Annotated in this window: 109 protein-coding genes (1 of these 109 running past the window's edge); 53 read left to right on the top strand and 56 right to left on the bottom strand. The window is 62.5% G+C overall.

Annotated features, from left to right (window positions below):
* The 6 genes from FPB55_RS00550 to FPB55_RS00525 form a co-directional block, all read left to right on the top strand.
* Positions 1–1,484, top strand: the 3' portion of a protein-coding gene (locus FPB55_RS00550) for an acetyl-CoA hydrolase/transferase family protein (protein ID WP_029885367.1). The gene continues 10 nt to the left of window position 1, outside the view; only the last 1,484 of its 1,494 coding nucleotides appear in the window; its start codon lies off the left edge, out of view; the stop codon is at positions 1,482–1,484.
* Positions 1,485–1,814: 330 nt separating this feature from the next.
* On the top strand, positions 1,815–2,030 hold the full coding sequence (locus tag FPB55_RS00545; RefSeq protein ID WP_003256968.1) for a DUF1127 domain-containing protein: 216 nt from the start codon (positions 1,815–1,817) through the stop codon (positions 2,028–2,030).
* Between the two features lie 301 nt (positions 2,031–2,331).
* A complete protein-coding gene (locus tag FPB55_RS00540) occupies positions 2,332–2,649 on the top strand; it encodes a DUF2388 domain-containing protein (RefSeq protein WP_029885365.1) in 318 nt (105 codons plus the stop codon).
* A gap of 86 nt (positions 2,650–2,735) precedes the next feature.
* Positions 2,736–3,029: a DUF2388 domain-containing protein gene (locus tag FPB55_RS00535; protein WP_009683560.1), complete on the top strand. Its 294-nt coding sequence runs from the start codon at positions 2,736–2,738 to the stop codon at positions 3,027–3,029.
* A gap of 37 nt (positions 3,030–3,066) precedes the next feature.
* A complete protein-coding gene (locus tag FPB55_RS00530) occupies positions 3,067–3,387 on the top strand; it encodes a DUF2388 domain-containing protein (RefSeq protein ID WP_009683561.1) in 321 nt (106 codons plus the stop codon).
* Positions 3,384–5,339, top strand: coding sequence for a DUF4105 domain-containing protein (locus tag FPB55_RS00525; protein ID WP_009683562.1), 1,956 nt, complete (start codon positions 3,384–3,386; stop codon positions 5,337–5,339). The genes FPB55_RS00530 and FPB55_RS00525 overlap by 4 nt, the downstream gene beginning before the upstream one ends.
* Positions 5,340–5,421: 82 nt before the next feature.
* Here FPB55_RS00525 and FPB55_RS00520 read toward each other — a convergent pair whose 3' ends face one another.
* A complete protein-coding gene (locus FPB55_RS00520; protein ID WP_029885362.1) occupies positions 5,422–5,823 on the bottom strand; it encodes a GFA family protein in 402 nt (133 codons plus the stop codon).
* Between the two features lie 266 nt (positions 5,824–6,089).
* Here FPB55_RS00520 and FPB55_RS00515 point away from each other — a divergent pair, with 266 nt between their 5' ends.
* The 9 genes from FPB55_RS00515 (at position 6,090) to FPB55_RS00475 (ending at position 16,323) form a co-directional block, all read left to right on the top strand.
* Positions 6,090–7,397, top strand: a complete 1,308-nt coding sequence (locus FPB55_RS00515) for a CitMHS family transporter (protein ID WP_009683564.1) — start codon at positions 6,090–6,092, stop codon at positions 7,395–7,397.
* 69 nt (positions 7,398–7,466) lie between these two features.
* A complete protein-coding gene (locus FPB55_RS00510; protein WP_029885361.1) occupies positions 7,467–8,237 on the top strand; it encodes a TerC family protein in 771 nt (256 codons plus the stop codon).
* A 245-nt stretch (positions 8,238–8,482) separates the two neighbouring features.
* Positions 8,483–10,147: a Na/Pi cotransporter family protein gene (locus FPB55_RS00505; RefSeq protein ID WP_009683566.1), complete on the top strand. Its 1,665-nt coding sequence runs from the start codon at positions 8,483–8,485 to the stop codon at positions 10,145–10,147.
* A gap of 20 nt (positions 10,148–10,167) precedes the next feature.
* Positions 10,168–11,574, top strand: a complete 1,407-nt coding sequence (locus FPB55_RS00500) for a pitrilysin family protein (protein WP_144187336.1) — start codon at positions 10,168–10,170, stop codon at positions 11,572–11,574.
* Between the two features lie 155 nt (positions 11,575–11,729).
* The gene (locus FPB55_RS00495; protein ID WP_009683568.1) at positions 11,730–12,752 is read left to right on the top strand and encodes a DUF5924 family protein; all 1,023 of its coding nucleotides are present in this window, start codon (positions 11,730–11,732) and stop codon (positions 12,750–12,752) included.
* 93 nt (positions 12,753–12,845) lie between these two features.
* Positions 12,846–13,979 (top strand): MlaE family lipid ABC transporter permease subunit, encoded by a 1,134-nt coding sequence (locus FPB55_RS00490; protein WP_125854549.1) that lies wholly within the window; start codon positions 12,846–12,848, stop codon positions 13,977–13,979.
* Positions 13,976–14,767 (top strand): ATP-binding cassette domain-containing protein, encoded by a 792-nt coding sequence (locus FPB55_RS00485; RefSeq protein ID WP_115293211.1) that lies wholly within the window; start codon positions 13,976–13,978, stop codon positions 14,765–14,767. Before FPB55_RS00490 ends, FPB55_RS00485 begins: the two co-directional genes overlap by 4 nt.
* Positions 14,768–14,770: 3 nt before the next feature.
* Positions 14,771–15,709: an MlaD family protein gene (locus FPB55_RS00480; protein ID WP_009683571.1), complete on the top strand. Its 939-nt coding sequence runs from the start codon at positions 14,771–14,773 to the stop codon at positions 15,707–15,709.
* Positions 15,706–16,323 carry an ABC-type transport auxiliary lipoprotein family protein gene (locus tag FPB55_RS00475; protein WP_125854551.1) on the top strand — a complete coding sequence of 206 codons (618 nt, stop codon included), beginning with the start codon at positions 15,706–15,708 and terminating at the stop codon, positions 16,321–16,323. Before FPB55_RS00480 ends, FPB55_RS00475 begins: the two co-directional genes overlap by 4 nt.
* A gap of 37 nt (positions 16,324–16,360) precedes the next feature.
* Here FPB55_RS00475 and FPB55_RS00470 read toward each other — a convergent pair whose 3' ends face one another.
* The 6 genes from FPB55_RS00470 to FPB55_RS00445 all read right to left on the bottom strand — a co-directional run bounded on the left by FPB55_RS00470 (position 16,361) and on the right by FPB55_RS00445 (position 21,760).
* Entirely contained in the window at positions 16,361–17,590 is a 1,230-nt protein-coding gene (locus FPB55_RS00470; RefSeq protein ID WP_054911443.1) for a spore maturation protein, read from the bottom strand.
* 132 nt (positions 17,591–17,722) lie between these two features.
* Positions 17,723–19,051: a glutamate/aspartate:proton symporter GltP gene (gene gltP / locus FPB55_RS00465; RefSeq protein WP_009683574.1), complete on the bottom strand. Its 1,329-nt coding sequence runs from the start codon at positions 19,049–19,051 to the stop codon at positions 17,723–17,725.
* 746 nt (positions 19,052–19,797) lie between these two features.
* Entirely contained in the window at positions 19,798–20,268 is a 471-nt protein-coding gene (locus FPB55_RS00460) for an inhibitor of vertebrate lysozyme family protein (RefSeq protein WP_144187335.1), read from the bottom strand.
* Positions 20,269–20,270: 2 nt separating this feature from the next.
* Positions 20,271–20,432, bottom strand: coding sequence for a DUF1328 domain-containing protein (locus FPB55_RS00455; RefSeq protein WP_003252966.1), 162 nt, complete (start codon positions 20,430–20,432; stop codon positions 20,271–20,273).
* 41 nt (positions 20,433–20,473) lie between these two features.
* Positions 20,474–20,764 carry a hypothetical protein gene (locus FPB55_RS00450; RefSeq protein ID WP_029885352.1) on the bottom strand — a complete coding sequence of 97 codons (291 nt, stop codon included), beginning with the start codon at positions 20,762–20,764 and terminating at the stop codon, positions 20,474–20,476.
* A 174-nt stretch (positions 20,765–20,938) separates the two neighbouring features.
* Positions 20,939–21,760 carry a BON domain-containing protein gene (locus FPB55_RS00445; RefSeq protein ID WP_144187334.1) on the bottom strand — a complete coding sequence of 274 codons (822 nt, stop codon included), beginning with the start codon at positions 21,758–21,760 and terminating at the stop codon, positions 20,939–20,941.
* 210 nt (positions 21,761–21,970) lie between these two features.
* Here FPB55_RS00445 and algB point away from each other — a divergent pair, with 210 nt between their 5' ends.
* Complete coding sequence (gene algB, locus FPB55_RS00440; protein WP_029885350.1) at positions 21,971–23,317, top strand: sigma-54-dependent response regulator transcription factor AlgB; 1,347 nt, start codon at positions 21,971–21,973, stop codon at positions 23,315–23,317.
* Positions 23,314–25,095, top strand: a complete 1,782-nt coding sequence (locus FPB55_RS00435) for a KinB sensor domain-containing domain (RefSeq protein WP_144187333.1) — start codon at positions 23,314–23,316, stop codon at positions 25,093–25,095. Before algB ends, FPB55_RS00435 begins: the two co-directional genes overlap by 4 nt.
* 18 nt (positions 25,096–25,113) lie before the next feature.
* Here the strand turns inward: FPB55_RS00435 and FPB55_RS00430 are convergent, their stop codons facing one another.
* The 7 genes from FPB55_RS00430 to FPB55_RS00400 form a co-directional block, all read right to left on the bottom strand.
* Positions 25,114–26,715, bottom strand: a complete 1,602-nt coding sequence (locus tag FPB55_RS00430) for an EAL domain-containing protein (protein ID WP_054911445.1) — start codon at positions 26,713–26,715, stop codon at positions 25,114–25,116.
* Between the two features lie 136 nt (positions 26,716–26,851).
* Positions 26,852–27,640, bottom strand: coding sequence for an N-acetylmuramoyl-L-alanine amidase (locus FPB55_RS00425; protein ID WP_029886308.1), 789 nt, complete (start codon positions 27,638–27,640; stop codon positions 26,852–26,854).
* 80 nt (positions 27,641–27,720) lie between these two features.
* Entirely contained in the window at positions 27,721–29,658 is a 1,938-nt protein-coding gene (locus FPB55_RS00420) for a GGDEF domain-containing protein (protein WP_144187332.1), read from the bottom strand.
* A gap of 97 nt (positions 29,659–29,755) precedes the next feature.
* On the bottom strand, positions 29,756–30,610 hold the full coding sequence (locus FPB55_RS00415) for an endonuclease/exonuclease/phosphatase family protein (protein WP_054904504.1): 855 nt from the start codon (positions 30,608–30,610) through the stop codon (positions 29,756–29,758).
* A gap of 12 nt (positions 30,611–30,622) precedes the next feature.
* Positions 30,623–31,258: a thiol:disulfide interchange protein DsbA gene (gene dsbA, locus FPB55_RS00410; protein WP_144187331.1), complete on the bottom strand. Its 636-nt coding sequence runs from the start codon at positions 31,256–31,258 to the stop codon at positions 30,623–30,625.
* A 204-nt stretch (positions 31,259–31,462) separates the two neighbouring features.
* The gene (locus FPB55_RS00405) at positions 31,463–32,080 is read right to left on the bottom strand and encodes a c-type cytochrome (protein ID WP_009683585.1); all 618 of its coding nucleotides are present in this window, start codon (positions 32,078–32,080) and stop codon (positions 31,463–31,465) included.
* A gap of 31 nt (positions 32,081–32,111) precedes the next feature.
* Positions 32,112–32,414 carry a c-type cytochrome gene (locus FPB55_RS00400; protein ID WP_029886304.1) on the bottom strand — a complete coding sequence of 101 codons (303 nt, stop codon included), beginning with the start codon at positions 32,412–32,414 and terminating at the stop codon, positions 32,112–32,114.
* 193 nt (positions 32,415–32,607) lie between these two features.
* On the opposite strand from FPB55_RS00400, the gene yihA reads away from it, so the two are divergent.
* Positions 32,608–33,240 carry a ribosome biogenesis GTP-binding protein YihA/YsxC gene (gene yihA, locus FPB55_RS00395; protein WP_009683587.1) on the top strand — a complete coding sequence of 211 codons (633 nt, stop codon included), beginning with the start codon at positions 32,608–32,610 and terminating at the stop codon, positions 33,238–33,240.
* Between the two features lie 335 nt (positions 33,241–33,575).
* Here yihA and polA read toward each other — a convergent pair whose 3' ends face one another.
* Positions 33,576–36,323 (bottom strand): DNA polymerase I, encoded by a 2,748-nt coding sequence (polA, locus tag FPB55_RS00390; protein ID WP_178097489.1) that lies wholly within the window; start codon positions 36,321–36,323, stop codon positions 33,576–33,578.
* A gap of 75 nt (positions 36,324–36,398) precedes the next feature.
* On the opposite strand from polA, the gene FPB55_RS00385 reads away from it, so the two are divergent.
* Both FPB55_RS00385 and FPB55_RS00380 read left to right on the top strand, forming a co-directional pair.
* Positions 36,399–36,686: a DUF2782 domain-containing protein gene (locus FPB55_RS00385; RefSeq protein ID WP_009683589.1), complete on the top strand. Its 288-nt coding sequence runs from the start codon at positions 36,399–36,401 to the stop codon at positions 36,684–36,686.
* A gap of 69 nt (positions 36,687–36,755) precedes the next feature.
* Entirely contained in the window at positions 36,756–37,706 is a 951-nt protein-coding gene (locus tag FPB55_RS00380; RefSeq protein ID WP_144187329.1) for a homoserine kinase, read from the top strand.
* Between the two features lie 65 nt (positions 37,707–37,771).
* Here FPB55_RS00380 and FPB55_RS00375 read toward each other — a convergent pair whose 3' ends face one another.
* A complete protein-coding gene (locus FPB55_RS00375; protein WP_110679176.1) occupies positions 37,772–38,728 on the bottom strand; it encodes a zinc ABC transporter substrate-binding protein in 957 nt (318 codons plus the stop codon).
* Positions 38,729–38,746: 18 nt separating this feature from the next.
* Between FPB55_RS00375 and zur the strand changes: the two genes are divergently transcribed.
* From zur to FPB55_RS00355, 4 genes are all read left to right on the top strand, one after another.
* A complete protein-coding gene (gene zur, locus FPB55_RS00370) occupies positions 38,747–39,232 on the top strand; it encodes a zinc uptake transcriptional repressor Zur (protein ID WP_054904499.1) in 486 nt (161 codons plus the stop codon).
* Positions 39,229–40,002, top strand: coding sequence for a zinc ABC transporter ATP-binding protein ZnuC (gene znuC / locus FPB55_RS00365; protein WP_009683593.1), 774 nt, complete (start codon positions 39,229–39,231; stop codon positions 40,000–40,002). The genes zur and znuC overlap by 4 nt, the downstream gene beginning before the upstream one ends.
* Positions 39,995–40,777, top strand: coding sequence for a zinc ABC transporter permease subunit ZnuB (gene znuB / locus FPB55_RS00360; protein WP_144187328.1), 783 nt, complete (start codon positions 39,995–39,997; stop codon positions 40,775–40,777). The genes znuC and znuB overlap by 8 nt, the downstream gene beginning before the upstream one ends.
* A 126-nt stretch (positions 40,778–40,903) precedes the next feature.
* Positions 40,904–41,611: a PA5502 family lipoprotein gene (locus FPB55_RS00355; RefSeq protein WP_144187327.1), complete on the top strand. Its 708-nt coding sequence runs from the start codon at positions 40,904–40,906 to the stop codon at positions 41,609–41,611.
* Positions 41,612–41,766: 155 nt separating this feature from the next.
* On the opposite strand, the gene katE is transcribed toward FPB55_RS00355, so the two are convergent.
* A complete protein-coding gene (gene katE, locus FPB55_RS00350; protein ID WP_255326923.1) occupies positions 41,767–44,079 on the bottom strand; it encodes a catalase HPII in 2,313 nt (770 codons plus the stop codon).
* 49 nt (positions 44,080–44,128) lie between these two features.
* Between katE and FPB55_RS00345 the strand changes: the two genes are divergently transcribed.
* From FPB55_RS00345 to FPB55_RS00335, 3 genes are all read left to right on the top strand, one after another.
* Positions 44,129–45,136: a methionine ABC transporter ATP-binding protein gene (locus FPB55_RS00345; protein ID WP_144187326.1), complete on the top strand. Its 1,008-nt coding sequence runs from the start codon at positions 44,129–44,131 to the stop codon at positions 45,134–45,136.
* On the top strand, positions 45,136–45,807 hold the full coding sequence (locus FPB55_RS00340; protein WP_009683598.1) for a methionine ABC transporter permease: 672 nt from the start codon (positions 45,136–45,138) through the stop codon (positions 45,805–45,807). Before FPB55_RS00345 ends, FPB55_RS00340 begins: the two co-directional genes overlap by 1 nt.
* Positions 45,808–45,871: 64 nt before the next feature.
* Positions 45,872–46,645 (top strand): MetQ/NlpA family ABC transporter substrate-binding protein, encoded by a 774-nt coding sequence (locus FPB55_RS00335; RefSeq protein ID WP_009683599.1) that lies wholly within the window; start codon positions 45,872–45,874, stop codon positions 46,643–46,645.
* Positions 46,646–46,764: 119 nt separating this feature from the next.
* Here the strand turns inward: FPB55_RS00335 and FPB55_RS00330 are convergent, their stop codons facing one another.
* The 5 genes from FPB55_RS00330 to FPB55_RS00310 are packed head-to-tail and all read right to left on the bottom strand — an operon-like array spanning position 46,765 to position 50,648.
* Positions 46,765–47,397, bottom strand: coding sequence for an SCO family protein (locus FPB55_RS00330; protein WP_144187325.1), 633 nt, complete (start codon positions 47,395–47,397; stop codon positions 46,765–46,767).
* The gene (gene cyoE / locus FPB55_RS00325) at positions 47,394–48,287 is read right to left on the bottom strand and encodes a heme o synthase (protein WP_144187324.1); all 894 of its coding nucleotides are present in this window, start codon (positions 48,285–48,287) and stop codon (positions 47,394–47,396) included. The genes FPB55_RS00330 and cyoE overlap by 4 nt, the downstream gene beginning before the upstream one ends.
* Positions 48,272–49,351, bottom strand: coding sequence for a COX15/CtaA family protein (locus FPB55_RS00320; RefSeq protein WP_009683602.1), 1,080 nt, complete (start codon positions 49,349–49,351; stop codon positions 48,272–48,274). The genes cyoE and FPB55_RS00320 overlap by 16 nt, the downstream gene beginning before the upstream one ends.
* Before the next feature lie 9 nt (positions 49,352–49,360).
* The gene (locus FPB55_RS00315) at positions 49,361–49,942 is read right to left on the bottom strand and encodes a hypothetical protein (protein WP_009683603.1); all 582 of its coding nucleotides are present in this window, start codon (positions 49,940–49,942) and stop codon (positions 49,361–49,363) included.
* The gene (locus FPB55_RS00310; RefSeq protein ID WP_115293202.1) at positions 49,911–50,648 is read right to left on the bottom strand and encodes an SURF1 family protein; all 738 of its coding nucleotides are present in this window, start codon (positions 50,646–50,648) and stop codon (positions 49,911–49,913) included. The genes FPB55_RS00315 and FPB55_RS00310 overlap by 32 nt, the downstream gene beginning before the upstream one ends.
* Before the next feature lie 50 nt (positions 50,649–50,698).
* Between FPB55_RS00310 and FPB55_RS00305 the strand changes: the two genes are divergently transcribed.
* Entirely contained in the window at positions 50,699–50,902 is a 204-nt protein-coding gene (locus FPB55_RS00305) for a twin transmembrane helix small protein (protein WP_003258925.1), read from the top strand.
* 99 nt (positions 50,903–51,001) lie between these two features.
* Here FPB55_RS00305 and FPB55_RS00300 read toward each other — a convergent pair whose 3' ends face one another.
* The 4 genes from FPB55_RS00300 to coxB are packed head-to-tail and all read right to left on the bottom strand — an operon-like array spanning position 51,002 to position 55,243.
* Positions 51,002–51,889, bottom strand: coding sequence for a cytochrome c oxidase subunit 3 (locus FPB55_RS00300; protein ID WP_029886292.1), 888 nt, complete (start codon positions 51,887–51,889; stop codon positions 51,002–51,004).
* Between the two features lie 16 nt (positions 51,890–51,905).
* Positions 51,906–52,472: a cytochrome c oxidase assembly protein gene (locus tag FPB55_RS00295; protein ID WP_029886291.1), complete on the bottom strand. Its 567-nt coding sequence runs from the start codon at positions 52,470–52,472 to the stop codon at positions 51,906–51,908.
* Between the two features lie 10 nt (positions 52,473–52,482).
* Positions 52,483–54,072, bottom strand: coding sequence for a cytochrome c oxidase subunit I (gene ctaD, locus FPB55_RS00290; protein ID WP_054911456.1), 1,590 nt, complete (start codon positions 54,070–54,072; stop codon positions 52,483–52,485).
* 43 nt (positions 54,073–54,115) lie between these two features.
* Positions 54,116–55,243 (bottom strand): cytochrome c oxidase subunit II, encoded by a 1,128-nt coding sequence (coxB, locus tag FPB55_RS00285; protein WP_054911457.1) that lies wholly within the window; start codon positions 55,241–55,243, stop codon positions 54,116–54,118.
* A 369-nt stretch (positions 55,244–55,612) separates the two neighbouring features.
* Between coxB and FPB55_RS00280 the strand changes: the two genes are divergently transcribed.
* Positions 55,613–56,254: a hypothetical protein gene (locus FPB55_RS00280; RefSeq protein WP_144187323.1), complete on the top strand. Its 642-nt coding sequence runs from the start codon at positions 55,613–55,615 to the stop codon at positions 56,252–56,254.
* 70 nt (positions 56,255–56,324) lie between these two features.
* Here the strand turns inward: FPB55_RS00280 and FPB55_RS00275 are convergent, their stop codons facing one another.
* The 6 genes from FPB55_RS00275 to prlC form a co-directional block, all read right to left on the bottom strand.
* The gene (locus tag FPB55_RS00275) at positions 56,325–57,857 is read right to left on the bottom strand and encodes a SulP family inorganic anion transporter (RefSeq protein WP_144187322.1); all 1,533 of its coding nucleotides are present in this window, start codon (positions 57,855–57,857) and stop codon (positions 56,325–56,327) included.
* Between the two features lie 193 nt (positions 57,858–58,050).
* On the bottom strand, positions 58,051–58,770 hold the full coding sequence (locus tag FPB55_RS00270; protein WP_009683612.1) for a carbonic anhydrase: 720 nt from the start codon (positions 58,768–58,770) through the stop codon (positions 58,051–58,053).
* 293 nt (positions 58,771–59,063) lie between these two features.
* On the bottom strand, positions 59,064–60,113 hold the full coding sequence (locus tag FPB55_RS00265) for a PA0069 family radical SAM protein (RefSeq protein WP_009683613.1): 1,050 nt from the start codon (positions 60,111–60,113) through the stop codon (positions 59,064–59,066).
* 62 nt (positions 60,114–60,175) lie between these two features.
* The gene (locus tag FPB55_RS00260; RefSeq protein ID WP_238706611.1) at positions 60,176–62,188 is read right to left on the bottom strand and encodes a M3 family metallopeptidase; all 2,013 of its coding nucleotides are present in this window, start codon (positions 62,186–62,188) and stop codon (positions 60,176–60,178) included.
* A gap of 85 nt (positions 62,189–62,273) precedes the next feature.
* Positions 62,274–62,555: a YheV family putative zinc ribbon protein gene (locus FPB55_RS00255; protein ID WP_009683615.1), complete on the bottom strand. Its 282-nt coding sequence runs from the start codon at positions 62,553–62,555 to the stop codon at positions 62,274–62,276.
* Positions 62,552–64,639, bottom strand: a complete 2,088-nt coding sequence (gene prlC, locus FPB55_RS00250; protein ID WP_144187321.1) for an oligopeptidase A — start codon at positions 64,637–64,639, stop codon at positions 62,552–62,554. The genes FPB55_RS00255 and prlC overlap by 4 nt, the downstream gene beginning before the upstream one ends.
* Positions 64,640–64,705: 66 nt before the next feature.
* Here prlC and FPB55_RS00245 point away from each other — a divergent pair, with 66 nt between their 5' ends.
* Both FPB55_RS00245 and FPB55_RS00240 read left to right on the top strand, forming a co-directional pair.
* Positions 64,706–65,254, top strand: coding sequence for a gamma carbonic anhydrase family protein (locus tag FPB55_RS00245; RefSeq protein ID WP_115293197.1), 549 nt, complete (start codon positions 64,706–64,708; stop codon positions 65,252–65,254).
* A gap of 24 nt (positions 65,255–65,278) precedes the next feature.
* Entirely contained in the window at positions 65,279–65,929 is a 651-nt protein-coding gene (locus FPB55_RS00240) for an HAD family hydrolase (protein ID WP_009683618.1), read from the top strand.
* A gap of 417 nt (positions 65,930–66,346) precedes the next feature.
* Here FPB55_RS00240 and FPB55_RS00235 read toward each other — a convergent pair whose 3' ends face one another.
* The gene (locus FPB55_RS00235) at positions 66,347–67,420 is read right to left on the bottom strand and encodes an aminopeptidase (protein ID WP_144187320.1); all 1,074 of its coding nucleotides are present in this window, start codon (positions 67,418–67,420) and stop codon (positions 66,347–66,349) included.
* A gap of 84 nt (positions 67,421–67,504) precedes the next feature.
* Between FPB55_RS00235 and FPB55_RS00230 the strand changes: the two genes are divergently transcribed.
* Both FPB55_RS00230 and FPB55_RS00225 read left to right on the top strand, forming a co-directional pair.
* Positions 67,505–67,918 carry a hypothetical protein gene (locus FPB55_RS00230; protein ID WP_029887968.1) on the top strand — a complete coding sequence of 138 codons (414 nt, stop codon included), beginning with the start codon at positions 67,505–67,507 and terminating at the stop codon, positions 67,916–67,918.
* A 55-nt stretch (positions 67,919–67,973) separates the two neighbouring features.
* Positions 67,974–68,387: a hypothetical protein gene (locus tag FPB55_RS00225; RefSeq protein WP_054906239.1), complete on the top strand. Its 414-nt coding sequence runs from the start codon at positions 67,974–67,976 to the stop codon at positions 68,385–68,387.
* Positions 68,388–68,529: 142 nt separating this feature from the next.
* Here the strand turns inward: FPB55_RS00225 and FPB55_RS00220 are convergent, their stop codons facing one another.
* Both FPB55_RS00220 and FPB55_RS00215 read right to left on the bottom strand, forming a co-directional pair.
* Complete coding sequence (locus tag FPB55_RS00220; protein WP_009682184.1) at positions 68,530–68,763, bottom strand: DUF1161 domain-containing protein; 234 nt, start codon at positions 68,761–68,763, stop codon at positions 68,530–68,532.
* A gap of 74 nt (positions 68,764–68,837) precedes the next feature.
* A complete protein-coding gene (locus FPB55_RS00215; protein ID WP_009682183.1) occupies positions 68,838–69,263 on the bottom strand; it encodes an OsmC family protein in 426 nt (141 codons plus the stop codon).
* Positions 69,264–69,415: 152 nt separating this feature from the next.
* On the opposite strand from FPB55_RS00215, the gene FPB55_RS00210 reads away from it, so the two are divergent.
* Complete coding sequence (locus FPB55_RS00210) at positions 69,416–70,420, top strand: LLM class flavin-dependent oxidoreductase (protein WP_144187319.1); 1,005 nt, start codon at positions 69,416–69,418, stop codon at positions 70,418–70,420.
* Between the two features lie 37 nt (positions 70,421–70,457).
* Here the strand turns inward: FPB55_RS00210 and FPB55_RS00205 are convergent, their stop codons facing one another.
* A complete protein-coding gene (locus FPB55_RS00205) occupies positions 70,458–70,679 on the bottom strand; it encodes a DUF1161 domain-containing protein (protein WP_029887970.1) in 222 nt (73 codons plus the stop codon).
* Between the two features lie 101 nt (positions 70,680–70,780).
* Positions 70,781–70,996: a dodecin gene (locus FPB55_RS00200; protein WP_009682180.1), complete on the bottom strand. Its 216-nt coding sequence runs from the start codon at positions 70,994–70,996 to the stop codon at positions 70,781–70,783.
* 150 nt (positions 70,997–71,146) lie between these two features.
* On the opposite strand from FPB55_RS00200, the gene FPB55_RS00195 reads away from it, so the two are divergent.
* Positions 71,147–71,470, top strand: a complete 324-nt coding sequence (locus tag FPB55_RS00195) for a DUF883 family protein (RefSeq protein ID WP_009682179.1) — start codon at positions 71,147–71,149, stop codon at positions 71,468–71,470.
* On the opposite strand, the gene FPB55_RS00190 is transcribed toward FPB55_RS00195, so the two are convergent.
* Positions 71,467–72,363, bottom strand: coding sequence for a LysR family transcriptional regulator (locus tag FPB55_RS00190; RefSeq protein ID WP_029887972.1), 897 nt, complete (start codon positions 72,361–72,363; stop codon positions 71,467–71,469). The genes FPB55_RS00195 and FPB55_RS00190 overlap by 4 nt on opposite strands.
* A 108-nt stretch (positions 72,364–72,471) precedes the next feature.
* Here FPB55_RS00190 and trpB point away from each other — a divergent pair, with 108 nt between their 5' ends.
* The gene (gene trpB, locus FPB55_RS00185) at positions 72,472–73,689 is read left to right on the top strand and encodes a tryptophan synthase subunit beta (RefSeq protein WP_029887973.1); all 1,218 of its coding nucleotides are present in this window, start codon (positions 72,472–72,474) and stop codon (positions 73,687–73,689) included.
* A complete protein-coding gene (trpA, locus tag FPB55_RS00180) occupies positions 73,686–74,495 on the top strand; it encodes a tryptophan synthase subunit alpha (RefSeq protein WP_009682176.1) in 810 nt (269 codons plus the stop codon). The genes trpB and trpA overlap by 4 nt, the downstream gene beginning before the upstream one ends.
* Positions 74,496–74,615: 120 nt before the next feature.
* Here the strand turns inward: trpA and FPB55_RS00175 are convergent, their stop codons facing one another.
* Together FPB55_RS00175 and FPB55_RS00170 are read right to left on the bottom strand one after the other, a co-directional pair.
* Positions 74,616–74,948: a DOPA 4,5-dioxygenase family protein gene (locus FPB55_RS00175; protein ID WP_009682330.1), complete on the bottom strand. Its 333-nt coding sequence runs from the start codon at positions 74,946–74,948 to the stop codon at positions 74,616–74,618.
* A 48-nt stretch (positions 74,949–74,996) separates the two neighbouring features.
* Positions 74,997–75,896, bottom strand: coding sequence for a LysR family transcriptional regulator (locus FPB55_RS00170; RefSeq protein WP_144187318.1), 900 nt, complete (start codon positions 75,894–75,896; stop codon positions 74,997–74,999).
* A gap of 108 nt (positions 75,897–76,004) precedes the next feature.
* Here FPB55_RS00170 and betC point away from each other — a divergent pair, with 108 nt between their 5' ends.
* From betC to FPB55_RS00155, 3 genes are all read left to right on the top strand, one after another.
* Positions 76,005–77,522, top strand: coding sequence for a choline-sulfatase (betC, locus tag FPB55_RS00165; protein WP_144187317.1), 1,518 nt, complete (start codon positions 76,005–76,007; stop codon positions 77,520–77,522).
* A gap of 12 nt (positions 77,523–77,534) precedes the next feature.
* Entirely contained in the window at positions 77,535–78,464 is a 930-nt protein-coding gene (gene choX / locus FPB55_RS00160) for a choline ABC transporter substrate-binding protein (RefSeq protein WP_115293194.1), read from the top strand.
* 144 nt (positions 78,465–78,608) lie between these two features.
* The gene (locus tag FPB55_RS00155; protein ID WP_144187316.1) at positions 78,609–80,174 is read left to right on the top strand and encodes a SulP family inorganic anion transporter; all 1,566 of its coding nucleotides are present in this window, start codon (positions 78,609–78,611) and stop codon (positions 80,172–80,174) included.
* A gap of 99 nt (positions 80,175–80,273) precedes the next feature.
* On the opposite strand, the gene aroE is transcribed toward FPB55_RS00155, so the two are convergent.
* Both aroE and hemF read right to left on the bottom strand, forming a co-directional pair.
* Positions 80,274–81,098, bottom strand: a complete 825-nt coding sequence (aroE, locus tag FPB55_RS00150; protein ID WP_009682335.1) for a shikimate dehydrogenase — start codon at positions 81,096–81,098, stop codon at positions 80,274–80,276.
* Positions 81,099–81,123: 25 nt separating this feature from the next.
* Entirely contained in the window at positions 81,124–82,035 is a 912-nt protein-coding gene (hemF, locus tag FPB55_RS00145; protein ID WP_009682336.1) for an oxygen-dependent coproporphyrinogen oxidase, read from the bottom strand.
* A 134-nt stretch (positions 82,036–82,169) separates the two neighbouring features.
* On the opposite strand from hemF, the gene FPB55_RS00140 reads away from it, so the two are divergent.
* A complete protein-coding gene (locus tag FPB55_RS00140; RefSeq protein ID WP_144187315.1) occupies positions 82,170–83,147 on the top strand; it encodes an NADPH:quinone reductase in 978 nt (325 codons plus the stop codon).
* A gap of 127 nt (positions 83,148–83,274) precedes the next feature.
* Here the strand turns inward: FPB55_RS00140 and FPB55_RS00130 are convergent, their stop codons facing one another.
* The 3 genes from FPB55_RS00130 to dprA form a co-directional block, all read right to left on the bottom strand.
* Positions 83,275–83,589 carry a hypothetical protein gene (locus FPB55_RS00130; RefSeq protein ID WP_144187314.1) on the bottom strand — a complete coding sequence of 105 codons (315 nt, stop codon included), beginning with the start codon at positions 83,587–83,589 and terminating at the stop codon, positions 83,275–83,277.
* A gap of 696 nt (positions 83,590–84,285) precedes the next feature.
* Positions 84,286–84,843 carry an L-threonylcarbamoyladenylate synthase gene (locus tag FPB55_RS00125; RefSeq protein ID WP_015268440.1) on the bottom strand — a complete coding sequence of 186 codons (558 nt, stop codon included), beginning with the start codon at positions 84,841–84,843 and terminating at the stop codon, positions 84,286–84,288.
* A gap of 41 nt (positions 84,844–84,884) precedes the next feature.
* Positions 84,885–85,982: a DNA-processing protein DprA gene (dprA, locus tag FPB55_RS00120; RefSeq protein ID WP_047150050.1), complete on the bottom strand. Its 1,098-nt coding sequence runs from the start codon at positions 85,980–85,982 to the stop codon at positions 84,885–84,887.
* A 208-nt stretch (positions 85,983–86,190) separates the two neighbouring features.
* On the opposite strand from dprA, the gene def reads away from it, so the two are divergent.
* From def to FPB55_RS00095, 5 genes are read left to right on the top strand one after another with little or no spacing between them, the layout of a single operon-like run.
* Positions 86,191–86,697, top strand: coding sequence for a peptide deformylase (gene def, locus FPB55_RS00115; protein ID WP_009682343.1), 507 nt, complete (start codon positions 86,191–86,193; stop codon positions 86,695–86,697).
* Between the two features lie 60 nt (positions 86,698–86,757).
* Positions 86,758–87,690 carry a methionyl-tRNA formyltransferase gene (gene fmt, locus FPB55_RS00110; protein ID WP_144187313.1) on the top strand — a complete coding sequence of 311 codons (933 nt, stop codon included), beginning with the start codon at positions 86,758–86,760 and terminating at the stop codon, positions 87,688–87,690.
* Positions 87,687–88,997 (top strand): 16S rRNA (cytosine(967)-C(5))-methyltransferase RsmB, encoded by a 1,311-nt coding sequence (gene rsmB, locus FPB55_RS00105; protein ID WP_125855490.1) that lies wholly within the window; start codon positions 87,687–87,689, stop codon positions 88,995–88,997. The genes fmt and rsmB overlap by 4 nt, the downstream gene beginning before the upstream one ends.
* 23 nt (positions 88,998–89,020) lie before the next feature.
* Positions 89,021–90,394 carry a Trk system potassium transporter TrkA gene (trkA, locus tag FPB55_RS00100; protein ID WP_009682347.1) on the top strand — a complete coding sequence of 458 codons (1,374 nt, stop codon included), beginning with the start codon at positions 89,021–89,023 and terminating at the stop codon, positions 90,392–90,394.
* A gap of 11 nt (positions 90,395–90,405) precedes the next feature.
* Entirely contained in the window at positions 90,406–90,714 is a 309-nt protein-coding gene (locus FPB55_RS00095) for a tetratricopeptide repeat protein (protein ID WP_009682348.1), read from the top strand.
* Between the two features lie 503 nt (positions 90,715–91,217).
* On the opposite strand, the gene FPB55_RS00090 is transcribed toward FPB55_RS00095, so the two are convergent.
* Positions 91,218–92,105: a lysophospholipid acyltransferase gene (locus tag FPB55_RS00090; protein WP_009684691.1), complete on the bottom strand. Its 888-nt coding sequence runs from the start codon at positions 92,103–92,105 to the stop codon at positions 91,218–91,220.
* A gap of 41 nt (positions 92,106–92,146) precedes the next feature.
* Positions 92,147–92,698 carry a DNA-3-methyladenine glycosylase I gene (locus FPB55_RS00085; RefSeq protein WP_009684690.1) on the bottom strand — a complete coding sequence of 184 codons (552 nt, stop codon included), beginning with the start codon at positions 92,696–92,698 and terminating at the stop codon, positions 92,147–92,149.
* Between the two features lie 83 nt (positions 92,699–92,781).
* Here FPB55_RS00085 and glyQ point away from each other — a divergent pair, with 83 nt between their 5' ends.
* The 4 genes from glyQ to FPB55_RS00065 are packed head-to-tail and all read left to right on the top strand — an operon-like array spanning position 92,782 to position 97,140.
* Positions 92,782–93,729, top strand: coding sequence for a glycine--tRNA ligase subunit alpha (glyQ, locus tag FPB55_RS00080; RefSeq protein WP_003253126.1), 948 nt, complete (start codon positions 92,782–92,784; stop codon positions 93,727–93,729).
* The gene (gene glyS / locus FPB55_RS00075) at positions 93,726–95,777 is read left to right on the top strand and encodes a glycine--tRNA ligase subunit beta (RefSeq protein WP_029886429.1); all 2,052 of its coding nucleotides are present in this window, start codon (positions 93,726–93,728) and stop codon (positions 95,775–95,777) included. The genes glyQ and glyS overlap by 4 nt, the downstream gene beginning before the upstream one ends.
* 3 nt (positions 95,778–95,780) lie before the next feature.
* Positions 95,781–96,308, top strand: a complete 528-nt coding sequence (gmhB, locus tag FPB55_RS00070; protein ID WP_009684688.1) for a D-glycero-beta-D-manno-heptose 1,7-bisphosphate 7-phosphatase — start codon at positions 95,781–95,783, stop codon at positions 96,306–96,308.
* Positions 96,309–96,354: 46 nt separating this feature from the next.
* Positions 96,355–97,140, top strand: coding sequence for a lysophospholipid acyltransferase family protein (locus tag FPB55_RS00065; RefSeq protein WP_029886430.1), 786 nt, complete (start codon positions 96,355–96,357; stop codon positions 97,138–97,140).
* A 320-nt stretch (positions 97,141–97,460) separates the two neighbouring features.
* On the opposite strand, the gene FPB55_RS00060 is transcribed toward FPB55_RS00065, so the two are convergent.
* Both FPB55_RS00060 and FPB55_RS00055 read right to left on the bottom strand, forming a co-directional pair.
* On the bottom strand, positions 97,461–99,080 hold the full coding sequence (locus tag FPB55_RS00060; protein WP_009684686.1) for an MFS transporter: 1,620 nt from the start codon (positions 99,078–99,080) through the stop codon (positions 97,461–97,463).
* Between the two features lie 97 nt (positions 99,081–99,177).
* The gene (locus tag FPB55_RS00055) at positions 99,178–100,824 is read right to left on the bottom strand and encodes a GMC family oxidoreductase N-terminal domain-containing protein (RefSeq protein WP_029886431.1); all 1,647 of its coding nucleotides are present in this window, start codon (positions 100,822–100,824) and stop codon (positions 99,178–99,180) included.
* Positions 100,825–101,000: 176 nt separating this feature from the next.
* Here FPB55_RS00055 and FPB55_RS00050 point away from each other — a divergent pair, with 176 nt between their 5' ends.
* A complete protein-coding gene (locus tag FPB55_RS00050; protein ID WP_029886432.1) occupies positions 101,001–101,888 on the top strand; it encodes a LysR family transcriptional regulator in 888 nt (295 codons plus the stop codon).
* On the opposite strand, the gene FPB55_RS00045 is transcribed toward FPB55_RS00050, so the two are convergent.
* From FPB55_RS00045 to FPB55_RS00035, 3 genes are read right to left on the bottom strand one after another with little or no spacing between them, the layout of a single operon-like run.
* On the bottom strand, positions 101,877–102,695 hold the full coding sequence (locus FPB55_RS00045) for a sulfite exporter TauE/SafE family protein (RefSeq protein ID WP_009684683.1): 819 nt from the start codon (positions 102,693–102,695) through the stop codon (positions 101,877–101,879). The two genes, FPB55_RS00050 and FPB55_RS00045, sit on opposite strands and share 12 nt — an antisense overlap.
* Entirely contained in the window at positions 102,692–103,963 is a 1,272-nt protein-coding gene (locus tag FPB55_RS00040) for an FAD/NAD(P)-binding oxidoreductase (protein WP_144187312.1), read from the bottom strand. Before FPB55_RS00040 ends, FPB55_RS00045 begins: the two co-directional genes overlap by 4 nt.
* Before the next feature lie 39 nt (positions 103,964–104,002).
* Positions 104,003–104,887, bottom strand: a complete 885-nt coding sequence (locus FPB55_RS00035) for an MBL fold metallo-hydrolase (protein ID WP_009684681.1) — start codon at positions 104,885–104,887, stop codon at positions 104,003–104,005.
* A 221-nt stretch (positions 104,888–105,108) separates the two neighbouring features.
* Between FPB55_RS00035 and FPB55_RS00030 the strand changes: the two genes are divergently transcribed.
* Together FPB55_RS00030 and FPB55_RS00025 are read left to right on the top strand one after the other, a co-directional pair.
* On the top strand, positions 105,109–106,401 hold the full coding sequence (locus tag FPB55_RS00030; RefSeq protein ID WP_144187311.1) for a sigma-54-dependent Fis family transcriptional regulator: 1,293 nt from the start codon (positions 105,109–105,111) through the stop codon (positions 106,399–106,401).
* Between the two features lie 141 nt (positions 106,402–106,542).
* Positions 106,543–106,944, top strand: a complete 402-nt coding sequence (locus FPB55_RS00025) for an RcnB family protein (protein ID WP_064314242.1) — start codon at positions 106,543–106,545, stop codon at positions 106,942–106,944.
* A 391-nt stretch (positions 106,945–107,335) separates the two neighbouring features.
* Here the strand turns inward: FPB55_RS00025 and gyrB are convergent, their stop codons facing one another.
* The 4 genes from gyrB to dnaA are packed head-to-tail and all read right to left on the bottom strand — an operon-like array spanning position 107,336 to position 113,568.
* Complete coding sequence (gene gyrB / locus FPB55_RS00020; protein ID WP_009684678.1) at positions 107,336–109,756, bottom strand: DNA topoisomerase (ATP-hydrolyzing) subunit B; 2,421 nt, start codon at positions 109,754–109,756, stop codon at positions 107,336–107,338.
* Between the two features lie 4 nt (positions 109,757–109,760).
* Entirely contained in the window at positions 109,761–110,864 is a 1,104-nt protein-coding gene (gene recF / locus FPB55_RS00015; RefSeq protein ID WP_029886849.1) for a DNA replication/repair protein RecF, read from the bottom strand.
* Between the two features lie 15 nt (positions 110,865–110,879).
* A complete protein-coding gene (gene dnaN, locus FPB55_RS00010) occupies positions 110,880–111,983 on the bottom strand; it encodes a DNA polymerase III subunit beta (RefSeq protein WP_029886848.1) in 1,104 nt (367 codons plus the stop codon).
* 40 nt (positions 111,984–112,023) lie between these two features.
* Positions 112,024–113,568, bottom strand: a complete 1,545-nt coding sequence (gene dnaA / locus FPB55_RS00005; protein WP_125854600.1) for a chromosomal replication initiator protein DnaA — start codon at positions 113,566–113,568, stop codon at positions 112,024–112,026.
* Positions 113,569–113,699 lie beyond the last annotated feature (131 nt).

The raw sequence follows: 113,699 nt of genomic DNA, 5'->3' as shown, positions 1-113,699 counted from the left end.
ACCGTATCCGCTTGTCCTCTCTGCACAGCAAGGTAATGAGTGCGGCTGATGCCGCTGGTCTGATCGAGGACGGCATGACTGTCGGCATGAGCGGCTTTACCCGCGCCGGTGAGGCCAAGGCCGTCCCGCATGCACTGGCCGAACGTGCCAAACAGTCGCCACTGAAGATCAGCCTGATGACCGGCGCCAGCCTGGGCAACGACCTGGACAAGCAACTGACCGAGGCCGGTGTATTGGCCCGCCGCATGCCTTTCCAGGTAGACAGCACCCTGCGCAAGGCCATCAACGACGGCAAGGTGATGTTCATCGACCAGCACCTGTCGGAAACCGTCGAACAACTGCGCAACCAGCAATTGAAGCTGCCGGACATCGCGGTCATCGAAGCCGTGGCCATCACTGAGCAGGGCCACATCGTACCTACTACATCGGTGGGTAACTCGGCCAGTTTCGCCATCTTCGCCAAGCAGGTGATTGTCGAGATCAACCTCTCGCACAACACCAACCTCGAAGGTTTGCACGACATCTATATCCCCACCTATCGCCCGACCCGCACGCCCATTCCGCTGGTCAAGGTCGACGATCGTATCGGCAGCACCGCCATCCCGATCGACCCGGCGAAGATCGTGGGTATCGTCATCAGCGACCAACCGGACTCGCCATCTACCGTGTTGCCGCCAGATGACGAAACCCAGGGTATCGCCAACCACCTGATCAACTTCCTGAAGAAGGAAGTGGAAGCTGGCCGCATGACCAACAAGCTCGGCCCACTGCAGGCCGGCATCGGTAGCATTGCCAACGCCGTGATGTGCGGCTTGATCGAGTCGCCCTTCGAAGACCTGACCATGTACTCCGAAGTGCTGCAGGACTCGACCTTCGACCTGATCGACGCCGGCAAGCTGCGTTTTGCATCGGGCAGCTCCATCACCCTGTCGACCCGCCGCAATGCCGATGTATTCGGTAACCTCGAACGCTACAAGGACAAGCTCGTACTGCGCCCGCAGGAAATCTCCAACCATCCGGAGGTCGTGCGGCGCTTGGGCATCATCGGTATCAATACCGCGCTGGAGTTCGACATCTACGGCAACGTCAATTCCACCCACGTGTGTGGCACCAGGATGATGAACGGCATCGGTGGCTCGGGTGACTTCGCCCGTAACGCCCACCTTGCTGTATTCGTTACCAAGTCGATTGCCAAAGGCGGTGCCATTTCCAGTGTGGTGCCAATGGTCAGCCATGTGGACCATACCGAACACGACGTGGACATCCTGGTCACTGAACAAGGTTTGGCCGACCTGCGTGGCCTGGCCCCGCGCGAGCGGGCACGCGTGATCATCGACAACTGTGTGCACCCAGACTACCGCGCGGCACTGAACGATTACTTCGAGCGCGCTTGCCAACGTGGCGGCCATACGCCACATATCCTGCGCGAAGCGCTGAGTTGGCACGAGAACCTGGAAGAAACCGGCCGCATGCAAGCGAGCTGATCCAGCGGCGGCCTGGAACAGCAGCCCCGCTTCTGCTGTTCCAGCCCATTCGCGTTTCACGTCCAGACACAAGAATATCCAGAACTGTACTACTGTACCTGTCCTAGGCTTCTTTCAAGCCTGCAGAACATCGCCACATACCAAAAATGCACCATAAAGATGCAGACCAGTACAGTTGCGCCTGTTTCGAGTGCAACAGTAGGGTTACACAGTTAACTGAGCCATCGTCTTTCGCATGAACTGTATCTACTGTTCTGGACAAGAGAGGAGGATCATTGGCATCAGTTAAATCACTACCTAATCCCGCCATAAGCGGAAGGATGAAGCATCATGGAACGTACCCTCAGTTCCGGTCTGGTTTTTGAAAGCAACGCCCAGCAATCCAACGCATCGCTGCCGCTGCGCGCACTGTCCACTCTGCTGCTGTGGCAGCGCCGCATGGCAAGCCGCCGTCAACTGGCTCGCCTGGACGCTCGCCTGCTGGCCGACGCTGGCATCAGCGAGTCGCAGCGTTACGAAGAGCTGAGCAAGCCTTTCTGGCGCTAAGCACCGGCTTGCCGGCTTCGGCCGGCACCGCGAATTCCTGAAACCCGTTGCAGGCAACTGCGACGGGTTTTTTGTTTGTGGCATGCAGAGGTCAGCGCCAAGCGCTGAACAGGTACAGTTTGTGTAGTACAAATCCAAACCGATACAGTTCACGGCCCGTTCTTCGTTAACATCTGGAAACACCCGCGCGTGATACGCTTGGCTTGGCAGTCTGGTAGAAACCACTGTCATAAGTACCGCGACCAGCAATGCGAGCGTCCGATAAGCAGAACCACCCGACCCGAGTTCAGGAGTGCACGAAATGTCCCGTAAATATCTGATTGGCGCCGCTCTTATGCTGAGCCTGGCTGGCACCGCAAACGCCACCAGTTTCGTCGTCACCACTGACGCTGTAGTAGGGGCAGTAGCTGCGTCCACCGACGCCACCTCGGATGTTTCTTCGTCGTTCCGTGACGATAAAATCGTCCAGGCCGCCCGTGACGACGCTGCCAGCTTCGTAGGCAGCCAAGGCGATATCCGCGGTGCCAAGCTGGAAAGCGCGTTCCGGCACATCCGCGCACAAATGCCAAGCCTGCAGGCCAGCGACGCCGAACTGGCCCAGGCCATTCTGGCAATCTAAGCGCCGGCAAGCGCCCAGGCTGTGCCGGGTGCCCCGTACAGCCAGGCCAGCCCTCGCCACCCTTACTTCCAGTTGTCGTAGAGCCCATGCGTTATCTGTTGCCGCTGCTGTTTTCCCTTGCCGGCATGGCCAGCGCCCATGCCATGGACACCACTACCCAAGGCCTGGTGATCTCGGCCTACGCCACCAGCCAGGTCACCACTGCACCCTTTGATCGCAAATTGGTGCGTGAGGCCCGTGACGATGCCGCGGTATTCGTCGCCACCCATGGCCAGATCCGCGGTGCTCGGCTGGAAGCTGCCCTGGAATCATTACGCCATAATTGCGCACGGCAGGGCGTTGGCGATCTGGAACTGGCGCAAGCAATTCTCGTCCAATGACTACATCTGACTCCCTGTAATTTTTCGGAGATGCTCCATGCGTAAACCGCTGATTGCCGCTACCCTCGGCATGCTGCTGCTGGCTGACCTGGCCCAGGCACAGACCCTGGTGGCCACCAGCAACATCATCGTGCGTGCCTTTGGCCGCTCGATCGACTTCACCTCGGACACCACCACTTCGATCCGCGACTCGAAAGTGGTACGCGAAGCCCACGACGACGCAGCCAGCTTCGTGGCCAGCAACGGGGACATCCGTGGCGCGCAGCTCGAAGCTGCCCTCACCACCCTGCGCGAGCGCGTTCCGGAAGCACGCGGCGCCAGCGACCAGGTATTGGCCGAAGCCATCCTCGCACTGTGAAGCCCGTGCGTGCCTGGCTGTTCGGCTGCGCCCTGACGCTGCTCGGCACGCCCGCCCTGGCCGGCCTGCAGCTCGAGCTGCAGTCGTCCGGCCTCGACCCACAGCAGACCCAAGCCAGCCAGGCCCTGCTTGACGAGGCCATGGCCAAGCTGCCCCCGCGCTTCAAGCAGCAACTCGACCGCCGCGTGCAGGTCAGCTGGAGCGACAACATGCCAGCCGACGCCTATGGGCAGGCCACACTGGTGTCCACGCTTCAGCTCAACCGTCGCCTGCTGCCCGGGCTCACCGATGGCAGTGCCGCCATTGAGCGCACCAACCGCCCTCATGGCACCGTGCGACAAGAGCTACTGGCCACTGTCCTGCACGAGCTCAGCCATATCTACGACCGTGCGCGCCTATGGCCCAGCCGTGAAAGATCGCTGATTGCCCGCTGTAAACGCCAACAGGGCACCGTGGGCAAAATCGGCCTGCCTGAGGAATGCCGCGGCCAGGCTGAGCGCCGCTTCACCCTGAGCGATGACCCACGCCTGCTTGACCTGGCCGGCTGGCCGCAATACGTGGGCCGCCGGGGTGAGCGTGAGCAGCACAACGGCCAGTTCGTGCGCAGTCCCGACAGCTATGAACTCAGCAGCCCCAAGGAATACCTCGCGGTGAACATGGAGTACTTCCTCCTGGACCCGAGCTACGGTTGCCGCCGCCCAGCGCTCAACCAGTACCTGCATGAGCATTTCGGCTGGGCACCGCCACAGAACACTTGCGCCAAAGGCTTGCCATTCATCAATGCCGGTAGCGACTTCGCCCGCCAGCCACTGGGCGAAATCGACCCCGAACGGGTTTATGAAGTGGACTACCTGCTGGCCGAAGCCAACCAGAACCTGGTCAGCCGCTGGGGCCACAGCATGCTGCGCCTGGTCATCTGCAAACCTGGCCGCCCCCGCGGGCCAGACTGCCGCCTCGACCTGGACCAGAGCCTGGTACTGTCATACCGCGCGTTCGTCAACGATGTGCAGCTATCGAGCTGGGACGGCCTGGTCGGCGTCTATCCATCGCGCCTGTTCGTGCTACCGCTGGGCCAGGTCATCGACGAATACACCAAGACAGAGCTGCGCAGCCTGGCGTCGGTGCCCTTGAAGCTGAACCGCGAAGAGGTTGAAAACCTGGTACGCCAGGCTGCCGAAATGCACTGGAGCTACGACGGCAACTACTGGTTCCTGTCCAACAACTGTGCTGTAGAGTCACTGAAGTTGCTGCGCAGCGGCACCGCCAACCCGCAATTGAATGACCTGGACAGTATCATGCCCAACGGTTTGCTGGCCGTGCTCAAAGGCAGGGGGCTGGCCGACACGAGCGTGCTCGACAACCCCCGCGAGGCGCTGCGCCTGGGCTACCGCTTCGACTCCTACCGCGAGCGGTACCAGGCCATGTTCGAGGTGCTGCGCAAGCAATTGCCGATCAAGCAGCAACTGGTAGAAGACTGGCTGGCCTTGAGCGCCGAGCAACGTCGCCCCTGGTTCGCCCAGGCCGACCTGCGCACCAGCGCTGCGCTGCTGCTGCTGGAGCAGGCCAGCCTGCGCCGGCAACTGTTGCTGGCCCAGGACGAGGTCAAGCAGCGCTACCTGAATGCCGCAGCGTTGAAAGATGGCAGCGTCAACAAGGCCGATGCCACCCTCAAGCAAATGCTTGCCAACAGCGGCTTCCTCAGCCGCCCGGCAGAATTGCTCGACAGCAAAGGCTATGGACTGCCGCAGCCCGAAGAACGCGAACGCCTGGAACGGGAGAGCAAGGAACGGCAGGCCCGGTTGCTGCGCCTGAGTACCAACCTGGACAAGGAGGTGAGGGCGCTGCTGGAGCCTTCGCGGGCCAGGGAAATTTCTGCGGTAGAGGCCAATGTGAAGCAGATAGGCGAGCATTTGCGGGCACTGCACAAGGCTGCAGGTGGCCTGCAGTTGTAATTGCGCCTATCCGCGGCGAGCCGGCTTCCACCTAGTGGAGTTGGCTTGCCAGCGGCAGGACCCGCAGCACGAGCACAGCATCTTAAAGGCGTTCCCCGTGCTCCCCCGGCAAATCCTCATCAAGGTGCAGCCAAGGCAACCGGCTGCCTACCCAGATATGGCGGTTGGCGCGCACGCCCTCCGGGTGGTCGAGGGTGGCTACGGTCACATCGATGGTCTCGGGACTGTGCGTGGTCACCAGCGCCACATGGGCCCCACACCGCCCACAAAAGTAACGGCTGCAACTGGGCGGGGCCACGTAGCAGTTCGGCTTACCCGTTAACCAATGGAAATCCGAGCGGGGTAGGGTCAGCCAGGTCACGACCAGCCCACCACTTACCCGCCGACAGATCGTGCAGTGGCAGTGGGCGATGTCCGTCAGGTCACCCGCCAGCCGATACCGCAACGCGCCGCAATGGCAGCCACCCTCGGTCACATGCTGCATCATCTACCTCTCGTCGCCTTTGCTTCAGCGAAAGCTGGCTGAAAGCTTGTGCTCATAGGATAGCGCCACCACCGGCACAAGACCGGTCAGCCAGGGCACCCGGTAACAACCGCGCCCGGCCCAATCAACAACAACAATGGTGATCCTGATGTATTCCTGTGCCCGCCTTCGCGCAATCCCCCTCCGCATGCTCCCCGTGCAGCGCCAAACGCGCTGACCCGCCCGAATCGACGTTCCTTTCGTAGCGCCACGCCTGGAGTATTGCCATGCTGACCTTCCTCGGCTTCGCCATGGTCATCACCTTCATGTACCTGATCATGACCAAGCGCCTGTCGGCCTTGATCGCGCTGATCCTGGTACCGATCCTGTTCGCCGTGTTCGGCGGTTTTTCCGCCAAGATCGGCCCGATGATGCTCGAGGGCATCAGCAAGCTCGCGCCTACCGGCGTGATGCTGATGTTCGCAATCCTGTATTTCGCCCTGATGATCGACTCCGGCCTGTTCGACCCGGCCGTGCGCAAGATCCTCAAGCTGGTCAAGGGCGACCCGCTGAAAGTCTCGGTGGGTACCGCCGTACTGGCCCTGGTGGTTTCGCTCGACGGTGATGGCGCCACCACTTACATGATTTGCTGCGCCGCCATGCTGCCGATGTACAGCCGCCTGGGGATGAGCCCGCGAATCATGGCCGGCCTGACCATTCTCGCCGGCGGCGTGATGAACATGACCCCTTGGGGCGGCCCGACCGCACGTGCCGCCAGCGCCCTGCACGTGGACCCGTCGGATATTTTCGTGCCGATGATCCCGGCCATGTTGTTCGGCGTACTGGCCATCCTGGCCATTGCCTACCTGTACGGCAAGCGTGAGCGTGCCCGCCTGGGTGAACTGCACCTGCCAACCGATGACACCGACCATAGCGATATCACCGTTTCGCAATTCCCTGAGGCCCGCCGCCCCAAGCTGCTGTACTTCAATGGCGCGCTGACTGCCGCCCTGATGGTCGCGCTGATCGCCGGTATCCTGCCGCTGCCGGTGCTGTTCATGATCGCCTTCAGCATTGCCATGATCGTCAACTACCCCTGCCTGCAACAGCAGAAAGACCGCATCGCCGCCCATGCCGGCAGCGTGCTAGCAGTCACCGGGCTGATCTTCGCCGCGGGCATCTTCACGGGCATTCTGTCGGGCACCGGCATGGTCGATGCCATGTCCAAAAGCCTGCTGGCAGTCATCCCTGAAGCGATGGGCCCCTACATGGCAGTGATCACCGCAATCGTGAGCATGCCGTTCACCTTCTTCATGTCCAACGACGCGTTCTACTACGGGGTTTTGCCAGTGTTGGCCGAGGCCGCCAGCCACTACGGCATCAGCCCGGTTGAAATGGCCCGCGCATCGATCGTCGGCCAGCCGGTACACCTGCTCAGCCCACTGGTGCCCTCGACCTACCTGCTGGTAGCCCTGGCCGGTATCGAGTTTGGCGATCACCAGCGCTTCACGCTCAAGTGGGCAGTGCTGGTGTGCCTGTGCATAATGTTCGCCGCGCTGCTGATGGGCATTTTCCCGCTGTTCAGTAGTCTTTAATAAACGCGTATTACCCCACCGCGACGCGCCCTGCAGGGCGCGTCGCCTTTACCGCTCGAAGGAAACAACATGGAATGGCTGACCAGCCCGGAAATCTGGGTTGCCTTTTTTACCCTCACCGCGCTTGAGATCGTCCTCGGGATCGACAACATCATCATGATCTCGATCCTGGTCAGCCGCATGCCCAAGCACATGCAGCCGCGCACCCGGATCTTCGGCCTGGCCCTGGCCATGGTCACCCGCATCATGCTGCTGTTGTCGATCACCTGGGTCATGCGCCTTACCGCCGACCTGTTCGTGGTACTCGGCCAGGGCATCTCCGGGCGTGACCTGATCCTGTTCTTCGGCGGCCTGTTCCTGCTGTGGAAAAGCTCGCAAGAGATCTACCACGGCCTGGAAGGTGAGGACGAAAACGATGAAGCGCCCAAAGGCGCAGGTGGCAAGTTCTTCTACACCATCATTCAGATTGCCATCATCGACATCGTGTTCTCGCTGGACTCGGTGATCACCGCAGTAGGCATGGTGTCCCACGTGCCAGTGATGATCGCTGCCATCGTCGTGGCCGTACTGGTGATGATGCTGTGCGCCGGCGCCATCAGCAACTTCATCGACAAGCACCCATCGCTGAAGATGCTCGCACTGTCGTTCCTGATCGTGGTCGGTACCGTACTGATCGCCGAAGCGTTCGACGTGCACGTGCCCAAAGGCTACGTCTACTTCGCCATGGCCTTCTCGCTGGCGGTAGAGGCCATCAACATTCGCATGCGCACTGCCCTGGCCCGCAAGGACGGCAAAGAGCATGACCCAGTGAAACTGCGCAAGGACATTCCGGGTCAGTAAGAGCGGAACGTGCAGGACAGCGGGGGCCCTACGGGGCCCCTTTTTCATTTTTGAATGGCTGCTACGTTGCGCCTGCAAGACCGGCAATGATTCATTCACGGTATGTTTCAAATTGATGACTACCGTGCGAAGCTGGCAAGCACTGCGCAAAACAGCTAAAGCTTTGAGTGAGCAATGAAAACCTATTCGAACGCTCACGTTTCTTCCCTTGGCCCCATGGGCCTGTGCTTCAGGGGGCCTTCGCCATGCTGACCCTGCTCAACCTGCTCTCGGCCGTAACGCTACTGGTCTGGGGCACCCATATCGTGCGCACCGGCATCCTTCGGGTATTCGGCTCGAATCTGCGGCGCATCATTGGCCAGAACATGAACAAGCGCCCGCTGGCATTCATTGCCGGCATTCTGGTCACTGCCATGGTGCAAAGCAGCAACGCCACGGCCATGCTGGTCACCTCGTTTGTCGGCCAGGGCCTGATGGCCATGACCCCCGCCTTGGCAATCATGCTCGGCGCCGATGTCGGCACTGCGCTGATGGCCCGGGTACTCACGTTCGACCTATCCTGGCTGTCGCCGCTGTTGATCTTCCTCGGCGTCATCTTCTTCCTTTCGCGCAAACAGACGCGGGCTGGCCAATTGGGCAGGGTGGGTATCGGGCTGGGCCTGATCATCCTGGCGCTGGAGCTGATCGTACAAGCCGCCGCGCCCATCACCCATGCCCAGGGCGTGAAGGTGCTGTTCGCCTCGCTGACGGGCGACATCATGCTCGATGCCCTGGTCGGGGCGATGTTCGCCATGGTCTCTTATTCCAGCCTGGCGGCCGTTCTGCTCACGGCGACCCTGGCCGGTGCCGAGGTCATCAGCCTGCCGGTGGCCATTGGCCTGGTAGTCGGCGCCAACATCGGCAGTGGCCTGCTGGCGTTCATCAGCACCAGCATGCAGAACGCCGCCGGCCGCCGGGTGGCCTTGGGCAGCCTGCTGTACAAGCTGATCGGCCTGGTGTTGATCATTCCCGTACTGCACCCGCTGGTAGGCTGGATGGACTCGCTGAGCTTCAGCCCGCAAGAGCTGGTCATCGGCTTCCACCTGCTCTACAACACCTCCCGTTGCTTGCTGATGCTACCCACGGTCAACCCCATGGGTCGGTTGTGCAATGTGCTGCTGCCCGAGCGGGAACACAGCAACGGCCAGATCCGTGCGCGCCACCTCGACGCGTCCGCACTGGAGACCCCCAGCCTGGCCCTGGCCAATGCCGCGCGGGAAACCCTGCGCCTGGGCGACATCGTCGACAGCCTGCTCGAAGCCATGCTGGGGGCCCTGCGGGGCACCCAGACGGCGCTGCCCCAGCAGGTACGCGCCCTGGGCGAAGATGCCGACGCCCTGTACAGCGCGATCAAGCTGTACCTGGCGCAGATGACACGCGAGGACCTCAGCGAGCAAGACAACCGTCGCTGGGCGGAAATCATCGAAGTGGCTATCAACCTCAAGCTGGCCTGCGACCTCATCGAACGCATGCTGCGCAAGGTCCAGCAGCAGAAGACCAGCCAGCGCCGTGAGTTTTCCCAGGTCGGCCTGGAAGAGCTGACCGGCCTGCAGGAACAATTGCTGGCCAACCTGCGCCTGGGCTTGTCGGTGTTCCTCAGCGCCGACCCGGAAAGCGCCCGCTTGCTGCTGCGTGAAAAACGCCGGTTCCGGGCCCAGGAGCGGCGCCTGGCCCACGCCCACGTCAGCCGCCTGCAGCGCAAAGTCATGCAAAGCCTCGAGACCAGTTCGCTACACTTGGAGCTGATCGCCGACATGAAGCGTTTGAACTCTTTGTTCTGCAGCAGTGCCTATGTGGTACTGGGCGGCTCGGACACCGGCGGGTTGATGCTCGACAGTGTGCCAGACGAAGCCAGCCATGATTCTGCCTAGCTGAGGACCCTAGCTCGCCCATGCGTTGCCTGATGTTCGTTTGCATCCTGATCTGCAGCCTGCCCACTTTCGCCCTCGACCGGTCGCGGGTGGAAGGCTACCTGTTGCCCAACGGCCTGCAGGTGATTCTGAAAAATGGCTACGAGCGTGACCATGTGGCGATACGCCTGGTGGTCGGGGTTGGGCTGGATGATTTCGATTGCGAGCAGAAAGAGCTGCCGCACCTGCTTGAGCACCTGCTGTTCAGCGGCATCGATGAAACCGGCGAAGGCGGCCTGGAAGAGCGCCTGCAGGCGCTGGGCGGGGAATGGAACGCCTTTACCAGCAGTGCCGATACCACTTTCGTCATCGAAGCACCGGCGCGCAACCAGCGCAAGGTACTCGACCTGTTGCTGGCGGTCATCCGCGATACCCACATCGATGCCAAGGCCCTGGCCACCGCCAAACGCATCATCGAACGCGAGGATGGCGGCCACTACGGCCACCTGCAGCGCTGGCTCGACCGTCAGGACATCGGCCACCCCGCCAGCGACCAACTGGCCACCGAGCTGGGCCTGAAGTGCCCAGAGCGCTCCAACGTCGACGACATGACCCTGGAACAGGTCCAGGCCCTGCGCGACCGCTGGTACGCCGCCAACAACATGACCCTGATCATGGTCGGTGGCCTGGACCGCCTGTTGCCAGCCTATCTGGAACGCTCGTTTGGCGAGCTGCCGGCCACCGAGCCAGAAGAGCGCCGCAACCTGGATAGCATCACCCAGCAAGCCGAGCAGCGTCGCGATCTGACCCGTGGCTGGCTCGGTGACAGCGTGAAACTGCACTGGCTTTTCATCGAGCCAGTACTGGACAACGACCACCAGGCCACCCTCGACCTGCTGGCACGCTACCTGGACTGGGCCATCTACGACCAGCTGCGCCTGCGCAATGGCTTGTCCTATGGGCCCTCGGTGCAGCGCGAAAGCTTCGGTGACACCGGCCTGCTCAGCGTCAATGCCGACCTGGAGCGCGATGACATCGACAAGGCCGTAGCGGTCATGCAGCGGTTGTTCAAGCACCTGCGCAAAGAGGGGCTGGACCCGGATACGTTCGCCCGCATCAAGGATGCCAGTGTCGCCAAGGAAAGCTGGAGCGCCCAAGGCAACAGTGCCTTGGCCGATTACTACTGGGGAGCGCTGAACGACTACACCGACGGCCGCTTCACCAACCCGGTGCGCAAACTGCGCCAGGTCACCCTGGAACAGGCCAACCAGGCGTTGCGGGAATTGCTCAAGGAAGACGGCTACGTACGCATTGAAAAGCCGCTGCTCGGTTATGACGAATTCTATGGGCTGGGTGCCCTGTTGGTAGGGCTGATCGTGGCCGCGGGGCTGTTGCGCTGGCGGCGGCATGGCCCACAGCGGCCGAGCGGTGCTACACGCCGGCGGTGAATCAGCGGTATTCTTTTGCCAGTACTGGCCTCTTCGCGGGTAAACCCGCTCCTACAGGGACCCCACTGTTGCAGAAGCTGTGGTGATCCTGTGGGAGCGGGTTTACCCGCGAAGCGGCCGGCACAGCCACCCAACTCTCTCCTGTTGTAGAGCCAATGCCCCAGATCCCCCGCATCGTCCAGCGCATCATCGAACTGCTCAAACGCTATCCCGGCATCATCGCGCTTGGGGGTTTTCTTTCCGGCATCGGCAGCTTCATCCTGGTCGACCGCCAGGCCGGCCTGGCCAGTTGGGTTGCCGTGCTGATGCTGGTGAGCTGGGTGTGGCTGATGCTGGAAAACACACTCACCGGCCTGTTCGCGCGCACGTTCAACCGCGAAATCCCGCAGCCACTGCTGCGCTACGCCACGCAGATGATCCACCAGGAAACACTGTTCTTCGTTTTGCCCTTCTTCTTCATCACCACGACCTGGAACAGCGGCCAGTTGGTGTTCACCGGCCTGCTCGGCGCTGCCGGCCTGGTGTCGATCATCGACCCGCTGTACTACAAATGGCTGGCTCCGCGGCGCTGGCTGTTCCTGGCGCTGCATACCCTGACCCTGTTCGCTGCGTTGCTCACGGCGTTGCCGATCATCGTCCACCTGACCACCGCGCAAAGCTTCAAGCTGGCGCTGATCATCGCCATGGCGCTGTCGTTTCCCAGCTTGGCCAGCAGTTTTCCGATCAACAACTGGCGCCGGGCTGTGGCCTTGTTGCTGGTCACGCTGTCGGTGGGTGCTGGCGGCTGGTTGTTGCGCTCCTGGGTACCGCCGGCAACCCTGTGGATGACCGAGGTGGCGGTGAGCACCGAAGTGCTGAACCGCCAGCCAGGCGAGTCGCTGCACGAAATTGCCGCCAGCAGCATTCGCAGCAGCGGCTTGTACGCCTATACCGCCATCAACGCACCACGCGGCCTGAATGAGCGGATCTACCATGTGTGGCAGAAGGACGGCCAGGAGGTGGACCGCATTGCCCTCGACATCCACGGTGGGCGCAAGGAAGGCTACCGGGCCTGGACGCACAAGCAGAACTTCCCACCCAACCCGGTGGGCAGGTGGCAGGTGCGGGTTCTGACCGAGGATGGCCAAGTGATTGGCGTACTGCGCTTCAAGGTGGTCGACGATGCGCCAGCCGGCTAATCAACACCTGCTGGTACACAGCACATAATCACCAAACAGCCCCGGCCTGCTGCGCTATGATCAGCCCCTGAGCCTTAGCGCCGAGTCAGTTGCATGGAGCCTATGACCACCCCCAGCCTCACTCTGGATACCAGCCGGCAACCGGCCTGCCTGCGCATTGCAGGTGACTGGACCTTGGCGCACTACGCCAGCCTGAAACGCGACGGCGAGCGGCTGCGTGCGCAATACACCCCCGACACCGTCGCCGACCTCAGCCAGCTGGGGCGCCTGGACACGGCCGGTGCGTCGCTGCTGGCCGAACTGCTCGGCACCGAGCGTCTGTCGCGCTGCACCCACGACCTGCCGGAAGCCAGCCGGGCGCTGCTGAAGAATGTCTACCAATCGGTCCAGGACTACTGCATCCCGGTCAAGAAGCCCGAGCGCAACGTGCTGCTGTTGCTGCTGGAGCGTATAGGCTGCGCCGTCGGCACCCTGTGGCAAGACAGCATGCAACTGCTCGGCTTCATCGGCGTCATCCTCGAAACGCTGCTACGCCGAGCCCTACAGCCACACCGCTGGCGCATCACCCCGGTCGTCGCCCACATCGAACAGACAGGGCTGGATGCCGCGCCAATCGTGGCCTTGCTGACCTTTCTGGTGGGTGCCGTGGTGGCCTTCCTTGGCGCCACGGTGCTGGCCGACTTCGGCGCAACGGTGTTCACCGTCGACCTGGTGGCGTTCTCGTTCCTGCGCGAGTTCGCCGTGTTGCTCACCGCCATCCTCATGGCCGGCCGCACCGCCAGCGCATTTACCGCGCAGATCGGCTCGATGAAAGCCAATGAGGAAATAGACGCGATCCGCACCCTGGGCCTCAACCCAATGGAACTGCTGGTGGTCCCCCGGGTGCTGGCCCTGCTGATTACCCTGCCGCTGCTCACGTTCGTCGCCATGCTTTGCGGCATCGTCGGCGGGGCCGTGGTGTGCGCCCTGTCGCTGGGCATTTCGCCGGCCATGTTCCTGTCATTGCTGCAAAGCGATATTGGCGTGCAGCACTTTCTGGTCGGCCTGGCCAAGGCGCCGTTCTTTGCCTTTCTGATTGCCGCCATTGGCTGCCTGGAAGGCTTCAAGGTCAGCGGCAGCGCCGAGTCGGTCGGTGCACACACGACTTCGGCCGTGGTGCAGTCGATCTTCGTGGTTATCGTGCTCGACGCGGTGGCCGCGCTGTTCTTCATGGAGATGGGCTGGTGAACCGACGTGAGAGCGTGATCGAAGCCCGCGGCATCTGTAACCGCTTTGGCCGGCAAGTGGTGCATGAAAACCTGGACCTGGACCTGTACCGCGGCGAGATCCTTGCCGTGGTGGGCGGGTCTGGTAGCGGCAAGTCCGTGCTGCTGCGCAGTATCATCGGCCTGCGCCGCCCCAACGAAGGGCAGATCAAGGTGTTCGGCCAGGACCTGGCCGGCCTGCGCGAAACGCAGCGCTCATTGGTCGAACGGCGTTTTGGCGTACTGTTCCAGAAGGGCGCGCTGTTCTCTTCCCTGACAGTGACCGAGAACGTTGCCCTGCCACTGATCGAGCATGCCGGATTATCCCGCGCCGATGCCGAGCACCTGGCCGGGGTAAAACTGGCATTGGCCGGGCTGCCGATCTCGGCGGCCGACAAGTACCCTGCTTCTTTGTCGGGGGGCATGATCAAGCGCGCAGCGCTGGCCCGGGCCCTGGCCCTGGACCCGGACATACTGTTTCTCGACGAGCCGACCGCAGGCCTGGACCCGATCGGCGCTGCGGCCTTCGACCAGTTGATCCTCACCCTGCGCGATGCGCTCGGCCTGTCGGTGTTCCTGATCACCCACGACCTTGACACCCTGTACACCATCACCGACCGCATCGCCGTACTGTCGCAGAAAAAGGTCCTGGTGGCCGGCCCATTGGCCGAGGTCGAACATACCAACGACGCCTGGATCCAAGAATACTTTCACGGCCCACGCGGGCGCGCAGCCGAGCAGGCCGCCACCCGCACTGGCCAGGAGCGCTGAGCAATGGAAACCCGAGCCCATCACGTTCTTATCGGCCTGGTCACCGTCCTGGTGGTAGCCGGTGCCATGCTGTTCGGCCTGTGGCTGACCAAGTCCAGCGTCGACGATGCGTTCAAGGACTACGAAGTCGTGTTCAACGAGGCAGTTTCCGGCCTGTCTCGTGGCAGCCCGGTGCAGTACAACGGGATCAAGGTGGGTGACGTTTCCACCCTGCGCCTGGACCCTAAAGACCCGCGTCGGGTATTGGCACGGGTGCGCCTTAGCGGCGACACCCCAGTCAAAGAAGATACCCAGGCCAAGCTGACCCTGGCCGGGGTGACCGGCAACTCGTTCATCCAGCTCAGCGGCGGTACCCCACAGAGCCCCGAGCTGAAAGGCAAAGACGGCAAGCTGCCGGTGATCATCGCCTCGCCATCGCCCATCTCGCGCCTGCTCAATGACAGCAGCGACCTGGTGACCAACATCAACTTGCTGCTGCACAACGCCAACCAGATGTTCTCCGAGGGCAACATCGACCACCTCAGCAATACCTTGGCCAACCTCGACAAGACCACCGGCGCCTTCGCCGGGGAGCATGGCAGCATCAGCCAGGCTATCGAGCAACTGGTCCAGGTAGGCAAGCAGGCCAGCGCGACCCTGGCCGAAACCCAGGTGCTGATGCGCAATGCCAATGGCTTGCTGGGCACCGAGGGCAAGCAGGCCATCGGCAGCGCCGAGCAAGCCATGCAGTCGTTGGCGCAGAGCACTGCCACCATCAATAGCCTGCTGAAGGACAACAGCGAAGCCATCGGCGACGGCGCCCAGGGCCTGAACCAGCTGACCCCGGCCATCCGCGAACTGCGCGAAACCCTCAACGCACTCAAAGGCATTTCCCGGCAACTGGAAGCAGACCCCAGCGGCTACCTGCTCGGCCGCGACAACAACAAGGAGTTCCAGCCATGAAATCGTCGCTGCGCTTAGTGGCTTTGGCGGTCACGATTGGGCTGACCAGCGCCTGCTCGATCCTGCCCACGAGCGAGCCTGTGGACCTGTATCGCTTGCCGGTCAACCAGGTCAGCCGCAGCGCGCCGCCACTGGACTGGTCATTGCGCCTGAACAAACCGCTGGCCAGCGAGGTATTGGCCGGGCCACGGATTGCGGTCATGCCGCAGGGCAATGTGGTCAGCAGCTACAAGGGCGCGCGCTGGAGCGATCCGGCCCCGATGCTGCTGCGCAACCGGCTGCTCGACGGCTTTCAGCGCGACGGCCAGGTGCAGCGCCTGAGCGCCGACGATAGCAATTTGCAGGCTGACTACGAGCTGGCTGGCGAGTTGCAGGCGTTCCAGAGCGAATACCGCGCGGACGGCACCGTGGAAGTGGTGATCCGCTATGACGCACGGCTGGTGCAAGGCCGCACTCAGCGTATCCTCGCCAGCAAGCGCTTCGAAGTCCGCCAGCCGCTGGCAGACAAGCAAGTAGCCGGGGTAGTGGCCGGGTTTGGCCAAGCGTGCGACCTACTCACCGGGCAGGTGGTCGACTGGGCGATTGCCCAGGCAGGCAGCAGCACAACCCGCTAGTGTTTACCCGTTGATGCGATGCAGGCCTGCAGATCGTTCAGGCAAAGAACCAGTAACACACGCAGATGGCTGCCACTACACCAGAGAACTCGGCCAGCAGCGCACACCCCACCGCATGCCGCACGCGCTGGATGCCCACCGCGCCGAAATACACCGCCAGCACATAGAAAGTGGTCTCGGTACTGCCCTGGATGGTTGCCGCCACCAGGGCAGGGAAGCTGTCCACCCCTTGGCTCTGCATGGTCTCGATCAGCATTGCCCGCGCCGCGCTCCCGGAGAACGGCTTGACCAACGCTGTCGGCAGGCCTTCGACGAAGCGCGTGTCCAGGCCCAGCCAGTTGACCGCATGGCGAATACCGTCCAACGCCAATTCCAGCGCGCCCGAGGCTCTCAGCACGCCCACAGCCACCAGCATGGCCACCAGGTAGGGCAGCAGGTTCTTGGCGACGTCAAAGCCCTCTTTGGCGCCCTCGACAAAGGCTTCGTATACCTTCACCTGCCGCAACGCACCGATCACCACGAACAGCAGGATCACGCCAAACAGCGTCAAGTTACCCAGGATCGACGACAAGCTGGCCAGTGCCGCTGCCGACAATGTGCCCAGGAAGGCCATGAAGCCACCCAGCAGCAGCGCACCGGGGATGAAGTAGGCAAGTACGACCGGGTCCCACAAACGCAGGCGTTGCATGACGGCCACCGACAACAGCCCGACCAGGGTCGAGACACTGGTGGCCAGTAGGATCGGCAGGAACACCATGGTCGGGTCGGGCGCGCCTTGCTGGGCGCGGTACATGAAGATGGTCACAGGCAGCAGGGTCAACGAAGAGGCGTTGAGCACCAGGAACAGGATCTGCGCGTTGCTCGCCGTGGTGCTGCTGGGGTTCAGCTCCTGCAACGCGCGCATGGCTTTGAGGCCAATCGGTGTGGCGGCGTTGTCCAGCCCCAGGCCGTTGGCCGCGAAGTTCATGGTGATCAGGCCCAGTGCCGGGTGGCCGGGTGGTACTTCCGGCATCAAGCGCGCAAACAACGGGCCCAGTACCTTGGCCAGCCATTCGACGATGCCGGCCTTTTCGGCAATTTTGAGAAAGCCCAGCCACAGGGTCAGAGTGCCAAACAGCAGCACCATCACCTCGACCGAGAGCTTGGCCATGGCAAAGATGCTCTCGACCATGGCCGCAAAAATGCCCGCGTTGCCGCCTATCAGCCATTGGGCCAGGGCGGACACTGCCGCCACCAGGAAAAAGCCGAGCCAAAGGCCATTGAGCATCCGTGTGTTCCCCCAGAAAAGTGCCCGAATGATAGCGTATCGGGGCGCAAGGCTGCAGACCGCGGCCGCGCAACATCACAGACAACAAAAAGCCCCGACGGGTCGGGGCTTTTTGTACAGCGGGGTATGAACTCAGCGCTTGGCCGCTTCGCCAACCACCGCAGTTTGCTGTTTGTCAGCCATGAGCGAGGCGTAGTACTGCTCGCCCTTGGCCGCATCGTACATGCCTTCCCAGCGCGAGATGACCAATGCCGCCAGGGCGTTGCCGATCACGTTCAGCGCGGTGCGGGCCATGTCCATGATGCGGTCGACGCCGGCGATGAAGGCCAGGCCTTCCAGCGGAATGCCCACGCTGCCGAGGGTGGCCAGCAGTACCACGAACGAAACGCCTGGCACACCAGCAATACCTTTGGACGTGACCATCAGGGTCAGCACCAGCAGCAGCTGCTGGCTCCACGACAGGTCGATACCGTACAGCTGGGCAATGAAGATCGCCGCAATGCTCTGGTACAGGGTCGAACCGTCGAGGTTGAAGGAGTAGCCGGTCGGTACCACGAACGAGCAGATCGACTTCGGTGCACCGTACTTCTCCATTTTCTCGATCACCCGTGGCAGCACGGTTTCCGAACTGGAAGTGGAGTAGGCCAGGATCAACTCATCTTTCATGATGCGCATGATCTTGATCACCGAGAAGCCAAACAGGCGAGCCACCAGGCCCAGTACCATGAAGGCGAAGAAGGCAATGGCGAAGTATACCAGCAGCACCAGCTTGGCCAGCGGCAGCAGCGAGCTGAAGCCGAAGTTGGCGACAGTCACGGCGATCAGGGCGAACACACCGATCGGCGCGTAGTTCATGATCATGTGGGTGACCTTGAACATGGTTTCCGATACGGCCTGGAAGGTCCGTACCAGCGGGTCGCGCAACTCTGCCTGCAGGCTCGACAGCCCCAGCCCGAACATGACCGAGAAGAAGATGATCGGCAGCATTTCGCCACGCATCAGCGCTGCGAAGATGTTCGACGGGATCAGGTTGAGCAGGGTCTCGATGAAGGCGTGCTCATGCTGCACTTCGGCCGCGGTCGCCTGATACTTGGAGATATCCACGGTACCCAGCGTGCTCATGTCGATACCGGCACCGGGGTGGAACAGGTTTGCCAGCACCAGGCCGACGACGATGGCGATCGTGGTCACCACCTCGAAGTAGATGATGGTCTTCAGGCCAATGCTGCCCAGTTTCTTCGCATCGCCAACCCCGGCGATACCCACGATCAACGACGAAATCACGATCGGGACGACGATCATCTTGATCAGGCGAATGAAGATGTCACCGGCGGGCTGGAGGACGTTACTGATCCACCAGGCCTTTTCTGCACTGAAGTGGTTCAGCAGCGCGCCGATTGCAACACCCAGCACCAGACCGATGACGATCTGCCAGGCGAGGCTCAGTTTTGCCTTCTTCATGTCTTTACCCTTTGTTCTAGTGGTCATGACACCGGGTGGAAACAGGCGTGACAGAGCCCTTGGCCAAGTCACACGCAATAACGGTTTCTGTCCGGCGACGTTATGTAAGGACACCGCAGGCGAGCGACAGGGCGCCCTGGCCAGCGAAAAAGGCGGCAACTATTGCGATGGCAGGGGGGGAAATCTAATGCCGGAAACGCATACCCCATGCAGGTTATGCATACCGTTTTCGACCGACGAGGTAGGTTTGCAAGTCATTGATTTATAACGTTCGGAATCCCGAACAAGACGAGACAGCCATATTCAGGCGGATCTGGCACTCTCAAAAGAAGCGACAAATATGTCGTGTTCGACAATCCGAATGGCCGAAATGCCACTTGTGAGGGAGTCGATGCGGAGGGAAAAAATTTGATGTACGGTCGAGACAAAATGTGTCTCGGGGAAGAAAACGCGCAAGGAAAGAGGCGTTTCCTACGTGGCTCCTCGGAAGTCAGGTCGGCTTGGGTATCCCAGCGATACCGCCGACCTGAAGCTTCCGATTCCGCCGTTCCTGACCCGGCCCAGCGCTGGAGGCACTCCCTGTACCCCTAGGCCACTCCGATCATGTCTCAACCAGAACAGCCCGGCCCCTTGGTCATGTGCAACCCCTCCTCGGGGCGGCGCATCATAGAAGGCTGAACGCTACAAAGGTTCAGCTTCTATTTCGTGTCAGTGGGTGACCACTCACCAGCACTGGCAACCACGGCTCAGTACCAATTCGGGTCACGCTTGAGCTGCTCCTGCAGCATCGACTTCATGCCGTCATCCGGCTTGCCCAGCCAGCGGTACTGCGCATGTCGGGTTGGCGACTTGTCCTTGGGCAAGCCTTCAGGCACCTCCACGAGCATGCCGTAGGCATCATCCTTGTCCCAGCTGAACGCAACGATCAGACGCTTGTAGGTGCACTTGTCCTGGGCCTCGCACAGGGGGCCGACCAAATACTTGTCGCCATCTTCCGTAACAGCAGACATTTGCTGCTCCGAGCTGCCGGTGAGGTTGACCACCCAATCGGGCAGGCGCTCCTCGCCTTTGATCGTGTCCTGCCAGGTTTCCCGGTATTCCGGGTCCGAACCCAGCAGCTGGTTGGCACGGACCTGGCCATCATTGGCAGCCAGTGCCATTGCACTGCTACCCATCAGCAGGGCAGCAGCCAGGGCAGTGTGTAGCTTCCTGCTCATTGTCAACCTCGACCGCGCCCAAAGAAGAAGGAGGCTACAAACAGGACCAGGAAGACAATGAACAGGATCTTCGCAATACCTGTAGCAGCGCCGGCGATACCACCGAAGCCCAGAACGGCAGCGACAATGGCGATGATGAGGAAAGTGATAGCCCAGCTCAGCATGGTGTTTCTCCTTTCTTTTTCAGAACTTCAAACGGTCCGCCTTAGAACACCCAGCGGTCTTGAGGCACGACGTGTTCCAGAGTGGCCGGCGACGCCGCCTTGCCCTGGGAGGGCAACGGGTCCGCCGCCTTGACGAAACTGTTGGCCCGGGTCGACTGGATCTGGCTCAGCAGCGCGGTCTGTGCAGCCACCTGGTCGGCCAGACGCGCTGTTTGCCAGCTGTAGTAGAAGAGGCCGGCAGCCAAGGTCAAAACCAGTGCGATCCCTACCGACACCAGGTGGCGCAGTGACAGGGTGGCGACTTGCGAGTGGTTGACGGACTGGCGATTCATGCCGGCTCCTCCTGCTGTAATTTTTGTTCAAACCTGAACAGGTAATTGCAGCCTGCATGCCAGCCTTATAAATAAATAAAAATCCTTTAAAAACAATAACTTAACCATTTAGCCGCGGGCGTGTCAGGACGTATCCTGCACGATGGCCATGCTGGGGTCGTGCGAATTGCACGATCAGCCTTCGACCTTGGTCGCGACCTTCAGCAGATCGGCATCCACCCCCCGCACGCCAATGATCTGCCGGGCTATTTCCACTGCGATGGTTTTTTGCTCCGCACTGACCACTTCACCGGACAACCGCACCATGCCCTCTTCACTGGCCACTTTAAGGTTCAGCCCATCAAGGTTGCGGCTGTAGCGGTAGCTACTCTGGATCTTGTCGATGATCCAGGGGTCGCTTGGCTGCGGGCCGCTTGGTGTTCCCACAGCGGTTTCCCGCGCTTTGGCCATGGCAGCGCTGTCGAGGCTGACAAGATTGTTCACCAGGTGCACGCCATCGGTTGTGCGCGCCACCACGCCCGCCAGCTCCTTGGCCTCGGCGCTGTCGACTTTACCCCGCAAGGTCACCACGCCCTCGCTGCTTTGCACTTCGATTGCAGCCTTCTCGGTGGTACGGCTCCACAGCAACCGCGCACGGATCACCGCTGCCAGGGTGGCGTCCTCCAGGCGCTGGGCATAGGCCCGCAGCTCGAGCGGGCGCTCGACCAGTTCAGCGTTGACCTGCAGCTGGTTATCGACCTGCTCGACACCTCGGGTAGCCAAGGCCACGTCTTCGGCCAACCGGCGCTCCACCTCGTTTTCTACCTCGCCGGAAAGCCGCGCCTGTTTGCCGTCTACCTCGACTTTGATACGGAACGGGTTGAGCATGCGGTTCAGCGACAACGCCGTTTGCAGCGCCCCTTCAAGCCGGGCGTCATGCACGGGGTCCGCGAGAGCGGGGGTGAACACGGGAAGCAAAGCGGCTGCTAACACAGCGCTGCGTAGGGCAAAGGTCATGGCGTTACCTCCTTCTGTAGGCAAAAGCTGAAAATCATCGCAACCAATGTGCCACCCTATGCCTCTAAGCAAAGCACCGGGAAATGGGGCCTGAAGGCGTCGTTTAGCCATTGGCTAGCATGCAAAGGACAGAATCCTTCAGAATTGACCATGCAACTTGCCCGATTTTTCCCACACTAAATAAAGATCTACCCTTAAGGAGCGCAGGAAATGGAATCAGCCCAGGACAACCAAGGCCGCATTCTGCTGGTGGATGACGAGTCCGCGATCCTGCGCACTTTCCGCTATTGCCTGGAGGACGAGGGCTACAGCGTGGCCACCGCCAATAGCGCCGCCCAGGCAGAGAGCCTGCTGCAGCGCCAGGTGTTCGACCTGTGCTTCCTGGATTTGCGCCTGGGTGAGGACAACGGGCTTGATGTACTGGCGCAGATGCGCATTCAGGCGCCCTGGATGCGCGTGGTGATCGTTACCGCGCACTCGGCAATCGACACGGCAGTGGACGCCATCCAGGCGGGTGCCGCCGACTATCTGGTCAAGCCCTGCAGCCCAGACCAACTGCGCCTGGCCACCGCCAAGCAACTGGAAGTGCGGCAACTCTCGGCCCGCCTCGAAGCGCTGGAGGGTGAAGTGCGCAAACCCAAGGACGGCCTCGACTCACACAGCCCGGCTATGATGGCCGTGCTGGAAACCGCCCGCCAGGTCGCTACCACTGACGCCAACATCCTCATCCTCGGCGAGTCCGGCACCGGTAAAGGCGAGCTGGCCCGCGCCATTCATGGCTGGAGCAAGCGTGCACGCAAAGCCTGTGTGACCATCAACTGCCCGTCGCTGAATGCGGAGCTGATGGAGAGCGAGCTGTTCGGCCATACCCGCGGCGCCTTCACCGGCGCCAGTGAAAGCACGCTTGGGCGGGTGAGCCAGGCTGATGGCGGCACGCTGTTCCTCGACGAGATCGGCGACTTCCCACTGACCTTGCAGCCCAAGCTGCTGCGTTTCATTCAGGACAAGGAATACGAGCGCGTGGGTGACCCGGTTACCCGCCGGGCGGACGTGCGCATCCTGGCTGCCACCAACCTCAACCTAGAAGAGATGGTGCGCGAAAGCCGATTCCGCGAAGACCTGCTCTACCGCCTGAACGTCATCACCCTGCACCTGCCGCCCCTGCGCGAGCGCAGCGAGGACATTCTGACCCTCGCCGACCGCTTCCTCGCCCGCTTCGTCAAGGAGTACTCGCGGCCAGCACGCGGCTTCAGTGAAGAAGCCCGCGCGGCGCTGCTCAACTACCGCTGGCCCGGCAACATTCGCGAATTGCGCAACGTAGTGGAAAGAGCCAGCATCATATGCCCGCAAGAGCGGGTAGAAATCAGCCACCTGGGCATGGGTGAGCAGCCGGCTGGCAACGCCCCACGCGTTGGCGCCGCGCTTAGCCTCGACGAGTTGGAGCGTGCGCACATCGGTGCCGTACTGGCCGCCAGCGACACCCTGGACCAGGCCGCGAAGACCTTGGGCATCGACGCCTCCACCCTGTACCGCAAACGCAAGCAATACAACTTATGAAATGGCCACCCATGAAGCTGCGCACGCGGCTTTTCCTCAGTATCTCGGCACTGGTCACCGTGGCGCTGCTCGGTCTGCTGCTGGGCCTGGTCAGTGTTCTGCAGATGGCCACGATGCAACAGCAACTGGTGCGCGACACCACCCACTCATTGGAGGTGGGGCTCAAGCTGCGGCAGAACCTTGGCGAGCAGTTGAACCTGATTCTGGATGACGACACCGCCCCGGAAAACCTGCGATCGCTGCAGGACAACTTCCAGTCCCTTCTGGCCAAGGGGCTGGAGCAAGGCGGCGAGCGCACCGGTTTCAGCAAAGCCAACAGCAACTATCAGGCCTTCCTCCAGGCTTACCGCGACAGCCCGGCCCCTGCCCGCAGCATGGGTGTGGACCAGCCGCTGGGCGCCGCATTCAATCAGGTCCGCACCGACCTGATCGACTCCCACAGGCAGGCCCTGGACCTGATTACCCGCAGCGAGGAGCGCAGCCGTGACCGCGCCTTGCTGGTCAGCGGTGTGCTGGGCTTGATGGGCCTGGTGGTGCTGGTACTCGGCTTTATCAGTGCGCACAACATCGCGCGGCGCTTCGGCCAGCCGATCGAGGCGCTGGCCACGGCCGCCGACCAGTTGGGCAAGGGCAATTTCGATGTCACCCTGCCAGTCACCCAGGCGGCCGAACTCAACCAGCTCACCCGCCGCTTCGGCTTGATGGCCGATGCCTTGCGCAAGCACCAGGCCACCAACGTCGACGAGCTGCTGGCCGGCCAGCAACGCTTGCAGGCGGTGCTGGACAGCATCGACGATGGCCTGTTGATCATCGACCGCCAGGGCCGGCTGGAACACCTCAACCCGGTAGCCCAGCGCCAGCTGGGCTGGAATGACAGCCGGGTAGGCAGCAGCCTTGCCGAAGCGTTGCAACGGCCAGAGCTGGAACAGCAGCTGCGCCAAGTGCTGCGGGGCGGCAGCCTGGACCGGCCACCAGACGACCTGAACATGGAGGTGGATGAAGAATCGCGCCTGCTTACCTACAGCCTGACCCCGGTCAGCCACCCGCAGGGGCCGATTCTTGGCGCAGTGATGGTGCTGCACGACGTAACCGAGCAGCGCGCCTTCGAACGTGTGCGCAGTGAATTCGTGCTGCGCGCCTCCCATGAGTTGCGTACGCCCGTTACCGGCATGCACATGGCCTTCGGCCTGTTGCGCGAGCGCGTCAAGTTCCCGCCAGAAGCGCGGGAGAATGACTTGCTGGAAACCATCGGCGAAGAAATGCAGCGCCTTACCCAACTGATCAACGACCTGCTCAACTTCTCGCGCTATCAAAGCGGGCTACAGAAACTGGAGCTGGCTCCCTGTGCCATCGACGAGCTGGTGGAGCGGGCACAACTGCGGGTTGCCGACCAGGCTGCGCACAAGCAGATCGAGTTGGTGAGCGACCTGGAGCAGCCAATGCCGCGCATCCAGGCCGACCCCGCGCAACTCGATCGGGTGCTGGACAACCTGCTGCACAACGCCATCCGCCATACCCCCAAGGGCGGGCGCATCCGCTTGCACGCCCGCCGCCATGCGGAGCGGGTGATCATCAGTGTCGAGGATAACGGCGAAGGCATCGCCTACGGCCAGCAAGGGCGCATTTTCGAGCCCTTCGTGCAGGTTGGCCGCAAAAAAGGTGGAGCGGGGCTGGGCCTGGCGCTGTGCAAGGAGATCGTGCAACTGCATGGCGGGCGCATGGGTGTGTTTTCGCGGCCGGGGCAGGGCACGCAGTTCTATATGGCATTGCCAGTCTGACGCACGCGTGGCTACACCCTACGCGGGTCGTCGCGGCTGATGCCCGCGTGTGACCATCTGGGCAAACTGCCTGGCCGTCAACGGCCGGGCAAATAGCCAGCCCTGGCCGTAGTTGACCCCTTCACCGCTCAACAGCGCCGCTTGGTCCTCACTCTCGATACCTTCGGCAATCACCCGCAGGTGGAGGTCGTGGGCCATGCGAATGATGTGTGGGGCAACGCCACTGCTGGCGGCATCATGGCCAAGAGCGTCTATGAACGCCTTGTCGATCTTCAGGCAGTCCACCGGCAACGTCTGCAGGTAAGCCAGGCTGCAATAGCCAGTACCAAAATCGTCGATCAGCACCTGATGCCCTGCGGCGCGCAGTGCCTGCAGATTTTCGCGGGCCACTACCACGTCGATCAAACCCCGCTCGGTCACCTCGAAGGCAATCTGGCTGGGCGCCACCCGGTGCAACGCCAGCAGGCGCGCCGATACTCGGCCGATGCGCGGCTCCATCACATCGCAAGCCGCCAGGTTGATCGAGATATAAAGGTTGGGGTGCGAACGCAGCAACGGCCCAAGTTGTTCAAGCACACGTTGCAGCACGAAGTCCGTGATCTGGCGGATCTGCCCGGTGTCTTCCGCCAGCGGTATGAACAGGTCGGGGCTGGTCAAGGTACCGTCCGGGCGGCGCCAGCGCACCAGCGCCTCGGCGCCCACGCAACGCCGGCTGCCAAGCTCGATGATCGGTTGGTAGAGCACCTGCAGCTCGCCACGGCGCAGCGCACCCTGCAGCTCTGAGCTCATCGAGCGCCGCTGCAAGATCAGCTGCAACACCAGCCAGCCGATGAAGCAGGCGGCCAATACGCTACCCGGGAACAACAGCCAGAGCATGCCGTTCATGCGCAGGGGCAAGCTGACACGCGGGGCGATCAGCACCAGCTGGTAGTCAGGCGACTTGGTTGGCATGCGGTAGATCAGGCGGTCACTGAGTTCGAGCAGCGACTTGTGGCTATTCGACCAGGCCGAGGGCGGCGGCCATACCGGTGGCGGGCCCAGGACCGGAATGGCGCGGGCACCGTTGTCGAGTACTACCACCAGGCTGCCACCCGGTGGCAGGTCGACCACATCGGTCAGGTGCCCACGTGAGGTCGAGACCAGGAACCTGCCCCGGCCGAGCATCAGCGCGGCGAGGTTCTCGTTCGGCTCGGTGGTGGTGTTGAGCCAGTAGCTGTAGACCGGCCCCTTGATGTCCGGCGGCCGCAAGGGCACGAACGCGCGCTCGTTACCCCGGTTCGAGCAGGCGACATTGCCGTCCACGTAGGCCGCTTCGTAAATGAAGCGCGAACTCAAGCCCACCTGCTGCAAGGCCGCCAACATGGCCGGGCTGCATCCACGCAGCGGCTGTGCCTGCAACAGGTCGACACCCTCGCGCAGCTGGCCGAATACCTGCTCCAGGCGCTCGAGAAAACGCTCGCCCTGGGCGTTCATCTGCTCGGTTTCGCTCTGTTTCAGCTGCTGCAGGGCGATGCCGATGCTGGCAGAAAGCAACAGGGCGGCGCTGGCCAGTGCTGCCAGCGTGGCGAGCATCCAGGGACGGTAGAAAATTTGACGCAGCAAGCCAATGGCAGACGACATGGACGGCATCCAGTTGATAACTAAGGTATAGCAACTGAATCAATAATCACCTGCGCCGTTTAGCGCTTCGCTTGCCCATGCCAGGCCCCGGCCAGCACGGGCAACGCCCCTGTCACCGCGCGCGGCCTGGTGACAGTCAACGGGTCCGGTTGAGCACCTGCAGCATGGCCGCCGTCTGCGCATCGGGCATGCCGTCGAAACGTTGCGGGCGGAAGCGCATCTGGAAGGCAGCGATGACATGCCGGGTGGCTACATCGAGCACGCCTGTTTGCTCGATCTGATAACCAAACCGCGCCAGCTCCTGCTGATACCAGCCAACGCTGGGCGGGTTGACGTTGAAGTAAGCTTGTTGCTGCGCCACGGCGTTGGCATCTGGCCAGACCCCCAACCCAGCATCGGCCAGGCGTTTCCACGGGAACAAAGGGCCCGGGTCAAGCTTGCGCAATGGGGCGATATCGCTGTGGCCAATGATATGCCGGGGCTCGATATTGTTACGTTTGACGATGTCCTTGAGCAACGCGATCAGCGCCTGGATCTGCGCCTCGCTATAGGGGTACCAGACCCGCCCGTTGGGTGTATCGGCAAAGCCTGGGTTGACGATTTCGATGCCGATGGACGACGAATTCAGCCATGTGCGCCCCTGCCACTGGCTGTCACCGGCATGCCAGGCGCGACGGCTCTCGTCCACCAACTGGTACACCGTCGCCGGGCCATCACCAATCAGGTAATGGCTACTGACCTCACCGTGGGTGAGCAATGCCAGCGAGCGTTCCAGCGAGGCATTGGTGTAATGCAAAACAACGAACTGGATACGGTTGTCCTGGTTCGCCGAAGGGTGGCTGCGGTCGATGCGCAGGCCCGTGGAGCAACCGGCGACGGTGAACAGCAGAAAGGTGATCAGGGTTTTTTTCAGCGTGGAAAGCACGTCGGAGGCCTCGGCGTAAGAGCGCTACAGTATAACGTGCTCGCCAGCAGCAATGTTTGCCGCGAGTCAGCGGCTGCCCATCAGTTTTGTTCCACGCGATTGCGCCCGAGTTCCTTGGCCCGATACAACGCGGTGTCGGCGCGCTTGAGCACCTGGTCTGCGCGCTCGCCAGCGCGGAACGCCGCCAACCCGATGGAGGTGGTGATCACCACCCGTTCACCCTTGAAGTGGAACGGGCAGGCTTCGATGGTCGCCCGCAGCAGTTCAGCGGCTTGCGCAGCCGCCGGCGGGGCCGTCTGCGGCAGCAACAGGACAAACTCTTCGCCACCGAACCGGGCTATGAAGTCACGGCCGCGCAAGCACTTGCGCAACTGGTCGGCAACGATCTTCAGCACTTTGTCCCCGGCCAGGTGCCCATAGCTGTCATTGATGCGCTTGAAATGGTCCAGGTCGAGGATCGCCATTGCCAGATGGCCGCCCTGGGCCTGCCATTCGAGCATTTCCCGTTCCACCCGCTCGCTCCAGGCCGCCCGGTTGGGCAGACCGGTGAGCGGGTCGAGCAGGGCCTTTTGCCGCTGCTCTTCCAGGTGTTCACGGTAACCGAGTGCCTCGTGCTCCATGCTTGCCACACGCTCCGACAACCCCTGCAGGCGGTTGGCCAGTTCCTGCTCGCGGCGATCACGCTCGTGCTTGTGCTCGTCCATGGTCACCAACAAGCCTTCCAGGCGGTTCTCCAGGATGTGCTTGAGGCTGTCGACATCGGCGGCACCTTGCACGCTGCTCTGCAACCCGTCTACGTGCTCGCGCAACTGGGTGTCCAGCGCGCGGGCGGCACTGCTGTTGTCGGCATGGCCGGCGCTGGCTTCATGCAGATGGCTCTGGAACCCTTCCAGGCGCTCGTTGAGCTGCTGCAAGTAGGTTTCAAATTCATGCTGGCCACTGTCGGTGATCGCCAGCATCAGCACTGCAAGGTCATCCAGTACCGGGATCAGCTCATACCAGTTCAGGCCGCGGGCCACCCGCGCACGCATTTCCAAAGCCTGGGCCTTGTGCCGCTCGGGCAGGCTGAGGTCGTCGAGCAGGCCAAGCAAGGTTTGCTCGATGTGTGCAGCGACCTGACTGTACGGCGGTTCCACCGCATCGGGGAGGGCATAAGGGCCGTCTTCGCCGAACGTTGGTTCAAGCTCCGCTAAGGGTGCAGGCGCCGGCAGCGGCTGGCTGACCCCGTGTTCGGCGGCCGGCCCTTCACCTGGCTGCGGCACTGGCGATGCGGGTACTTCGGCCGCTTCGATCAGCGCCGGGCCAGCTGCATCTGGCGCTGGCTCGGGCGCTGCGGGCAGCTCGGCGGCCGGTGCAGCAGGTGCTGGCAACGGTTGCAACGCATCGATATCAACATGCGCGCCGGCGTCGGGGCTGGGTGGCGCTGCGTGCGGTGGAGCCTGGGCACCCGGCACCGCTTCGGGCACAAGCGCCGGCTCCGCTTGGGCATCGTCATCGCGGCTGCCGAACAACCGCTGCAGAAAACCAGGGCGGGTTTCTTCACCCGGCTTGCCCAGGGCGGCCAGCGCACGCCCCTGCAAACCGCTCAGCTCACCCAGCAATGGCGGCAGGTCGCGTGACTGGGTAACGCCCCCATCGAGCTTCTTCGCCAGCTTTTTCAGCGGCCGGGCAATATCACCAGGCAGCGGCAGGTTCTGTAATTGGCCCACCAGTGCAGCCAGGGCATCGCCAACCTGGTTCATGCGGTTTTCGCGGCGCTGTTCAGAATCCAGCACCGCCTTCTCCAGGCGCGGAATCAGCCCGGCAAGGCCAGCATCCATGTTGTCGCTGCGAATGACCTCGCGCATCTCTTTCATGCACGCGTCGACCACCTTGTCACTGCCTTCGGCAGCCAGGGTACTGCGTACCAGGCCACGGCGCAGCAAGTCGAGACGGGCGTCCCAACGACGTTCGAGCTTTTCTTGCTGCTCGATGGCTTTGAGGTATTTTTCTTTCCAGCGCTCGGCTTCTTCGGTCATGCCTGGATCCGCGACGGGTGATACATCTGGGGCTGTCTGATTACACGCTGTCGGCGCGCACGCCCAACACTTGAGGGCGTGCGACGCCTTGGCTGATTCAGCTCAAGGCCGGCAGCGTATCCACAGTCAATGCATCAGGCAATCGGATCTCTACCGCCACCGGAAGGTGGTCGGAAATAGGCTGGGCCAACACCTCGACACGCTCCAGTGTAAGGCTGGAACTGAGCAGAATGTGGTCCAGGCAACGCTGGGGTCGCCAACTGGGGAAGGTAGCTTCGACCTGCGGGGCCACCAGGCCCAGGTCACGCAGGGGCGAGTGCTCGAGCAGGTCGGTGGCGTGGGTGTTCATGTCGCCCATCAGCACCTGGTGGCGGTAGCCGCCAATCAGCTCGCGGATATAGCCCAATTGCAGGGCGCGGGTCTTGGCGCCGAGGGCCAGGTGCATCATCACCACGATCAGCGCATCCTCGCCTTCGCCGAACCGCACCAGAATTGCCCCGCGCCCGGCGGGGCCTGGTAACGGGTGGTCTTCGAGCAATTGCGGCTTCAGGCGGCTGAGCACGCCGTTGCTGTGCTGGGCAAAACGCCCAAGGTTGCGGTTGAGCTGTTGGTACCAGTAGGGGAAGGCACCCAGCTGCGCCAGATGCTCGACCTGGTTCACGAACCCGGAACGCAGGCTGCCACCATCGGCCTCCTGCAGGGCCACCAGGTCGAAGTCGCTCAACAGCTTGCCGATCTTCTGCAAGTTGCCGGCGCGCCCGTTATGCGGCAGCAGGTGCTGCCAGCTACGGGTCAGGTAATGTCGATAACGTTCGGTGCTGATGCCGACCTGAATGTTGAAGCTGAGCAGCCGTAGGCGACCATCGTCCGGCAGGCCGGGTGCCTGCAGGTGATGCTCGTTGACCTGCGGCTGGTGCAGGCCAATGCCACGCGTAGCTCTGAAGCGGGGCATGGGATACGCCGCTTACTTAGCGGCGCGCTCCTTGGCGATCAGTTGGTCGGCGACATTCAGCACGCCTTCGGGCCCACCTGCGGTACCCAGGTCGAAGCGGTACTTGCCGTCGACGACCATGCTCGGTACGCCAGTGATTTCGTACTTCTTAGCCAGCTCCTTGGCCTGCTTGATCTGGCCCTGGATGGCGAACGAGTTGAAGGTGGAGAGGAACTTGTCCTTGTCCACGCCCTGGGTGGCGAGGAAGTCGGCCATGTCTTGCGGGTCAGTCAGGCGCTTGCGCTGGTTCTGGATAGCATCGAACACCGCAGCGTGCACCTTTTGCTCAACGCCCATGGCTTGGAGCGTCAGGAACATTTGGCCGTGGGCATCCCATGGGCCACCGAACATGGCCGGTACGCGCTTGAAGTTGACATCCTCGGGCAGTTTTTCGACCCAAGGGTTGAGCGTCGGCTCGAAATGGTAGCAGTGAGGGCAGCCGTACCAGAACAGCTCAACCACTTCGATCTTGCCAGGCACGGAAACCGGAACAGGGTTGCTCAGCTCGATATATTCCTTGCCGGCAGTGGCAGGCTCTGCGGCCTGCACCGCTGTCATACCGAATACGCTGGCGGCGACCAGCGCAGCGCTGAGAATCAGTTTACGCATGCTTTACTCCTGAGCAATCATGGGTCGCCACTACGCGACCTGCCTTGAGACAGGCCGGGAAGGGCTTGAGTTCTGTAGTGTACCGGCTACGCACTGAAAAAAGGGTAGCCCAGCCACCCTTTCATCATTGGCCTGCAACATTAACTGAAAGTTAATGCGAAGCCCCTGAAGGCATGTGCAGCACCTGCCGGACCGCGCCGCCAGTCAGTGCAGGCCCTGGATATAGCTGGCCAATGCCTCGATATCGTGGTTGCTCAGCTTGCCGGCAATGGTGCGCATGGTCATGGCATCGCCGTCGTTGGTGCGGTTGCCTTCACGGAAGTCGGTCAACTGCTTGGTCACGTACTGGGCATGCTGCCCACTCAAATGCGGGAAACCGGCCAGGGCGATACCCGCGCCATTGGGCGAGTGGCAGCCGGTGCAGGCGGGCATGCCTTTTTCCAGGTCGCCGCCGTTGAACAGCGCGCGGCCGCGCTCGACCAGTTTGGGGTCGGCAGCACCCACGCTGCCTTTCTGGCTGGCGAAGTAGGCGGCGATATCGGCCAGGTCCTGGTCATTGAAAGCAGCCAGCATGCCGGTCATTTCCAGCACGGTACGTTTGCCCGACTTGATGTCGTGCAGTTGTTTTTCCAGGTAGCGCTGGCCCTGGCCAGCCAGTTTCGGGAAGTTGGGTGCCAGGCTGTTGCCGTCGGGGTTGTGGCAGGCGCCACAGACGGCCGTCTTGGCCTGGCCGGCAGCGGCATCGCCTTTGATAGGTTGCGCAGCAGTGGCCGCACCTGCGACACCCAGGGTCAACAGCAGACTCACGACTAGTTTGTTCATCAGCTAATCCAACACGGCTAAGGGTGAAATGTTATGTATCGGGACTGCCACTCATCCAAAGGATGACCAAACGGTAGTCCTCGGCACTGCAGTCCATGCACAATCCACGCGGCGGCATAGCCTTGAAACCCTGGGTCACATGCCGGACGAGTACATCCATACCTTGCGCCAGCCTTGGCTCCCAGGCTGCCCGGTCACCCTGCCTGGGTGCCTGGGGCAATTGCCCGGTGTGGCAAGCCGCACACGTGCGGTTGTACAACACCTCGGCATCCTGTGTAGCCTGTGCGCTGAAATACGGCAGGAACATACCGACAGCTAGCAGCCATTTCGCCAGGCGAAACGACCTGACAGGGTTGGGGGACGCGCTGCGTTCTGATGCGCAAGCTATAGTTCGGCACCCCATGCCCGTTCCCCTTCGCTGGGAGAATGGGCACACAAAAACTGGGGCATTATATACTTCTGTCAGCCAAACGGAAACGACACCGCTTGCCGGCCTAGGCTTTGGCAACACCCACATCGGATATCCCATGCAAGTCAAGAACCCCATCCTCGGCCTCTGCCAGAAAGCCAAATTCGCCCTCAGCGCAGCCAAGGTCGAACAATGCCCGGACGATCAGGGCTACGAGGTGGCCTTTGCGGGCCGTTCCAACGCCGGCAAATCCAGCGCCCTCAACACCCTGACTCACGCCAGCCTGGCGCGCACCTCGAAAACCCCCGGGCGCACCCAGCTGTTGAATTTCTTCAGTCTGGACGATGAACGGCGTTTGGTCGACCTGCCAGGTTACGGTTATGCCAAGGTGCCGATTCCGCTCAAGCAGCACTGGCAGAAGCACCTGGAAGCTTATTTGGGCAGCCGTGAGTGCCTGCGCGGCATCATCCTGATGATGGACGTGCGCCACCCCATGACCGATTTCGACAAGATGATGCTCGACTGGGCCAAGGCCAGCGGCATGCCGATGCACATCCTGCTGACCAAGGCCGACAAGCTGACCCACGGCGCGGGCAAGAACACCTTGTTGAAGGTGCAATCGGAAATTCGCAAGGGCTGGGGCGACGGTGTCACCATCCAGCTGTTCTCGGCGCCCAAGCGCCTGGGCGTCGAAGAGGCCTATCGGGTGCTGGCGGGCTGGATGGAGCTGGAAGACAAGCCAGTGGCCTGAGGCCTGCAGCGCGGAGCATGGCCTGGGCTTCGCCCAGGCTCAGGCCAAATTGCGGGCAAAAAAAACCCCGGACTTCGTATGGGGAGGGGGAAGTTCGGGGTCCAAGTCCGGACCGCTAGGGCGGGGTCCAGATATCTGCCAACACTTAACACAACATAGGAGCATCGAAAGGCTTCACCAGCCATTCAGTTACTCTGAGTTCCGCTTCACTGGTTTAGTTCCGAAGCCCTGAAAACTATTTGCGATAGTTTCATGAAAGCCCAGCCCCGCGCGCGCCAGCGCTGCCAGGATCCGCGTCACCACGTCGCAGATCCTACACAGCTTTTACGGCTCAATCAGTGAGCTTCGTCCCAGTTCGCACCAATTCCTGCTTCTACCAGCAGCGGCACATCCAGCTGCGCCGCCTTGCTCATGTGCTGGCGAATTTCATCTTTGACCTGTTCAACCAGGTCCTCGCGCACCTCAAGCACCAGTTCGTCGTGAACCTGCAGGATCACCCGCGCGTCCAGGCCGCTCTCGCTCAGCCAGTTATCCACGTTGACCATGGCGCGCTTGATGATGTCGGCGGCGGTACCCTGCATGGGCGCGTTGATGGCCGTACGCTCGGCGCCTTTGCGCAGGGCCGGGTTCTTGGCGTTGATGTCTGGCAGGTAGAGGCGGCGGCCAAACAGGGTTTCGACGAAACCTTGCTCGGCAGCCTGGGTACGGGTGCGCTCCATGTAGGCCAGCACCCCGGGGTAGCGGGCGAAGTAGCGGTCGATATAGTCCTGCGACTGCTTGCGGTCGACGCCGATCTGCTTGGCCAGGCCAAATGCGCTCATGCCGTAGATCAGGCCGAAGTTGATGGCCTTGGCTTTGCGACGCTGATCGACGGTGACGTTTTCCAGGGCTACACCAAAGACCTCCGCCGCCGTGGCACGGTGCACGTCCAGGTCATTGCGGAAGGCGTGCAGCAAGCCTTCGTCCTTGGCCAGGTGGGCCATGATGCGCAACTCGATCTGCGAGTAGTCGGCCGCCAGCAGCTTGTAGCCTGGGCTGGCGATGAACGCCTGGCGGATTCGGCGGCCCTCGGCGGTACGGATCGGGATGTTCTGCAGGTTCGGGTCGCTGGACGACAGCCGGCCAGTCGCCGCCACCGCTTGCTGGTAAGAGGTGTGAATACGCCCGGTACGCGGGTTGATCTGCCCCGGCAGCTTGTCGGTGTAAGTGCTCTTGAGCTTGCTCAGGCTGCGGTACTGCATCAGCACTTCAGGCAGTGGGTAACCCAGCTCCGCCAGCTCGTCGAGCACCGCTTCGGCGGTAGACGGCTGGCCTTTGGCGGTCTTGCTCAGCACCGGCATGCCCAGCTTGTCGTACAGGATCGCCCCCAGTTGCTTGGGCGAGCCCAGGTTGAACTCCTCGCCCGCCAGCTCGTAGGCGCGCCGTTCCAGTTCGGCCATTTTCTCACCCAGCTCACCGCTCTGGACGTGCAGCAGGGCTGCATCGACCAGTGCGCCCTGTCGTTCGATCTTGGCCAGTACCGGCACCAGCGGCATCTCGATGTCCATCAGCACCGGCTGCAGGCTTGGGGTCTGGGCCAGGCGGGCCTGCAACGCGTGGTGCAGGCGCAGGGTGATGTCGGCGTCTTCGGCAGCATAGGGGCCGGCCTTGTCCAGGTCGATCTGGTTGAACGTCAGCTGCTTGGCGCCCTTGCCGGCGATATCCTCGAAGGCGATGGTAGTGTGGTCCAGGTACCTTTGCGCCAGGCTGTCCATGTCATGCCGGGTGGCCGTGGAGTTCAGCACGTAGGACTCGAGCATGGTGTCATAGGCAACACCGCGCATGGCGATGGCGGGCGAGCCGTTGGCGAGGATGTTGATATCGTATTTGGCATTCTGCCCGACCTTGGCCTTGGCCGGGTCTTCCAGCAGGGGCTTCAAGGCCAGCAGCACGGCGTCGCGGTCCAGCTGGGCCGGCGCGCCCTCGTAGTCGTGGGCCAGCGGAACGTAGGCCGCTTCATGGGGCGCCACCGCGAACGACAGGCCGACCAATTGGGCCTTCTGGGCGTCCAGGCCGGTGGTTTCGGTGTCGAACGCGAACAGCGGCGCCTGGCGCAGCTTCTCCAGCCAGGCATCGAAGCGTGCCTGGTCGAGGATGGTTTCGTACTTCGGCTCGACCTTGGCCACCGGCTCCGCGACCGGCGCAACGTCATCACCCACCCTGGCAGCCTCCCGCTGCACGTCGGCAACCCAGCTCTTGAACTCCATCTCGGTGTACAGCGCCAGCAGCGCATCGCGGTCAGGCTCGCCGCATACCAGCGCCTCGATCTCGAGATCCAGCGGCACGTCGACCTTGATGGTAGCCAGTTCATACGACAGGAACGCCGCGTCGCGGTGCTCTTCCAGCTTGGCCGGCAGGGTCTTGGCACCGCGAATGGCCAGTGCCGGCACCTTGTCGAGGTTGGCGTACAGGTCGCTGAGGCCGCCACCAATACCGGTCAGCAGGCCCACGGCGGTTTTCTCGCCCACACCGGGCACACCGGGGATGTTGTCGACCTTGTCGCCCATCAGGGCCAGGAAGTCGATGATGTGCTCCGGGCCGACGCCAAACTTCTCATGCACGCCCGCCACGTCCAGCACGCTACCGGTCATGGTGTTGACCAAGGTAATGTGGCCATCCACCAGCTGCGCCATGTCCTTGTCACCGGTCGAGATGATGACCGGGCGGCCCAACGCGGCGCTGCTGCGCGCCAAGGTGCCGATCACGTCGTCGGCCTCGACCCCTTCGACGCACAACAGCGGGTAGCCAAGGGCCTTGACGCTGGCGTGCAGCGGCTCGATCTGCACCCGCAGGTCGTCGGGCATGCTCGGCCGGTTGGCCTTGTATTCGGCGAACATGGCGTCACGGAACGTGCCACCCTTGGCGTCGAACACCACGGCAAAGAGGCTGTCGGGGTATTGCTTGCGCAGGCTCTTGAGCATGTTCAGCACACCCTTCACCGCACCGGTCGGCATGCCCTTGGACGTGGTCAGCGGCGGCAGCGCGTGAAAGGCGCGGTACAGGTAGGAGGAACCGTCCACCAGGACGAGGGGCGCTTGGCTCATGAGCAGAATCAACCTTTTCGACGGGTCCGGCGCTAGAATAGCCAGAATCATTGACGACAAAGGGACTAGGTTATCATGCGTACACTCAATCGCCTGTTACTGCTCGGCCTGTTGGCAACCACGCCGGTCGTCACCCTGGCGGCGGAAGACGCCCCCTCGGCCGATCCCGAGGTGACCATTCGCACGGAAGGCGACAAGACCATCCAGGAATACCGGCAGAACGGCTTCCTGTATGCGATCAAGATCACACCGAAAAACGGCAAGCCTTATTTCCTGGTACGCGCCGATGGCACCGATGCCAACTTCATTCGATCCGACCAGCCGGACATGCTGATTCCGTCCTGGAAGATCTTCGAGTGGTAATCTGACGCGCACCGTTCACATCAACCCGGCACTTCCCGGCGGAAGTGCCCGTATGGGCAATTTTTCATCATGTCAGTCTTCACCCCCGTGACCCGGCCTGAGCTGGAAACCTTTCTGGCACCGTACGCGCTGGGCCGCCTGCTCGACTTCCAGGGCATAGCCGCCGGCACCGAGAACAGCAATTTCTTCGTCAGCCTCGAACAGGGGGAGTTCGTGCTGACGTTGATCGAACGCGGGCCCAGCGAGGACATGCCGTTCTTCATCGAGCTGCTCGACACCCTGCACGCAGCCGACATGCCGGTGCCCTATGCCGTTCGTGACCGCGACGGCAACGGCCTGCGCGAGCTGTGCGGCAAGCCGGCGCTGCTGCAGCCAAGGCTCTCAGGCAAGCACATCAAGGCGCCCAACGCGCAACACTGCGCCCAGGTGGGTGAGCTGCTGGCGCATATACACCTGGCCACCCGTGGCCGCATCATCGAGCGCCGCACCGACCGTGGCCTGGACTGGATGCTGGCTTCAGGCGCCGAGCTGCTGCCACGCCTGACTGCCGAGCAAGCCGCGCTGCTGCAACCGGCCCTGAACGAAATCAGCGCGCACAAGGCGCAGATCCTGGCGCTGCCGCGGGCCAACCTGCATGCCGACCTGTTCCGCGACAACGTGATGTTCGAGGGCACCCACCTGACTGGCGTGATCGACTTCTACAACGCCTGCTCCGGGCCGATGCTGTATGACATCGCCATCACCGTGAACGATTGGTGCCTGGATGAGCAGGGCGCAATCGACATGCCGCGTGCCCAGGCGCTGCTGGCGGCCTATGCCGCACTGCGGCCGTTCACCGCTGCCGAGGCCGAGCTGTGGCCTGAGATGTTGCGGGTAGGCTGCGTGCGCTTCTGGCTGTCGCGGCTGATTGCGGCAGAATCGTTTGCCGGGATGGATGTGATGATCCATGACCCGAGCGAGTTCGAAGTGCGTTTGGCACAGCGCCAGCAGGTGGCTTTGCACCTGCCATTTGCCCTCTAGCCCTTTTCAGCCTCTTCGCGGGCACCTGTGGGAGCGGGCGTGCCCGCGAAGAGGCCGGAACAGGCTTACAACTGCTCCAGGCACCCAGCCAAGTCGCCACCCAGCTTCTCCAGCAAGCGCTCATAGCCCTTGCCATCCACCGGGTCAGTACCACCCAGTGCATCCAGCTCGGCCAGACGCACCGGCAGCCCAGCAGTCAGGGTCTCGGCCAGGCGCGGGCGCAGTGGCGGCTCGCTGAACACACAGGTCTTGCCCACTTCCTGCAGGCGCTTGCGCATGGCGGCCACATGCTGAGCCCCCGGCTGCACCTCGGACGCCACGCTGAACACGCCAGTGTGCTTCAGGCCATATTCCGCCTCGAAGTAGTCGAACGCCTCGTGGAACACGAAGTACGGCTTGCCAGCGATACCCGCCACCCGCGCTTTGATTCGCTCATCCAGCGCATCCATACGGTCTGAAAAGACCTTCAGATTGTGCTGGTAGCGCGCCGCGTTGGCGGGATCGGCCTGGGCCAGGTCCGCAGCCATTTTCCCCGCGATTACCCGCGCGTTGACCGACGATAGCCACAGGTGCGCATCCAGGCTACCTGGGCGGTGGTCATGGTCATGCTCATCGTGGTCCGCTTCCTCATGGGAATGGCTGTCTTCGCCAAAGTGGCGCAGCTTCATGCCTGGCAGCGACTGCACGGCCACGGTTGCCTTGCTGCGACTGCCCAATACGCGTGGCAGGAAGCTCTCCATGTCCGGGCCGATCCAGTACAGCAGGTCGGCATCGCCCACCCGCCGTACGTCGGATGGGCGCAGGGCATAGTGGTGCGGCGAAGCACCTGGCGGCAGCAATACCTCAGGGCTGCCAACACCCTCCTGCACGGCAGCGGCAATCTGTTGCAGCGGCTTGATGCTGGTCAGCACACGGACATCGGCCTGGGCCGAACAGGCGATGAATGCGACAAAAAGGACTAGAAATCGGGACACGGTGAATACTCGAGTCGTGAGAAACGGGTAACATAATAACGTCTCCATACAGAATCGTCGCTGCCCATGTCCTTCACGCCGCTGGCCAACCGTCCCCATGATCACTCCCATTGCGTGCATAGCGCACTGGCTGAAGCTGATGCCTTGTGCACCCGCCAGGGCCTGCGCCTGACCGCGCTGCGCCGCCGGGTGCTGGAGCTGGTATGGCAAAGCCACAAGCCGCTGGGTGCCTACGATATCCTTGCCGTGCTCAGCGAGCAGGACGGCCGCCGCGCTGCACCGCCCACGGTGTACCGCGCACTGGACTTCCTGCTGGAAAACGGCCTGGTGCACCGCATTGCCTCGCTCAACGCGTTCATCGGCTGCAGCCACCCCGAGCACGTGCACCAGGGCCAGTTCCTGATCTGCCGTGCATGCCACGTCGCCATCGAGCTGGAGCAACACAGCATCAGCGAGGCCATCATCGACAGCGCCAAGGGCGTGGGCTTCACGGTCGAGACCCAAACCGTGGAAGTGGTCGGCCTGTGCGGCAATTGCCGGAGCGCGGCATGAGCGATGCCCTGATCCGCCTGGAACAGGTGGGCGTCAGCTATGGCGGCGAGGCGGTGCTCGACAGCATCGACCTGTCGGTGGCGCCGCGCCAGATCGTCACCCTGATAGGCCCCAATGGCGCGGGCAAGACCACCTTGGTACGCGCCGTGCTCGGGCTGCTCAAGCCGCACCGCGGCACGGTATGGCGCAAGCCCAGGCTGCGTATCGGCTACATGCCGCAAAAAATCCAGGTCGATGCCACCCTGCCGCTTTCCGTGCTGCGTTTCCTGCGCCTGGTGCCGGGGGTAGACCGGGCAGCAGCCGTATCGGCCCTGCAGGAAGTGGGCGCCGAACAGGTTATCGACAGCCCGATCCAGACCATCTCCGGTGGCGAGATGCAGCGTGTCCTGCTGGCGCGTGCCTTGTTGCGTGCGCCGCAGTTGCTGGTACTCGACGAGCCGGTGCAAGGGGTGGATGTGGTCGGCCAGACCGAGCTGTACAACCTCATCACCCGGCTGCGCGACCGCCATGGTTGCGGCGTGTTGATGGTGTCGCACGACCTGCACCTGGTCATGAGCGCCACCGATCAGGTGGTGTGCCTGAACCGGCATGTCTGCTGCTCGGGTCACCCGGAACAGGTCAGCAACGACCCAGCCTTTGTCGAACTGTTCGGGCAGAACGCACCTAGCCTGGCTGTTTATCACCACCATCACGACCACAGCCACGACCTGCATGGCTCGGTGGTCGCCCCCGGCCCCCACGTTCACGGAGAGCACTGCAAGCATGGCTGATTTTCTTCTTTACGCCTTGCTTGCAGGCCTGTCCCTGGCCGTTGTCGCGGGCCCGCTCGGCTCTTTCGTGGTGTGGCGGCGCATGGCGTATTTCGGCGACACCCTGTCCCATGCCGCATTGCTGGGCGTGGCCATGGGTTTCGCCCTGGATGTAAGCCCGGCCCTGGCCGTCACCGTTGGCTGCCTGTTGCTGGCGGTGCTGCTGGTGACCTTGCAGCAACGCCAGCCGCTGGCCTCCGACACCCTGCTCGGCATCCTCGCCCCCAGCACCTTGTCACTGGGCCTGGTGGTGCTCAGCTTCATGCACGATGTGCGTATCGACCTGATGGCCTACCTGTTCGGCGACCTGCTGGCCATCAGCACCACCGACCTGGCCTGGATCCTCGGCGGCAGTGCGCTGGTGCTGCTGTTGCTGGGCGTGCTCTGGCGGCCGCTGTTGGCGGTTACCGTGCATGAGGAACTGGCCATGGTCGAAGGCCTCCCCGTAGCCGGCCTGCGCCTGGCGCTGATGCTGCTGATCGCAGTGGTGATCGCCGTGGCCATGAAGATCGTCGGCGTGCTGCTGATCACCTCGCTGTTGATCATCCCCGCTGCTGCGGCGCAGCGCCACGCCCGCTCGCCCGAGCAGATGGCGCTGGGTGCCAGCCTGCTGGGCATCGCCGCGGTCTGCGGTGGCCTGGCCATGTCCTGGTTCAAGGACACCCCCGCCGGGCCGTCGATCGTGGTCTGTGCAGCGGTGCTATTCTTGCTGAGCCTGGCCCTGCCAAAGCGCTGATTACAAGGCGTGCTCAGGCACGCCTTGCAACCTTTTCCCGGGTAAAGGGTCTGTAAGACCTGTTTTCGAGCGTGCGCACCTGGGTGTAGACTTGCTCGCTTTTTGCGCAAATAGAGAATCGCAGGAATGAAGCCGTTCGCCTCCCGTTATCTGCTTGTTGCCGCGTTTTCACTGTTCCTGGCTGCCTGTTCCAGTGCGCCGGTGGAACAGGCCACCGCACCTGCCCAAGCCGATGCCTGGCAGCAGTTGCAACAAAACATCGCCAGCAACGAGCTGGCCACCGCCGAAGACCAGCTGGCTGCCCTGCAGGCCCAGGCGCCCGACGACGCACGCCTGGAGCAATACCAGCGCCAACTGGCCGAAGCCTACCTGCAGCGTAGCCAGATCGTGCTGCAAAAAGGTGACGTGAATGCCGCTGCAACGGCCTTGGCCCGTGCCCGGGCGCTGATGCCGCAAGCCCCTGCGGTGACCGGGGGCGACGCCGTGAGCCAGGCGCGCAAGGCCGAGCTGGCCAAAGCCGAAGCGGCGCTGAAGGCTGCCGAGGCCAAGCCCAGGGCGCTGATCATCGACCCGACAGCACCCAGCACCGTGGTGGCCTTGAAAACCACCGACAGCCGCGCCATGCGCCGCCAACTGGATGACATTGCGGCAGACGTGGTGAGCTATGACTGTGAAGTGGTGTTCCAGGTGCCGCGCACCCACGACGCGCCCTGGCTGAAAACCTTGCTGGAGAAGCGCGTGCGCAAGATCGACAGCGGGTTTGAGCTGAAGCAGAAGCATGAAATTCAGCGCTCGCTGCCGGCGCAGGTGGTTCTGGTGCCGCATCAGCGCTGAAAACGCTGGGGTGCTGGGGCTGCTTTGCAGCCCTTCGCGGGCACGCCCGCTCCCACAGGGGATCGCGCATTTCTTGAGTTCAGCGCCAAATGTGTGGGAGCGGGCGTGCCCGCGAAGGGCCGCAAAGCGGCCCCAAATTACTTAACTGGCTGGTATCAGGCCGGCACAGCCTCCGCAGCAGCCTCCCGCTCCCAAACCCGATGCCCTTCTACCGCCTTGACGAAGGCATCCATCACTTTCTGGTCATCCCCCACCAGCAGGCCCTTGTCCTCTTTAAGCCCCAGGCCGCTAACCAGGTCTTTGGTCAGCACCATAGCCTTGAGGTGCTTATAGCCTTCCAGCAGGAAGTGCTTGGCCAAGCCGCTGGCCGCCAGCGCATCGGTAGAGGCCTTGCCCGCCGGCACCACAACCCCGTCGAACATGACCGACGGCATACCTTCCATCGACGCATCCACCGGTAGCTGTTTGCCGTCGGCCGCCTTCACCGGCGCCGACGTCGGCCCCAGCAGCATGGGCCGTGCACTGTGGGCCTCCAGCGCTTTCACCAGCTTGTCGACACTGGCCGCGTCCACGCCATCGGCCACCAGCACTGCAATCTTGCGGCCTTTGATGCCTACCGAACCAGGGTGGTTCATTTGGCTCAACGCCTTGGACTGCGCCAGCTTGCTGCCTTTCACCTGGACCGTACCCTGCTTGGGTGCGGGCAGCCCCAGATTCGCCGCGACAGCCGCCGCCAGTTTCAGGTCGATATTGGCAAGAATCTCATTCACTTCCCGCTGGCGAATGCTTTCACGCTCCACCTTGCCCAGCTCGAAGCTGTAGGCCTTGATGATGTGCTGTTGCTCGGTAGGGCTCATGCTCTGGAAGAACAGCCGCGCCTGGGAGAAGTGGTCGCCAAACGAATCGCTGCGCTGGCGGATCTTGTGCGCATCGATGCGCTCCTGATAGCTCTCGAAGCCGCCATCCTGCGCGGCAGGTGGGGTTTCCTTCGGCCAGCCGCCATCGATGGAGTTGGGCTCATACGAAGCACGGCCCTTGTCGATGGTCATGCGGTGCATGGCGTCGCGCTGGCCACTGTGATTGGGCGCCACCGGCCGGTTGATCGGGATTTCATGGAAATTCGGCCCACCCAGGCGGCTGATCTGCGTATCGGTGTACGAGAACAGCCGGCCCTGCAGCAGCGGATCGTTGGTGAAGTCGATACCGGGCACGATATGGCCCGGGCAGAACGCCACCTGCTCGGTTTCGGCGAAGAAGTTGTCCGGGTTGCGGTTGAGCACCATCTTGCCCAGCAGGGTCACGGGCACCAACTCTTCAGGGATGAGCTTGGTAGGGTCGAGCAGGTCGAAGTCGAACTTGTGCTCGTCTGCCTCGGGCACGATCTGTACGCCCAACTCCCACTCTGGGTAGTCACCGGTCTCGATGGCTTCCCACAGGTCGCGGCGGTGGTAGTCGGTGTCTTTGCCGGCCAGTTTCTGCGCCTCGTCCCACAGCACCGAATGCACGCCCTGGCGCGGTTTCCAGTGGAACTTGACGAAGCTGGCCACGCCTTCGGCGTTGATCAGGCGGAAGGTGTGTACACCAAAGCCTTCCATCATGCGCAGGCTACGGGGGATGGCGCGGTCGGACATCGCCCAGATCACCATGTGCGCCGATTCGGGCACCAGCGAAACGAAATCCCAGAACGTGTCATGGGCCGAGCCACCGGTCGGCATTTCGTTGTGCGGCTCAGGCTTCACGGCATGCACGAAATCCGGGAACTTGATCGCGTCCTGGATGAAGAAAACCGGCATGTTGTTGCCAACCAAGTCGAAATTGCCTTCATCGGTGTAGAACTTCACGGCAAAGCCGCGCACATCACGCACCGTGTCACCCGAGCCGCGTGGCCCCTGCACAGTGGAAAAGCGCACGAACACCGGGGTGATCTTTTCCGGGTCCTGCAGGAAACCCGCCTTGGTCAGTTCGGCATGGCAGCCATAGCTCTGAAAATACCCGTGCGCCCCGGTACCGCGGGCGTGCACGATACGCTCCGGGATACGCTCATGGTCGAAATGGGTGATCTTCTCGCGCATGATGAAGTCTTCAAGCAGCGAAGGCCCGCGCGCACCCGCCTTCAGGCTGTTCTGGTTGTCGGCGATCTTCACCCCTTGGTTGGTGCGCAACGCCTGGCCGGTAGCATCGCTACGGAACGGCTCCAGGCTCTGCAGCTTGGCATTGGTGTTGGCCCGGTCGGGGGTCTGGGTGCCGGCGGCCTCACTGTGCTTGGGCGCGTCCGTTTTCTTGCTGGGCATGGGTCGGCTCTCCTCGTCAGTCTTCAGGCATGCCCGTTCGGGCTTGTTCTGGTAGTGACTGGAGGGGAGCGGCGAGCGTTCAATCAGGTTTACCGATTGTCGCCATATACCCGAAGGATTGGTGCCTGACGAAATAAATGCTAAGAACAGCCAGGGGAAAAGGCTAAAATGCGCCACCCCAGCTAACCGCTGACCCAAATTCCATGCGCCCCACAAGGTTCGCTACGTGATCGAGTTCCAACAGGTACACAAGACCTACCGCGTTGCCGGTAGGGAAATCCCCGCATTGAATCCGACCAGCCTGACCATCGAAGATGGCCAGGTGTTCGGCCTTATCGGCCACTCCGGCGCCGGCAAGAGCACCATGCTGCGTTTGATCAACCGCCTTGAAGAGCCTTCCGGCGGCAAGATCATCGTCGATGGCGAAGACGTTACCGCGTTCAACGCCAGCCAGCTGCGCGGCTTCCGCCAGCAGGTCGGGATGATTTTCCAGCACTTCAACCTGCTGGCTTCCAAAACCGTCGCCGACAACGTGGCACTGCCACTGACCCTGGCCGGCGAGCTGTCGCGCAGCGAAATCGACAAGCGCGTCACCGAACTGCTGGCCCGCGTCGGGCTCTCGGACCACGCCAGAAAATACCCGGCGCAGTTGTCGGGCGGCCAGAAGCAGCGCGTCGGTATCGCCCGCGCCCTGTCCACCAACCCCAAGATCCTGCTGTGCGACGAGGCCACCAGCGCCCTCGACCCGCAAACCACAGCTTCGGTCCTGCAATTGCTCGCCGAAATCAACCGTGAGCTGAAGCTGACCATCGTGCTGATCACCCACGAGATGGACGTGATCCGCCGGGTCTGCGACCGCGTGGCGGTGATGGATGCAGGCCAGATCGTCGAGCAGGGCTCGGTGGCCGAAGTATTCCTGCACCCGCAGCACGCCACCACCAAGCGCTTCGTCCAGGAAGACGAGCAGGTCGACGAAGGCGAGCAACGCGACGATTTCGCCCACGTCCCGGGCCGCATCGTGCGCCTGACCTTCCAGGGCGATGCCACCTACGCACCGTTGCTGGGCACCGTGGCCCGTGAAACCGGTGTGGACTACAGCATCCTTGCCGGGCGTATCGACCGCATCAAGGATATCCCCTATGGCCAGCTCACCCTCGCCCTGATCGGCGGTGACATGGAAGCGGCGTTCGCCCACTTCAAGGCAGCTGACGTACATATGGAGGTACTGCGTTGATGGACGCCCTGAATTTCTTTGCCAACGTCGACTGGGCCGAAATCTGGCTGGCCACCGTCGATACCATGATCATGCTGTTCGGCTCGCTGTTCTTCACCGTGCTGCTCGGCTTGCCCTTGGGCGTGCTGCTGTTCCTCTGCGGCCCGAAGCAGATGTTCGAACAGAAGGGCGTGTATGCGCTGCTGTCGCTGGTGGTGAACATTCTGCGCTCGCTGCCGTTCATCATCCTGCTGATCGTGATGATCCCGATCACGGTGCTGATCACCGGCACCTCGCTGGGTGTCGCCGGCGCCATTCCGCCGTTGGTGGTGGGTGCTACGCCGTTCTTCGCACGGCTGGTGGAAACTGCCCTGCGGGAAGTGGACCGCGGCATCATCGAGGCGACCCAGTCGATGGGCGCCACCACCCGCCAGATCATCACCAGCGCGCTGCTGCCTGAGGCCCGTCCGGGTATCTTCGCGGCCATCACCGTCACCGCCATCACCCTGGTTTCGTACACCGCCATGGCCGGTGTAGTCGGTGCCGGTGGCCTCGGCGACCTGGCGATCCGCTTCGGTTACCAGCGTTTCCAGACCGACGTGATGGTGGTCACCGTGGTACTGCTGCTGGTACTGGTGCAAGTGCTGCAAAGCGTGGGCGACAAACTGGTCGTACATTTTTCCCGTAAGTAACCCCAATGGGGTCGGCCTGGCCGACCCGTTCGGGGGCCGTCGCGGCCCTCACAAGGAGTGATCAATGAAGAAGCTGCTTGCTGTTGTCGCCGCTGTCGCGGCCTTCTCGGCCAATGCTGCCGAAACCCTGACCGTCGCCGCTACTCCGGTGCCACACGCCGAAATCCTCAACTTCGTCAAACCGGCGCTGGCCAAAGAGGGCGTGGAACTGAAGGTCAAGGAGTTCACCGACTACATTCAGCCGAACGTGCAGGTGGCGGAAAAGCGCCTGGACGCCAACTTCTTCCAGCACCAGCCGTACCTGGATGAATTCAACAAGGCCAAGGGCACCGACCTGGTGAGCGTGGTAGGCGTGCACATCGAGCCGCTGGGCGTGTACTCGACCAAGATCAAGAAGCTGGACGAACTGCCTTCCGGGGCTACCGTGGTCATCCCGAATGATGCCACCAACGGCGGCCGCGCCCTGTTGCTGCTGGACAAGGCCGGCGTGATCAAGCTCAAGGACAACAAGAACATCCTGTCGACCGTGAAGGACGTTGCCGAGAACCCGAAGAACATCAAGTTCCGTGAACTGGAAGCCGCCACCATCCCGCGTGTGCTGACCCAGGTGGATGCGGCGCTGATCAACACCAACTACGCGCTGGAAGCCAAGCTGAACCCCGAGAAAGATGCCCTGGCCATCGAAGGCAGCGATTCGCCCTATGTGAACATCCTGGTTGCCCGCCCGGACAACAAGGACTCGGACGCGATGAAAAAGCTGGCAACGGCGCTGCACTCGCCTGAGGTGAAGCAGTTCATTACCGAGAAGTACAAAGGCGCTGTGGTTCCGGCGTTTTAAGCCTCGCAATCGCGCTGGCTTCTTCGCGGGCATGCCCGCTCCCACAGGGACATCGCTAGCCTCAGGCCTTGTGATATCCCCGTGGGAGCGGGCGTGCCCGCGAAGCTTTCAATGCCCCATCAATCCCGTTTGACCAACCCAGGCAACTGCGCCACCAGCTTCTGGTTGTTGAACGGCGCCCGAATGAACCCACGCTGACGCCCGTCCGGCCCAACGACCGCCAGGTTGCCGCTGTGGTCCACGGTGTAGCCAGGCTTGCTGGTATCTGCCGGAATGAATGGAATGCTCAGGGCATTGGCCAGCTTCTGGGTATCTTCGATCGACCCCGCCACCCCAATGAAGTCCTTGTCGAAATAACCCAGGTACTGCTTCAGCTGGTTCGGCGTGTCGCGGTTCGGGTCGACGCTCACCAACACCACTTGCAAACGGTCGACGGCGTCCTTGGGCAGCTCGCTCTTCACCTGGCGCAATTGGGCCAGGGTGGTCGGGCAGATGTCCGGGCAGTAGGTGTAGCCAAAGAACAGCAGGGACCACTTGCCTTTCAGTTCATCCAGGTGCACCGGCTGGCCATCCTGGTTGGTCATGGTTACATCTGCCACGGCGCGGCTTTGCGGCAACAGGATGATACCGGCATCGATCAGCTCGGCAGGGTTGGGCTGGTCGCGACCCTTGAGCACTTTGTTGACGGTGAGGCCCATGATCAGCGCGACCAGGGCAACGAGGACAAAGACGGTTTTCTGGGTTCGGGTCATAGGTTCAGCAACAGGTAGTGGTCGAGAAGCAACGCGATGAACAGCGCAAACAGGTACACGATAGAGTACTTGAAGGTGCCGATCGCTGCGTGCGGCCGGCTGCCACGGTACAACACCCAGGCCCATCGCAGGAAGCGCAGGCCCAGGGCCAGGGCACAGGCCAGGTACAGCGGGCCGCTCATGTGGATGGCGTAGGGCAACAGGCTCACCGCCAGCAATATCAGGGTGTACAGCAGGATGTGCAGCTTGGTGTAGCGCTCACCGTGGGTCACCGGCAGCATCGGAATGTCGGCCTTGGCGTATTCCTCCTTGCGGTGGATGGCCAGGGCCCAGAAGTGCGGTGGGGTCCAGGCGAAGATGATCAGCACCAGCAGCAACGGCTCGGCACTGACCTGGCCGCTGACTGCGACCCAGCCCAGAAGGGGTGGGGCAGCGCCGGCCAGGCCGCCAATCACGATATTCTGCGGCGTGGCACGCTTGAGAAAACCGGTGTAGAGCACTGCATAGCCAAGCAGCGAGGCCAGGGTCAGCCAGACAGTGAGGGCATTGGTGAAAATCAGCAACAGGGCCATGCCCAGCAGCGCCAGCGCCAGGGCAAACAGCAACGCCGGCAAGGGCTCGACACGGCCTTGGGCCAGCGGCCGCTTGCGGGTACGCGCCATCAGCGCATCGATGCGCCGGTCGACCACATGGTTGACCACTGCCGCGCCACCCGCGCACAGGCCGATACCCAGGTTGCCGAACACCAACACACTCCAGCCCACCCCCGCACGGGTGGCAAGGAACATGCCCGCCAACGAGGTGATCAACATCAGCACGACCACCTTGGGCTTGGTCAACTCCAGGTAATCGCGCCAGCTGGCCCGCTGGGTGCTCAGAAGCGTCGCCACGACTCGTTCCTCATGTGATGGGAAATGCCAACGCCGGTCACTGGCCGCAAGCGCCAGCCTTGGCCGACACCCACGCGTACCTTGTCGACCACCCGAATGCGGTAGTTCACCAGCACCATGCACAGCAACAGCAAAGCCCCACCGGCGTTGTGCGCCACCGCTATGGCCAGCGGCAGGTGCAGCAGCACATTGCTGATGCCCAGGCCCACCTGCACGGCCAGCGCCAGCAACACCAGGCGCGCCAGGCCGCCAAGGCCACAGCGCTGCAGTTTCCAGCTGAGCATCAGCAGCACGCAGGTGACCACCAACGCACCCAGCCGGTGGCTGACATGGATGGCCGTGCGCGCATCACTGTCCAGCTGCCCCCCCAGGTAGTTGGGGCCAACGTGCTGGGTCAGGTGGAAACCATTGCTGAAGTCCGCCGCCGGCCACCACTGGCCATGGCAGGTGGGCAGGTCGATACAGGCAACCGCTGCGTAGTTGGCACTGACCCAGCCACCCAAGGCGATCTGCCCGATCACCACCAGCAAGGCCAGCGCAGCGACCCGCCGCAGGCTGAGCGGCAATTTGGGCAACGGCGCAAAGGCCCGCGAAAGCCGCAGGGTTAACAGGAACAGCAGGCTCAGCGTGGTAAAGCCGCCCAGCAAGTGGGCCGTGACGACCTGCGGCCAAAGCTTCAGGGTGACCGTCCACATGCCGAACGCCGCCTGGGCCAGCACCACACCCAGCAACAGCACAGGCAGGCGATAGGGTTGCCCGTCGCTGTGGTGCCGGCGCACTGCCTGCAAGGCGAGCAAGGCGATGACCACGGCCAGGCTGCCCGCGAAGTAACGATGAACCATTTCGGCCCAACCCTTGGCCGCCTCTACCGGGTGTTCGGGAAAGTGCAGTTCGGCATGGGCCAGCTGCGCTTCGCTTTTGGGTACGCTGATGAAACCGTAGCAACCGGGCCAGTCGGGGCAACCGAGGCCGGCGTGGGTCAGGCGGGTATAGGCACCGAGCAGGACGACCAGCAGTGCCAGCAGGGTGGCGCACACAGCAAGGCGGAATCCGGGTCTGGCCATGGCAGGCTCCTAGCCGATATTGGACAGCTTGAGCAGATGGCGCAGGTCATCCAGCACATGCTTGCCGTTGACCTTGGCGCCGTAGCGCAGCACCAGGTTGCCGTGCGGATCGACGATCCACAGCTGCGGGGCAACCTCGCCGACCTGCTTGAGGTAGCGCGGCGCATCCAGCGGGTAGCGTTGCAATTGCGGGTATTCGCGCCCGAGCAGGGCCTGGTAGTCGGCGCTCAGCGGCTGGGCGGCGGCCAGCGCATGGCTGGCCCGGCTGGCATCACGGCCCAGGCCGACCTGGATCTGCCGGGCCAGGTACACCAGCCGCTGGCATTCCTCGGCACAGGCCTGCGGCGCGCTGACCAGCAACTGCCAGCGCCCGTCCTCACCGGCCACGCCCAGGTCGGCACGGCTCTCACCGTTGCCGATCATGGCGCCGTGGTAACTGCGGCCCTCCGGCACCCAGAAGTTGAGTTTGTACATGCTGGTGGCCAGGACCATCGGGCCCAGCACAACCAGAAGAATCAGCAACAGCTGCAAACGCCCGCGGGCTTTGGGTTTGCTACGTTCAGGCACGTCCAGTGGAGTGGCGGTGGCCATGGCTTTTCTCCTTGTTTTGGCGCCAGCCGAAATAGAGGTAGAGCAGCACCAGGGCGATCGCCAGGGCAAACCACTGCACGGCGTAACCCATGTGTTTTTCCGGGCCCATGGCCACGATGGGCCAGCCCAGGCGGTAGCTTGCCGGGCCAGGTTCCAGGCGCAGTTCGTGGGCGAACCCCTCACGCCCGAGCTGCGCCCACAGTTGCGCCGCGTCGATGGCGGTCAACAGGTGCGGCCACTGGCCGCCGACGGGGTCCGGGTGCAGCTGGAACGTGTTGCCGGGTGCCACATACACCGAGGCGTCGAGGGCCAAGGCCTGGGCGGGGGTATCGAAGTGCACCGGTACGCGGCGGTCCGGCCAGGGAAGCCAGCCGCGATTGACCAGCAGCCACAGGCCGCTGGCCTGGTCGTGGAAGGGTTGCAGCAATTCGACACCGGCCTGACCGTCGCGCATGCGGTTGTCCAGCAGCACGCTGTGCTCGGCGTCGAAGCGGCCATACAGGTGCACGCGGCGCATGGCGTTGTCTTCGTTGCCATTCAACTGGCTGGTCGCCAGCGGCGCTTCGATACGTCGCTCGGCGTAGCTGGCCAGCAATGCGCGCTTTTCCTCGGCCCGGCCGAGTTGCCAGCAGCCAAGCGCGATCAGCCCCGGTAGCAGTGCAAGTACCACCAAGGTGGGTACCCAACCTGGGCGAAACGGCCTCACGGGCGCCTCGCTATACTTATCCACATCACCGCCCCCCCCGGAGTAGCGCCATGCTCAAGGCCGCGATTGTCCTGATGCTGTTGGCCACGATCGCCAGTTTGTTCAGTGGCCTGGTGTTTCTGGTCAAAGATGATGAAAACTCGACCCGCCTGCTGAAAGCGCTGACGGTGCGGGTGACCCTGGCGGCGCTGACCATAGGGCTGGTCGCCTGGGGCTTCATCAGTGGTCAGCTCGTATCTCACGCCCCTTTCTGACGTTTTCACCTCGCCCTGTGGGAGCGGGCATGCCCGCGAATGCGATGTTGAATGCACCGGCGCATTCGCGGGCGCGCCCGCTCCCACAGGGTTCGCTAGTCACAGCACATACACAAAGATGAAAAGCCCCACCCACACCACATCCACGAAGTGCCAGTACCAGCTGGCCGCTTCGAAGCCGAAGTGTTTCTGCGGGTTGAAGTGGCCACGCAGGATGCGCACGAACATCACAATGAGGATGATCGTGCCCAAGGTCACGTGCGCGCCGTGGAAACCCGTGAGCATGAAGAACGTAGCGCCATAGATGCCCGAGCCCAGCGTCAGCCCCAGCTTGGTATAGGCCTCGTGGTACTCGAAGGCCTGCAGCGCGATGAAGCTGATGCCCAACACGATGGTCAGCGCCATCCAGCCTTTCAGCGCCCCGCGGTGGTCGCGGCGCAACGCATGGTGGGCCAGGGTGATGGTCACGCTGGAGCTGACCAGCAACAGGGTATTGATCAGCGGCAGGTGCCACGGGTCGATCACTTCCTTGGGCGGCGGGAACAGCTTCGGGTCCGGCGTGTGCAACAACGGCCAGGTGAACTCGAAGCCGGGCCAGAGCATATGGGCAACACCCTTGGCCCCTTCGCCACCCAGCCACGGCCCCGCCAGCACGCGCACGTAGAACAGCGCGCCGAAGAAGGCCAGGAAAAACATCACTTCCGAGAAGATGAACCAACTCATGCCCCAGCGGAAAGAGCGGTCCAGCTGGGCGCTGTATAGCCCTGCACGGCTTTCCTTGACCACCGCCCCGAACCAGCCGAACAACATGTAGGCCAGAAACAGAGCACCCACGAAGAAAATCAACGGCCCGTGCGACTCCGGGTGCCCGGCCTTCATGTCGTTGAACCAGGTACCCAGGCCGAACACGCTGATGAACATGCCGAGGGTAGCGATGATCGGCCACTTGCTCTGCGCCGGAACATAGTAATGCTCATGACTTGCCATTGCTGTTCTCCTTCCCTTAACGGGCGCCCTGGACGGCCTGGGCCGCAACTTGAGCGACCGGCGGGTGGCGAGCGGTGATGTCGAACAAGGTGTAGGCCAGCGTCAGGTGCTTCACGCTGGCCGGCAGGTCGCGGTCGACGATGAAGCGCACCGGCATTTCGATGCGTTGGCCGGGTTGCAGCACCTGCTGCGTAAAGCAGAAGCACTCGGTCTTGTGGAAGTACGCCGCGGCTTCGGCGGGGGTAATGCTGGGTATCGCCTGGGCACTCATCGGCCGGTCGGTCGGGTTATGGGCAATGAAGATCATCTGGTTGACCGCACCAGGGTGGACCTCCAGCTGATCGGCGCTGGAGTAGAAGTCCCAGACCATGTCGCTGGCGTTGGTCGACATGAACTGCACCCGGACCGACCGCGAGGGGTCACTGACCTGGCTGCCCTCGTACTGCCCGCCGGTCTTGCCATTGATGCCGAAGGCCTTGCACATCACGTCGTAGATCGGCACCAGGGCAAAGCCGAAGGCGAACATCACCACCGTCAGCATCAGCAGGCGCGTTACCAGGCGCTTCAGCGAAAGGCCTGTCATGGCGGCGCTCCTACTTCACTTCCGGCGGTGTCTGGAAGGTGTGGTAGGGCGCAGGCGAGGGGATGGACCACTCCAGGCCTTCAGCGCCGTCCCAGGGTTTGGCCGGCGCAGGGGCGCCGCCACGGATGCACTTGATGACGATGAACAGGAAGAAGATCTGCGTGGCACCGAACATGAACGCGCCGATCGAAGACACCATGTTGAAATCGGCGAACTGCAGGTTGTAATCAGGTATGCGCCGCGGCATACCGGCCAGCCCCACGAAATGCATGGGGAAGAAGGCCAGGTTCATGCCGACGAACGACAGCCAGAAATGCAACCTGCCAAGGGTCTCGTCATACATGTGGCCGGTCCATTTCGGCAGCCAGTAGTAGGCCGAGGCGAAGATGCCAAAGATCGCCCCCGGCACCAGCACATAGTGGAAGTGCGCCACCACGAAGTAGGTGTCGTGGTACTGGAAGTCGGCCGGTGCAATCGCCAGCATCAGCCCACTGAAGCCGCCGATGGTAAACAGGATGACGAAGGCGATGGCGAACAGCATCGGGGTTTCGAAGGTCAACGAGCCTTCCCACATGGTGCTGACCCAGTTGAACACTTTCACGCCGGTGGGCACCGCAATCAGCATGGTGGCGTACATGAAGAACAGCTCGCCGACCACCGGAATACCGACCACGAACATGTGGTGCGCCCAAACGATGAACGACAGGAAGGCGATGGCCCCGGTGGCGTACACCATCGAGGTGTAGCCAAACAGGGGCTTGCGCGAGAATGCCGGGATGATCGAGCTGACCGCGCCAAAGGCGGGCAGGATCATGATGTACACCTCGGGGTGGCCGAAGAACCAGAACACATGCTGGAACAGCACCGGGTCACCACCGCCAGCCGCACTGAAGAAACTGGTGCCGAAGTGGATGTCCATCAACATCATGGTCACCACCCCTGCCAGCACCGGCATCACTGCAATCAGCAGGAACGCAGTGATCAACCAGGTCCAGACGAACAGTGGCATTTTCATCAAGGTCATGCCGGGGGCACGCAGGTTCAGGATGGTCGCGATCACGTTGATCGCCCCCATGATCGAGCTGACACCCATCAGGTGGATGGCGAAGATGAAGAAGGTGACGCTGGCCGGGGCATAGGTCGTCGACAGCGGGGCGTAGAAGGTCCAGCCGAAATTCGGCCCGCCACCGGGGCTGAACAAGGTTGAAACCAGCAGCAGGAACGCCGCCGGCAACAACCAGAAGCTGAAGTTGTTCATGCGCGGCAGGGCCATGTCCGGCGCGCCGATCATCAGCGGGATCATCCAGTTCGCCAAGCCGACGAAGGCCGGCATCACGGCGCCGAAGACCATGATCAGCCCGTGCATGGTGGTCATCTGGTTGAAAAACGCCGGTTCGACGATCTGCAGCCCCGGCTGGAACAGCTCGGCGCGGATCACCATGGCGAACGAGCCACCCAACAGGAACATGAGGAAGGCGAACCACAGGTACAGGGTGCCGATATCCTTGTGGTTGGTAGTCAGCACCCAGCGCATCAGGCCCTTGGCCGGGCCGTGCGCATGGTCATGGCCGTGGGCGTGGTCGTCGATCACTGCACTCATGTCCTGTCTCCTGCAATCCACTGATTGCCGCGAGTAACCCGGTTCACTTGGCTTCTGCCTGCTTCAGCGCCAGCACGTCCTTCGGCGTGACCATGTCGCCCTTGTTGTTGCCCCAGGCGTTGCGTTCGTAGGTCACCACGGCAGCGATATCGACCTCCGACAGTTGCTTGCCGAAGGCGGCCATGGCGGTACCGGGTTTGCCGTGGAAAACGATGCTCAAGTGACCTTCCTTCGGCCCGGTAGCGATCTTCGAGCCTTTCAGCGCCGGGAACATCGGCGGCAGGCCCTGGCCTTCGGCCTGGTGACAGGCCACGCAGGTGGTGTGGTAGACCTTGTCGCCGCGCGCCACCAACTCGTCCAGGGTCCATTCCTTGCTGGTCAGCTCCTTGAGCTTGGCCGCCTCTGCCTTGCGCTCGCCAAGCCAGGTGTCGTAGTCGGCCTGGGACTTGACCTCGACGACCACGGGCATGAAACCATGGTCCTTGCCGCACAACTCGGTACACTGGCCGCGGTAGATGCCTGGCTTCTCGATGCGCGTCCAGGCTTCGTTGACGAAGCCGGGAATGGCGTCGCGCTTGACCGCGAAGGCGGGCACCCACCATGAGTGAATTACATCGGCCGCCGTCACCAGGAAGCGCACCTTGGCACCCACCGGCAACACCAGCGGTTGGTCGACTTCCAGCAGGTAGTGCTCGTCTTTGGGCGCCTGGTTGTGAATCTGCTCGGCGGGGGTGGCCAGGTTGCTGAAGAACTCCACGTCCTGGCCCAGGTATTTGTAATGCCACTTCCACTGGTAGCCGGTGACCTGGATGTCGATATCCGACTCGCTGGCGTCATAGATGTCGATCAGGGTCTTGGTGGCCGGTATGGCCATGGCCACAAGGATCAGGAACGGGACCACGGTCCAGAGGATTTCCACCCAGGTATGCTCGTGGAAATGCGCGGCTTGCTGGCCGGTGGAGCGGCGGTGAATGACCATGGACCAGAACATCGCGCCGAACACCACGATGCCGATGACCACGCAGATCCAGAAGATGGTCATGTGCAGATCGAAGACGGCGTTGGAGACTTCCGTCGCCCCCGGGTGCATGTTCACGGTCCAGGCAGCGTTGGCCTGACCCAGAACCGACCACAACAGCAGGCCCATCCAGACAGGTGGATGTCGCATCATTGCGGGTTCCCCTTCTCGTTCTTGTTTTCCCGGAGGCGTGGCCTGCGGCAAGAGGGAACGGCGGTCAAGACTGCCTGGCTTCAACGACCGAGCCCCTGCTAAAAGCAGTCGGGCCTCATCAACGAATCACGTTCACCGGGAGTATAGACAGCGACCAATGCCGCGCAACGAAGGCAATGAAATGAACTTCACGAAACAGCTATATCCCTTGAAAACCGCAGGCTTGAGGGGGAATGGCCAAATAGTGGCCATGCTATATTCCAGGTAACGCAGAATTTGAAATCATCTATAACAAATTCGTCTTAGGTATGCCGTATACCGAGCTAATTTAGTGTCTTCCGTTTGAAACGTAATGTCCCTGGAGTTGTCATGAACATCGCTGCTGTACGCGAGCAGGTAAGCCAAGCCCATCAACATGAAGGCCAGACTGGCCAATTGAAACAGCGTCTCGAGCTGCAACTGCCCCACCTGCACCCCTCGATCCAACTGCCTGAGCAGGACGCACAGGGTACTTTGGCGCGCTTCGTCAGCGCCTACATCGAACAGGTTCCGGAACTGCTGGAGGCGGCCCATGAAGTCGCCCTTGAGGCCGGCATCGAGTCGCAGATCAAGCCTGTATTGAAAATTGCCGAGGCTTACTTCCTGCAGCCACCCCAGGTCATGAACGGGCATGTGGGGCTGGACTGCCTGCTAGATGAGGCGTACCTGGCGCACCGCCTGGTAGAGGAGGTGAATGACTTGTACATCCGTCACTTCCAGCAGCCGCTGATCCCGGTCGACACCACCGTCGCCAACCTGATTGCCCACCAGTTGATCGGCGAAGAATTTGCCAACCAGCTGGATGAAGTGGTGCACCACTCGGTGGATGAGATGCTCAATGACGCAAGCTTTGCGGCTGAGTCGGTGGAAGCCTACCGCGAGACACTGACTAGCCCGGCAACCGGTGAGGCGTGGAAGCGCTGGCCGTGCCTGTCGCGTCAGCTGGGTGTCGAGCTGGGCCAGCCGACCTGATACTCCTGAGCCGGCCTCTTCGCGGGTTCACCCGCGAAAAGGCCAGTTCAGGCACTACAGAACGTCAACCTCAGGCCCCCACACCCGCCGTGGTCCGTAACCGCCCCTCGATTCGCCGCTTCAACCGCCGCTGTTCGATCAGCAACCGCGAGCCATTGGCAGCATTGCTGCGCCCCCAGTCCTCCAGCAATTCAAGGCACGAGTGGTCGATATAGCTCAGGTTACCCAGTGGCACATGCAACGTGGTGCCCGCCGACACGCCATCGAGCACCTGGGTCAATGCCGGTACCTTGAGGAAGGTCGCTGCGCCACTGAGCCGCAATTCCATGTGCCCAGGCTTTGCCAGATCGACCAGGTTGATCTTCAACCGTGCCGCCCTGAATGCCAGCTTCAGCAAGGTCAGGGCAAAGCCGAGCAACACGCCGGTCAGCAGGTCGGTAAAGATGATCGCCAGCGCCGTCGCCGCATAGGTGAACATCGGCATGCGGCCATAACGGCCCAACCCACGGAACGCCTTGAAGTCGACCAGCTTGATCCCCGTGAACACCAGCACACCTGCCAGGCTGGCTACCGGTATCTGCTGCAGCACACTGCTCAACGCCACCACGAAAGCCAGCAGCCACAAGCCATGGAAAATGGCCGAAGCGCGTGTTTGCGCACCTGCCTGCACGTTGGCCGAGCTACGTACGATCACCCCGGTCATCGGCAGTGCACCCAGCACCCCGCAGAGCATGTTGCCAATGCCCTGTGCGGACAGCTCACGGTCGAAGTCCGACCGCTGGCCACTGTGCATGCGGTCGACCGCAGCCGCTGACAGCAAGGTTTCGGCACTGGCAATGAATGCCAGGGCAAAGGCGGCGACGAGCAGGGCAGGGTCGGCCAGTTGCATCAAGTCACCGGGGCGGAGCCAGTCGATGGCTTCGGACAAGTCAGCCGGTACTTCCACGCGGTTCACGGGCAAGGCCAACCACATGCTGATGATGGTCATGCTCGCCACACCCAGCAGGGCGCCTGGCACAAAGCGCAGGCGCTGCGGCCGCAAACGTTCCCAGCCCCACATGATGGCGATGGTGCCCAGGCCCAGCGCACCGGCTATCCAGCCAGCGCCGGCGCTTTCGTGGGGCATGGCCGCAGCGAGGGTCGCCGGGAACTGCACAAGGTTCTGCATACCCGATGGCTGCGGTGCGGTGTCGAACATCACATGCACCTGCGACAGCACGATCAACACGCCAATGCCTGCCAGCATGCCGTAGACCACCGCCGGCGCGGTGACGCGGAACCAGCAGCCCAGGCGCAGGCGCCCGGCCAGCAATTGCAGCAAACCGGCCAATAGCAGGATCGGCCCGAGCATGGCCATGCCGTGCTGGCGTACCAGCTCGAAGACCAGCACCGCAAGGCCCGCCGCCGGACCACTGACTTGCAACGGCGAACCGGCGAGGAAGCCGACCACGACCCCGCCGATAATGCCGGTAATCAGGCCCTTGGCCGGCGGCATCCCCGAGGCGATGGCAATGCCCATGCACAAGGGCAGGGCCACCAGAAAGACCACCACCGAAGCCAGCAACTCACGCGGCAGGGCCGCTTTCAGCTGTGTAATGTTCACCATGTTTCTCCTTTCTCTAGTCGCACGGCCATTCCCCTGGCCATGGGCACGTTGGGTCCCCGACAAGCGCGCAGGCGCGGGCCGCCAGCGGGCTCGCCGGCAGGGCAGTCAGGGTATTCAGGGCAGCCGAAGGCCGCGCCACACCCTTACAGGGTGCAGCCGGCTATCAAGGTTCTAACGGCGGACGGGTCGCTTAGTAGCGGCCTCTCGGAGTGGCGCATGGCACCGGTTGGCCTGCGGCCAGGGGCATGAAGCTGTCGCTGGCAGCGTCGTAGGCTTCGATCCTGCTGGTCTCGATGTCGTAGATCCAGCCATGGATGTACAGCTGACCCGCTGCAAGCCCCGAAGCCACCGAAGGGTGGGTGCGCAAGTGGTGCAGCTGGGCAATGACGTTCTCTTTGGTCAGCACTTGCATGCTTTCATGTTCGCTGCCGCACGAGCAGTTGTTCTCGACCACGGTGCGGGCCACTTCGGCGTGGCGCAGCCAGGCGCCAACGGTTGGCATCTTGGTCAGCGATTGCGGGTTGAGTACCGCACGCATCGCGCCACAGTCGGAGTGGCCGCAGATGATGATGTGGTGCACTTTAAGTGCCATCACCGCGTACTCGATAGCGCTGGAAACGCCACCGTTCATCTGGCCATAAGGCGGTACTACGTTACCTACGTTACGGGTCACGAACAGGTCGCCTGGCGAACTTTGCGTGATCAGTTCGGGCACGATGCGCGAGTCGGCGCAGGTAATGAACATGGCGCGCGGTGTTTGCGCAGTGGCGAGCTTCTTGAACAGCTCTTGCTGTTCAGGGAAGACGTCATGGTGAAAGCGCAGGAAACCGTCGACGATGTGCTTCAGGGCAGCATCGGCGCTTTCAGCGGGGACCTGCGGTACGACCTTGGATGGGTCCTTGACGGGCATGATTCATCCTCTTGACGGTGTGTAGGTAAATCCATTTTACCGGTTAAAGATTCTGGCTATGCAGGGTTTTAGATGACACGCACAGCCCATAGATCACAGTCGGTGTGGATTGGTTGCCTACGCTAACCGGGAAAACTTAACTGAAACTTAATTCGAGGGCTCTAGAACGGGCGTTCCAGATATAAAAGGCGGGATCTGAATAATAGCAAAAAAACATCAACTGCCAATATGTATTAGCGTAATTATTGGCTGACATTAGTGAGGCTTTCTGTAGGGCGTGTTTACCTTGGCTATCAGAACAGTGCCATCTGCTCGCCCGGCGGGGAAAAGGCCGAGCAATCCAGCACCTGTGACTCGCGCCCTTCGAACGCCAGGCGTTTCATCGCCTTGGCGAAACGCTGCGCCAGCAACTCGGCAAATACCCCCTCACCCCGCATGCGTGTGCCAAAGCGGCTGTCGTACAGCTCGCCATCGCGGCTCTGGCGGATCAGGCTCAGCACATGCGCAGCGCGCTGTGGGTAATGGTCGTGCAACCACTGCTCGAACAGCGGCGCCACCTCCAGCGGCAGGCGCAGCAGCATGTACGCCGCGCTCTGCGCCCCGGCCGCCTTGGCCGCTTCCAACAGGCGCTCCAGTTCGCTGTCGTTGATCATCGGTATCATCGGCGAGCACAACACGCCGACCGGCACGCCTGCTTCGCGCAGCACACGAATGGCCCGCAACCTTGCCCCTGGCGCTGCCGCCCGGGGCTCGAGCACCCGCTTGAGGTCATCGTCCAGCGTAGTCAGGCTGATCATCACCCGCACCAGGCGCTGGCGGGCCATGTCGGCGAGCAGGTCGAGGTCGCGCAGCACCAGGGCCCCTTTGGTGACGATGGTCACCGGGTGGCGAAAACGCAGCAGTACCTCAAGCAGGCGCCGAGTCAGTAGTTGCTCGCGCTCGATGGGCTGGTAAGGGTCAGTGTTGGAGCCCAGGTTGATCGGTGCACACTTATACCCAGGTTTGCTCAACTGCTGCACCAGTACCTCGGCGGCGTTGGTCTTGGCGATCAGCTTGGTTTCGAAGTCCAGGCCTGGGGACAGATCCCAGTAGGCATGGGACGGGCGGGCATAGCAGTAGATACAGCCATGCTCGCAACCGCGGTAGGGGTTGATCGAGCGGTCGAAGGGCAGGTCAGGGGAAGTATTGCGCGCGATGATGGTCTTGGCGGTTTCAGCCCTGACCTCGGTGCCTTGGGTAACGGGCACCTCCTGATACCAGCCATCGTCTTCGAGCACCGACTGGCGTGGTGCAAAACGATTGTGTGGGTTATGGCGGGTACCACGACCGCGAACAGGATCCATGCTGTTAGCCCCTTACTGGTTATGCATACAGTATATTACCAGCAGCGCGTTCACCCTTGTTGTCAGGGAGACAAGTGGCGCCTTGCATACGGCTCCAGCGACATGGGCCTGCCGGCGAATGCGTTGAACGACGCCGTCATCCGGCGCATTCCGCCCTTGGCCAGGATTTCGTCGCGCAAGCGGCGGCCCAGCGCCCGATGATCGGCGTCGGCCGCCTCGAATGCGCTGAAGGCGTCAATGGCATGGACCTGCGCCCACTTGTAGCAGTAATAACCCGCTTCATAACCCGTGACCATGTAATCGAACCCTTCGGCAAACCTGTCCTGGGCGAAGGCTTGCGGCAAGCCGACCTGCTGGGTTGCGGCAACCGCCAGCTGGCGAAGGTCGTGGCGGGCGCGATCGTCGCAATGCGCGACAAGATCGAACCAGCACAGCCGCAGTTGCTCGGCTTCCGCCACCGCCTGGAAACGACGTTTGCCAGCGAGCCACTGCTGCATCTGTGGCAATGACACTGGCGGCGCACCCGTTTCCGGCTGCGGCAACGCCAACAGTGCCGGGGCAGACCAGCACCACTGTTCGAGCAAGGTGCCGACGAATTCGCAGGCATCGGCGCCCAGCGCGGAAGTGGCGGTGCGATTGAGGCGCCGGTGCTGGTTGGTGACCAGCAACTGATGCAGGGCATGGCCCGCCTCGTGGAACAGCTTGCAAAGGTCTGCGTGGTCCAAGTTGGGCGTGACTTGCCCAGGCTGCAGCTCGAAACAGCAGGAAAGCAGAACGGCGGGCAACGTCACCACACCGTCGGCCTCCACATGGCGCTGGCGCATGGGATAACTGTACGGCCAGGGCAGCTTGCCTGGGCGTTGGTAGGCATCCAGGTAGATATGCCCCAGTCGGGCATGCCCGTCCATTACCTCCAGTACCTGCACATCGGGGTGCCAACCTGCCACATCGCACGCCACGATACGCACGCCAAGCACCTGTTCATGCAGTTGCCACAGCCCCTTCAGGACGCTGCCCAGGGGGAAACGCTCGCGCAGGCTGGCATCGATCGCCTCGTTGCCTTGCAGCCGCAGCTTTCGGCCAAGGTATGCCACGTCCCACGGGGCAAGCGCCTCGATACCCAATTCGCTACCCAGCACCTGCATCGCCTTCAGCTCCTCCTGCAGGCGCGCGCTGTTCTGCTGGATCAAGGCGTTGATGAAGGCCTCGACCTGCGAGGTGTCACGCGAGTCCTTGGCTTCAAGGCTCAACTGCGCCGCGTTGGCCAGGCCCAACAGCCGCGCACGCTCATGACGCAGCCGCAACAGCGCCTGCAGCACCGGGCCATTGTCCAGGGCGTAGTTGCCACTCAGGTCGCAAGCCAGCTGCCGTGAGGCCTGATAAACCTCTTTACGCAAATCACGCGCGTCGGCCCACTCAAGGACCACTTGCACCGTGCGCTCGTCAAGGTCGAGCAGCCAACCCGCCTGGCCCTGCGCCGCAGCCTTGACTGCCAGCCGATCACGCTCAACGCCTGGCAGGCCGGCCAGGCGCGCCTCGTGCGGCACCAGGCAAGTCCAGGCCTCACGTGCCTGGATCAGGTTACTCATGAATTGCTGCTCAAGCCCGACGATCGCCTGCTCGGTGGTGTGCAGTTGCTCGCGCGCGCCAGCGCCCAAACCATGGCCGGCGTGGCGGAACGCCCTGAGGATCAGTTTGAGCACAGCCTGGCGCTCGTCATCCAGCTGCGCGGGATCGAGGCGCTGGTAGGCTTCATACAACCTTGAGTGCTCGTGCTTGTATCGCGCCCAGTCGAGCAGCAACTGATTACAAGCATCGACCTCCACAGCCCATGCCTGGCTTTCGTACACCAACGGCACGAGCATGTGCAGCAGGTCTTCCAGCCGCTGGTCAAGCTGCTCGACGGCCAGCACCAAGCTATCCCAACCTGGCGCCGGGCCGCTGTGTTCGATGATCTGTTCGAGCGCCGCGACATTGGCGTCGCGAATGGACAAGAAGGCGGGTTGAAGCTGCTCGGGCCGTAGCGACGGGTAGTCGAGCAAGCCATGGGCAATTCGAGCAAGGCCGTGATTCACGAAGCACCTCAGGGGCAAGTCAGGGGCCGACACTGTAGCCAGCCCCCTGTTACCCCGCAGAAGCTCTATGTAACGCCCTGTACCCTTACTCTGCGGGTTTCTTCAACTTCGGATTAGGGAAGAACTGCACCGTCTGTACCTTGGCCGCAGGGGTTTTCGGCTCGAGGTGGTTGACCCGTGTCCCCAACTCCTTGGGCACCGACAAGCCCTGTTCGTTGAGCGTATCGGTAAAGCCGCAGGCCACGCACTCACGGTGCGGTACGTCGTCTTCGCTCCACATCATCAGTTTGTCGGGCTGGCTGCATGCCGGGCATACAGCCCCGGCAATAAAGCGCTTCTTGGTCTTGTTCACGGCTACCTCACTCATGCCGCAGCGGCCTCGGCCAAGCCACTGTGGCGCAGCAATGCATCAATGGAAGGCTCACGGCCACGGAAGTCGACGAACAGTTCCATGGGCTCGCGCGAGCCGCCACGCGCCAGGATCGCTTCGCGGAAGGCGCGGCCGGTTTCGGCATTCAGCACGCCTTCTTCCTCGAAGCGCGAGAAAGCGTCGGCCGACAGCACTTCAGCCCACTTGTAGCTGTAGTAACCCGCTGCGTAACCGCCGGCAAAGATGTGCGCAAAGCTGTTGGGGAAACGGTTGTACGCCGGCGGGCGCATGACCGAGACCTCATCGCGTACGCCTTCGAGCACCTGCAGCACGTTGCGGCCGTCGCCATGGCTGGCATGCAGTTCGAAGTCGAACAGCGAGAACTCCAGTTGGCGCACCATCATCATGCCCGACTGGAAGTTCTTCGCCGCCAGCATCTTGTCCAGCAGGTCCCGTGGCAGGGCCGCACCGGTTTCATAATGCGCCGAAATCAGCGCCAGGCCTTCCGGCTCCCAGCACCAGTTTTCCATGAACTGGCTAGGCAGCTCGACGGCATCCCAGGCCACGCCATTGATGCCGGAAACCCCGGCATGCTCGATGCGCGTCAGCATGTGGTGCAGGCCGTGGCCAAATTCGTGGAACAGCGTGGTGACCTCATCATGGGTCAGCAGCGCCGGCTTGCCAGGCGCAGCCGGGGTGAAGTTGCACACCAGGTTAGCCACCGGGCTTTGCAACTGGCCGCTGGCGGTGCGGCGCCGGTCACGGGCGCCGTCCATCCAGGCACCCCCGCGCTTGTTGGCACGGGCATACAGGTCGAAGAAGAAGCGCCCGACGTGCTGGCCGTTTTCCTTGATTTCGAACAGGCGGACATCCGGGTGCCAGCTGTCGAAGCCCTTCAACTCGGCGATTTCGATGCCATACAGGCGCTGCACGATGCTGAACAGGCCGCTAAGTACCTTGTCGATCGGGAAGTAGGCGCGCAGGGCCTCCTGCGACACGCTGTAGCGCTGTTCGCGCAGCTTCTCGCCATAGTATCCGGCGTCCCAACTGGCCAGCTCTGGGCAGCCTTGCTCGGCGGCATAGGCCTTGAGCTGCTGCAGGTCCTGCGCGGCAAACGGCTTGGAGCGTTGAGCCAGGTCGCGCAGGAAGCTCAGTACCTGGTCACTGGACTCGGCCATCTTGGTCGCCAGGCTCAGCTCGGCGTAGTTCTTGTAGCCCAGCAGCTCGGCCAGTTCCTGACGCAGGTCGAGGATTTGCTTCATCACCGGCCCGTTGTCGTTCTGGCCAGCGTTCGGGCCCTGGTCCGAGGCGCGGGTGCAGTAGGCCGCGTACACCTCTTCGCGCAGGGCGCGGTCGCTGGCGTAGGTCATCACGGCGTAGTAGCTGGGGAATTCCAGGGTGATCAGCCAGCCGTCGAGGCCCTTGGCCTGCGCTGCAGCGGCCATTTGCGCCTTGGCCGAATCGGTCAGGCCGGCCAGTGCGGCCTCGTCGGTCACATGCTTGGTCCAGGCCTGGGTGGCGTCCAGCAACTGGTTGGAGAAGCGGCTGCCCAGCTCACTGAGCTTGCTTTGCACATCGGCATAGCGCTGCTGCTTGTCCGCTGGCAGGTCGATACCCGACAGACGGAAGTCACGCAGGGCATGTTCGAGTATGGTTTTTTGCGCCACATCGAAACCGGCGGCCTCCGGGCCGCTGATCAGCGCCTGGTAGGCTTCGAACAACGCACGGTTCTGGCCCAGTTCGGTAGAGTAGGCGCTGAGCGCTGGCAGGCACGACTCGTAAGCCTCGCGCAATTCGGCGCTGTTGCACACCGCGTTGAGGTGGCTGACCGGGCTCCAGGCCGCACCCAGGCGGTCGTTCAGTTCGTCCATGGCCAGCACCAGGCCGGCCCAGGTGGGGTTGCTGCCCTGCTTTTCGAGGATCTCGGCAATGGCTTTACGGTTGTCGGCCAGGATCGCTTCGATCGCCGGCAACACGTGTTCGGCACGGATTTGCGAGAAGGGCGGCAGATCGTAGGACTGCAGAAGCGGGTTGTTCGCACTCACGGTTCGGATACCTTGGCAGAAGAAACACTGCCCCATCTTAATTACAATCGACGCCGACCGCAGCAGGCAGCCTGCCTATCGACACAGATGAGAGACGCTATCATGGCCATTCGCAGCTTCCAGCAACACACTCCGAAAGTGGGGCCCAGGGCATTCGTCGACCGTTCGGCGGTGGTGCTGGGCGACGTTGAAATCGGCGAAGACAGCTCGGTCTGGCCACTGGCCGTGGTGCGCGGCGACATGCACCGCATCCGGATTGGTGCGCGCACCAGCGTGCAGGACGGCAGCGTGCTGCATATCACCCACGCCGGCCCGTTCAACCCGGACGGCTTCGCGCTGATCATCGGCGACGAAGTGACCATCGGTCACAAGGTGATGCTGCATGGCTGCACGTTGGGTAACCGCATTCTGGTCGGCATGGGCAGCACGGTCATGGACGGTGCGATCGTGGAGGATGAAGTGATCATTGGCGCCGGCAGCCTGGTGCCGCCAGGCAAGCGCCTGGTCAGCGGCTACCTGTACATGGGCAGCCCGGTAAAACAGGCGCGGCTGCTCAATGACCAGGAGCGGGCGTTTTTCGCCTACAGCGCCAGCAACTATGTGAAGCTCAAGGACCAGCACCTGGCCGAAGGCTTCGATCAACCTGAATGAGCGCATTCGCGTGGAACCTTGTACATGCACCAGCAAAACATCCTGTTCGACCTCGACGGCACCCTGACCGACCCACGCCTGGGCATCACCCGCTCTATCCAGTATGCCTTGGCAAAGCTGGGCATCGATGAGCCAGACCTGGCCCGCCTCGAGCACTTCATCGGCCCACCTTTGTTGCAGGCGTTCATGCAGTTCTATGGTTTCGACGAAGCCAAGGCGTGGGAGGCGGTCAATTTCTACCGCGAGCGCTTCCGCGTGACCGGGCTGTACGAAAACCTGGTGTTCGCCGGCGTGCCGGAGCTGCTCCAAGCCCTGAACAGCCAGGGCCGCACGCTGTATATCGCCACCTCCAAACCGTGGGAATTTGCCCGCGAAATTGCCCGGCACTTCGCCTTCGACCACCACTTCAAGGTGATCTACGGCAGCGAACTGGACGGCACGCGCACCAACAAGGTTGAGCTGATTCGCCATTTGCTGGACGAAGAAGGGCTGGACCCGGCGCAGACGCTGATGATCGGTGACCGCAAGCATGACCTGATCGGCGCGCGCAGCAATGGTTTGCAGGCCGTGGCGGTGGGCTATGGGTTTGGTAGCCGGGAAGAGTTGATGGCCGAAGCACCGGCTTTCCACTTCGCCACGCTGGCCGAGATGCATCAGGCATTTACCAAGGCCTGAGGGCCTTCGGGGCTGCTTTGCAGCCCATGCGGTCACTGTGGGAGATTCTATGGTTCCTGGCAAGGGTAGCCGCTGCATCTTCAGTGCCTGTGAGATCGAGCGCCGCCCGCGCGGCGCATCGCGAGCTGCGCTCGCTCCTACGTTTGTTTCGGGCCAGTAACCCCTGTGCCAGATGCGCGCGGCCGCCTTGTTCGCACGACGCGATTTTGAGGCATGCGCCAAGGCGTTCGCGCGCAAATCCCACAGGAATAATTGGCCCGAAACAAACGTAGGAGCGAGCGCAGCTCGCGATGCGCCGCGCGGGCGGCGCTCGCTCTAACAGGCGCTGCATACCTTGTGGCAAACACCTGTCTGCCCTGATGCGATCCCCGTGGGAGTTGGCTTGCCGACGATGGGCCGCAACGCCGCCCCAAAGTCTCACCGGCCAGCCATCAACTTTTGCAACGCCGCCTTCCTTTCAGCAATGGGCAACCTCCCCAACTGCTCAACCCGTTCATAGAACCGCCCCCAATCCCCGTCAACCGCGCGAAACACCGCCGCAAACGCCGGCACCCACTGGTCATACAGCCCGAACGGCAACAGCTTGGCATTGTTCATGGGCGCGTACACCCAGGCGTCAAAGCGCTTGTCGCCGCCCCACTGGCTGTCCCGCACCTGCTGGTAGTCACGCCTGAGCCGCGAGAACTCCGCCCGCTTGGCCTGGCGCTTGTGCGCATCATCCAGCGGCCCGGCGTAAATCGCCTGCAACCGCTCGCGGCTGGCCAGCACCAGTTGGATAAACTGCTCCCGCTGCTGCCCCTGATCGCCACCCACCGCAGCCAGCCCGCGCGCCGCGCGCCATTGCCGGGTGCCTTCCTGTTCGACGAACGAGGCAAAGGACTCGTTGAACTCGGTGTCGTCCTGCACGTAAAAGCGCTGGTGCGCCAGCTCGTGAAAGATCAAGGTCGCCAGGCGTTCGTCACCCCAGCCCACCATCGACGACAGAATAGGGTCGTCGAACCAGCCCAAGGTGGAATAGGCCTCCACCCCGCCCACGTACACATCCAGCCCTTCCTCACGCATCAACGCTGCCGCGCCACGCGCTGCACCTTGCTGGTAGTAGCCGCGGTACGCCACGCAACCCGCTATCGGAAAACAGTGGGTCACCGGTTGCAGTGAGAGCTCTGGCGTGGCGAAAACATTCCAAACCACATAGGGGCGCCCAAGGTCGGCGTATACCCGGTAGCTGCGGTTATCCGGCAGCTTCAGCTGCTGGCTGGCAAACGCCCGCGCCTGTTCCGCCCGTTGCAGGCGCGCCCGTAACAGGGGAGGGGTAGCAGGGTCGGCGACCACCTGTTCCACCGGTTGCCGCGCGCGCAGCAGTTGCCACTGGCCTTGCGCAAGCTGGCCGTAATAGGCCGCACTGCTGCAACCGCTCAGCAGAAGCACCGCCAGCAGCGGAACCAAACGGGTGAAAACGCGGTCGAGTGGCCCAGGGCCTGAGCGCTGCATAAGAAAAAGTCGAAGCATCGGGACTGTCTGACTCGCTCAAGGCCGATTCGCTCCAAGACTATCTCGCCACGGGGGAGTTTCGCCATGCGTGCATTGTGGGTCGCCGGTTCACTGTTGCTGTTATCTGCCTGTTCAACGCTGCCAGACCCAGACCCGAACCAGGCCTGGATCGACCTCACGCCCTACGACAACACCTCGTTGCACGCGGTGCAGGTCGATGAGCGCGATTGGGCCGACAACCGGTACTTCGAAGTGCAGCCTGGCAGCCATGAGTTGACCGTGCGCTACCAGTTTCCGGTCAACCCCAGCAACATCGGCCCGGTCGACCAACCCCTGTGGCGAGATTGCCAGGTAAAGCTGGCGTTCAAAGACTTCAACGCCGGGCAACGCTATCAGCTGCAGGCCGGGAGCATCGGCTTCCGCCCGTGGGTGAAGTTGTATGACCAGCAACAAAAACTGCTGGGCCAGGGCCTGCCAGCGGGCTGCCAGCACACCTGAACCACGCAAACGGCGCTATGCTGTTAACGTGCCAATCGCAAGTGGGAGCTTTGCCATGCGCCAGCCCATGATGCTGATCGCCCTCAGTGCACTGGGGGCTTGCGCCAGCCCCTTGCCGCCGGTCGACCCCAAGCAAGCCTGGGTCGACTTGTACACCATGACCCCCGGCCGGGTAATCATGGCCGACCGCCTTGACGGGAAGCGCCTGGAAGACGGCCGATACTTTCAGGTAACCCCCGGCAAGCATGAGCTGGTCGTGCGCTTCGATTACGAGATCTACTCTGGCGGGATGCTGACCGACCCCAGGGACCGTACCTGTTACCTAACTGTGCGCTTCGATGACTTCAAGGCTGGGGAACGTTATCGCCTGGAGGCACGGGCGCCGGTAATGGAGCCGCAGGTATTGCTGTATGACGCCAGCCGCACGGTGCTGGTGAATGAGCCTAGCGATGTGTTCTGTATTCCGTAGGCGGGGGTGCGGCGGGTAGGGGGTGCTGCCGGTGGGGGAGCTGCTGCGCAGCCCATCGCGCCGCAAGGCCGCTCCTACAGGGGTCTGTGGAAGCGGGCTTTTGTCGCAAATGGGCCGCGAAGCGGCCACTCATGCTCGAGCGCTAGCGATCATTCTTCTGGTAAATGATCTTCTTGGTCCCGCCGTCGCACGTCCCGACCACCATATTCGGGTCCTGGACCTCACTGTTAGGCACGATCTCCAGGGTGTACGAAGCCACCCCTTGGGCCTGGATCTTGGCCTCGATCTCGGCTTTCAGTTCCTCGCACGGCTTGACCGCCGCCAGCGCAGACGTGGCGACCAGCGAAGCGAACACCGCGATTGCTACGCGAATCATGGAACGGCTCCTGAAAAGGCAGTATTGCTGCCGACGTTGGTTAGACTACAGCAAACTGCCATCGTTGCGCCGCTTCAGCCTACCAACGCCGCATCCAGGCTGATCTTGGCGTTGAGCACCTTCGACACCGGGCAGCCTGCTTTGGCCTTGTTGGCAATTTCCATGAACTGCGCCTCGCTGGCGCCTGGCACCTTGGCTCGCAACACAAGGTGTACAGCGGTAATGGCAAAACCATCAGGCTGCTTGTCGAGGGTGACTTCCGCCGCCGTGTCGATCCGGTCCGGGGTGAGCCCGGCCTCGCCGAGCATCATCGACAGCGCCATCGAGAAGCAGCCCGCATGCGCCGCACCGATCAGTTCCTCTGGGTTGGTACCCGGCGTGTCCTCGAAACGGGTGTTGAAGCCATAAGGGTTCTGCTTGAGGGCGCCGCTTTCGGTTGAAAGCAGGCCTTTGCCGTCCTTCAAACCACCTTGCCAGATCGCCGATGCTGTCTTCTTCATGATGCCTCCTTGTCACTCGGTTACGTGCCTATGGGTTCAGAGGTCAGATACGCCCGGCAAGTTCAGAGCAATTGCGCACCCCCATTGAATCCAACGATTACGCCCATACAGAGTCATAAAGGCCTCTGGCCAATCATTCTTGCGGAGGCCCCATGACGCAGCTACGTGACCTGAAGATTTCCACCCTCGACCTTGTGCCCGTTCGCGCCGACGCCGGCCCGGCGCAGTCGCTGCGCAACTCGCTGGACCTGGCGCAGCACGTCGAACGCTTCGGCTACAACCGCTTCTGGGTGGCCGAACACCACAACATGGACGGCATCGCCAGCTCGGCGACCTCGGTGCTTATCGGCTACCTCGCCGGGGGCACTTCGAGCATTCGCGTAGGCTCCGGCGGGGTCATGCTGCCCAACCATGCGCCGTTGGTGATCGCCGAGCAGTTCGGCACCCTCGCCAGCCTGTACCCGGGGCGCATCGACCTCGGCCTTGGCCGTGCGCCAGGCTCCGACCAGATGACTGCATACGCCTTGCGCCGAGACCGCGCAGGTGGCCCGGACGATTTCCCGGACGACGTCGAAGAGCTGTCACGCTACCTTGGCCCCCGAACCGATGATCAAAAAGTGATCGCTGTGCCTGGGCACGACACCGATGTGCCCATGTGGCTGCTGGGCTCCAGCCTGTTCAGCGCGCAACTGGCCGGTATGCGCGGCATGCCCTATGCCTTCGCCTCGCACTTCGCGCCGCGTTACATGCACGAGGCAATCCGCGTGTATCGCAACCACTTCAAACCGTCCACCACGCTGGACAAACCCTATGTGATGCTGGGCATTCCCATGGTGGTTGCCGAAACCGATGAACAGGCCGAATACCTGGCCACTTCGGTGTACCAGCGCATTCTGGCGCTGATTCGCGGGCAGAGCCTGATGCAGAAACCCCCGGTACCCAGCATGGACGGCTTATGGCTGCCCCATGAACGCGATGCGGTAGGCAGCTTCCTGGGGTTGGCGATGATCGGCAGCCCGCAGAAAGTGCGCGCCAAAGTGGAGGTGTTGCTGGAGCAAACCGGGGCGGACGAGCTGATGTTCACCTGTGACCTGTACGAGCATGCAGACCGTATCCGCGCTTATGAGCTGCTGGCGCAGGCTTTGAAGAGCGAGTGAACCCCTTCGCGAGTGCCCCCGCGAAGGGGCCACCGCGTCAGCCGCGGCGGTAGACGATTTCCTTGGTGCCGCCTTCGCAGCTGCCGATCACCTTGCCCGCCGGGTCGCCCTTTTTGACGATCTCCAGCTTGTAGCCAACAACCCCCTTGGCATCGAGCTTGGCGGCAATTTCCGCTTTCAGCTCCTCGCAGGGTTTGCCCGCCGCCATCGCGCCACCGGCCAGCGTCATCAGGCCCAGCGCCAGTATCAGTTTGTTCATCACTTGCATTCCTTGTGCAGATGAAACCAGAAAGGGGCGCCCATCAGGGCGCCCTGTTCCTAATACCCCATCAGTGCAACCTGTTCCAGCCTGGCTGTGTTTCAGCTATTGGCGATACGGAAGCCCACCTTCAACGTCACCTGGAAGTGCGCGACCTTGTTGTCGCGAATATGGCCACGGGTCTCGGCCACCTCGAACCACTCCATGTGCTTGATGCTCTGGCCGGCTTCGGCCAGGGCATTGTTGATCGCATCTTCGATACTGGTAGGCGAAGACCCCACCAGTTCGACCTTCTTGTAGGTGTGATGATCGGTCATGAGCGCTCTCCTTGGGTAACAGTGATATTCAGCCTGGCAGTGCGAGCCTGGTTTACCTGCGAGCTGTCATCAGGGGCGAAAGTTCGATCGCACTTTCGTGCAGCCCAAGGGTCGCAGTTCATAGAGTCCATACTGCAAAGGAGAGTCAACATGCCCCGCAATTCGCTGCGTAAAACATCCCTGGAAAGCATGGAAGCAGAGATCGAAAGCCTGCTGAAAAGCCTGGAAAGCCTGAAGCACGATGCCTCCGAAGAAACCCAGAAATCAGTCAAGGCCATGCGCAGCAACGCCGAGAGTGCCCTGCGCCATTCGCGCAGCCTGCTGAGCGATGCCTATGAGGAAGTCAAGGAGCGTACCCGCCAGACCGGCATCGCCACCCGCGACTATGCCCAGGAGCACCCGTACACCACTGCCGGTGTAGCCATCGGCGCCCTGGGCTTGCTGGCAGCTTACCTGCTGTGCAAGCGCAACTAAGCGCTCTGCCCTAGCAGTTCTGCCCGCAACCATTGCGCCAGTTGCTCGGCGCGCCCGTCAGCGGCGCGCCGAGGTACCCACAGCGCCAACGCCGCCGGGGTCGGTGAAAAGCCCCACGGCGCACTCAGGCGGCCCGCCCGCAGGTCATCGGCGACCAGGGGTTGCGGCGCGATCGCCACGCCCAGTCCCGCCACCGCAGCTTCCAACAGGTAATACAAGTGCTCGAAGGCCTGCCCGTAGTGCATGGCAGCCGGCTCCAGGCCCTGCTGCGCCGCCCAGGTCGGCCAAGCCTGTGGGCGCGAGGTGGTGTGCAACACGGCTTCTTCGAGCAAAGCTTTGGCTGGCGCCCCCTGCAAGCGCTGGTAACCGGCGAAGTGCGGGCTCAGCACCGGGCCGATTCGCTCCTCGGCCAACACATGCACCTGCATGTCTGCCGGCCACGGGGGCTCGGCATACACCAATAGCGCATCCAGCCCTGGCCGCCTTGGATCAAGGTCACCCTCACCGGCTGAAAGGTGCAGGCGCAGCTCTGGCAAGTCTGCCTGCAAACGCCCCAACCGCGGGATGAACCAGCGCGCCAGCAGGCTGCCTGAGCAACCCAGTACGAACGGGGCCTCGCGGGTGTCGCGGCTCAGTTCGGCACATGCGCTGCGCAAGCGGTCGAACGCCTCGCCACTGGCATCGCGCAGGCGCAGGCCGGCATCTGTGAGTTTGATGCCACGCCCCTCCTTGACGAACAACGCCACCCCCAGATGCTCCTCAAGCACCTTGATCTGCCGGCTCACGGCACCATGGGTAACGTGCAACGCCTCGGCCGCCTGGCTGACACTGTTAAGCCGGGCAGTGGCCTCGAAAGCACGCAGGGCATTGAGGGGAGGGAGGTCGTGAGCCATTACCTGTGAGTTTTCCTGACAAGTTTACGCAATCTTATCGGTTTTCAGCCGGGCCTGTCGTGGTTAGAGTAAAGCCCATCACTCATTGCCTACGCCCTGGAGCGCCCCATGACCCAGTCCCAATACCGCCCCGGCCCCGACGCCAATGGCCTGTTCGGCTCGTTCGGCGGCCGCTATGTGGCCGAAACCCTCATGCCACTGGTGCTGGACCTGGCCCGGGAATACGAAGCGGCCAAGGCAGACCCGCAATTCCTCGAAGAGCTGGCCTATTTCCAGCGCGACTACATCGGCCGCCCCAACCCGCTGTACTTCGCCGAGCGCCTGACCGAACACTGCGGCGGCGCCAAGATCTTCTTCAAGCGTGAAGAGCTCAACCACACCGGCGCGCACAAGGTGAACAACTGCATCGGCCAGGTGCTGCTGGCCAAGCGCATGGGCAAGAAACGCCTGATCGCCGAAACCGGCGCCGGCATGCACGGCGTGGCGACCGCTACCGTCGCTGCGCGCTTCGGCCTGCCCTGCGTGATCTACATGGGCGCCACCGATATCGAACGCCAGCAGGCCAACGTGTTCCGCATGAAGCTGCTGGGCGCCGAGATCGTTCCGGTTACCGCGGGCACCGGCACCCTCAAGGACGCCATGAACGAAGCGCTGCGCGACTGGGTGACCAACGTCGACGACACGTTCTACCTGATCGGCACCGTGGCGGGCCCGCACCCATACCCGGCAATGGTCCGCGACTTCCAGTCGATCATCGGCAAGGAAACCCGTGCCCAGTTGCAGGAAAAGGAAGGCCGCCTGCCGGACAGCCTGGTCGCCTGCGTGGGGGGTGGCTCCAACGCCATGGGCCTGTTCCATGAGTTCCTCGAAGAGCCAAGCGTCCAGATCATCGGCGTTGAAGCCGGCGGCCACGGTGTGCACACCGACAAGCATGCTGCCAGCCTGAACGGCGGTGTGCCCGGCGTACTGCACGGCAACCGCACCTATCTGTTGCAGGACGATGACGGCCAGATTACCGACGCTCACTCGATTTCGGCCGGCCTCGACTACCCGGGCATCGGCCCCGAGCATGCCTACCTGCATGAGGTGAAGCGCGTTGAATACGTCAGCATCACCGATGACGAAGCGCTGGATGCCTTCCACGCCACGTGCCGCCTGGAGGGCATCATCCCGGCCCTGGAAAGCGCTCACGCCCTGGCCGAGGCAATCAAGCGCGCCCCGCAGCTGCCCAAGGACCACCTGATGGTGATCTGCCTGTCGGGCCGCGGCGACAAAGACATGCAAACCGTCATGAGCCACATGGCCGCCCAGGAGAAACAGGCATGAGCCGTCTAGAACAACGCTTCGCCGAGTTGAAAGCCGAAGGCCGCTCGGCACTGGTCACCTTCGTTACCGCAGGCGACCCGGGCTATGACGCCTCGCTGCAGATCCTCAAGGGCCTGCCTGCTGCAGGCGCCGATGTGATCGAACTGGGCATGCCATTCACCGACCCGATGGCCGATGGCGTAGCCATCCAGCTCGCTACCCTGCGCGCGTTGGAAGCGGGCCAGAACCTGGCCAAGACCCTGCAGATGGTTCGGGAATTCCGTGTGGACAACCACACCACGCCGATCGTGCTGATGGGCTACTACAACCCGATCCACCGTTTTGGCGTGGAAGCGTTCGTGAATGAAGCCAAGCAGGCTGGCGTCGATGGCCTGATCATCGTCGACCTGCCGCCGGAGCACGATGCAGAACTGGCGACCCCGGCCCAGGCTGCAGGTATCGACTTCATTCGCCTGACCACCCCGACCACCGACGACGCGCGCCTGCCGCGTGTGCTGGCGCGCAGCTCCGGGTTCGTCTACTACGTGTCCGTGGCCGGTGTGACCGGGGCCGGCTCGGCGACCACCGAGCACGTGACCGAAGCCATTGCCCGCCTGCGTCGGCATACCGACCTGCCGATCAGCGTTGGCTTCGGCATTCGCACCCCAGAGCAGGCGGCGAACATCGCCCGGCTGGCCGATGGCGTGGTAGTGGGCTCGGCGCTGGTCGACAAGATTGCCCAGGCCAACACGGCCGAACAGGCGGTGAGCGATGTGTTGAGCCTGTGCTCGGCACTGGCGGAAGGGGTGCGCGGCGCCCGTCGCTGACCGGCGTCGCCTTCATCGCCGGCAAGCCAGATCCCACAGCTACAGCGCCACCCTCAGGCCCTGTGAAATCCTTGTGGGAGCTGGCTTGCCAGCGATGAGCACAACACGAGCACTGAAGGTTCAGCCCCCAAAAACCGACAGGTTCAACGGCCTCACTGCCCCCATCCAGATCGCATGGTCCCGATGGTCCGCCAGTTCATCACCGGTCAGCGGGTGCATGAACACCACCAAACCCTGGCGATGCAGTGCCAACCAAGGCAATACCACCCCCACCACTTCCGGACCGAAAGCCAGCTGGCAGCTCCAGTCCGGGTGCGGGCCCACCGGCTTCTGGTGCATGCGCCCCATGCTCACGGGAAACAGCCGCGCCGCTTCCTCACACAGCGCCCGAGCCTGCTCCAGGGTCGCTGCGTCATAGTAAATGTGGGCGTGGTAACCCTTGATCCTCTGCACGATACCTCCTGGGCCCAAAGCCCGCGTGACTCTGCGCCGAACTCACCCTTACCGGCTTCGCTCGTGCTCCAACCAACCTACGAACCGTTCGATCAACGCGCCCCGGCGTTTGCGCGGCGGCAACACCGCATAATAACCGCGTTCCGAGCGCAGGCTGCCCTCCAGTGGCCGGCAGAGCAAACCCTGCTCGACCAGCCCATCCACCAGGTGCCCCCAGCCAATTGCCACCCCTTGCCCGGCAATCGCGGCCTGTATCAGCAGTGTGTAGTTATCGAACCGCAGTTGCCCGGTTGGCGGTGGGCTGGCCACGCCAAACCCGCGAAAAACACCCGCCCAGTCAAACCAGCGGCTGGCCTGCTCACCTTTGAGGTGCAACAACGGCAAGCGCTGCAAAGCCACGGCTGACATGGGTTTGCCATGAATCAGGCGCGGGCTGCACACCGGGAAAACCTCTTCATCGAACAACCAGCGGCTTTCGCCCTGATGAAAGCGCCCATCACCAAACAGCACGGCCACATCGATGTCCGGGCGCAACATGCCCTGGCTGCGCTCACCGGTTACCAGGCTGACATCCACGTGTGGATAAGCCTCGTGAAAGCGCTGCAAGCGCGGCATCAGCCAGAACGCCGCGAACGCAAAGTCGGTGGCCACCTGCAGCACTTCACGCTGGCCGCGCCCACTGACCTGGGCAATACCTTCGTCCATGGCCTGCAACCCTTGGTGCACATGCTCGAACAACAGCTGGCCGGCCTCGGTGAGTTCGATCCCGCGGTACACCCGATCGAACAGGCGTGTGCCCAACTGCGCCTCCAGCCGTTTTACCTGCTGGCTTACCGCAGGCTGGGTGGTGCCCAGCGCCACAGCCGCCGCTGTGAAGCCACGCAAACGGGCCGCGGCCTCGAACACCCGCAACGTATCCAGCGACAGTTCGGCAAAGCGCTCAAACATAAGCTTGGCTAATCCCAGTCATTGCCCGCCATGGGCTTTACCCATGTTATCCACAGTCGCATCTTGATAGGCAAGCGGTTCGCATAACCTTCAACGATGGAAGCCAGCATGACACGCCCGAATATCCTGTTCATCATGGCCGACCAAATGGCCGCACCCCTGCTGCCCATTTATGGGCCTTCACCCATTCAGATGCCGCACCTCAGCCGCCTGGCCGAGCAGGCCGTGGTGTTCGATTCAGCCTACTGCAACAGCCCGCTGTGCGCGCCGTCGCGCTTCACCCTGGTCAGCGGCCAGCTCCCAAGCCGCATCGGTGCCTACGACAATGCTGCCGATTTCCCCGCCGACGTGCCGACCTACGCCCACTACCTGCGCCGCCTGGGCTACCGCACGGCGCTGTCGGGCAAGATGCATTTCTGCGGCCCGGACCAGCTGCATGGTTACGAGGAACGCCTGACCAGCGACATCTACCCGGCCGATTATGGCTGGGCAGTGAACTGGGATGAGCCGGATGTGCGCCCAAGCTGGTACCACAACATGTCCTCGGTACTGCAGGCAGGCCCCTGCGTGCGTACCAACCAGCTGGATTTCGACGAGGAGGTGGTGTTCAAGGCGCGCCAGTACCTCTACGACCACGTGCGCGAGAACGACGGCCGGCCGTTTTGCCTGACCGTGTCGATGACCCACCCACACGATCCATACACCATTCCCAAGCACTACTGGGACCGCTATGAGGGTGTGGATATCCCCATGCCTGGTACCGAATTCAGCCAGGCAGAACTGGACCCGCATTCGCAGCGCCTGCTCAAGGTCTATGACCTGTGGAACAAACCGCTGCCGGTGGACAAGATCCGCGATGCACGCCGGGCCTATTTCGGCGCCTGCAGCTACATCGACGACAACATCGGCAAGCTGTTGCAGACCTTGCAAGAGTGCGACCTGGCCGACGACACCCTGATCGTGTTCTCCGGCGATCACGGCGACATGCTCGGCGAGCGTGGCCTTTGGTACAAGATGCACTGGTTCGAAATGTCGGCGCGGGTGCCACTGCTGGTTCATGCACCGCAGCGCTTTGCCGCCAGCCGTGTCAGCGCCTCGGTATCGACCTGTGACCTGTTACCGACCCTGGTCGAATTGGCGGGCGGGGCTGTGGATAACACCCTGCATCTGGATGGCCGCTCACTGCTTGGCCACCTGCAAGGGCAGGGCGGCCACGATGAAGTGATCGGCGAATACATGGCCGAAGGCACTGTCGGGCCGCTGATGATGATCCGCCGCGGGCCTTACAAATTCGTGTACGGCGAAGACGACCCTTGCCTACTCTATGATCTTGGCCGCGACCCGCACGAGCGGGAGAACCTCGCCAGCAGCCCGGACCACCAGGCACTGCTGCAGGCGTTCGTCGAGGAAGCCCGACAGCGTTGGGACATGCCCAGGTTGCGCCAGCAGGTACTGGCCAGCCAGCGCCGTCGCCGCCTGGTGGCCGAAGCGCTGGCTACCGGCAAGCTGCACAGCTGGGACCATCAACCATGGGTAGATGCCAGCCAACAGTACATGCGTAACCACATTGATCTCGACGACCTCGAGCGCAAGGCACGTTACCCACAGCCCGCCCCCCTGGATTGAGAAGAGGCCGCCATGCACACGTTTTCCGCCGCCGTACTCACCCTGGCCTTGGGCCTGGGTATCACCCCGGCCCACGCCGCCGACGACGATGCACAATGCAGCACGGTAAAAATGGCCGACCCTGGCTGGAGCGACATAGCCACGACCAACGCCGTGGCCCGGCTGCTACTGGAAAGTCTGGGCTACCAGGTGAAGATCGACAGCCTGGCGGTGCCGATCATCTACGGCGGCCTGAAAGACGGCCGTGTGGATGCCTTCCTTGGCAACTGGATGCCGGCGCAACAGGGCTTTCATGACAAGTTCGTCGCCAATGGGGATGTGCAGCAGTTGTCGCGCAACCTGGAAGGCACCGAGTTCACCTTGGCCGTGCCGGACTACGTCTGGAATGCCGGGGTCAAGGATTTCGCCGACCTGCACAAGCACGCCGACCAGTTCGACAAGAAGCTGTACGGCATCGGTTCCGGCGCACCGGCCAACCTGTCGCTCAAACAAATCATCGACAACAATGAGTTCGACCTTGGCCAGTGGAAACTGGTCGAATCCAGCGAGCAGGCGATGCTGACGCAAGTCGACCGCGCCGTGAAGAAGCAGCAATTCATCACCTTCCTCGGCTGGACGCCACACCCGATGAATGTGAAGCTGAAGATGCACTACCTCACGGGCGGGGAAAAATGGTTCGGTAGCAAAGGCCAGGTGTACACCCTGACGCGCAAGGGTTATCCACAGGCCTGCCCGAATGCGGCGAAGCTGCTGGGCAACCTGAAGTTCACACTGGACATGGAAAACAGCATCATGGCCCAGGTTGTGGACAAGAAGATCAGCTTCGACGACGCGGCCAGGGCTTGGGTCAAGACGCACCCCGAGTTACTGGAAGGGTGGTTGGCCGGGGTCACCACCAAAGCCGATGGCGATGCCTTGGAGGCCGTCAAAGCCAAACTATGAACTCACCAGCAATACACCTAACCTGTGGGAGCGGGCATGCCCGCGAACACCGGCAAAGCCGGTGCCATCTATAGCGGTGGCGTCTTCGCGGGCATGCCCGCTCCCACAGGTCAGGTGCATTAAATCAAGGATTGTGGATAACCCATGCCTCGTATCATCCACCTGCTGCCATTCCTCGCCTGGCTCCCGCGCCAATCGGTCCGCAGCCTGCGCCAGGACCTGCTGGTGGGCCTGGGCGGTGCCATCCTCGCGCTGCCGCAGTCCATCGCCTATGCCCTGATCGCCGGCCTGCCTGCCGAATACGGCCTGTACGCCGCCATCGTGCCGGTATTGATCGCCTGCCTGTGGGGTTCGTCCTGGCACCTGATCTGCGGCCCGACCGCGGCCATCTCCATCGTGCTCTACGCCAGCATCAGCCCATTGGCCGTGGCTGGGAGTTCGGACTACATCACGCTGGTGCTGCTGCTCACCTTCCTCGGCGGGGTCTTTCAACTGCTGCTGGGGCTGCTGCGCTTCGGTGCGCTGGTCAATTTCGTCTCGCATTCCGTAGTGCTCGGCTTCACCCTTGGCGCCGCGGTCGTCATTGCCCTGGGGCAATTGCCCAACCTGCTGGGCATGGACCTGCCCAGCCAGGCCACGGCGCTGAAAACCGTACAGGACCTGGCCAACCATGCCGGCGAAATCAATGTGCCATCCTTGCTGTTGGGCCTGGCCACCGTGGTTATCGGTGTGGCGCTCAAACTCTGGCGCCCGCGCTGGCCCAGCCTGTTGATAAGCCTGATCGCGGTAAGCCTGCTGGCCTGGCTGCTGCCGGGCTGGTTTGGCCATGTGCCGAGGGTCGCGGCATTCACCGGCCAGCTTCCACCCTTGAGCCCGCTGCCCTTGCTGGACGTGGAGCTGATTCTGCGCCTGCTGCCCAGTGCCGTGGCGGTAGGTATGCTGGGGTTGGTCACCAGCCTGTCGATTGCCCGGTCGTTGTCGGCACGCTCGGAACAGCTGATCGACCCTGATCAGGAAATTCGAGCCCAGGGCGTGTCGAACATCGTAGGCGCGTTCTTCTCGGGTTACCTGTCTGCTGGCTCCTTCACCCGTTCGGGCCTGAGCTACGAAGCAGGTGCCCGCTCCCCCATGGCCGGGGTGTTTTCGGCGCTATGGGTGGCGCTGTTCGCCATCACCGGTGCTGGCTTGATCGCACAGTTGCCGATCCCCGCCATGGCCGGCAGCATACTGTTGATCTGCTGGGGACTGGTGGACCGCCAAGCCATCCGCGCGCTGTTCCGGGTCAGCCGTTCGGAGTTCCTGGTAATGGCGCTGACGGCGGGGGCAACCTTGCTGCTGGAGTTGCAGACGGCGATCTATGCCGGGGTGCTGGCGTCGCTGTTCTTCTACCTCAAGCGCACATCACGGCCACGGGTGCAGCAAAGCCGCGAAGGTGAAGCGGATGTGCTGCGGGTAGGTGGCTCGATCTTCTTTGGCGCGGCGCACTACCTGCAAGTACGTTTGCAGCTGTGCCAAGGTCCGCATGTGGTGATCGATGCGCGGCAGGTGAATTTCATCGACTACTCGGGTGTAGACATGTTGCACCGCGAGGCACGGCGCTTGCGGCGCCTGGGCGGGAGCCTGACCTTGCACCGGGCCAGGCCGCAGGTGATCGAGGAATTGCAGAAGCTGGAAGGGGCGCAGTTGTGCCCGATCCGGTTTGAGGAATGAGGTTGAGTTGAGATTTGGGGCTGCTTTGCAGCCCATCGCGACGCAAGGCCGCTCCCACAAGGGATGGGTGTACGCCGACCCAACGCGGCCCCGGCAATTTCAGCCCCGAGCCAATTGCCGGCGCAACTCAGCCAACACCGGAGCGGTATCCGGCCGTACCCCACGCCAGATAAAGAACGCCTCAGCGGCCTGCTCAGCCAGCATCCCCAACCCATCCAGCACTTTGGCCGCGCCCAGCTTCTGCGCCCACTGGCAAAACGGCGTAGGTTCCTTGCCATACATCATGTCGTAGCAAACCGTGCGCCCTGCCTCGACCAAACTGTCGGCAATCGGCGGCAATTCCCCGGCCAAACTGGCTGAAGTGGCGTTGATGATCACATCCACCGGCTCCTGCAACCAGGCAAACCCGCTGGCCACCACCGGCCCCAGTTCATCGAACTCCCGCGCCAGCTGCTCGGCCTTTTCCACGGTACGGTTGGCGATCACCAGCGATTGCGGCCTGTGCGCCAGGATCGGCTCCAGCACGCCACGCACTGCACCACCGGCACCGAGAATCAAAATGCGCTTGCCCGTCAGCTCGACTCCGGCATTCACCGTCAGGTCACGCACCAGGCCAGCGCCATCGGTGTTGTCACCTTGCAAAGTGCCGTCAGCCAGCTTGCTCAGTGTGTTCACCGCGCCAGCGCGCTGGGCACGCGGGGTCAGGCTGTCGCACAGGCGGTAGGCCTCTTCCTTGAACGGCACGGTGACATTGCCGCCGCTGCCTTGCTTGAAGAAGCCGCGTGCGCAGTCGCTGAACTCATCCAGCGGCGCCAGCAGGGTGGCGTATTCCAGGTCCTGGCCGGTCTGCTCGGCAAACAGGCGGTGAATCAGCGGCGACTTGCTGTGGCCGATGGGGTTACCAAAAACGACGTACTGGTCCATGGCGGCTCCTTGGTTATCCACAGGCTTACTGGCCAAGCCAGTCGCGGTCTTGCAGGAAGTAGTCGGTCAGGCGCGCTTCTTCGCTGCCCGGTGCCGGCTTCCAGTCATAGCCCCAGCGCACCTGTGGCGGCAGCGACATGAGAATGGACTCGGTGCGCCCGCCCGACTGCAGGCCGAACAGGGTGCCGCGGTCGTAGACCAGGTTGAACTCCACGTAGCGGCCGCGGCGGTATTCTTGGAACTCACGCTGCTGCGGGGTATAGGGGGTGTGCTTGCGGCGCTGGACGATCGGCAGGTAGGCGTCGACATAGGCATCGCCAATGGCACGGATGAAGGCGAAGCAGGTGTCGAAGCCCCACTCGTTCAGGTCGTCGAAGAACAGACCGCCGATGCCGCGTGGCTCGCCACGGTGCTTGAGGTGGAAGTAGCGGTCGCACCAGGCCTTGTAGCGCGGGTACACATCGGCACCGAAGGGTGCACATGCCTGCTCGGCCACGCGGTGCCAGTGAATGCAGTCTTCCTCGACGCCGTAGTATGGGGTCAGGTCGAAACCGCCACCAAACCACCACACCGCCTCTTCGCCTTCCTTCTCGGCAATGAAGAACCGCACATTGGCGTGCGAGGTGGGCACATGCGGGTTGTACGGGTGGATCACCAGCGACACGCCCAAGGCCTCGAAGCCCCGGCCCGCCAGCTCCGGGCGGTGGGCGCTGGCCGACGGCGGCAGGCCGGCGCCGAACACGTGGGAGAAGTTGACCCCGCCTTTCTCGATCAGCTTGCCCTCGCCGATCACCCGCGTACGCCCCCCGCCACCGGCTTCGCGCACCCAGGCATCCTCGACGAAGCGGGCACCGCCGTCTTCGTTTTCGAGGGCAGAGCAGATGCGGTCTTGCAGGTCGAGCAGGTAGGCTTTCACGGCCTCGGTGCGGCTAGTCATCGGGTCACCAGGAACGGGCAGGGAAGAATTCGCCGCGTAGCATAACACCGCCAGCGCGCGCGCCGCAGTTGACGGCGATCAAGCAAAGGCGTCCGATAGAAGGCCTTTCCCGATCCCGACTACAGGAGTGCGAGATGGCCAAGCGTATCCAGTTCAGCCAGCATGGCGGCCCCGAAGCGCTGCAGTTTGTGGAATTCGAACCCGCTCCGCCGGGGCCCCAGCAGGTGCGCGTGCGCAACCATGCGATCGGCCTGAACTTCATCGACACCTATTTCCGCAGCGGGCTGTATGCACCGCCATCACTGCCTTCGGGGCTGGGCACCGAAGCGGCCGGTGTGGTCGAGGCCGTGGGCGAAGGCGTGACCCGGCTGAAGGTGGGTGACCGCGTGGCCCATGCCGGCGGCCCGCTGGGCGCATACAGCGAGGTTCACACGCTGCCGGAGGCCAACCTGGTCAAGCTGCCCGACAACATCAGCTTCGAGCAGGCAGCGGCGGTGATGCTCAAGGGGTTGACCGTGCAGTACCTGCTGAAGCAAACCTACCAGGTGAAGGCGGGTGACGTGGTCCTGTTCCATGCGGCCGCCGGTGGCGTGGGTTCGCTGGCGTGCCAATGGGCGAAAGCGTTGGGTGCCAAGCTGATCGGCACTGTGAGTTCTGCCGAGAAGGCCGAGCGGGCCAAGGCGCTGGGCGCATGGGCGACCATCGACTACAGCCATGAAGACGTGGCCAAGCGGGTGCTGGAGCTGACCGACGGCAAGAAATGCCCGGTGGTGTACGACGGCGTTGGCGCCGATACCTGGCTCACCTCGCTGGACTGCCTGCAACCGCGCGGGCTGATGGTGAGCTTCGGTAATGCCTCGGGTGCGGTCAGCGGGGTGAACCTGGGAATTCTGGCGCAGAAGGGCTCGCTGTATGTGACCCGGCCGACCTTGGCGACCTATGCCAACAATGCCGAAAACACCCAGGCCATGGCCGATGACCTGTTTGCGATGATTGGCAGTGGCAAGCTGGTTGTGGATATCCAGCAGCGGTACCCGCTGAGCGAGGCGGCCAAAGCGCAAGCAGAGCTGTCGGCGCGGCGGACTGTAGGGTCGACAGTACTCATTCCCTGAGCCACACACGTTCCCTGTGGGAGCGGGCATGCCCGCGAAGAAGCCACCGCGGTGGATGGCACCGGCTTTGCCGGTGTTCGCGGGCGCGCCCGCTCCCACAGGTGCTGCGTCGGCTCTGAAAGCTGCGCTATGGCTGTGAGGGTCGGTTCGTCGGTGGCGGGGTCGACTCGATCCCATCGAGGATTGCCTCGACCACCCCCTCTGCCATTTCAATCGCATGCAGGTTCGACCAGAACATGCCACGGCCCTCTTCGCGCATGTAGTCCAGAGCTTTGTAGCCGGTTTCGTAGGCGCTGCGCAGGTACAGGGCTACATGGACCAGAGCGTCCTCGGCGGAAATGTTCGGGTTGACGGTGAAGAGCGGGTCATGGCCGGCGTCGCAGCGGCCGAACCTGCGGGTGGAGGTGCAGGGTAGGGGTGGATCGGGCACTATTTTTTTCATGGTTTGCTCCAGGCATGAGCTGGCGCCAAGCCGTTACCACACGGTTTAGGCGGCAGCTGTACGCGAGGTGGTAAACCGGGCTGGAGGCGCTCCCGGCAGGCACGAAGCCTCCCGCGCACAGCTGCCATAGCTGTGACCCCCAAGCACATCCGGGTTACCACACCCGATCGCCAAGTTATTCGGCGACGGTTGAAGCCTAAGGGCAGAGGTTCCCACTGAGAAGGTGATGGCAGAGGACGCGGGTCGTAGGATATTTCCCAAGCCGCGAGCTGGACAGCCATTTTGGCAACAATCAGAAAACCCTGATGCACCTGACCGGATGGTATCTGTGCTGCAAGGCGCTCGCCGGCAGAGATTCGTCGCCTATGAGATCGAGCGCCGCCCGCGCGGCGCATCGCGAGCTGCGCTCGCTCCTACGTTTGTATCGGGCCAATTATGCCTGTGGGATTTGCGCGCGAACCCCTTGGCGCATGTCTCAATATCGCGCCGTACAAACAAGGCGGTCGCGCGCGCCTCTCACAGACCTCACTGGCCCGAAACAAACGTAGGAGCGAGCGCAGCTCGCGATGCGCCGCGCGGGCGGCGCTCGATCTCATAGGCGAAAAAGCTTCAAGGCTGACACCCGTCAGCCCTCACACGATCACCCGCCAGCCGAAACAAATCAGAAAAATCTGCGGTTAGGCTTGTGGACAGATATCAACCCGGCCGAACAACCTCACCGGTAGCCAGGTTGCGAATCACACTCGGATTCTTCCGCCCCCCCAGCGCCCCACCCAGCACCAGGTCCAGCTGGCCATGGAAGTACTGCTCCACCCGCAACCGGGTCTTCGCCGCCGGGCGCCCGCCGGGGTTGCACGAGGTGGAAATCAACGGCCCCACCAGCGCGCACAGTTCGCGCACCACTGGGTGGTCACTGACCCGCAGCGCTACGGTGTCATGCTGCCCGGTCACCCACTCCGGCAACAGGTCCTGGTGCGGCACCAGCCAGGTATTGGGCCCCGGCCAGGTGCTGCCCATACGGTCGATCCAGTCCTCGGGGAAATCTTCGAACAAAAAGTCGAACTGACGGATATTGTCGGCGACCAGGATCAGGCCTTTATCCACAGGCCGCGACTTCAGCGCCAGCAGGCGGTACACCGCGTCCTCGTTCCAGGGGTCGCAGCCCAGGCCCCAGACCGCTTCCGTTGGGTAGGCGATTACTGCGCCCGCCCGGATCTCACGTGCGGCTTGTTGCACACGAAAACTGCTTACCATTGCTGTTACTCCGCCTATGAACTTGCCTGTGCGCAGTGTACTTAGCCCGCGCGGGCAAACCAACGCCCGGCTTCATTGCTGACCCGCCCCTCCAGTTCCAGCTCGGTCAATTGCGCAAGCACTTCGGCCAGCGGCAACTCGCTGCAATGGGCCAGGCTTTCGCTGGTCTGGGGCGCCGCGTGCAGCAAGGCCAGCAGTGGGTGGTCGAACTTGTCCACAACCGCAGGTGGCAGGTTCTGCCAGCCCTGCAGGCTTTCCATGATCTGCTCCACGGTTTCCACCAGCAGCGCGCCGTCGCGAATCAGCTGGTGGCAGCCCTTGGCCCCAGGGTGGTGGATGGAGCCCGGAATGGCATACACCTCGCGGCCTTGTTCTGCCGCCAGCCGCGCCGTGATCAGCGAACCACTGGCCAGGCTGGCCTCGACCACCAGCACGCCCAGCGACAAGCCACTGATGATGCGGTTACGCCGGGGGAAGTTGCTGGGCTGCGGCCCGGCATCCAGCGGGTACTCGGAAACCAGCGCGCCGCCGCTGTCGATAATCGCCTGGGCAAGCGCGGTGTGCCGCTGTGGATAAAGTTTTTGCAGCCCTGTGCCGAGCACCGCGATCGTACCCCCACCGGCCTGTATTGCGGCCCGATGAGCGGCGCCGTCGATACCTACTGCCAACCCGCTGGTAATCGTGAAACCGGCCTGTGCCAGGTAACGGGAAAACGCCGCGGCGGTATCGAGGGCTGGCGGTGAAGCGCGCCTGCTTCCCACAATTGCCAGCTGCGGGCGCTCGAGCAGGGCAGTGTCGCCGGCGACAAACAGCAATGGCGGAGCGTCATCGATTTCCCCCAGCAGCGGCGGGTAACCAGGGCCGTCAAACATCAGTAAATGCTGGCCCGGCTGCTCTAGCCAGGCCATCGCCGCCAGGGCCCCATCGCGCACTTCGGCACTGCGCCGCGCGTCGATTGCTGCCTGGGGAATGCCCAACGCGCGCCAGGCGCCGGCCGGTGCGCACAGGGCAGAAGATGCGCTGCCAAACGCTTCCAGCAACGTGCAAAAACGCCGCAGGCCGGTGTCCGGCAAGCGGTGCAGACGCAGCCGCGCCTCCAGTTCAGCCGGCGCAACAGGCGACGAATGGTGATTCGACATGGGGATCATCCTTGATCTGAAAAAGGGCCATCGGCGTGGCACAAGCTGTGGATAACTGTGTTGATAACGGTTTGACAACCTGTCTATCGAATAGCCGACAAGCAGGCCCTGAAAACCCTAGACGAGCTTTCACAGGTGCTGAAATCCACGTTTGCCTTTATTATGTGTGCTCAGTTTTCAACCAAACGCACAGTGACTGCCTGACCTTATGGCCATCTTGAACATTCTCGAATTCCCCGACCCGCGCCTGCGCACCATCGCCAAGCCGGTGACGGTGTTCGACGACGCCCTGCGTCAGCTGATCGACGACATGTTTGAAACCATGTACGAAGCTCCCGGCATCGGCCTGGCCGCGACCCAGGTCAACGTGCACCAGCAGGTCGTGGTGATGGACCTCAGCGAAGACCGCAGCGAACCGCGGGTCTTCATCAACCCTACGGTCGAAGAGCTGACCGACGACATGGGCCAGTATCAGGAAGGTTGCCTGTCGGTGCCGGGCTTCTACGAGAACGTCGACCGCCCGCTGCGGGTACGGGTAAAAGCCCAGGACCGCGACGGCAAGCCGTTCGAGCTGGAGTGCGAAGGCTTGCTGGCGGTCTGCGTGCAGCATGAATTCGATCACCTCAACGGCAAGCTGTTCGTCGACTATCTGTCGCAGCTCAAACGCGACCGGATCAAGAAGAAACTGGAAAAGCAGCACCGCCAGCAAGCCTGATCCCCACCTTCCAGAAGGCTTGCTCCGGCAAGCCTTTTTCTTTTTTGAAGCGAGAACTCCATGCGCATCGTCTTTGCAGGCACCCCAGAGTTTGCTGCCGAACACCTCAAGGCCCTGCTCGACAGCCCTTACGAGATCGTGGCCGTCTACACCCAGCCTGACCGCCCTGCCGGCCGTGGCCAGAAGCTGATGCCCAGTGCGGTCAAGGCGCTGGCCGTGGCCCATGGCATCCCGGTACTGCAGCCGCAAACCCTTCGCAACGCCGAGGCGCAAGCTGAACTTGCCGCACTGCAGCCAGACTTGATGGTCGTGGTTGCCTACGGCCTGATTCTGCCGCAGGCGGTGCTGGATATCCCCCGCCTGGGCTGCATCAACAGCCACGCCTCCTTGCTGCCGCGCTGGCGCGGTGCAGCGCCGATCCAGCGTGCCGTGGAAGCCGGCGATACCGAAAGCGGTGTCACCGTGATGCGCATGGAAGCCGGCCTGGATACCGGCCCGATGCTGCTCAAGGTAGCCACCCCGATCAGCGCCGAGGACACCGGCGGTAGCCTGCATGACCGCCTTGCGCAAATGGGCCCGCCCGCCGTCGTGCAGGCCATCGCCGGCCTGGCCGACGGGTCGCTGCAAGGCGAGGTGCAAAACGATGCCCTGGCCACTTATGCACACAAGCTGAACAAGGACGAAGCGCGCCTCGACTGGCGCCGCCCGGCCGTCGAACTGGAGCGCCTGATCCGTGCCTTCAACCCCTGGCCGGTGTGCCACAGCACCCTCGATGGCGAGAGCGTGAAGGTGTTGGCAGCCAACGCGGCAGCAGGCAAAGGTGAGCCGGGCGAGATCCTGTCCGCCAGTAAAGATGGCCTGGTGGTTGCCTGTGGTGACCAGGCACTGAGCCTGACCCGCCTGCAACTGCCCGGTGGCAAGGCGCTGAGCTTCAGCGACCTGTTCAACAGCCGCCGCGAGAAGTTCGCCGCCGGCAAGGTACTTGGCCAATGAACCCACGCCTCGCCGCCGCCCGTGCCCTTGCCGCAGTACTCAGCGGCAAGGCTTCATTGAACAGCTCGCTGCCGGCGCAACTGGACAAGGTCGATGAGCGCGACCGCGGCCTGACCCAGGACCTGGCGTTCGGCACTGCACGCTGGCAGCCCCGGCTCCACCTGCTGGCCGCCCAGCTGCTGCAGAAGCCGTTCAAAGCCGCAGACGCCGATGTGCAGGCGCTGCTGCTGGTCGGCCTGTACCAGCTGTTCTACACCCGTATTCCGGCCCACGCCGCAATTGGCGAGACCGTGGGTTGTGCCGACAAACTGAAGAAACCCTGGGCCAAGGGCCTGCTCAATGCCGTGCTGCGCCGCGCCCAGCGCGAAGGCGAAGCGCTGCTGGCCGGCATGGAGCGCGACCCCGTGGTACGCACCGCCCACCCGCGCTGGCTGCAAAAGGCGCTGAAGGCCTTCTGGCCAGAGCAGTGGGAGGCCATTTGCGCCGCCAACAATGCGCACCCGCCGATGATCTTGCGGGTCAACCGCCGTCATCACAGCCGTGACGCCTACCTGGGCCTGCTGGCCGACGCGGGCGTTGCCGCCAGCGCCTGCCCCTACAGCCGCGATGGCATCGTGCTGGCCGAAGCCTGCGACGTACGTGGCCTGCCAGGCTTCGCCGAGGGCTGGGTGAGTGTGCAGGACGAAGCCGCGCAGCTGTCCGCTGACTTGCTGGAGCTGGCCGCCGGCCAACGCGTGCTCGACGCCTGTTGCGCGCCCGGCGGCAAAACCTGCCACCTGCTGGAAGCCGAACCTGGCCTGGCCCACCTGACAGCCATCGACCTTGAGGGCAAGCGCCTGACCCGCGTGCGCGAGAACCTCGACCGCCTGCAGCTCGATGCCGAGCTGATCGCCTGCGACGCCCGCGACACTGCCAGCTGGTGGGACGGCAAACCGTTCCAGCGCATCCTGCTGGACGCCCCCTGCTCGGCCACTGGCGTGATCCGCCGCCACCCGGACATCAAGCTGACCCGCCAGGCCGACGACATTCCGGCCCTGGCCGCGCTGCAAGGTGAACTGCTCGATGCCCTGTGGCCCACACTGGAAGTAGGCGGCATGCTGCTGTATGCCACGTGCTCCAGCCTGCCGACCGAGAACACGCAAGTGATCGAGGCCTTCCTCGCCCGCACCCCCGGCGCGCGGGAGCTGGACCTGGCCACCGAGGCCGGCCTGCGCCAGCCGCACGGCCGCCAGTTGCTGGCCCAGGAAGGCGGCCACGACGGGTTCTACTATGCCAAGCTGATCAAGATCGCCGCCTCGCGCGGGTAAGCACAAAGGGTAGGGAGTAGCGGATGAAAATCATCATCCTCGGCGCAGGGCAAGTGGGCGGGACGCTGGCAGAGCACCTGGCCAGCGAGGCCAACGACATTACCGTGGTCGATACCGACGGCGACCGCCTGCGCGACCTGGGCGACCGCCTGGACATCCGCACCGTGCAAGGCCGCGGCTCGCTGCCGACGGTGCTGCGCCAGGCCGGTGCCGACGACGCCGACATGCTGGTGGCGGTAACCAACAGCGACGAAACCAATATGGTTGCCTGCCAGGTGGCCTATTCGCTGTTCCACACCCCGACCAAGATTGCCCGGGTACGCGAGTCGGCCTACCTGACCCGTGAAGAGCTGTTCGACAATGACCACATCCCGGTCGACGTGCTGATCAGCCCCGAGCAGGTGGTGACCAACTACATCAGGCGCCTGATCGAACACCCAGGGTCGCTGCAGGTGATCGACTTCGCCGAAGGCAAGGCGCAGCTGGTGGCCGTGAAGGCTTACTACGGCGGGCCGCTGGTGGGCCAGCAGCTGCGCCAGATCCGCGCGCACATGCCTAACGTGGATACCCGTGTGGCCGCCATTTTCCGCCGCGACCGGCCAATCACCCCGCGTGGCGACACGGTGATCGAAGCCGATGACGAGGTGTTCTTCATTGCCGCGAAAAAAGACATCCGGGCAGTGATGGGCGAGTTGCGTCGCATCGACCAGACCAACAAGCGCATCGTCATTGCCGGTGGTGGCCAAATTGGCGAGCGCCTGGCCGAAGCCATCGAAAGCCGCTATCAGGTGAAGATCATCGAGATGAGCCCGGCCCGCTGCCGGCACCTGTCCGATACGCTAGACAGCACCGTGGTGTTGCAGGGCAGCGCCTCGGACAGGGACCTGATGCTGGAAGAAAACATCGCCGACGCCGATATCTTCCTGGCCCTGACCAACGATGACGAAGCCAACATCATGTCGTCGCTGCTGGCCAAGCGCCTGGGTGCAGGCAAGGTGATGACCATCATCAACAACCCAGCCTACGTCGACCTGGTGCAGGGGGGTGAGATCGACATTGCCATCAGCCCGCAGTTGGCGACCATCGGCACCCTGCTGGCCCACGTGCGCCGGGGCGACATTGTCAGCGTGCACTCGCTGCGCCGTGGCGCAGCCGAAGCGATCGAGGCGGTGGCCCATGGCGATGCCAAGTCGAGCAAGGTCGTTGGCAAGGCGATAGCGGACATCAACCTGCCGCCGGGTACCACGATCGGCGCGATCATCCGTGCCGAAGAGGTCATGATTGCCCACGACAACACCCTGATCGAATCGGGTGACCATGTGATCCTGTTCGTTGTGGATAAAAAGCACATTCGCGATGTGGAGAAGCTGTTCCACGTCGGCTTGAGTTTCTTCTAGGAGCAAAGGGCATGCGCGAGTCGCTGGAGAAGATGCTGGCCAAGGGTGTGGATAACCCGTTGCTGCGTTTCGGGCTGGGCAAGGCCTGGCTGGATGAAGGTAACGGTGCAGAAGCTGCGGTGCACCTGGCGCGCTGTGTAGAGCAGGACCCGAAGTACTCGGCAGCCTGGAAGCTGCTGGGCAAGGCCTGTCAGTTGCAGGGTGACCTGGCGGCGGCGCGCAAGGCCTGGGAGGATGGGATCGTGGCGGCACAGGCCCACGGGGACAAGCAGGCCGAGAAAGAGATGACCGTTTTTCTCAAGAAGCTGAACAAGGCTTGAGATAGCCGGGGCTGCTTTGCAGCCCATCGCAGGCCAGCCAGCTCCCACAGGGGTCGCCTTAGGGCTGACAGGTGTTTGCCACAAGGTATGCAGCGCCTGTTAGAGCGAGCGCCGCCCGCGCGGCGCAATCGCGAGCTGCGCTCGCTCCTACGTTTGTTTCGGGCCAATTATTCCTGTGGGATTCGCGCGCGAACGCCTTGGTGCATGCCTCAATATCGCGCCGTACAAACAAGGCGGCCGCGCGCGCCTGTCACAGGCGTTACTGGCCCGAAACAAACGTAGGAGCGAGCGCAGCTCGCGATTGCGCCGCGCGGGCGGCGCTCGATCTCACAGGCGCTGAAGATGCTCCGGCTACCCTTGCCAGGAACCATAGAATCTCCCACAGGGACCGCAGCAGGGCTGACAGCTGTTTGCCGCAAGATGTGCAGCGCCTGTGAGCCCTGATGCGATCCCTGTGGGAGCTGGCGTGCCAGCGAATGGGGCGCAGAGCGCCCCCAGAGATCTCAATACCAGCGCGGCTCGCCAGCCGGGCGCTTCTTGAAGCGCTTCATGCTCCACATGTACTGGCTCGGGTACTCGCGCACATAACGCTCGACCACCTTGCTCATCGCCGCCGCCGACTCATTCACGTCGGTGCTGTACATTGCTTGCGGCGCAGCTTCGAGAAACACCTTGAAACCCGAGCCATCCGGCAGGCGCAAGGCATGCAGGAACACCCCCACCGCCTTGCCGCCCGCCAGCATGTTCGGCACGAACTTGCTGGTCAGTGCCTGGGTACCGAGAAATGGCACGAACACGCCTGCCGATTCGGCTGGCTCCGGGTCAGCGGGGATGCCCACCTGGCCGCCCCGGCGCACCTCCTTGATCACGCTGAGAATGCCTTCCTTGGTCGAAGGCGCAACGCGGTTGCCCATCTGTACGCGCTGCTCACGCAGCAGGTCATCCACAGCCTTGAGCTTGGGCGGGCGGTAGAAAATGATCGGCTTGCACTGGTTGCAATAGAAGTGGTTGAGCACCTCCCAGTTACCCAGGTGGCTGGTGATGCCCACAACACCCTTGCCAGACGCCAGGGCTTGCTCCAGCACTTCCAGGCCGTGCACTTCCTTGACCAGTTCCAGCGAGCGCTGTGGCGGCCAGATCCAGGCGCAGGCGCTTTCCACAAACGACTTGCCAATGTCCCGCAAGGCTTGGCCAACCAGTTGCTCGCGGGCAACCGGGTCCATCTCGGGGAAACACTTGGCCAGGTTGATGCGCACCACGTTGCGTGAACCGTTGGGGATCTTCCACATCAGCCAGCCGATGCCGGCGCCCACGCGCTGTACAGCGCCCCAGGGCAGCTTGGCAAACAGGCGCAGCACCCCGACCATCAGGGCGCCCTTGAACTTTTCCACAGGCGAATTCCTTATTTCAGCAAGGTGCGCATTGTAACCCTTCAACGAACCAGGGCGGCGTAACGATCGCAATCGATGGTGTGGTCCATGACCATGCCGGTGGCTTGCATGAAGGCATAGCAGATGGTCGGGCCGACAAAGGTGAAGCCGGCTTTCTGCAGCGCCTTGCTCATGGCCTTGGCCTCATCGGTGACCGCCGGCACGTCAGCGCGGCCCTGGAAGTGATTGATCTTCGGCGCACCGCCCACGAACGACCACAGCCATTCGGCGGGGTTATCCACAGCCAGCCAGGCCTGCGCATTGCGCCGGGCAGCCTTGAGTTTGAGGCGGTTGCGGATGATCCCGGGGTCCTGCATGAGCGCTTCGATGCGTTCGTCGCTGAGGGTGGCCAGTTTGACCGGGTCGAACCCGTGCATTACCTCGCGGTAACGCTCGCGTTTGCGCAAAACGGTGATCCATGAAAGCCCGGCCTGGAACCCTTCGAGCAAAAGCATCTCGAACAGCAACGCCGGATCGCGCTGCGGCGTTCCCCATTCCTGGTCATGGTAGGCCTGGTACAACGGATCGTCGGTACACCAAAAGCAGCGTGGCATAAGGCTCCAATGAGTAGAGGGCGAGGCGAATCAGGTTATACTCCCGCTCTTTACATCCGCATCCCCAGATACAGGTGAATTTCGTGAGCCAGCCTACGCCAGCCGTGCGTACCTTCCAAGACCTGATCCTCGCCCTGCAAAACTACTGGGCAGCTCAAGGTTGTGTGGTGCTTCAGCCCTACGATATGGAAGTAGGCGCCGGCACTTTCCACACCGCAACGTTCCTGCGCGCCGTGGGTCCAGAAACCTGGAACGCCGCCTACGTGCAGCCTAGCCGTCGCCCTGCCGACGGGCGGTATGGCGAAAACCCCAACCGCCTGCAGCACTACTACCAGTTCCAGGTGGTGCTCAAGCCGAACCCGGCCAACTTCCAGGAGCTGTACCTGGGCTCGCTGAAAGCCATTGGCCTGGACCCGCTGGTGCACGACATTCGCTTTGTCGAAGACAACTGGGAATCGCCGACCCTCGGCGCCTGGGGCCTGGGCTGGGAAATCTGGCTGAACGGCATGGAAGTCACCCAGTTCACCTACTTCCAGCAGGTAGGTGGCATCGAGTGCTACCCGGTCACCGGTGAAATCACCTACGGCCTCGAACGCTTGGCCATGTACATCCAGGGCGTCGATTCGGTCTATGACCTGGTGTGGGCCGACGGCCCGTTCGGCAAGGTCACCTACGGTGACGTGTTCCACCAGAACGAGGTGGAGCAGTCGACCTACAACTTCGAACACGCCAACGTCGACAAGCTGTTCGAACTGTTCGACTTCTACGAAAGCGAAGCCAACCGCCTGATCAAGCTGGAGCTGCCGCTGCCGACCTATGAAATGGTGTTGAAGGCCTCGCATACCTTCAACCTGCTGGACGCCCGCCGCGCCATCTCGGTGACCGAGCGCCAGCGCTACATCCTGCGTGTGCGTACCCTGGCCCGGGACGTGGCGCAAAGCTATCTGCAAGCCCGCGCACGCCTGGGCTTCCCGATGGCCACCCCCGAACTGCGTGACGAAGTGTTGGCTAAGCTGGAGGCTGCACAATGAGTGCTCAAGATTTCCTGGTAGAACTGGGCACTGAAGAGCTGCCTCCCAAGGCCCTCGCCAGCCTAGGCGACGCCTTCCTGGCCGGCATCGAAAAGGGCCTGCAGGCCGCTGGCCTGAACTACACCGGCAAGCAGGTCTATGCTGCGCCGCGTCGCCTGGCCGTGCTGATTCGCCAGCTGGACGTGCAGCAGCCTGACCGCAGCATCAACATCGACGGCCCCCCCCTGCAGGCTGCTTTCAAAGACGGCGAGCCGACCCAGGCTGCCCTGGGCTTTGCCAAGAAGTGCGGTGTAGAGCTGGCCGAAATCGACCAGAGCGGCCCCAAGCTGCGTTTCTCCCAGCACATCCCAGGCAAAGCGACCGTCGGCTTGCTGCCGACCATCGTCGAGGACTCGCTGAACGATCTGCCCATTCCCAAGCGCATGCGCTGGGCCGCCAGCCGTGAAGAGTTCGTGCGCCCGACCCAATGGCTGGTCATGCTGCTGGGCGACCAGGTGGTCGATTGCACCATCCTGTCGCAGAAGGCCGGCCGTGAATCCCGTGGCCACCGCTTCCACCACCCGGAAAACGTGCTCATCACTGCCCCCGCCAACTACGTCGAAGACCTGCGCAAAGCCTACGTGCTGGCCGACTTCGCCGAGCGCCGCGAGCTGATCAGCAAGCGTACCGCAGAGCTGGCCATGCAGCAGGAAGGTACGGCCATCGTGCCACCGGCGCTGCTGGACGAAGTGACCGCGCTGGTCGAGTGGCCGGTGCCGCTGGTGTGCTCGTTCGAGGAGCGTTTCCTCGAAGTGCCGCAGGAAGCCCTGATCACCACCATGCAGGACAACCAGAAGTACTTCTGCCTGCTGGACAGCGAAGGCAAGCTGCTGCCGCGCTTCATCACCGTGGCCAACGTTGAAAGCCGCGACCCGAAGCAGATCGTGCAAGGCAACGAGAAAGTCGTGCGCCCACGCCTGACCGACGCCGAATTCTTCTTCAAGCAGGACAAGAAGCAGCCGCTGGAAACCTTCAACGAGCGCCTCAAGAACGTGGTCTTCCAGGCTCAGCTGGGCACTGTGTACGACAAGGCCGAGCGCGTTTCCAAACTGGCTGCCTTCATCGCCCCGCTGATCGGCGGCGACGCCCAGCGCGCCGGCCGGGCCGGCCTGCTGTCGAAATGCGACCTGGCCACTGAAATGGTCGGCGAATTCCCGGAGATGCAGGGTGTTGCCGGTTACTACTACGCGCTCAACGACGGTGAGCCGCAAGACGTCGCCCTGGCGCTGAACGAGCAGTACATGCCACGCGGTGCTGGTGCCGAGCTGCCGCAAACCCTCACCGGTGCCGCCGTGGCCATCGCCGACAAGCTCGACACCCTGGTGGGCATCTTCGGCATCGGCATGCTGCCAACCGGCAGCAAAGACCCGTACGCCCTGCGCCGTGCAGCGCTGGGTGTGCTGCGTATCCTGATCGAGAAGCAGCTGGACCTGAACCTGACCGGTGCGGTGGAATTCGCGGTCAAGCAGTTCGGTGCCAAGGTCAAGGCTGCCGGCCTGGCCGAGCAGGTGCTGGAGTTCATCTTCGACCGCCTGCGTGCGCGCTACGAAGACGAAGGCATCGACGTGGCCACCTACCTGTCGGTACGTGCCCTGCAGCCTGGCTCGGCGCTGGACTTCGACCAGCGTGTACAGGCGGTGCAAGCGTTCCGCAAGCTGCCCGAAGCCGAGGCCCTGGCCGCGGTCAACAAGCGTGTGTCGAACCTGCTGAGCAAGGCAGAAGGCGCCATCGCCGAGCAGGTCGAGCCGAAGTACTTCGACAATGCCAACGAGTTCTCGCTGTACTCGGCCATCCAGCAGGCCGACCAGGCCGTGCAACCGATGGCTGCTGCACGGCAGTACAGCGAATCGCTGGCCCGCCTGGCAGCCCTGCGCGACCCGGTTGATGCCTTCTTCGAGGCGGTCATGGTCAACGCCGAAGACGCCAAGGTACGTGCCAACCGCTACGCCCTGCTCAGCCGCCTGCGCGGCCTGTTCCTGGGTGTGGCCGACATCTCGTTGCTGGGGTAAGCCTTGAAACTGCTGATTCTCGACCGTGACGGGGTGATCAACTACGACTCCGACGCCTACATCAAGACGCTGGAAGAGTGGGTCCCGATCCCAGGCTCGGTCGCAGCGATCGCGCAGTTGAGCAAGGCGGGCTGGACGGTGGCCGTGGCCACCAACCAGTCCGGTATCGCCCGTGGCTATTACCCGCTGGCAACCCTCGAGGCCATGCACGCGCGCCTGCGCGCGCTGGTGGCCGAGCAGGGCGGCGAGGTTGGCCACATCGTGTATTGCCCGCACGGCCCGGATGAAGGCTGCGATTGCCGCAAGCCCAAGCCAGGCATGCTGCGGGCGATCGCCGAGCATTACCAGGTCGGCCTTGAAGGCGTCTGGTTCGTTGGCGACAGCAAAGGTGACCTGGAGGCCGCCCTGGCCGTCGGTGCACAACCCGTGTTGGTGAAAACCGGCAAAGGTGAGCGGACCCTGGCAAAAGGTGTTCCGGAAACTACACTGATTTTCGACGATCTGGCAGCTATCGCCAGAGAACTAATTTAAACAGTGCGCCTGCGGGCGCATTTTTCTCAGGCGGGCATGCCCCGCAATGGTACAAGCCACTATGTCGATCCTGCAGGCGATCAGAATCTTTCTTTTTTACCTGCTGCTGGGCACCAGTTCGTTGCTGTGGTGCTCGCTGAGCTTTTTCGTCGCGCCGTTTCTGTCGTTCCCCAAGCGCTACAAGTTCATCAATGTGTACTGGTGCCGCTGCGCCTTGTTCCTCGTGCGGACGATTCTGGGCATCGACTACAAGATCACCGGTGCCGAGAACGTGCCGGCCGAGCCTTGCGTGATCCTGTCGAACCACCAAAGCACCTGGGAAACATTCTTCCTGTCGCAGTACTTCTCGCCGCTTAGCCAGGTGCTCAAGCGCGAACTGCTGTACGTGCCGTTCTTCGGCTGGGCCATGGCCATGCTGCGGCCGATCGCGATCAACCGCGACAACCCGAAGGAGGCACTGCGCCAGGTCGCGAGCAAGGGCGATGAGCTGCTCAAGCAGAAGACTTGGGTGCTGATCTTCCCGGAGGGCACCCGTGTGCCATTCGGCACGGTCGGCAAGTTCTCGCGCGGGGGCACCGCGCTGGCAGTCAATGCCGGGCTGCCGGTACTGCCGATTGCCCACAACGCCGGCAAGTTCTGGCCGAAAACTGGTTGGGGCAAGCGCTCGGGCACCATCGAGGTGGTGATTGGCGAGCCGATGTACGCCAACGGCACCGGGCCACGGGCCATTGCCGAGCTCAACGACCGCGCTCAGGCGTGGAACGAAGCAACCCAGCGGGCCATGGGCTCGCTGCCGCCAGCAGCAGAAGAACCGCAGGAGCAGATGGCGTGATATCTGTGGATAACTTGTGAGCACTTTTTCGTTGAAATGCTTGAAGTAAGCGCTAAGTTATTGAATTGGCTGTTTATTTTTGGGTGTGACATTTTTCTGAAAAGCGTGCATAAGTTTTTTCGGGGCATAAGAAAACCGGCTTTTACAGCCGGTTTTTTTTGGGCTCCATTTCCAGTACGCATCGCTTTGTGTAGGAGCGGCCTTGTGTCGCGATGGGCCGCAAAGCGGCCCCGGCAATGTGTGCATCAAGGCAAAATCCTGGGGCCGCTGCGCGGCCCATCGCGACACAAGGCCGCTCCTACAAGGATCCGCGCCCGCTTTCAGATCTTGTCGATATCCACATCCTTGGTTTCTTTCAGGCAGAAAATCCCCACCACCAAGCTGATGCCGGTCACCAGGATCGGGTACCAAAGCCCGTAGAAGATGTCTCCGGTGTACACCACCAGTGCAAACGACACGGTGGGCAGGAAGCCGCCGAACCAGCCGTTGCCAATGTGGTAGGGCAGCGACATCGAGGTGTAGCGAATGCGGGTCGGGAACAGCTCGACCATCACTGCGGCCAACGGACCGTAGGTCATGGTCGCGATCAGGATCATCGCCACGATCAGCACCACGACCATCACCTGGTTGACCTGCGCGGGGTCAGCCTTGGCCGGGTAGCCTGCCTGCTCCACCGCCGCACGCATCGCGGCTTCGTCGAAGCCGTTGATGGTCTTGTCGCCCACATTCACCACTACCTCGCTGCCGGCTACGCTGACCGAGCTGTAAGGCAGGCCCTGTTTGACCAGGAAGGTCTTGACCTTGTCGCACGGGCTGTCGAAACGGGCCTTGCCGACCGGGTCGAACTGGAACGTGCAGCCTTGCGGATCAGCAGTGACCACGATCGGCGCCTGGCGGCTGGCGGCGTCAATTTGTGGGTTGGCATAGTGGCTCAAGGCCTTGAACAGCGGGAAGTACAGCACCGTGGCCAGCAGCAAGCCCAGCATCAGGATCGGTTTGCGCCCGATACGGTCCGACAGCCAGCCAAAAAACACGAAGAACGGCGCACCGATCACCACGCTGATGATCAGCAGGGTATTGGCCTGGGCCGGGTCTACCTTCAGCATCTGGGTCATGAAGAACAGCACGTAGAACTGCGCGGTGTAGAAGGTCACCGCTTGCCCGGCATTGATACTGAACAGTGCAGTCAGTACGACTTTGAGGTTCGGCCACGAGGTGAACGACTCCCGGATCGGCGACTTGCTGACCTTGCCCTGGGCCTTCATTTTCACAAAGGCTGGCGACTCATGCATGCTCATGCGGATCCAGGTGGAAATGCCCAGCAGCACGATCGACAGCAGGAACGGCAGGCGCCAGCCCCAGGTTTCGAACTGATCGCCACTGACATAGCGGCTGCCCAGTACCACCAGCAACGACAATAACAGGCCCAGGGTGGCGGTGGACTGAATGAAGCCGGTGTGGAAACCGCGCTTGCCCGGGGGGGCATGTTCGGCCACATAAGTGGCCGCACCACCGTACTCACCGCCCAGCGCCAGGCCCTGCAGCATGCGCAGTATCACCAGAATGATCGGTGCGGCGATGCCGATGCTGGCATACGTGGGCAGCAAGCCCACGGCGAAAGTGGACAGCCCCATCAGTACGATGGTGACCAGGAAGGTGTATTTACGCCCGATCATGTCTCCCAGGCGGCCGAACACCAATGCACCGAACGGCCGCACAAGGAAGCCGGCAGCGAAGGCCATGAGGGCGAAGATGAAAGCGGTGGTGTCGTTCACACCCGCAAAGAACTGCTTGCTGATGACCGCTGCCAACGCGCCATAGAGAAAAAAGTCATACCACTCGAACACCGTCCCGAGGGATGACGCGAAAATGATCTTGCGTTCCTCACGACGGTTGGAACTGCCGGCCGCCGCAGCCTGCTCTTGAATGTAATCCGACATCGTTGCTGTCCTCGGCCCGCAGGCCACAGTGATTATTCTTGTTGTTCCACTGTCGGCAGCCTTCGACCGCAAGCTGCCGCTACTGCACGCACCCGGGTCAGGGCGTCGGTAACGCGTCTTCGTTCAGGTAGGTCTGGGTAGCAGCTCCTTTGAGAATCAGTTGTGCCGCCTTTTCGGCGATCATCAGGGTGGGGGAACAGGTATTGCCTGAGGTGATCTGCGGCATGATCGAGGCATCGGCCACGCGCAGGCCGGGGATGCCATGCACGCGCAGCTGGTTATCCACAACGTCCATCGCACCATTGCCCATGCGGCAGGTACCCACCGGGTGGAAAATGGTAGTGCCGATCTTGCCGGCAGCCTCGATCAGGTCCTGTTCGCTTTGCAGGGCCGCGCCAGGCAGATATTCCTCGGGCTCGAATACGGCCAGGGCAGGGGCCTGAACGATGCGCCGGGTAAGGCGGATGGCATCGGCGGCCACCTGCAGGTCCTGGGGGTCGCTCAGGTAGTTGGGGTCGATCAGCGGCGTGCTGTGCATGTCGGTGCTGCGGATATCGATACGCCCACGGCTGGCCGGGCGCAGGTTGCAGACCGAGGCGGTAAAGGCCGGGAAGCGGTGCAACGGCTCGCCGAAGCGCTCCAGCGACAGCGGCTGCACGTGGTACTGCAGGTTGGCGGTGGCCTGGTCGGGGCTGGACCGCACGAACGCGCCCAACTGGCTCGGGGCCATGGCCAGCGGGCCGCTGCGGTCGTAGAGGTAGCGCAGGCCCATGCCCATCTTGCCCCACAGGCTGTTGGCCATCTGGTTCAAGGTGCGGGTATTGCGGATCTGGTAGATCAGCCGCAATTGCAGGTGGTCCTGCAGGTTGCCACCCACGCCAGGCATGTGGTGGCGCACGCCAATACCCAGGCTTTCCAGCAATTGCCGGGGGCCGATGCCGGAGCGTTGCAGGATGCCCGGGGAACCGACCGCCCCAGCACACAGCACGATCTCGCGGCGAGCCGCAAACTCGTGCCAGGCGCCTTGCCAGAATGCTTTCACCGCACGTGCGCGGGTATTGTTGAGCAGCACCTGGTCAACCTGCACACCGGTAAGCACGGTGAGGTTGGCGCGGTGCTGAACCGGCCGCAGAAACGCCTTGGAGGCATTCCAGCGCACGCCACTGCGTTGGTTGACCTGGAAATAACCACACCCCTGGTTATCGCCGGTGTTGAAGTCATCCACCTTGGCGATGCCGCTTTGCTCGGCGGCGTCGCGGAAGGCATCCAGTATCGGCCAGCTGTAGCGCTGGCGTTCTACCCGCCACTCGCCACCGCCGCCGTGGTGCTCGCTGGCGCCAGCAAAGTGGTTTTCACTGGCCTTGAACAGCGGCAGCACGTCCTTCCAGGCCCAACCGGGGTTGCCCTGTTCGGCCCAGTGGTCGTAGTCGGCAGCCTGGCCACGCATATAGATCATGCCATTGATGGAAGAGCAGCCGCCCAGCACCTTGCCGCGCGGGTAGCCCAATGCGCGCCCACCCAGGCCGGGCTGGGCTTGGGTCTTGAAGCACCAGTCGGTGCGTGGGTTGCCAATGCAGTAGAGGTAACCCACGGGAATGTGAATCCAGGGATAGTTGTCCCGCCCGCCCGCTTCCAGCAGCAGCACGCGGCAAGCAGGGTCGGCGGACAAGCGGTTGGCCAGCAGGCACCCGGCGGGGCCGGCGCCTACCACCACGTAATCGAAGACAGAATCGGCTGACGGCATGTGCAACCTCGGGCCTGATTATTATTCTTGTCCCGATCCATCTTAGTGCGTAATTTCGTGGGTGAAACACGCGATTTCGCGCAGCGGTTGTGCGTTTTAGCACAGCGGCAACTCTGTACAGGCCTCTTCGCGGGTTCACCCGCGAAAGGGGCCCACGAACAGCCATAAGGATCAGCATGTTCGACTGGAACGATCTGCGGTTTTTCCTCGAGTTGCAGCGCAGCGGCCGCCTGCTTACCGCCGCCAAGCGCCTCAATACCACCCATAGCACCGTGGCCCGGCACATCGAGCGCATCGAGGAAAGCCTGGGCACGGCCTTGTTCGTGCAACACGCCCAAGGCTATGAGCTGACCCCTTCGGGCCAGGCCCTGCTCAAGCACGCCGAAGCCATGGAGAACGTCGCCCTGCTGGCCCAGGAAGAAATCACCCAGGCCATCACCCCGCTGGGCAAGATCCGCCTGGGGGTCACCGAAGGCATTGGCATCATGTTCTTCACCCCGCGCATGAACGCGCTGTTCGAGCGCTACCCCGGGCTGGAAGTGGAGCTGGTGGCAGTGCCGAGGTTCGTCAGCATCCTCAACCGCGAAGCCGAGATCAGTATCCACCTGGAGCGGCCCAACGCCGACCTGCTGATCACGCGCAAACTCACCGACTACCGCCTGGCCCTGTATGCCAGCCAGGGCTACCTCGACCGCGCACCACCCCTGCGCAACCGCGAAGATCTGGCCCGCCACAGCTGGATCGGCTACGTCGACGACCTGCTGTTCAGCCAGGAGCTGCTGTTTCTCAACAGCTTCTGCCGGGCGCCCAATGTAGTCTTCCGCAGCACCAGCGTGATTGCCCAGCAGGTGGCCGCACGTGCTGGGCTGGGCATTGCAGTGCTGCCCAACTACATGGCCCGGCACGACCCGACCCTGGTCCGCGTACTGCCTGGCGAAACCATCCAGCGCAGTTACTGGATCTGTACCCGCCGCGAGCTGCACAAGTCGGTGCGCCTGCGGGTCGTATGGGATTACCTGCTGGCGCTGTGCGCAGAGCAACAGGGCGAGCTGTTAGCTCAGTAATGCCTTGCTGGCCAGCAGCAGGGCAGCGGCGCAACCTGCCACGGCAAACATCTGCTGCAGCCGTGGGCCGGCCAACCTGGCCGCCAGGGGGCGCGCCAGCAGCAAGCCAAGCACGGCGCCGACAGCGAACGGGCCACCCACTTGCCAATGCAGGACACCTGCAAGGCTGGCACTGATCACACTGCCGGCAGACACCAAGGCAATCACCGCCAGCGACGTGGAGACGATCGTGGCCATGCGCAGGTTGGTATAGCGGTTGAGCGCCGGAATGATCACGAACCCGCCCCCCACACCGAGCAGGCCAGACAGCAAGCCGGACAGCGCACCGGTGAATGCCAGGGCGCGAGCGCAGGGCAGGGTCCAGCGCAAGCGGCCCTGCAGCGGGTTCAGCACACATGGCTCGATGAAGCGATGCGCATCGTTGGCTTCGCCACGCAGCTCCCTGGCCGCCTTGCGCCAGATACGCAGGCAGGCGTAGGTGAGCACACCGGCGAACACCAGTTGCAACGGCGTATTGGGCAAACGGTGCGCCAGCATCAACCCCAGTGGCGCTGCCGCCACCCCGATCAAGGCGATGAACAGTGCCGCCCGATAGCGCACCAGGCCGCGACGCAAACCCAGTACCGCGCCCACGGCTGCCGCCAGGCCAACCGCCAACAAGCCGACCGGTGCCGCCTCGACCATCGACAGGCCAAGGCCGAACACCAACAGGGGCACGGCAAGAATGCCTCCGCCGGCGCCCGTCAACGCCAGCACGGCGCCGATGATGGCCCCCAGGGCTGCGCCAAGCAGTTGAGTTTCGATCACTGCCCGCCCTCTGCTACCAACGGTTGTGGCCGTGCCAGCCACTCCCGCCCCTTGAGCATGCCTTGCCAGTACAGCGGCGGCAGGGCCTGGGCCTTGAGCAGCCAAGCCAGGCGGGTCGGCTTGCGACCGTCCAGCAACCAATTGGGGAAGCTGGGCGCCAGCTTGCCGCCATAGGTGAACTCGGCCAGCACGATCTTGCCGCGCTCGACCGTGAGCGGGCATGAGCCGTAACCGTCGTACTGGGCCAGTGTCTGCAACCGCCCCAGCGCTACCAGCACATTATTGGCCACTACCGGAGCCTGCTTGCGGGCCGCTGCAGCGGTCTTGGCGTTGCTGGTGTTGGCCACATCGCCCAAGGCGTGAACAGTGCTGTACTGGCGATGGCGCAGGGTGTGCGGGTCTACATCGACCCAGCCGGCAGTGTCGGCCAGTGGGCTTTCACGAATGAAGTCCGGCGCGACTTGCGGCGGAACCACATGCAGCATGTCGAAGGCCTCGACGCGGGTTTCGCTGCTGCCATCGGGCAGGCTACGCACGAAGGTGGCGCGTTGGTTGGGGCCGTCTACGGCGACCAGCCGATGGCTGAAATTGAGGTCCACGGCATATTTTTCGATGTACTGCATCAAGGCAGGCACGTAGTCGGCCACACCGAACAAGACTGCGCCGGCATTGAAGAAGCTGGCTTTGATCGCGCCCAGGTGACCGTGGCGTAGCCAATGGTCGCACGACAGGTACAGCGCCTTCTGTGGCGCGCCGGCGCACTTGATCGGCATGGGCGGCTGGCTGAACAGGGCACGGCCGTGCTTGAGCTTTTGCACGAGCTCCCAGGTATAGGGCGCCAGGTCGTAGCGGTAATTGGAGGTGACCCCGTTATGGCCCAAGGTCTCGCTGAGCCCATCAATGGCCGCCCAATCGAGCTTCAGGCCAGGGCAAACCACCAGTTGTTCATAGCCGATGGCCCGGCCATCTTCGAGCATGACCAACTGGCGCACCGGGTCGAAACCCTGGACGCGCGCCTTTACCCAGCGCACCCCGCTCGGAATCGTCGAAGCCATGGTGCGGGCAGTGCTCGCCGCGTTGAAAACACCAGCGCCGACCATGGTCCAGCCAGGTTGGTAGTAGTGCACCTCGGCTGGGTCGATCAAGGCCACATCCAGGGACGCGTCGCGGCTGATCAGGCTGGATGCAGTGGCGATCCCGGCGGCACCGGCACCGACGATGACCACTGTGTGGTGGTCGGTATGGGTAGTGGACGACAAGGCAGGCATGGCAATAAATCCTGGAAATCTGGTTATAGGGCAGGGCGCTTACAGCGTGTTCAGCGGGATCTTCAAATACCTGACGCCGTTGGCTTCCGGCTCCGGGAAGTGGCCACTGCGCATGTTCACCTGCACCGACGGCAGGATCAGCACCGGCATGTCGAGGGTTTTGTCGCGGGCCTCGCGCATGGCGACGAAGCTGTCCTCGTCGATACCCTGGTGGATGTGGATATTGCTGGCGCGCTGCTCGGCAACGGTGGTGACGTACTGCATTTCGCGACCACCTGGCAGGTAGTCGTGGCACATGAACAGGCGGGTCTGGTCAGGGAACGCCAGCAAGCGCCGGATCGAGCGGTACAGCGTACGGGCGTCGGCGCCGGGGAAATCGCAACGGGCAGTACCGTAGTCAGGCATGAACAAGGTGTCACCGACGAACACCGCGGTCTCACCCGCATCCTCGATCATGAAGCTCATGCATGCAGGCGTGTGCCCAGGGGTGTGCAATGCACGCGCATGCAGGTTGCCGATGCAGAAACCTTCTTCGTCTTCGAACAGCACATCGAATTGGCTGCCATCACGGGCAAAGCCAGGCTCGGCGTTGAACAGGCTGCCAAAAACCTTCTGCACCTGGGTGATGTGCGCACCAATGGCGGTATGGCCGCCAAGCTTCTCCTTCAGGTAGGCCGCTGCCGATAGGTGGTCGGCATGCACATGTGTTTCAAGTATCCAGCGCACGCTGGCGTGCAATTCAGCCACGCGCTCGACCAGCCGATCTGCTGAGGCAGTACAGGTGCGCCCGGCCTTGGGGTCGTAATCCAGCACGCTGTCGATCAACGCGCACTGCCGGGTTTCACAGTCCATGACCAGGTAGCTGATGGTCGAGGTCGCCTCATCGTAAAAGGCGTCCACGTGAAGGTTGTTGCCGATGATCATCACGTTCTCCAGTTATCCGACGCGTCTATTCAAGGCGTAGGCAGTGACAGGAGGTTTATCAAGATGCATGCCAGGCTCTTTATCGTGCCGGGCCCAACGAAACCGGAGCAGTGCTGACAGCGCCTGGCTGAATTGGCAGCATGATTGGCAGTCGACTGTCAGCCAATGGCAGTGTTTGGCAGTCCTTGTTACCCTGCATCCATCATCCGAACGGTGCTGTCATGCCTGAAACCCATCCGTTTATCCTGGCGCTGGTTTCCTACCTCGAGCACGATGCCCTGCCGACCATCGTGCTGGACACCGACTACAACATCCTGGCAGCCAATGCTGCGTATCGCCGCCAGTTCGGCCAGCACGAACAAGCACCCCTAGGGGAAAAGTGCCACAGGGTGTCGCACCACTATGCCGTGCCATGCGACCAGGCTGGCGAGCATTGCCCGATGCGCAAAGCCTGGGACAGCAAGGTCGCGGAGCGTGTGTTGCACATTCATCACACGCCACGCGGGCCCGAGCACGTGGATGTAGAGCTGCGGCCGATCCTGGACGAACAGGGTACGGTCGTAGCCTTTGTCGAACGCTTGACCACCATCACGCTGGCCTCGGCCCAGCCGCAAGAGCAAGGGCTGGTCGGCCGTGCGCCGGCCTTCAAGGCAGCCCTGGCCAGCCTGCAACGCGCGGCGCCAGCGCAGATCCCTGTCTTGCTGCAAGGTGAGTCAGGCACCGGCAAGGAGCTGTTCGCCCGTGCGCTGCACATGGGTAGCGCCAGGGCAAACGGCCCACTGGTGGTGGTGGACTGCACCGGCTTGACCGAGTCATTGTTCGAGAGCGAACTGTTCGGGTACGAAAAAGGCGCGTTCACCGGTGCCAACCAGCGCAAGATCGGCCTGGCCGAAGCCGCCCATGGCGGCACGCTGTTCCTTGATGAAATTGGTGAAGTGCCGCTGGCGATGCAGGTGAAGCTGTTGCGCCTGATCGAGTCTGGCAGCTTCCGCCCGGTAGGCAGCCTGCGCACAGTGCATTCGGATTTCCGCCTGGTGTCGGCCACGCACAAACCCCTCAGGCAAATGGTTGCCGATGGCAGCTTCCGTGAAGACCTGTACTACCGCATCAGCGGCTTCCCGATTCGCCTGCCGGCACTGCGTGAGCGGGTAGAGGACCTCCCCTTGCTGGCGCAGAGCCTGCTGCAACGCATGGCGGGCACATCGGTCCCCAGCTTGAGTGACGATGCCTTGCAGCGCCTTGCCTTGCATCCGTTCCCGGGCAACATCCGCGAGCTGCGCAATGTTCTGGAACGGGCGCGGTTGTTCACTGATGATGGGGTGATCAGGCCGGAGCACCTGCCCGAGGACATCGGCGCGCAAACGCCGGTGAGCCGTGGCGCAAAGCGCCGTGACCTCGGTGAACTGGCCCAGGCCCTGGAACAGTTCAAAGGTTCGCGCAGTGAGCTGGCGCTTTATTTGGGCATGAGCGAACGCACGCTATACCGTCGCTTGAAAGCGCTTGGGCTACGCTAGCTTCGTGTTTTTGCCAGGCCACCTTTACCGGACCTTTACCTCTGTCCTGACATTAAACGATCTGGTTCATGGTCTGATTGGTTAACCGTACCCGGTAACTGAGAGATTCAGCCGGGCGTTAATACACAGAGGACCGCAACGATGAAAAAGACCCTGACCATGATTTGCGCGGCGCTGATGCTCAGCGCACCTCTGGCAAGCTTCGCGCAGCCTGGCCCACCTGACCGTCATGATGGCGGCCCAGGGCACCCAGGCAACCCGCCCCACGCTCAGCCGCAGGGCCGCCACGACAATGGCCGCGGGCCTGCTTATCGCGACCCGAACTTCCACCCGCAAAAAGGCATGCCGGTGCCCCACCAGCAGTGGCGCCGCGGCCATGTGGTCGACCCGCATTACCGTGGTGACCGTTACTGGGTAACCGACTGGAAGGCGCGGCACCTGTATGCACCTCCGCGCGATCACCGCTGGTTGTACGTGAACGGTGACTACGTACTGGTCGCCATCGCCAGCGGAGTGATCGTCAATATTCTCAGCGGCTACTGATGTGTGGGAACACGCTGTTCAGTTAGCAACTGGGGCTGAACTACGCGCCAGGATGTGCTCGGGCATGTTCGATCACCATGTGGTGCCTGCCTCGAACGCTTCGCAAAAAAACCGCAGTAGTGAAATGCCTGTCAGTTAAGTAATTTGGGGCCGCTGTGCGACCCTTCGCGGGCCCGCCCGCTCCCACAGGGGATCGCGCATTTCTTGAGGTCAGCGCCAAACATGTGGGAGCGGGCGTGCCCGCGAAGGGCTGCAAAGCAGCCCCAGTAACGCTTAACTGACAGGCATTACGCAGTGGCGGTTTTTTTCGGTGACCGGTAGGGGTCAGGCTTTGAACCCGGCCGGTCAACATTTGCGACACCGGGCCGCTCTGTCTTGAACCTACACCCGATCAGAAGTCCAGGTTAGAAACCGACAGGGCATTGCTCTCGATGAAGTCACGGCGTGGTTCGACCGCATCACCCATCAGGGTGTTGAAGATCTGGTCGGCAGCGATTGCATCTTCGATGGTGACCTTGAGCATACGGCGCACGGTTGGGTCCATGGTGGTTTCCCACAGCTGCTCAGGGTTCATCTCACCCAGCCCTTTGTATCGCTGGATAGTATGCCGCTTGGTGCTTTCGTTCATCAGCCAGTCCAGCGCTTCCTTGAACTCGCTGACCGCCTTGCGGCGCTCGCCGCGCTGCACATAAGCACCTTCGCCCAGCAGGGTAGAAAGGTTGGCCCCCAGCTTCACCACCGTACGGTAGTCGTTGCTGCCAAAGAAGTCGCGGTTGAACGTGACGTAGCTGGCCAGGCCGTGGGAGGTCACTTCCACTTCCGGCAGCCACACATTGCGCTCTTTGTCTTCGCGCAGGCTGGCCTGATAAGCAAGACCGGACTTCTGGCTGTTGCTCAGGCGCGCCTGGAACTTCACCAGCCAGGCTTGCATCGCAGCGTGATCGCCCAGTTGCTCGACGGTCACTTCCGGCAGGTAGATGAAATGCTCGGTGATGTCTTCTGGGTACAAGCGCGACAGGCGCTTGAGCGTTTTCATCACACCGCGGAATTCGTTGACCAGGTTTTCCAGTTGTACACCGGCAACCGCTGGCGCCGACTCGTCCAAGTGCAGGCTGGCATCTTCCAGGGCCGACTGGGTCATGTACTCTTCCATGGCCTCGTCGTCTTTGATGTACTGCTCCTGCTTACCTCGCTTGACCTTGTACAGCGGCGGCTGAGCAATGTAGATGTAGCCGCGCTCGACAAGCTCCGGCAACTGGCGGAAGAAGAAGGTCAGCAACAAGGTACGGATGTGCGAACCGTCAACGTCAGCATCGGTCATGATGATGATGTTGTGATAACGCAATTTGTCGATGTTGTACTCTTCGCGGCCAATGCCACACCCCAGCGCCGTGATCAGCGTGCCCACTTCCTGGGACGAGATCATCTTGTCGAAGCGCGCCTTCTCGACGTTGAGGATCTTACCCTTCAGCGGCAGGATCGCCTGGGTACGGCGGTTACGGCCCTGTTTGGCGGAGCCACCTGCGGAGTCACCCTCCACTAGGTACAGTTCAGAAAGGGCAGGGTCCTTTTCCTGGCAGTCCGCCAATTTGCCCGGCAAGCCGGCAATGTCCAACGCGCCCTTGCGACGGGTCATTTCACGGGCTTTGCGGGCCGCTTCCCGAGCACGCGCAGCGTCGATCATCTTGCCAACGACGGCCTTGGCCTCGTTGGGGTTCTCCAGCAGGAAGTCGGCAAAGTACTTGTTCATTTCCTGCTCAACGGCGGTTTTCACCTCCGAGGAAACCAACTTGTCTTTGGTCTGTGAGCTGAACTTAGGGTCCGGGACCTTCACCGAAATGATCGCGGTCAGGCCTTCACGGGCATCGTCGCCAGTGGTGGCTACCTTGTTCTTCTTCGCCAGACCTTCCTGCTCGATGTAGTTGTTAAGGCTACGGGTCAGCGAGGAACGGAAGCCCACCAGGTGGGTACCACCATCACGCTGTGGAATGTTGTTGGTGAAGCACAGCAGGTTTTCGTTGAAGCTGTCGTTCCATTGCAGTGCAACTTCAACACCTACGCCATCCTCGCGCTGCACATTGAAGTGGAACACCTGGTTGTTGACCGGAGTCTTGTTGGTGTTCAGGTACTCAACAAACGCTCGCAGGCCACCTTCGTATTTGAAGAACTCTTCCTTACCACTGCGCTCATCCTTCAGCAGAATGCCGACGCCCGAGTTTAGGAACGACAGTTCGCGAATCCGCTTGGCCAGGATGTCCCAGCTGAAATGGATGTTCTTGAAGGTTTCAGCCGAAGGCTTGAAATGGATATGGGTGCCCGTGGTTTCGCTGTCACCCACAACCGCCATCGGCGCTTGTGGAACACCGTGAACGTAGGTCTGCTCCCAGATCTTGCCGCTGCGGCGAACGGTCAATACCAGCTTCTCGGAGAGGGCGTTTACGACCGAAACCCCAACACCGTGCAAACCGCCGGAAACTTTGTAGGAGTTATCGTCAAACTTACCGCCGGCGTGCAGGACAGTCATGATGACCTCAGCGGCGGAAACACCTTCTTCTTTATGCACATCGACCGGAATGCCGCGACCGTTGTCGCGGACACTGATGGATTCGTCCGGGTGAATAATGACAGTAATGTCATCGCAGTGACCGGCGAGGGCTTCGTCGATCGAGTTGTCGACCACTTCGAAGACCATGTGGTGCAGGCCGCTACCATCATCGGTGTCGCCAATGTACATGCCGGGACGCTTGCGTACGGCATCCAAACCTTTCAGCACCTTGATGCTGGAGGAGTCGTACGTTTGATTTTCGCTCATGCCTTCACTCCCGATGGTCGTGGGTCTGGGTGATACGGCCTTGTTCCACGTGGAACAAAGCAACTGGCGTTTCCGTCTGCCAGCCTTCCCTCAGTAATTCGTGATCTACACAGGTGATGAACACCTGGCAGCGTAATTCTTCAAGCAAGCGGCACAGAGCGCGGCGGTGCTGGTCGTCGAGTTCGGACGGCAAGTCATCCACGAGATAAATACAGTGACCGCGGCGAGCCTGGCTGACGAGGTGGCCTTGGGCAATGCGCAGTGCGCACACCACCAGCTTTTGCTGACCACGCGACAAAATGTCGGCTGCATTATTGGCAGCCAGGCGAAGACGCAAATCAGCGCGCTGCGGACCGGCTTGGGTATGGCCTATCTGCTGATCGCGAAGGAGAGAGGAGGCGAGTACTTCTTGCAGTTCCCGGTCCTTGTCCCAGCCTCGGTAGTAGCTCAGGGTCAACCCGTCCAGTTCGACCAGTTCGCTCAGGGTTCGCTCGAAGACAGGCTTCAAGGCCTTGATATAGTTGCGACGGTATTCATCTATTTCCGCACTGGCCAGGCACAGTTCCCGGTCCCAGGCGGCTTGCGAAGCTGGGTCAAGTGTACCATGCCGCAACCATGAGTTCCGCTGCCGCAGCGCCTTCTGCAGCCGTTGCCAAGCGGGTAGGAAGCGAGGTTCCACGTGGAACACTCCCCAATCCAGGAACTGGCGACGGATTTTTGGTGCGCCCTCCAGCAGCCGAAAGCTGTCGGGGTTGATGAGCTGCAACGGCAGCAGCTCTGCCAACTGCGCAGCGCTACGGGCGTTCTGCCCATCGATGCGAATGGTAAAGTCCCCCTGGCGCTCGCGGGACACACCGAGGTTACTGGTGCCGCCCTCCGTCAATTGCACCTCACCAAACACGGTACAGGCAGCCTGTTCGTACTGTATGACCGGGTTCAAGCGGGTGCTGCGGAATGAGCGCGCTAATCCAAGCAAATGCACGGCTTCCAGCACACTGGTCTTGCCACTGCCGTTGGCGCCGTAAAGGATATTGATGCGGGGGGAGGGTGAGAGCGTCACCGGGTGCAGGTTGCGCACCGCGGTGACCATGATACGTCGAAGGGACATGTCGCCTGCTACAGGTTACAGGCGCATCGGCATGACAACGTAGGAAGAATCATCATTCCCGGCTTCCTGCAGCAGCGCACTGCTGTTGGAGTCAGACAGGATCAGACGAACTTGCTCAGTGGTCATCACGCCCAGCACATCCAGCAGGTAGCTGACGTTGAAGCCGATTTCCAGCGAGCTACCATCGTAGTCCACACTGATTTCTTCTTCCGCCTCTTCCTGCTCGGGGTTATTGGCCTGAATCTTCAATTGGCCAGCAGCCAGCTGCAGGCGAATACCGCGGTACTTCTCGTTGGAAAGAATCGCGGTACGGCTGAATGCCTCACGCAACGCCTGACGATCGCCAACCACCACCTTGTCGCCGCCTTTGGGCAATACGCGCTCATAGTCGGGGAATTTTCCGTCTACCAGCTTGGAGGTAAAGGTGAACTCGCCAGTGGTCGCGCGAATGTGGTGCTGGCCGAGCACGATGCTGACCATGCCTTCTGGGTCGGTCAGCAAGCGCGCCAACTCCAGGATACCTTTGCGGGGCACGATGACCTGGTGACGGTCGTCTTGCTCGATGGGCGCCGTCATTGAGCACAGGGCCAAGCGGTGACCGTCGGTAGACACTGCACGCAGGGTGTTGCGGGAAACCTCAAGCAGCATGCCGTTGAGGTAGTAGCGCACATCCTGCTGAGCCATGGCGAAGCTGGTGCGCTCGATCAAACGGCGCAGCTTGCTCTGCTCCAGGTTGCAGGTCAGCGAACCCGGGCCTTCTTCCACTGTGGGGAAGTCGTTGGCAGGCAGGGTGGACAAGGTGAAACGGCTACGGCCGGCCTTGAGCAACAGTTTCTGCTCGTCGACTTTGATATCGATCAGGGCGTCATTGGGCAGGCTTTTGCAGATGTCCATCAGCTTGCGCGCCGGGACAGTGATCTCGCCAGGCTCAGCCGGCTCTTCCAGTTGCACGCGGCCTACCAGTTCGACTTCCAGGTCGGTACCGGTCAACGACAGTTGCTGGCCTTGCACGACCAGCAACACGTTGGACAGGACCGGCAAGGTCTGACGGCGCTCGACGACACCGGCGACCAGTTGCAGGGGTTTCAACAGGGCTTCGCGTTGAATGGTGAAATGCATGGTCTAGTCCCTTGCCTTCAATTAGCTGCGCACACGGCCATCAGGTCGTCAGCGTTCGCAGCAGGTTCTTGTAGTCCTCGCGGATATCCGCGTCGGATTCCTTCAATTCGTTGATCTTGCGGCAGGCGTGCAGCACGGTCGTATGGTCGCGCCCGCCAAACATGTCGCCGATTTCCGGCAAGCTATGGTTGGTCAGCTCTTTGGACAGCGCCATGGCCACCTGGCGAGGGCGCGCCACGGAACGCGAGCGTCGCTTGGACAGCAAATCGGAGATCTTGATCTTGTAGTATTCGGCGACGGTACGCTGAATGTTATCCACACTGACCAGCTTGTCCTGCAGGGCCAGAAGGTCCTTCAGCGATTCGCGGATCAGCTCGATGGTGATATCGCGCCCCATGAAATGCGAGTGAGCGATCACCCGCTTCAGCGCACCTTCCAGTTCGCGAACGTTGGAACGGATACGCTGGGCGATGAAGAACGCTGCATCATGCGGCAGTTCGACCTTGGCCTGGTCAGCCTTCTTCATGAGGATGGCTACACGCGTCTCCAGCTCTGGCGGCTCTACGGCAACCGTGAGGCCCCAGCCAAAGCGCGACTTCAAGCGCTCTTCCAGGCCTTCGATCTCTTTGGGGTAGCGGTCGGAGGTCAGGATGACCTGCTGGCCACCCTCAAGCAGCGCGTTGAAGGTGTGGAAGAATTCTTCCTGGGAGCGCTCCTTGCGGGCAAAGAACTGGATATCGTCAATCAGCAGCGCATCTACCGAACGGTAGAAACGCTTGAATTCGTTGATGGCATTGAGCTGCAGCGCCTTGACCATGTCTGCGACGAAGCGCTCCGAATGCAGGTACACAACCTTGGCGTTCGGGTTCTTCTTCAGCAGGTGGTTACCCACAGCATGCATAAGGTGGGTTTTACCCAGACCCACTCCGCCATAAAGGAACAACGGGTTGTAGCCATGCTTGGGGTTGTCTGCGACCTGCCAGGCCGCTGCGCGCGCCAGCTGGTTCGACTTACCCTCGACAAAGGTATCGAAGGTGAAGGTTCGGTTCAGATAGCTGGTGTGCTTGAGCGCACCTTCAACCTGTACGGTGCGCTGTTCGGCCCTGCCACCGGTGGCTGGCGCAGCGGCCGGCTCAGCCATGGCATCGAAGCTGTCGCGCGAAGACGGCTCGGCCATTTCATCCATCGGCACAGATTCGGTAACCGTTACTGCTGCAGGTTCGAGTGTGGCCGCAGCAGGCGCAGCCTTGAGGGTCTGGCTTTTGGCCTGGGTCTGCGCCTGTGAAGCGGCGACCGCAGCACTGACCGGCGCGTTGGGCGCGGCGCGCGGGGCCGAGCTGCGGCGGCTGCCTATTAATAAGGAAAGGGCAGGTGCTATGCCGCTGCCGTTCTCGCCCAACAATTCGAGCAAGCGGCCCAGGTACTTTTCATTGACCCAATCGAGAACGAAACGGTTAGGCGCATAGACGCGCAACTCGTCGCCTTCGGCTTCGACCTGTAGCGGACGGATCCAGGTGTTGAATTGCTGGGCAGGCAGTTCATCGCGCAGAAGCTCCACGCACTGCTGCCAAAGTTCCACTGACACGGATATCCCCTGAGTTTGAAAGCCGGATGAGGCAAAAACAAACCGCCATTGTACCGGTCGAGCGTCCAGTTATCCACATGTGGACACATGAGTAACCATGACAAATCAGCCATTTATCGACCAGATTGGCA

Source organism: Pseudomonas sp. BJP69 (assembly GCF_007633355.1).
Classification (GTDB): domain Bacteria; phylum Pseudomonadota; class Gammaproteobacteria; order Pseudomonadales; family Pseudomonadaceae; genus Aquipseudomonas; species Aquipseudomonas juntendi.
Note: the sequence above shows the minus strand (reverse complement) of the source record. Positions and strands in the feature narration are given on the sequence as shown.

Bases quoted from the DNA above. Each gene is read 5' to 3' on its own strand.
- FPB55_RS00240 (WP_009683618.1), top strand. From the start codon at position 65,279: ATGCACCAGCAAAACATCCTGTTCGACCTCGACGGCACCCTGACCGAC.
- betC (WP_144187317.1), top strand. From the start codon at position 76,005: ATGACACGCCCGAATATCCTGTTCATCATGGCCGACCAAATGGCCGCA.
- FPB55_RS00030 (WP_144187311.1), top strand. From the start codon at position 105,109: ATGCCTGAAACCCATCCGTTTATCCTGGCGCTGGTTTCCTACCTCGAG.
- FPB55_RS00035 (WP_009684681.1), bottom strand. From the start codon at position 104,887: ATGATCATCGGCAACAACCTTCACGTGGACGCCTTTTACGATGAGGCG.
- trkA (WP_009682347.1), top strand. From the start codon at position 89,021: ATGAAAATCATCATCCTCGGCGCAGGGCAAGTGGGCGGGACGCTGGCA.
- fmt (WP_144187313.1), top strand. From the start codon at position 86,758: ATGCGCATCGTCTTTGCAGGCACCCCAGAGTTTGCTGCCGAACACCTC.
- dnaN (WP_029886848.1), bottom strand. From the start codon at position 111,983: ATGCATTTCACCATTCAACGCGAAGCCCTGTTGAAACCCCTGCAACTG.
- FPB55_RS00480 (WP_009683571.1), top strand. From the start codon at position 14,771: ATGGAAACCCGAGCCCATCACGTTCTTATCGGCCTGGTCACCGTCCTG.
- FPB55_RS00255 (WP_009683615.1), bottom strand. From the start codon at position 62,555: ATGAGTGAGGTAGCCGTGAACAAGACCAAGAAGCGCTTTATTGCCGGG.
- FPB55_RS00305 (WP_003258925.1), top strand. From the start codon at position 50,699: ATGCTCAAGGCCGCGATTGTCCTGATGCTGTTGGCCACGATCGCCAGT.
- FPB55_RS00340 (WP_009683598.1), top strand. From the start codon at position 45,136: ATGGACGCCCTGAATTTCTTTGCCAACGTCGACTGGGCCGAAATCTGG.
- aroE (WP_009682335.1), bottom strand. From the start codon at position 81,098: ATGGACCAGTACGTCGTTTTTGGTAACCCCATCGGCCACAGCAAGTCG.
- trpB (WP_029887973.1), top strand. From the start codon at position 72,472: ATGACCCAGTCCCAATACCGCCCCGGCCCCGACGCCAATGGCCTGTTC.
- FPB55_RS00330 (WP_144187325.1), bottom strand. From the start codon at position 47,397: ATGACCCGAACCCAGAAAACCGTCTTTGTCCTCGTTGCCCTGGTCGCG.
- FPB55_RS00210 (WP_144187319.1), top strand. From the start codon at position 69,416: ATGACGCAGCTACGTGACCTGAAGATTTCCACCCTCGACCTTGTGCCC.
- rsmB (WP_125855490.1), top strand. From the start codon at position 87,687: ATGAACCCACGCCTCGCCGCCGCCCGTGCCCTTGCCGCAGTACTCAGC.
- trpA (WP_009682176.1), top strand. From the start codon at position 73,686: ATGAGCCGTCTAGAACAACGCTTCGCCGAGTTGAAAGCCGAAGGCCGC.
- FPB55_RS00320 (WP_009683602.1), bottom strand. From the start codon at position 49,351: ATGGCCAGACCCGGATTCCGCCTTGCTGTGTGCGCCACCCTGCTGGCA.
- FPB55_RS00460 (WP_144187335.1), bottom strand. From the start codon at position 20,268: ATGAGCAGGAAGCTACACACTGCCCTGGCTGCTGCCCTGCTGATGGGT.
- FPB55_RS00315 (WP_009683603.1), bottom strand. From the start codon at position 49,942: ATGGCCACCGCCACTCCACTGGACGTGCCTGAACGTAGCAAACCCAAA.
- zur (WP_054904499.1), top strand. From the start codon at position 38,747: ATGTCCTTCACGCCGCTGGCCAACCGTCCCCATGATCACTCCCATTGC.
- FPB55_RS00140 (WP_144187315.1), top strand. From the start codon at position 82,170: ATGGCCAAGCGTATCCAGTTCAGCCAGCATGGCGGCCCCGAAGCGCTG.
- FPB55_RS00225 (WP_054906239.1), top strand. From the start codon at position 67,974: ATGCGCCAGCCCATGATGCTGATCGCCCTCAGTGCACTGGGGGCTTGC.
- recF (WP_029886849.1), bottom strand. From the start codon at position 110,864: ATGTCCCTTCGACGTATCATGGTCACCGCGGTGCGCAACCTGCACCCG.
- FPB55_RS00420 (WP_144187332.1), bottom strand. From the start codon at position 29,658: ATGACCGAAGAAGCCGAGCGCTGGAAAGAAAAATACCTCAAAGCCATC.
- FPB55_RS00095 (WP_009682348.1), top strand. From the start codon at position 90,406: ATGCGCGAGTCGCTGGAGAAGATGCTGGCCAAGGGTGTGGATAACCCG.
- FPB55_RS00125 (WP_015268440.1), bottom strand. From the start codon at position 84,843: ATGGTAAGCAGTTTTCGTGTGCAACAAGCCGCACGTGAGATCCGGGCG.
- algB (WP_029885350.1), top strand. From the start codon at position 21,971: ATGGAATCAGCCCAGGACAACCAAGGCCGCATTCTGCTGGTGGATGAC.
- znuB (WP_144187328.1), top strand. From the start codon at position 39,995: ATGGCTGATTTTCTTCTTTACGCCTTGCTTGCAGGCCTGTCCCTGGCC.
- FPB55_RS00295 (WP_029886291.1), bottom strand. From the start codon at position 52,472: ATGACAGGCCTTTCGCTGAAGCGCCTGGTAACGCGCCTGCTGATGCTG.
- FPB55_RS00505 (WP_009683566.1), top strand. From the start codon at position 8,483: ATGCTGACCCTGCTCAACCTGCTCTCGGCCGTAACGCTACTGGTCTGG.
- FPB55_RS00545 (WP_003256968.1), top strand. From the start codon at position 1,815: ATGGAACGTACCCTCAGTTCCGGTCTGGTTTTTGAAAGCAACGCCCAG.
- FPB55_RS00445 (WP_144187334.1), bottom strand. From the start codon at position 21,760: ATGACCTTTGCCCTACGCAGCGCTGTGTTAGCAGCCGCTTTGCTTCCC.
- FPB55_RS00040 (WP_144187312.1), bottom strand. From the start codon at position 103,963: ATGCCTGCCTTGTCGTCCACTACCCATACCGACCACCACACAGTGGTC.
- znuC (WP_009683593.1), top strand. From the start codon at position 39,229: ATGAGCGATGCCCTGATCCGCCTGGAACAGGTGGGCGTCAGCTATGGC.
- FPB55_RS00535 (WP_009683560.1), top strand. From the start codon at position 2,736: ATGCGTTATCTGTTGCCGCTGCTGTTTTCCCTTGCCGGCATGGCCAGC.
- FPB55_RS00025 (WP_064314242.1), top strand. From the start codon at position 106,543: ATGAAAAAGACCCTGACCATGATTTGCGCGGCGCTGATGCTCAGCGCA.
- FPB55_RS00375 (WP_110679176.1), bottom strand. From the start codon at position 38,728: ATGGAGACGTTATTATGTTACCCGTTTCTCACGACTCGAGTATTCACC.
- FPB55_RS00415 (WP_054904504.1), bottom strand. From the start codon at position 30,610: ATGCCCCGCTTCAGAGCTACGCGTGGCATTGGCCTGCACCAGCCGCAG.
- FPB55_RS00215 (WP_009682183.1), bottom strand. From the start codon at position 69,263: ATGAAGAAGACAGCATCGGCGATCTGGCAAGGTGGTTTGAAGGACGGC.
- gyrB (WP_009684678.1), bottom strand. From the start codon at position 109,756: ATGAGCGAAAATCAAACGTACGACTCCTCCAGCATCAAGGTGCTGAAA.
- dprA (WP_047150050.1), bottom strand. From the start codon at position 85,982: ATGTCGAATCACCATTCGTCGCCTGTTGCGCCGGCTGAACTGGAGGCG.
- FPB55_RS00130 (WP_144187314.1), bottom strand. From the start codon at position 83,589: ATGAAAAAAATAGTGCCCGATCCACCCCTACCCTGCACCTCCACCCGC.
- FPB55_RS00530 (WP_009683561.1), top strand. From the start codon at position 3,067: ATGCGTAAACCGCTGATTGCCGCTACCCTCGGCATGCTGCTGCTGGCT.
- coxB (WP_054911457.1), bottom strand. From the start codon at position 55,243: ATGATGCGACATCCACCTGTCTGGATGGGCCTGCTGTTGTGGTCGGTT.
- FPB55_RS00265 (WP_009683613.1), bottom strand. From the start codon at position 60,113: ATGGATCCTGTTCGCGGTCGTGGTACCCGCCATAACCCACACAATCGT.
- FPB55_RS00205 (WP_029887970.1), bottom strand. From the start codon at position 70,679: ATGAACAAACTGATACTGGCGCTGGGCCTGATGACGCTGGCCGGTGGC.
- FPB55_RS00430 (WP_054911445.1), bottom strand. From the start codon at position 26,715: ATGTCGTCTGCCATTGGCTTGCTGCGTCAAATTTTCTACCGTCCCTGG.
- FPB55_RS00230 (WP_029887968.1), top strand. From the start codon at position 67,505: ATGCGTGCATTGTGGGTCGCCGGTTCACTGTTGCTGTTATCTGCCTGT.
- gltP (WP_009683574.1), bottom strand. From the start codon at position 19,051: ATGAAGAAGGCAAAACTGAGCCTCGCCTGGCAGATCGTCATCGGTCTG.
- FPB55_RS00475 (WP_125854551.1), top strand. From the start codon at position 15,706: ATGAAATCGTCGCTGCGCTTAGTGGCTTTGGCGGTCACGATTGGGCTG.
- FPB55_RS00405 (WP_009683585.1), bottom strand. From the start codon at position 32,080: ATGAACAAACTAGTCGTGAGTCTGCTGTTGACCCTGGGTGTCGCAGGT.
- FPB55_RS00170 (WP_144187318.1), bottom strand. From the start codon at position 75,896: ATGTTTGAGCGCTTTGCCGAACTGTCGCTGGATACGTTGCGGGTGTTC.
- polA (WP_178097489.1), bottom strand. From the start codon at position 36,323: ATGAGCCAAGCGCCCCTCGTCCTGGTGGACGGTTCCTCCTACCTGTAC.
- FPB55_RS00355 (WP_144187327.1), top strand. From the start codon at position 40,904: ATGAAGCCGTTCGCCTCCCGTTATCTGCTTGTTGCCGCGTTTTCACTG.
- FPB55_RS00435 (WP_144187333.1), top strand. From the start codon at position 23,314: ATGAAATGGCCACCCATGAAGCTGCGCACGCGGCTTTTCCTCAGTATC.
- FPB55_RS00220 (WP_009682184.1), bottom strand. From the start codon at position 68,763: ATGATTCGCGTAGCAATCGCGGTGTTCGCTTCGCTGGTCGCCACGTCT.
- def (WP_009682343.1), top strand. From the start codon at position 86,191: ATGGCCATCTTGAACATTCTCGAATTCCCCGACCCGCGCCTGCGCACC.
- FPB55_RS00335 (WP_009683599.1), top strand. From the start codon at position 45,872: ATGAAGAAGCTGCTTGCTGTTGTCGCCGCTGTCGCGGCCTTCTCGGCC.
- FPB55_RS00200 (WP_009682180.1), bottom strand. From the start codon at position 70,996: ATGACCGATCATCACACCTACAAGAAGGTCGAACTGGTGGGGTCTTCG.
- hemF (WP_009682336.1), bottom strand. From the start codon at position 82,035: ATGACTAGCCGCACCGAGGCCGTGAAAGCCTACCTGCTCGACCTGCAA.
- prlC (WP_144187321.1), bottom strand. From the start codon at position 64,639: ATGGGGCAGTGTTTCTTCTGCCAAGGTATCCGAACCGTGAGTGCGAAC.
- choX (WP_115293194.1), top strand. From the start codon at position 77,535: ATGCACACGTTTTCCGCCGCCGTACTCACCCTGGCCTTGGGCCTGGGT.
- FPB55_RS00510 (WP_029885361.1), top strand. From the start codon at position 7,467: ATGGAATGGCTGACCAGCCCGGAAATCTGGGTTGCCTTTTTTACCCTC.
- FPB55_RS00455 (WP_003252966.1), bottom strand. From the start codon at position 20,432: ATGCTGAGCTGGGCTATCACTTTCCTCATCATCGCCATTGTCGCTGCC.
- FPB55_RS00155 (WP_144187316.1), top strand. From the start codon at position 78,609: ATGCCTCGTATCATCCACCTGCTGCCATTCCTCGCCTGGCTCCCGCGC.
- FPB55_RS00190 (WP_029887972.1), bottom strand. From the start codon at position 72,363: ATGGCTCACGACCTCCCTCCCCTCAATGCCCTGCGTGCTTTCGAGGCC.
- FPB55_RS00060 (WP_009684686.1), bottom strand. From the start codon at position 99,080: ATGTCGGATTACATTCAAGAGCAGGCTGCGGCGGCCGGCAGTTCCAAC.
- yihA (WP_009683587.1), top strand. From the start codon at position 32,608: ATGCAAGTCAAGAACCCCATCCTCGGCCTCTGCCAGAAAGCCAAATTC.
- FPB55_RS00540 (WP_029885365.1), top strand. From the start codon at position 2,332: ATGTCCCGTAAATATCTGATTGGCGCCGCTCTTATGCTGAGCCTGGCT.
- FPB55_RS00500 (WP_144187336.1), top strand. From the start codon at position 10,168: ATGCGTTGCCTGATGTTCGTTTGCATCCTGATCTGCAGCCTGCCCACT.
- FPB55_RS00065 (WP_029886430.1), top strand. From the start codon at position 96,355: ATGGTACAAGCCACTATGTCGATCCTGCAGGCGATCAGAATCTTTCTT.
- FPB55_RS00245 (WP_115293197.1), top strand. From the start codon at position 64,706: ATGGCCATTCGCAGCTTCCAGCAACACACTCCGAAAGTGGGGCCCAGG.
- FPB55_RS00470 (WP_054911443.1), bottom strand. From the start codon at position 17,590: ATGCTCAATGGCCTTTGGCTCGGCTTTTTCCTGGTGGCGGCAGTGTCC.
- FPB55_RS00050 (WP_029886432.1), top strand. From the start codon at position 101,001: ATGTTCGACTGGAACGATCTGCGGTTTTTCCTCGAGTTGCAGCGCAGC.
- FPB55_RS00055 (WP_029886431.1), bottom strand. From the start codon at position 100,824: ATGCCGTCAGCCGATTCTGTCTTCGATTACGTGGTGGTAGGCGCCGGC.
- ctaD (WP_054911456.1), bottom strand. From the start codon at position 54,072: ATGAGTGCAGTGATCGACGACCACGCCCACGGCCATGACCATGCGCAC.
- FPB55_RS00270 (WP_009683612.1), bottom strand. From the start codon at position 58,770: ATGCCCGTCAAGGACCCATCCAAGGTCGTACCGCAGGTCCCCGCTGAA.
- FPB55_RS00450 (WP_029885352.1), bottom strand. From the start codon at position 20,764: ATGAATCGCCAGTCCGTCAACCACTCGCAAGTCGCCACCCTGTCACTG.
- FPB55_RS00385 (WP_009683589.1), top strand. From the start codon at position 36,399: ATGCGTACACTCAATCGCCTGTTACTGCTCGGCCTGTTGGCAACCACG.
- FPB55_RS00490 (WP_125854549.1), top strand. From the start codon at position 12,846: ATGGAGCCTATGACCACCCCCAGCCTCACTCTGGATACCAGCCGGCAA.
- glyS (WP_029886429.1), top strand. From the start codon at position 93,726: ATGAGTGCTCAAGATTTCCTGGTAGAACTGGGCACTGAAGAGCTGCCT.
- FPB55_RS00085 (WP_009684690.1), bottom strand. From the start codon at position 92,698: ATGCCACGCTGCTTTTGGTGTACCGACGATCCGTTGTACCAGGCCTAC.
- FPB55_RS00280 (WP_144187323.1), top strand. From the start codon at position 55,613: ATGAACATCGCTGCTGTACGCGAGCAGGTAAGCCAAGCCCATCAACAT.
- FPB55_RS00495 (WP_009683568.1), top strand. From the start codon at position 11,730: ATGCCCCAGATCCCCCGCATCGTCCAGCGCATCATCGAACTGCTCAAA.
- FPB55_RS00195 (WP_009682179.1), top strand. From the start codon at position 71,147: ATGCCCCGCAATTCGCTGCGTAAAACATCCCTGGAAAGCATGGAAGCA.
- FPB55_RS00515 (WP_009683564.1), top strand. From the start codon at position 6,090: ATGCTGACCTTCCTCGGCTTCGCCATGGTCATCACCTTCATGTACCTG.
- FPB55_RS00300 (WP_029886292.1), bottom strand. From the start codon at position 51,889: ATGGCAAGTCATGAGCATTACTATGTTCCGGCGCAGAGCAAGTGGCCG.
- dsbA (WP_144187331.1), bottom strand. From the start codon at position 31,258: ATGCGTAAACTGATTCTCAGCGCTGCGCTGGTCGCCGCCAGCGTATTC.
- FPB55_RS00520 (WP_029885362.1), bottom strand. From the start codon at position 5,823: ATGCAGCATGTGACCGAGGGTGGCTGCCATTGCGGCGCGTTGCGGTAT.
- FPB55_RS00380 (WP_144187329.1), top strand. From the start codon at position 36,756: ATGTCAGTCTTCACCCCCGTGACCCGGCCTGAGCTGGAAACCTTTCTG.
- FPB55_RS00235 (WP_144187320.1), bottom strand. From the start codon at position 67,420: ATGCAGCGCTCAGGCCCTGGGCCACTCGACCGCGTTTTCACCCGTTTG.